Source organism: Ferrovibrio sp. GW821-FHT12B10 (genome assembly GCF_058807515.1).
The window spans coordinates 3,005,377-3,119,109 of sequence record NZ_JBXAQT010000001.1 but is presented as its reverse complement, the minus strand read 5'-3'; the positions used below and the strand labels follow the sequence as shown (position 1 = coordinate 3,119,109).

Annotated in this window: 102 protein-coding genes and 1 other RNA gene (1 of these 103 only partly in view); 37 read left to right on the top strand and 66 right to left on the bottom strand. The window is 63.8% G+C overall.

The features are described from left to right. Positions 1–10 precede the first annotated feature (10 nt). Positions 11–385, bottom strand: coding sequence for an SPW repeat protein (locus AC1RRT_RS15620; RefSeq protein ID WP_493014733.1), 375 nt, complete (start codon positions 383–385; stop codon positions 11–13). 256 nt (positions 386–641) lie between these two features. Here AC1RRT_RS15620 and AC1RRT_RS15615 point away from each other — a divergent pair, with 256 nt between their 5' ends. The 7 genes from AC1RRT_RS15615 (at position 642) to AC1RRT_RS15585 (ending at position 6,620) form a co-directional block, all read left to right on the top strand. Continuing rightward, positions 642–1,199, top strand: a complete 558-nt coding sequence (locus AC1RRT_RS15615) for a thioesterase family protein (RefSeq protein WP_493014732.1) — start codon at positions 642–644, stop codon at positions 1,197–1,199. A 215-nt stretch (positions 1,200–1,414) separates the two neighbouring features. Then, positions 1,415–2,389 (top strand): Bug family tripartite tricarboxylate transporter substrate binding protein, encoded by a 975-nt coding sequence (locus tag AC1RRT_RS15610; protein WP_493014731.1) that lies wholly within the window; start codon positions 1,415–1,417, stop codon positions 2,387–2,389. A 10-nt stretch (positions 2,390–2,399) separates the two neighbouring features. Further along, the gene (locus tag AC1RRT_RS15605) at positions 2,400–3,842 is read left to right on the top strand and encodes a CoA transferase (protein ID WP_493014730.1); all 1,443 of its coding nucleotides are present in this window, start codon (positions 2,400–2,402) and stop codon (positions 3,840–3,842) included. 145 nt (positions 3,843–3,987) lie between these two features. Next, positions 3,988–4,410 (top strand): organic hydroperoxide resistance protein, encoded by a 423-nt coding sequence (locus AC1RRT_RS15600; RefSeq protein ID WP_493014729.1) that lies wholly within the window; start codon positions 3,988–3,990, stop codon positions 4,408–4,410. Between the two features lie 60 nt (positions 4,411–4,470). Then, a complete protein-coding gene (locus AC1RRT_RS15595; RefSeq protein WP_493014728.1) occupies positions 4,471–4,914 on the top strand; it encodes a MarR family winged helix-turn-helix transcriptional regulator in 444 nt (147 codons plus the stop codon). A 135-nt stretch (positions 4,915–5,049) separates the two neighbouring features. Then, complete coding sequence (locus AC1RRT_RS15590; protein WP_493014727.1) at positions 5,050–6,009, top strand: ribonucleotide-diphosphate reductase subunit beta; 960 nt, start codon at positions 5,050–5,052, stop codon at positions 6,007–6,009. A gap of 89 nt (positions 6,010–6,098) precedes the next feature. After that, positions 6,099–6,620, top strand: coding sequence for a GNAT family N-acetyltransferase (locus AC1RRT_RS15585; protein WP_493014726.1), 522 nt, complete (start codon positions 6,099–6,101; stop codon positions 6,618–6,620). A 9-nt stretch (positions 6,621–6,629) separates the two neighbouring features. Here AC1RRT_RS15585 and AC1RRT_RS15580 read toward each other — a convergent pair whose 3' ends face one another. Continuing rightward, positions 6,630–6,863: a hypothetical protein gene (locus AC1RRT_RS15580; RefSeq protein WP_493014725.1), complete on the bottom strand. Its 234-nt coding sequence runs from the start codon at positions 6,861–6,863 to the stop codon at positions 6,630–6,632. 162 nt (positions 6,864–7,025) lie between these two features. On the opposite strand from AC1RRT_RS15580, the gene AC1RRT_RS15575 reads away from it, so the two are divergent. Further along, entirely contained in the window at positions 7,026–7,985 is a 960-nt protein-coding gene (locus tag AC1RRT_RS15575) for a M14 family metallopeptidase (protein WP_493014724.1), read from the top strand. After that, complete coding sequence (locus AC1RRT_RS15570; protein ID WP_493014723.1) at positions 7,986–9,047, top strand: AbrB family transcriptional regulator; 1,062 nt, start codon at positions 7,986–7,988, stop codon at positions 9,045–9,047. 308 nt (positions 9,048–9,355) lie between these two features. Here the strand turns inward: AC1RRT_RS15570 and AC1RRT_RS15565 are convergent, their stop codons facing one another. Beyond that, positions 9,356–10,132, bottom strand: a complete 777-nt coding sequence (locus AC1RRT_RS15565) for a methyltransferase domain-containing protein (protein WP_493014722.1) — start codon at positions 10,130–10,132, stop codon at positions 9,356–9,358. A gap of 46 nt (positions 10,133–10,178) precedes the next feature. Here AC1RRT_RS15565 and AC1RRT_RS15560 point away from each other — a divergent pair, with 46 nt between their 5' ends. Next, positions 10,179–10,700: a thioesterase family protein gene (locus tag AC1RRT_RS15560; protein ID WP_493014721.1), complete on the top strand. Its 522-nt coding sequence runs from the start codon at positions 10,179–10,181 to the stop codon at positions 10,698–10,700. Between the two features lie 125 nt (positions 10,701–10,825). Here AC1RRT_RS15560 and AC1RRT_RS15555 read toward each other — a convergent pair whose 3' ends face one another. The 5 genes from AC1RRT_RS15555 to AC1RRT_RS15535 all read right to left on the bottom strand — a co-directional run bounded on the left by AC1RRT_RS15555 (position 10,826) and on the right by AC1RRT_RS15535 (position 16,653). Continuing rightward, positions 10,826–11,122, bottom strand: a complete 297-nt coding sequence (locus AC1RRT_RS15555) for a cupin domain-containing protein (protein WP_493014720.1) — start codon at positions 11,120–11,122, stop codon at positions 10,826–10,828. 82 nt (positions 11,123–11,204) lie between these two features. Beyond that, complete coding sequence (locus tag AC1RRT_RS15550; protein ID WP_493014719.1) at positions 11,205–12,029, bottom strand: RNA methyltransferase; 825 nt, start codon at positions 12,027–12,029, stop codon at positions 11,205–11,207. Positions 12,030–12,033: 4 nt separating this feature from the next. Then, positions 12,034–13,641, bottom strand: a complete 1,608-nt coding sequence (gene cimA / locus AC1RRT_RS15545) for a citramalate synthase (RefSeq protein WP_493014718.1) — start codon at positions 13,639–13,641, stop codon at positions 12,034–12,036. Position 13,642: 1 nt separating this feature from the next. Further along, positions 13,643–14,968, bottom strand: a complete 1,326-nt coding sequence (gltX, locus tag AC1RRT_RS15540) for a glutamate--tRNA ligase (protein WP_493014717.1) — start codon at positions 14,966–14,968, stop codon at positions 13,643–13,645. Then, positions 14,965–16,653 carry an NAD+ synthase gene (locus tag AC1RRT_RS15535; RefSeq protein ID WP_493014716.1) on the bottom strand — a complete coding sequence of 563 codons (1,689 nt, stop codon included), beginning with the start codon at positions 16,651–16,653 and terminating at the stop codon, positions 14,965–14,967. Before AC1RRT_RS15535 ends, gltX begins: the two co-directional genes overlap by 4 nt. 132 nt (positions 16,654–16,785) lie before the next feature. On the opposite strand from AC1RRT_RS15535, the gene AC1RRT_RS15530 reads away from it, so the two are divergent. From AC1RRT_RS15530 to AC1RRT_RS15510, 5 genes are all read left to right on the top strand, one after another. Further along, positions 16,786–17,796 carry an NADP-dependent oxidoreductase gene (locus tag AC1RRT_RS15530; RefSeq protein ID WP_493014715.1) on the top strand — a complete coding sequence of 337 codons (1,011 nt, stop codon included), beginning with the start codon at positions 16,786–16,788 and terminating at the stop codon, positions 17,794–17,796. Positions 17,797–17,845: 49 nt separating this feature from the next. Beyond that, entirely contained in the window at positions 17,846–18,847 is a 1,002-nt protein-coding gene (locus AC1RRT_RS15525; protein WP_493014714.1) for a Bug family tripartite tricarboxylate transporter substrate binding protein, read from the top strand. A 354-nt stretch (positions 18,848–19,201) separates the two neighbouring features. After that, the gene (locus AC1RRT_RS15520; RefSeq protein ID WP_493014713.1) at positions 19,202–20,008 is read left to right on the top strand and encodes a motility protein A; all 807 of its coding nucleotides are present in this window, start codon (positions 19,202–19,204) and stop codon (positions 20,006–20,008) included. Continuing rightward, complete coding sequence (locus AC1RRT_RS15515) at positions 19,998–20,765, top strand: OmpA/MotB family protein (RefSeq protein ID WP_493014712.1); 768 nt, start codon at positions 19,998–20,000, stop codon at positions 20,763–20,765. The genes AC1RRT_RS15520 and AC1RRT_RS15515 overlap by 11 nt, the downstream gene beginning before the upstream one ends. A gap of 158 nt (positions 20,766–20,923) precedes the next feature. After that, complete coding sequence (locus AC1RRT_RS15510) at positions 20,924–22,006, top strand: hypothetical protein (protein WP_493014711.1); 1,083 nt, start codon at positions 20,924–20,926, stop codon at positions 22,004–22,006. A gap of 2 nt (positions 22,007–22,008) precedes the next feature. On the opposite strand, the gene AC1RRT_RS15505 is transcribed toward AC1RRT_RS15510, so the two are convergent. From AC1RRT_RS15505 to AC1RRT_RS15480, 6 genes are all read right to left on the bottom strand, one after another. After that, positions 22,009–23,184 (bottom strand): nicotinate phosphoribosyltransferase, encoded by a 1,176-nt coding sequence (locus AC1RRT_RS15505; protein WP_493014710.1) that lies wholly within the window; start codon positions 23,182–23,184, stop codon positions 22,009–22,011. Beyond that, positions 23,168–24,556 carry a class II 3-deoxy-7-phosphoheptulonate synthase gene (locus AC1RRT_RS15500; protein ID WP_493014709.1) on the bottom strand — a complete coding sequence of 463 codons (1,389 nt, stop codon included), beginning with the start codon at positions 24,554–24,556 and terminating at the stop codon, positions 23,168–23,170. Before AC1RRT_RS15500 ends, AC1RRT_RS15505 begins: the two co-directional genes overlap by 17 nt. A gap of 139 nt (positions 24,557–24,695) precedes the next feature. After that, on the bottom strand, positions 24,696–25,376 hold the full coding sequence (locus AC1RRT_RS15495) for an acetyltransferase (protein ID WP_493014708.1): 681 nt from the start codon (positions 25,374–25,376) through the stop codon (positions 24,696–24,698). Beyond that, on the bottom strand, positions 25,373–26,896 hold the full coding sequence (locus AC1RRT_RS15490) for a tetratricopeptide repeat protein (protein WP_493014707.1): 1,524 nt from the start codon (positions 26,894–26,896) through the stop codon (positions 25,373–25,375). The genes AC1RRT_RS15495 and AC1RRT_RS15490 overlap by 4 nt, the downstream gene beginning before the upstream one ends. Before the next feature lie 71 nt (positions 26,897–26,967). Further along, the gene (locus tag AC1RRT_RS15485; protein WP_493014706.1) at positions 26,968–27,729 is read right to left on the bottom strand and encodes a hypothetical protein; all 762 of its coding nucleotides are present in this window, start codon (positions 27,727–27,729) and stop codon (positions 26,968–26,970) included. Positions 27,730–27,744: 15 nt separating this feature from the next. After that, a complete protein-coding gene (locus tag AC1RRT_RS15480; RefSeq protein WP_493014705.1) occupies positions 27,745–29,154 on the bottom strand; it encodes an FAD-binding oxidoreductase in 1,410 nt (469 codons plus the stop codon). Between the two features lie 122 nt (positions 29,155–29,276). Between AC1RRT_RS15480 and AC1RRT_RS15475 the strand changes: the two genes are divergently transcribed. Together AC1RRT_RS15475 and AC1RRT_RS15470 are read left to right on the top strand one after the other, a co-directional pair. Further along, positions 29,277–31,625 carry an ATP-dependent helicase gene (locus AC1RRT_RS15475; RefSeq protein WP_493014704.1) on the top strand — a complete coding sequence of 783 codons (2,349 nt, stop codon included), beginning with the start codon at positions 29,277–29,279 and terminating at the stop codon, positions 31,623–31,625. A gap of 8 nt (positions 31,626–31,633) precedes the next feature. Next, entirely contained in the window at positions 31,634–32,530 is an 897-nt protein-coding gene (locus tag AC1RRT_RS15470; RefSeq protein WP_493014703.1) for a 50S ribosomal protein L11 methyltransferase, read from the top strand. A 29-nt stretch (positions 32,531–32,559) separates the two neighbouring features. On the opposite strand, the gene AC1RRT_RS15465 is transcribed toward AC1RRT_RS15470, so the two are convergent. Together AC1RRT_RS15465 and AC1RRT_RS15460 are read right to left on the bottom strand one after the other, a co-directional pair. Then, positions 32,560–33,051 (bottom strand): DUF1127 domain-containing protein, encoded by a 492-nt coding sequence (locus AC1RRT_RS15465; RefSeq protein ID WP_493014702.1) that lies wholly within the window; start codon positions 33,049–33,051, stop codon positions 32,560–32,562. 379 nt (positions 33,052–33,430) lie between these two features. After that, positions 33,431–33,790, bottom strand: coding sequence for a DUF1127 domain-containing protein (locus AC1RRT_RS15460; protein ID WP_493014701.1), 360 nt, complete (start codon positions 33,788–33,790; stop codon positions 33,431–33,433). A gap of 251 nt (positions 33,791–34,041) precedes the next feature. On the opposite strand from AC1RRT_RS15460, the gene AC1RRT_RS15455 reads away from it, so the two are divergent. Continuing rightward, positions 34,042–35,994, top strand: coding sequence for an aminopeptidase P family protein (locus AC1RRT_RS15455; protein ID WP_493014700.1), 1,953 nt, complete (start codon positions 34,042–34,044; stop codon positions 35,992–35,994). Positions 35,995–36,021: 27 nt separating this feature from the next. Beyond that, entirely contained in the window at positions 36,022–36,720 is a 699-nt protein-coding gene (locus AC1RRT_RS15450) for a ribonuclease activity regulator RraA (protein ID WP_493014699.1), read from the top strand. A 3-nt stretch (positions 36,721–36,723) separates the two neighbouring features. On the opposite strand, the gene AC1RRT_RS15445 is transcribed toward AC1RRT_RS15450, so the two are convergent. The 5 genes from AC1RRT_RS15445 to AC1RRT_RS15425 are packed head-to-tail and all read right to left on the bottom strand — an operon-like array spanning position 36,724 to position 44,248. Continuing rightward, positions 36,724–37,410, bottom strand: a complete 687-nt coding sequence (locus AC1RRT_RS15445) for a 3'-5' exonuclease (protein ID WP_493014698.1) — start codon at positions 37,408–37,410, stop codon at positions 36,724–36,726. Between the two features lie 26 nt (positions 37,411–37,436). After that, a complete protein-coding gene (locus AC1RRT_RS15440; protein ID WP_493014697.1) occupies positions 37,437–39,572 on the bottom strand; it encodes an ankyrin repeat domain-containing protein in 2,136 nt (711 codons plus the stop codon). A gap of 21 nt (positions 39,573–39,593) precedes the next feature. Then, positions 39,594–41,699 carry an NAD-dependent DNA ligase LigA gene (ligA, locus tag AC1RRT_RS15435; RefSeq protein WP_493014696.1) on the bottom strand — a complete coding sequence of 702 codons (2,106 nt, stop codon included), beginning with the start codon at positions 41,697–41,699 and terminating at the stop codon, positions 39,594–39,596. Positions 41,700–41,715: 16 nt separating this feature from the next. Next, complete coding sequence (gene recN, locus AC1RRT_RS15430; protein ID WP_493014695.1) at positions 41,716–43,401, bottom strand: DNA repair protein RecN; 1,686 nt, start codon at positions 43,399–43,401, stop codon at positions 41,716–41,718. Positions 43,402–43,420: 19 nt separating this feature from the next. Continuing rightward, a complete protein-coding gene (locus AC1RRT_RS15425) occupies positions 43,421–44,248 on the bottom strand; it encodes an outer membrane protein assembly factor BamD (protein WP_493014694.1) in 828 nt (275 codons plus the stop codon). Between the two features lie 452 nt (positions 44,249–44,700). Here AC1RRT_RS15425 and AC1RRT_RS15420 point away from each other — a divergent pair, with 452 nt between their 5' ends. Beyond that, positions 44,701–45,096 carry a helix-turn-helix domain-containing protein gene (locus AC1RRT_RS15420; protein WP_493014693.1) on the top strand — a complete coding sequence of 132 codons (396 nt, stop codon included), beginning with the start codon at positions 44,701–44,703 and terminating at the stop codon, positions 45,094–45,096. An 82-nt stretch (positions 45,097–45,178) separates the two neighbouring features. On the opposite strand, the gene lpxC is transcribed toward AC1RRT_RS15420, so the two are convergent. From lpxC to AC1RRT_RS15335, 17 genes are all read right to left on the bottom strand, one after another. Beyond that, on the bottom strand, positions 45,179–46,141 hold the full coding sequence (lpxC, locus tag AC1RRT_RS15415) for a UDP-3-O-acyl-N-acetylglucosamine deacetylase (protein WP_493014692.1): 963 nt from the start codon (positions 46,139–46,141) through the stop codon (positions 45,179–45,181). A gap of 163 nt (positions 46,142–46,304) precedes the next feature. Beyond that, positions 46,305–48,140 carry a cell division protein FtsZ gene (gene ftsZ, locus AC1RRT_RS15410; protein ID WP_493014691.1) on the bottom strand — a complete coding sequence of 612 codons (1,836 nt, stop codon included), beginning with the start codon at positions 48,138–48,140 and terminating at the stop codon, positions 46,305–46,307. Positions 48,141–48,260: 120 nt separating this feature from the next. After that, entirely contained in the window at positions 48,261–49,502 is a 1,242-nt protein-coding gene (gene ftsA, locus AC1RRT_RS15405) for a cell division protein FtsA (protein WP_493014690.1), read from the bottom strand. Positions 49,503–49,535: 33 nt separating this feature from the next. Further along, positions 49,536–50,459 carry a cell division protein FtsQ/DivIB gene (locus tag AC1RRT_RS15400; RefSeq protein WP_493014689.1) on the bottom strand — a complete coding sequence of 308 codons (924 nt, stop codon included), beginning with the start codon at positions 50,457–50,459 and terminating at the stop codon, positions 49,536–49,538. Further along, positions 50,447–51,364, bottom strand: coding sequence for a D-alanine--D-alanine ligase (locus tag AC1RRT_RS15395; protein ID WP_493014688.1), 918 nt, complete (start codon positions 51,362–51,364; stop codon positions 50,447–50,449). Before AC1RRT_RS15395 ends, AC1RRT_RS15400 begins: the two co-directional genes overlap by 13 nt. After that, positions 51,361–52,290: a UDP-N-acetylmuramate dehydrogenase gene (murB, locus tag AC1RRT_RS15390; protein WP_493014687.1), complete on the bottom strand. Its 930-nt coding sequence runs from the start codon at positions 52,288–52,290 to the stop codon at positions 51,361–51,363. The genes AC1RRT_RS15395 and murB overlap by 4 nt, the downstream gene beginning before the upstream one ends. Continuing rightward, positions 52,287–53,723, bottom strand: coding sequence for a UDP-N-acetylmuramate--L-alanine ligase (murC, locus tag AC1RRT_RS15385; protein WP_493014686.1), 1,437 nt, complete (start codon positions 53,721–53,723; stop codon positions 52,287–52,289). The genes murB and murC overlap by 4 nt, the downstream gene beginning before the upstream one ends. Continuing rightward, on the bottom strand, positions 53,720–54,880 hold the full coding sequence (murG, locus tag AC1RRT_RS15380; protein WP_493014685.1) for an undecaprenyldiphospho-muramoylpentapeptide beta-N-acetylglucosaminyltransferase: 1,161 nt from the start codon (positions 54,878–54,880) through the stop codon (positions 53,720–53,722). The genes murC and murG overlap by 4 nt, the downstream gene beginning before the upstream one ends. Continuing rightward, on the bottom strand, positions 54,877–56,001 hold the full coding sequence (gene ftsW, locus AC1RRT_RS15375) for a putative lipid II flippase FtsW (RefSeq protein ID WP_493014684.1): 1,125 nt from the start codon (positions 55,999–56,001) through the stop codon (positions 54,877–54,879). Before ftsW ends, murG begins: the two co-directional genes overlap by 4 nt. Then, positions 55,998–57,386 carry a UDP-N-acetylmuramoyl-L-alanine--D-glutamate ligase gene (murD, locus tag AC1RRT_RS15370; RefSeq protein WP_493014683.1) on the bottom strand — a complete coding sequence of 463 codons (1,389 nt, stop codon included), beginning with the start codon at positions 57,384–57,386 and terminating at the stop codon, positions 55,998–56,000. Before murD ends, ftsW begins: the two co-directional genes overlap by 4 nt. A 7-nt stretch (positions 57,387–57,393) precedes the next feature. Beyond that, positions 57,394–58,476, bottom strand: a complete 1,083-nt coding sequence (gene mraY, locus AC1RRT_RS15365) for a phospho-N-acetylmuramoyl-pentapeptide-transferase (protein WP_493015183.1) — start codon at positions 58,474–58,476, stop codon at positions 57,394–57,396. Between the two features lie 18 nt (positions 58,477–58,494). Then, the gene (locus AC1RRT_RS15360) at positions 58,495–59,925 is read right to left on the bottom strand and encodes a UDP-N-acetylmuramoylalanyl-D-glutamyl-2,6-diaminopimelate--D-alanyl-D-alanine ligase (protein WP_493014682.1); all 1,431 of its coding nucleotides are present in this window, start codon (positions 59,923–59,925) and stop codon (positions 58,495–58,497) included. Positions 59,926–59,930: 5 nt separating this feature from the next. Beyond that, entirely contained in the window at positions 59,931–61,415 is a 1,485-nt protein-coding gene (locus AC1RRT_RS15355) for a UDP-N-acetylmuramoyl-L-alanyl-D-glutamate--2,6-diaminopimelate ligase (protein ID WP_493014681.1), read from the bottom strand. Then, a complete protein-coding gene (locus AC1RRT_RS15350) occupies positions 61,402–63,270 on the bottom strand; it encodes a peptidoglycan D,D-transpeptidase FtsI family protein (protein WP_493014680.1) in 1,869 nt (622 codons plus the stop codon). The genes AC1RRT_RS15355 and AC1RRT_RS15350 overlap by 14 nt, the downstream gene beginning before the upstream one ends. 1 nt (position 63,271) lies before the next feature. After that, the gene (ftsL, locus tag AC1RRT_RS15345) at positions 63,272–63,799 is read right to left on the bottom strand and encodes a cell division protein FtsL (protein WP_493014679.1); all 528 of its coding nucleotides are present in this window, start codon (positions 63,797–63,799) and stop codon (positions 63,272–63,274) included. Beyond that, complete coding sequence (rsmH, locus tag AC1RRT_RS15340; RefSeq protein ID WP_493014678.1) at positions 63,796–64,812, bottom strand: 16S rRNA (cytosine(1402)-N(4))-methyltransferase RsmH; 1,017 nt, start codon at positions 64,810–64,812, stop codon at positions 63,796–63,798. Before rsmH ends, ftsL begins: the two co-directional genes overlap by 4 nt. Further along, positions 64,809–65,225, bottom strand: a complete 417-nt coding sequence (locus tag AC1RRT_RS15335; RefSeq protein WP_493014677.1) for a division/cell wall cluster transcriptional repressor MraZ — start codon at positions 65,223–65,225, stop codon at positions 64,809–64,811. Before AC1RRT_RS15335 ends, rsmH begins: the two co-directional genes overlap by 4 nt. Positions 65,226–65,588: 363 nt before the next feature. Between AC1RRT_RS15335 and AC1RRT_RS15330 the strand changes: the two genes are divergently transcribed. Continuing rightward, positions 65,589–66,137 (top strand): hypothetical protein, encoded by a 549-nt coding sequence (locus AC1RRT_RS15330; RefSeq protein ID WP_493014676.1) that lies wholly within the window; start codon positions 65,589–65,591, stop codon positions 66,135–66,137. Between the two features lie 77 nt (positions 66,138–66,214). Here AC1RRT_RS15330 and rnpB read toward each other — a convergent pair. The 3 genes from rnpB to AC1RRT_RS15315 form a co-directional block, all read right to left on the bottom strand. After that, an RNA gene (rnpB, locus tag AC1RRT_RS15325) (RNase P RNA component class A) lies at positions 66,215–66,611 on the bottom strand. Positions 66,612–66,659: 48 nt separating this feature from the next. Next, entirely contained in the window at positions 66,660–67,430 is a 771-nt protein-coding gene (locus tag AC1RRT_RS15320; RefSeq protein ID WP_493014674.1) for a peptidoglycan recognition protein family protein, read from the bottom strand. Then, positions 67,427–68,347, bottom strand: coding sequence for a DMT family transporter (locus AC1RRT_RS15315; RefSeq protein WP_493014673.1), 921 nt, complete (start codon positions 68,345–68,347; stop codon positions 67,427–67,429). Before AC1RRT_RS15315 ends, AC1RRT_RS15320 begins: the two co-directional genes overlap by 4 nt. 312 nt (positions 68,348–68,659) lie before the next feature. On the opposite strand from AC1RRT_RS15315, the gene AC1RRT_RS15310 reads away from it, so the two are divergent. Together AC1RRT_RS15310 and AC1RRT_RS15305 are read left to right on the top strand one after the other, a co-directional pair. Further along, a complete protein-coding gene (locus AC1RRT_RS15310) occupies positions 68,660–69,085 on the top strand; it encodes a winged helix DNA-binding protein (RefSeq protein ID WP_493014672.1) in 426 nt (141 codons plus the stop codon). A gap of 111 nt (positions 69,086–69,196) precedes the next feature. Beyond that, a complete protein-coding gene (locus tag AC1RRT_RS15305; protein WP_493014671.1) occupies positions 69,197–72,871 on the top strand; it encodes a hydantoinase B/oxoprolinase family protein in 3,675 nt (1,224 codons plus the stop codon). On the opposite strand, the gene AC1RRT_RS15300 is transcribed toward AC1RRT_RS15305, so the two are convergent. Further along, entirely contained in the window at positions 72,872–73,471 is a 600-nt protein-coding gene (locus tag AC1RRT_RS15300; protein WP_493014670.1) for an AAA family ATPase, read from the bottom strand. It abuts the gene before it with no gap. A gap of 55 nt (positions 73,472–73,526) precedes the next feature. Here AC1RRT_RS15300 and AC1RRT_RS15295 point away from each other — a divergent pair, with 55 nt between their 5' ends. Then, a complete protein-coding gene (locus tag AC1RRT_RS15295; protein ID WP_493014669.1) occupies positions 73,527–74,603 on the top strand; it encodes a hypothetical protein in 1,077 nt (358 codons plus the stop codon). A 62-nt stretch (positions 74,604–74,665) separates the two neighbouring features. After that, the gene (locus AC1RRT_RS15290) at positions 74,666–76,348 is read left to right on the top strand and encodes an isovaleryl-CoA dehydrogenase (protein ID WP_493014668.1); all 1,683 of its coding nucleotides are present in this window, start codon (positions 74,666–74,668) and stop codon (positions 76,346–76,348) included. On the opposite strand, the gene AC1RRT_RS15285 is transcribed toward AC1RRT_RS15290, so the two are convergent. The 6 genes from AC1RRT_RS15285 to AC1RRT_RS15260 all read right to left on the bottom strand — a co-directional run bounded on the left by AC1RRT_RS15285 (position 76,345) and on the right by AC1RRT_RS15260 (position 81,246). Further along, positions 76,345–77,274: a diacylglycerol/lipid kinase family protein gene (locus AC1RRT_RS15285; protein ID WP_493014667.1), complete on the bottom strand. Its 930-nt coding sequence runs from the start codon at positions 77,272–77,274 to the stop codon at positions 76,345–76,347. The two genes, AC1RRT_RS15290 and AC1RRT_RS15285, sit on opposite strands and share 4 nt — an antisense overlap. A gap of 7 nt (positions 77,275–77,281) precedes the next feature. Further along, a complete protein-coding gene (locus AC1RRT_RS15280) occupies positions 77,282–77,938 on the bottom strand; it encodes an exopolysaccharide biosynthesis protein (protein WP_493014666.1) in 657 nt (218 codons plus the stop codon). Between the two features lie 77 nt (positions 77,939–78,015). Continuing rightward, positions 78,016–79,014: a TerC family protein gene (locus AC1RRT_RS15275; protein WP_493014665.1), complete on the bottom strand. Its 999-nt coding sequence runs from the start codon at positions 79,012–79,014 to the stop codon at positions 78,016–78,018. 237 nt (positions 79,015–79,251) lie between these two features. Further along, the gene (locus AC1RRT_RS15270; RefSeq protein ID WP_493014664.1) at positions 79,252–80,067 is read right to left on the bottom strand and encodes a TerC family protein; all 816 of its coding nucleotides are present in this window, start codon (positions 80,065–80,067) and stop codon (positions 79,252–79,254) included. 141 nt (positions 80,068–80,208) lie between these two features. Next, a complete protein-coding gene (locus AC1RRT_RS15265; protein WP_493014663.1) occupies positions 80,209–80,913 on the bottom strand; it encodes a cation efflux transmembrane domain-containing protein in 705 nt (234 codons plus the stop codon). 6 nt (positions 80,914–80,919) lie between these two features. Next, positions 80,920–81,246, bottom strand: coding sequence for an ArsR/SmtB family transcription factor (locus tag AC1RRT_RS15260; RefSeq protein WP_493014662.1), 327 nt, complete (start codon positions 81,244–81,246; stop codon positions 80,920–80,922). Positions 81,247–81,445: 199 nt separating this feature from the next. On the opposite strand from AC1RRT_RS15260, the gene AC1RRT_RS15255 reads away from it, so the two are divergent. From AC1RRT_RS15255 to AC1RRT_RS15245, 3 genes are read left to right on the top strand one after another with little or no spacing between them, the layout of a single operon-like run. After that, positions 81,446–82,402 (top strand): hypothetical protein, encoded by a 957-nt coding sequence (locus AC1RRT_RS15255; RefSeq protein ID WP_493014661.1) that lies wholly within the window; start codon positions 81,446–81,448, stop codon positions 82,400–82,402. Positions 82,403–82,417: 15 nt separating this feature from the next. Continuing rightward, entirely contained in the window at positions 82,418–83,110 is a 693-nt protein-coding gene (locus tag AC1RRT_RS15250; protein ID WP_493014660.1) for an SDR family oxidoreductase, read from the top strand. Next, on the top strand, positions 83,104–83,853 hold the full coding sequence (locus AC1RRT_RS15245; protein WP_493014659.1) for an SDR family oxidoreductase: 750 nt from the start codon (positions 83,104–83,106) through the stop codon (positions 83,851–83,853). Before AC1RRT_RS15250 ends, AC1RRT_RS15245 begins: the two co-directional genes overlap by 7 nt. Before the next feature lie 3 nt (positions 83,854–83,856). Here the strand turns inward: AC1RRT_RS15245 and AC1RRT_RS15240 are convergent, their stop codons facing one another. From AC1RRT_RS15240 to AC1RRT_RS15215, 6 genes are all read right to left on the bottom strand, one after another. After that, positions 83,857–85,320, bottom strand: coding sequence for a right-handed parallel beta-helix repeat-containing protein (locus AC1RRT_RS15240; RefSeq protein ID WP_493014658.1), 1,464 nt, complete (start codon positions 85,318–85,320; stop codon positions 83,857–83,859). A gap of 163 nt (positions 85,321–85,483) precedes the next feature. Beyond that, positions 85,484–85,942 (bottom strand): GNAT family N-acetyltransferase, encoded by a 459-nt coding sequence (locus tag AC1RRT_RS15235; RefSeq protein ID WP_493014657.1) that lies wholly within the window; start codon positions 85,940–85,942, stop codon positions 85,484–85,486. Beyond that, positions 85,939–88,653 carry a methionine synthase gene (metH, locus tag AC1RRT_RS15230; protein WP_493014656.1) on the bottom strand — a complete coding sequence of 905 codons (2,715 nt, stop codon included), beginning with the start codon at positions 88,651–88,653 and terminating at the stop codon, positions 85,939–85,941. Before metH ends, AC1RRT_RS15235 begins: the two co-directional genes overlap by 4 nt. After that, on the bottom strand, positions 88,650–89,729 hold the full coding sequence (locus AC1RRT_RS15225; RefSeq protein ID WP_493014655.1) for a homocysteine S-methyltransferase family protein: 1,080 nt from the start codon (positions 89,727–89,729) through the stop codon (positions 88,650–88,652). Before AC1RRT_RS15225 ends, metH begins: the two co-directional genes overlap by 4 nt. An 11-nt stretch (positions 89,730–89,740) precedes the next feature. Further along, complete coding sequence (metF, locus tag AC1RRT_RS15220; protein WP_493014654.1) at positions 89,741–90,658, bottom strand: methylenetetrahydrofolate reductase [NAD(P)H]; 918 nt, start codon at positions 90,656–90,658, stop codon at positions 89,741–89,743. Then, on the bottom strand, positions 90,655–91,650 hold the full coding sequence (locus AC1RRT_RS15215) for an ArsR/SmtB family transcription factor (RefSeq protein ID WP_493014653.1): 996 nt from the start codon (positions 91,648–91,650) through the stop codon (positions 90,655–90,657). The genes metF and AC1RRT_RS15215 overlap by 4 nt, the downstream gene beginning before the upstream one ends. Positions 91,651–91,846: 196 nt before the next feature. On the opposite strand from AC1RRT_RS15215, the gene AC1RRT_RS15210 reads away from it, so the two are divergent. Further along, positions 91,847–92,440, top strand: coding sequence for an MlaC/ttg2D family ABC transporter substrate-binding protein (locus AC1RRT_RS15210; protein WP_493014652.1), 594 nt, complete (start codon positions 91,847–91,849; stop codon positions 92,438–92,440). A gap of 73 nt (positions 92,441–92,513) precedes the next feature. Here the strand turns inward: AC1RRT_RS15210 and phoB are convergent, their stop codons facing one another. The 8 genes from phoB to hutG form a co-directional block, all read right to left on the bottom strand. Continuing rightward, positions 92,514–93,230: a phosphate regulon transcriptional regulator PhoB gene (gene phoB, locus AC1RRT_RS15205; protein WP_493014651.1), complete on the bottom strand. Its 717-nt coding sequence runs from the start codon at positions 93,228–93,230 to the stop codon at positions 92,514–92,516. Further along, a complete protein-coding gene (gene phoU, locus AC1RRT_RS15200) occupies positions 93,227–93,946 on the bottom strand; it encodes a phosphate signaling complex protein PhoU (RefSeq protein ID WP_493014650.1) in 720 nt (239 codons plus the stop codon). Before phoU ends, phoB begins: the two co-directional genes overlap by 4 nt. A gap of 21 nt (positions 93,947–93,967) precedes the next feature. Beyond that, on the bottom strand, positions 93,968–94,714 hold the full coding sequence (gene pstB / locus AC1RRT_RS15195; protein WP_493015182.1) for a phosphate ABC transporter ATP-binding protein PstB: 747 nt from the start codon (positions 94,712–94,714) through the stop codon (positions 93,968–93,970). Positions 94,715–94,810: 96 nt separating this feature from the next. Further along, positions 94,811–96,079: a phosphate ABC transporter permease PstA gene (pstA, locus tag AC1RRT_RS15190; protein WP_493015181.1), complete on the bottom strand. Its 1,269-nt coding sequence runs from the start codon at positions 96,077–96,079 to the stop codon at positions 94,811–94,813. Positions 96,080–96,137: 58 nt separating this feature from the next. Continuing rightward, positions 96,138–97,520, bottom strand: a complete 1,383-nt coding sequence (gene pstC / locus AC1RRT_RS15185) for a phosphate ABC transporter permease subunit PstC (protein ID WP_493014649.1) — start codon at positions 97,518–97,520, stop codon at positions 96,138–96,140. A gap of 87 nt (positions 97,521–97,607) precedes the next feature. Continuing rightward, on the bottom strand, positions 97,608–98,663 hold the full coding sequence (locus AC1RRT_RS15180) for a PstS family phosphate ABC transporter substrate-binding protein (RefSeq protein WP_493014648.1): 1,056 nt from the start codon (positions 98,661–98,663) through the stop codon (positions 97,608–97,610). A gap of 160 nt (positions 98,664–98,823) precedes the next feature. Next, positions 98,824–100,245 carry an ATP-binding protein gene (locus AC1RRT_RS15175; protein ID WP_493014647.1) on the bottom strand — a complete coding sequence of 474 codons (1,422 nt, stop codon included), beginning with the start codon at positions 100,243–100,245 and terminating at the stop codon, positions 98,824–98,826. Further along, entirely contained in the window at positions 100,242–101,048 is an 807-nt protein-coding gene (hutG, locus tag AC1RRT_RS15170) for an N-formylglutamate deformylase (protein ID WP_493014646.1), read from the bottom strand. The genes AC1RRT_RS15175 and hutG overlap by 4 nt, the downstream gene beginning before the upstream one ends. 206 nt (positions 101,049–101,254) lie before the next feature. Between hutG and AC1RRT_RS15165 the strand changes: the two genes are divergently transcribed. Beyond that, positions 101,255–101,911: a TerC family protein gene (locus AC1RRT_RS15165; RefSeq protein WP_493014645.1), complete on the top strand. Its 657-nt coding sequence runs from the start codon at positions 101,255–101,257 to the stop codon at positions 101,909–101,911. Positions 101,912–101,976: 65 nt separating this feature from the next. Here the strand turns inward: AC1RRT_RS15165 and AC1RRT_RS15160 are convergent, their stop codons facing one another. Both AC1RRT_RS15160 and hrpB read right to left on the bottom strand, forming a co-directional pair. Then, complete coding sequence (locus AC1RRT_RS15160) at positions 101,977–102,987, bottom strand: response regulator transcription factor (RefSeq protein WP_493014644.1); 1,011 nt, start codon at positions 102,985–102,987, stop codon at positions 101,977–101,979. 85 nt (positions 102,988–103,072) lie between these two features. Then, entirely contained in the window at positions 103,073–105,607 is a 2,535-nt protein-coding gene (hrpB, locus tag AC1RRT_RS15155) for an ATP-dependent helicase HrpB (RefSeq protein ID WP_493014643.1), read from the bottom strand. A gap of 90 nt (positions 105,608–105,697) precedes the next feature. Here hrpB and AC1RRT_RS15150 point away from each other — a divergent pair, with 90 nt between their 5' ends. The 6 genes from AC1RRT_RS15150 to AC1RRT_RS15125 all read left to right on the top strand — a co-directional run bounded on the left by AC1RRT_RS15150 (position 105,698) and on the right by AC1RRT_RS15125 (position 111,404). Beyond that, positions 105,698–106,606, top strand: coding sequence for a DMT family transporter (locus AC1RRT_RS15150; RefSeq protein WP_493014642.1), 909 nt, complete (start codon positions 105,698–105,700; stop codon positions 106,604–106,606). 138 nt (positions 106,607–106,744) lie between these two features. Then, positions 106,745–107,500, top strand: a complete 756-nt coding sequence (locus AC1RRT_RS15145) for an ABC transporter ATP-binding protein (protein WP_493014641.1) — start codon at positions 106,745–106,747, stop codon at positions 107,498–107,500. Further along, complete coding sequence (locus tag AC1RRT_RS15140; protein ID WP_493014640.1) at positions 107,493–108,212, top strand: ABC transporter ATP-binding protein; 720 nt, start codon at positions 107,493–107,495, stop codon at positions 108,210–108,212. The genes AC1RRT_RS15145 and AC1RRT_RS15140 overlap by 8 nt, the downstream gene beginning before the upstream one ends. Before the next feature lie 27 nt (positions 108,213–108,239). Next, complete coding sequence (locus AC1RRT_RS15135; protein WP_493014639.1) at positions 108,240–109,451, top strand: ABC transporter substrate-binding protein; 1,212 nt, start codon at positions 108,240–108,242, stop codon at positions 109,449–109,451. 75 nt (positions 109,452–109,526) lie between these two features. After that, positions 109,527–110,408 (top strand): branched-chain amino acid ABC transporter permease, encoded by an 882-nt coding sequence (locus tag AC1RRT_RS15130; protein WP_493014638.1) that lies wholly within the window; start codon positions 109,527–109,529, stop codon positions 110,406–110,408. A gap of 12 nt (positions 110,409–110,420) precedes the next feature. After that, complete coding sequence (locus AC1RRT_RS15125) at positions 110,421–111,404, top strand: branched-chain amino acid ABC transporter permease (protein WP_493014637.1); 984 nt, start codon at positions 110,421–110,423, stop codon at positions 111,402–111,404. Between the two features lie 73 nt (positions 111,405–111,477). Here the strand turns inward: AC1RRT_RS15125 and rfbA are convergent, their stop codons facing one another. Both rfbA and rfbB read right to left on the bottom strand, forming a co-directional pair. Next, positions 111,478–112,353, bottom strand: a complete 876-nt coding sequence (gene rfbA / locus AC1RRT_RS15120; RefSeq protein WP_493014636.1) for a glucose-1-phosphate thymidylyltransferase RfbA — start codon at positions 112,351–112,353, stop codon at positions 111,478–111,480. Positions 112,354–112,367: 14 nt separating this feature from the next. Continuing rightward, entirely contained in the window at positions 112,368–113,420 is a 1,053-nt protein-coding gene (gene rfbB / locus AC1RRT_RS15115) for a dTDP-glucose 4,6-dehydratase (protein WP_493014635.1), read from the bottom strand. A gap of 125 nt (positions 113,421–113,545) precedes the next feature. On the opposite strand from rfbB, the gene uvrB reads away from it, so the two are divergent. Continuing rightward, positions 113,546–113,733: the 5' portion of an excinuclease ABC subunit UvrB gene (uvrB, locus tag AC1RRT_RS15110; protein WP_493014634.1), read on the top strand. It continues 2,050 nt past the right edge of the window; the window shows 188 of its 2,238 coding nt (coding positions 1–188); its start codon is at positions 113,546–113,548; the stop codon falls past the right edge of the window.

The following is a 113,733-nucleotide window of genomic DNA, read 5'->3' as shown; positions in this document are numbered from 1 at the left end:
CTATCGTCGTCTAGATCCGGCGGGCGTCCTGCCAGATTTCAATGGCCGCAATCGCCACGACGGCGGCCCCGATGCCCAGATGGGTATAGCTCGCCGCATGATATGGCACGAAACCGATCAGCCAGGGCGACAGCATGGCCCAGATGCCGAGCAGACCGCTCAGATACACCTCCCAGCCATCCAGCAGCGTGAGCGCCAGCGCCGAGAGCGCGAAGACCAGCAGCCCGATGGCGACGGCGTTGATCGTCGCCGCCTCCAGTCCGGTATAGCCGAGCAGCCAGGGTGACGCAGCCAGCAACAGGCCGAGCGCTGTGCTGGCCCAGTCCTGCCAGCGCCGCCTGCCTCGCGAATCATGGCGCGGATCGTGATGCGTTACATGGGCCATGGCACACACCTCTCTTTCCGGATCCGTTATCCGGCAGCGTGCGACGCCTCCCCCCATGCGGTGACGCACGGTTCATCCTTGACATAGGGTGGTTCAGCTTCGTTTGCCAGTAGGTTGCCAGCAGTCCTATCGCGCCGGAATTTTTCGCAGCATTCCGCCACGCCATGCCGCAACGCCATCTCTTCTGCCGCATTCCGCCGCTTGCCGTCCTTCGCTAGCATGCCGCTCTGTTGATGACCGCGACGAGACAGAAACGATGAATCTCTGGCTGCGACTGATCTGGATGCTGCTGACCGTCTGGCGGCGCAGGCGCGTCTCCATCCTGGAGGCCAGCACACTGCGCATGACCGTCATGCCCAACGATCTCGACTTCAATGGCCATGTGAACAACGGCCGCTACCTGACGCTGGCCGATGTGGGCCGCATGGACTTCGTGCTGCGCAGCGGTGCCGCCCGCGCCGCACTGGCCCAGCGCGCATTGCCGATCGTGGGAGATTCACTCGCCAAGTTTCGCCGCGACCTGAAGGTCTTCGATCGCTTCGTCATGGAAACCCGTCTACTTGGCTGGGACGACAAATGGACCTTCATGGAGCATCGCTTCCTGCGTCATGGACGCGTGCATGGCGTCGTGGTTATCCGCGGCCTGTTCCGCGGCCCGCAGGGGCCGATTGCACCCGGTGTTTTCCTGCAGCTGATGGGTCTCAGCGCTGAGTCTCCCGCGCTGCCCGACTGGATCCTGGACTGGAACCGCAGTTGCGACAGATTGAGCCAGGCGTTGCGTGAGGAAGAAGGCAGCGCCAACGCAAAGGCTTGACGACATTCCCGCACGCGATACAGCCATCTCTCGTTGAGATAGCTGGCATCGGATCAAACTATTTCAGAAACATTCAGACGCTCTCTAGGCTCGAAAACGGCCACGGATTCATCTGCACAAATCTTGTGCAATGAGAAAGCCGCCAACGCCATGTCATGGCGCGTGGCTTTTCGATCGTGGCGGGGCAATGCCCGACAGGGCTTAGGGGGTATCTTATGTTTGCACGCCGTCATTCCGTCTTCAGCGCCGTATTGGCGATCATGGTGATCAGCCTGCCCGCAGCGGCAGCCGAATGGCCGCCGTCCGGCACCACCACCATCGTCGTCCCCTATACTGCAGGCAACATCGCCGATATCGCGGCCCGCACCCTCAGCCAGAAACTGAACGAACGCACCGGCAAGACCTTCATCGTCGAGAACAGGGCTGGCGCCAGTACCCAGATCGGCACCAGCATGGTCGCGCGCGCGCCAGGCGACGGACGGACGCTGCTGCTGACCGGCGCCATCTTCGCCACCAACCCGGCGCTGTTCCCCAAGCTGCCCTATGATTCCGAAAAAGACCTCGCACCGGTGAACCTCGTGGTCTCCAACCCGCTGGTGCTGACCACGGCGAAGGCCAAACCGTTCACCGATTTCGCCAGCATGGCGACCTATGCCAAGGCCAAGCCCGGCCAGCTTGCCCTGGCCTCGGGCGGTTCAGGCACCCTCACCCACATTGCCCTGGCGCTGATGGGCATCAGCCTGGGCACCGAGATCAATCACGTCCCCTACAAGGGCGGCAGTGCTGCGGCCATGGACACCCTGTCGGGTCAGGTCGACGGTTTCTGGGACAATCCCAGTTCGGCCATCCCGCAGATCAAGGCCGACCGCATCCGTGCGCTCGCCGTTTCGGGCCGCACGCGCAATCCCGCCCTGCCCGACGTGCCCACCATGATCGAGCTCGGCTATGCCGATTTCGAAGCGATCAACTGGTTCGGCGTCTTCGCGCCAGGCAAGACCGATCCCGCCCTGCTGGACGCCATCCACAAGGAAATCCAGACCGTGCTGGACCTGCCCGACATCAAGGCGCGCTTCGCCCAGGAAGGCGTGACCGCAGGCGGACCGTCGCGCGCGCAATATGCCGCTTTCGTGACGAGCGAAATCAAGAAATGGGGCACCCTGATCCGCGAAAAGAACATCCAGGCCGAGTGACGGATTCGCAATGACCTCTGCCGTGCAGAAATCACCCGGCGCTTTTACCGAACTGATGACGATCCGCGCCGGCAGCAGGCTTGCTGCCGGCGAGGTCACCATCACCGGCCGTGATCCGCTCTATCGCAGCCCGTTCCGCATCGGTGAGACTCTCGCCATGGCACTGGCAGCCCGCGGCGTCGCTGCCAACGACCTGTGGGAATTGCGCACCGGTATGCGGCAGGCCATCAGCGTCGATGCGCGGGCCGCGGCCATGGCGTCGCTCTCCGGACGGGAAGTGACGCTGATCCGCGATGCGGCCGGGCAATACCAGCCCATTCCGGTAACGGCTGCGCTTAAGCACATGGTGTCGATGACGCAGCCCTGGCGGGCCGCCGATGGGCGATGGGTGCTGCCCCATACCAATCTGCCGCATCTGCAGCGGCGCGTATTCGACGTGCTGCAATGTGAAGACACCGTGGAGTCCATCAGCGCCGGCGTCGCAGGCTGGAATGCTGATGCGCTGGAGAATGCCATCACCGCGGCCAATGCCTGCGCAGCCAAGGTCCTGACTCCGGAGGAATGGCTGGCGCATCCGCAGGGCGCCTATCTGGCATCCCGTCCGGTGGTCGAGATCACCAAGGTTGCCGATGGTGCGCCGGAGCCACTCCCTGCCGGTGAGCAGCCGCTGTCCGGTATCCGCGCCCTCGACCTGACCCGCATTCTCGCCGGGCCTACCGCCAGCCTTGGCCTCGCCGAACATGGCGCCGATGTCCTGATGGTGACCGCGCCCGACCTGCCGCAGGTGCCGTCCTTCGTGCGCGACACCAGCCACGGCAAGCGCAGCTGCTTCCTGGATTTCAATCGTGCCGACGATGCCGCGACCTTCCGCGCGCTGGTGCGGGAGGCCGATATCTTCGTCGACGGCTACCGGCCCGGCCGGCTGGCCGCGCGTGGTTTTGGTGCCGATGACCTGCTGGCCCTGCGGCCGGGACTGATTCATGTCACGGTCAACTGCTTCGGCTCCGGCGGGCCGCTGGCATCACGCGCCGGATGGGACCAGATCGCGCAGGCGATCACCGGCATCTGTCACACCCAAGGCGAAGCCATCGGGGCAGGACAGCCGAAGCTGACGCCCGTGCCGATGTGCGACTTCCTCACCGGCTTTCTCGGCACCTTCGGTGCGATGCTGGCACTGGCGCGGCGCGCGCGCGAAGGCGGCAGCTATCGGGTCCAGGTTTCGCTCTGTCAGGCCGCGATGCTGTTTCAGCGCCAGGGGCTGATCGACAGTTTCCACGATGCGCCAGGGCAGCTCACGCCTGCCGAGTTCGACGCGCATGCGGTCCATGTCGACAACACCTGCTACGGCGACCTGAAGACGCTCGGTCCGGTGCTGCGGATGTCGGAAACGCCCTGCCGGTGGTCGCGCCCCACCCCGAAGCTGGGCAGCGACCGGCCGGAATGGCTGGCGTAATCCTCCGGACCTGACCCCGGCTCGTCATCCGACAGGTGCTAGACTTCGTGACACTGATCACAGCGAATTAGATTGTGCACAATCTAATTGCACGCTAATCTTTCCCCGTCCCACCCACTCAACACCACCAACCCAGGAGTTCCCCATGTCCATCACCCCGCTCTACACCACCTCCGCCACTGCCACCGGCGGCCGCGCCGGCCAGGTGAAGTCAGCCGACGGCATCATCGACATGATGCTGGCCATGCCCAAGGAACTGGGCGGCCCGGGCAATGCCGCCAATCCGGAAACCTTCTTCGCCAGCGGCTATGCCGCCTGCTTCCAGGGCGCGCTGGGCCTCGTCGCCCGCAACCAGAAGATCACCCTGCCGCAGGGCAACACCGTCACGGTGACCATCGGCATCGGCAAGGACGAGACCAGCTTCGGCCTCAACGCCAAGATCTCGGTCAACCTGCCGGGCATGGATAAGGCCCAGGCCGAGGCGCTCACCGCCGCCGCCCATCAGGTCTGCCCGTATTCGAAGGCCACCAAGGGCAATATCGAGGCGACCCTCGAAACTGTGGTCTAAACTGCGACTCCGCGACGCCGGGTTCACTGCCCGGCGTCGCCTAACCGCTTCAGAACCGCCATGTCCGCCAACGACCAGCTCAAGCTCGACCACCAGCTCTGCTTCGCGCTCTATGCCGCCTCCAATGCGATGACGCGGCTGTATCGCGATCACTTGGAACCGCTGGGCCTGACCTATCCGCAGTATCTGGTGCTGCTGGTGCTGTGGGAGCAGGACGGGCTGACCGTGAAACAACTGGGCGAGCGGCTGCATCTCGATTCCGGCACGCTCACCCCCATGCTCAAGCGCATGGCCCAGGCCGGGCTGCTGGCCCGCAGCCGCAACCCCGACGACGAGCGCCAGGTCACCATCGACCTGACCCCCCAGGGCCGGGCCCTGAAGGCCGATGTGGCCAAGATGCACACCAACCTGGGCTGCCTGCTGCCGCTGGAAATGGCGGATATCGGGCGCCTGCGGGCCGAGCTGCGCGGCCTGGCCGAGGGTCTGATCCGGGCGGCGGAGTAATATCCACAGGCCGGGCCTCGGCAGGCTGGTTTTCCACAGCCGTCTGCCATCAAGATGTAGCATATATTGGGATAATATCCTTGTCCCTGGCACCAGATATTGCGATATTGCCCCCTCAGAATCAGTGAGGAACACATGTCGCTTCTGGACTCCAAGCCCGTCTACAAGCCCTTCCATTACCCTTGGGCCTACGAGGCCTGGATGACCCAGCAGCGCCTGCACTGGCTGCCGGAAGAAGTGCCGCTCGCCGACGACGTGAAGGATTGGCAGAAGAAGCTGACCCCGGGCGAGAAGAACCTGCTGACGCAGATTTTCCGCTTCTTCACCCAGGCCGACGTCGAAGTGAACAACTGCTACATGAAGAACTATTCGCGGGTGTTCAAACCCACCGAAGTTCAGATGATGCTGTCGGCCTTCTCGAATATCGAGACGGTGCATATTGCCGCCTACTCGCATCTGCTCGACACGATCGGCATGCCCGAAGAAGAATACTCGGCCTTCCTCCGCTACAAGGAGATGAAGGACAAATACGACTACATGCAGCAGTTCGGCGTCGACACCAAGGCCGACATCGCCAAGACGCTGGCCGTGTTCGGCGCCTTCACCGAAGGCCTGCAGCTGTTTGCCTCGTTTGCGATCCTGATGAACTTCCCGCGCTTCAACAAGATGAAGGGCATGGGCCAGATCGTGTCGTGGTCGGTGCGCGACGAGACGTTGCACACCAACTCGATCATCAAGCTGTTCCATACCTTCGTCGAGGAAAACCCGGAAGTCTGGACCGAGGACTTCCATCGCGAGCTTTATGTCGCCTGCTCGACCATCGTCGACCATGAAGATGCCTTCATCGACCTGGCCTTCGAGATCGAGGGTGTGCAGGGCCTGACCGCCCAGCAGGTGAAGGACTACATCCGCTGGACCGCCGACCGTCGCCTGCTGCAGCTCAAGCTGCAGCCGATGTACCGCATCGAGAAGAATCCGCTGCCCTGGCTGGACGCGATCCTGAACGGCGTGGAACACACCAATTTCTTCGAAAACCGCGCCACCGAGTATTCCAAGGCCTCGACCCAGGGCGATTGGGAAGAAGCCTTCGCCTAAATCGCGCGTAATACCATCATCGACGTCATTATGGCCGGGCTTGCCCCGGCCATTTTGTTATGATGGCCGATGATCCACGGCATCAGATTGTGACCTACACCATCAGACTGGCGCGCCGCAGCGAAGCCGGCCATCTGCGCGACATCGAACGCGCGGCCGGCCAGGCCTTCATCGCGACCGATTATCCCGATATCGCCGGCTATGACCCCACCCATGGCGACGACCTGCGCGACGCCATCCTCGAGGGCTGCCTGTTCGTCGCCGCCGATATGGCCGACCGGCCGGTGGGCTTCCTGCTCTGCAGCGAGATCGACGACGGCCTCTATGTGCAGGAGCTGAACGTGCATCCGGACCATGCAGGGCATCGCCTTGCGGTGCCGCTGCTGGCGGCGGCCGATGCGCTGGCGCGCCGGCTCGAGCTGAGCATGCTGACGCTGACCACCTTCCGCGCCGTGCCATGGAACGCGCCCTACTATGCGCGGCTGGGCTTCATCACCATTCCGACCAGTGAGATCGGCGCCGACATGCGCATCGTGATCGCGCGCCAGCAGGCCAACGGACTCGACACCGCCAACCGCGTGGTGATGCAGCGCCCCGTGGCGCCTCACTGAGCTGGCCGTTCAGGCCAGGATATCGATGAACAGGCTCTGCTGGCGCAGGTTGGCGACCAGCGCGATGGCCGAGGCCGACCCCTGACCCTCGGCGCCGGCCAGCAGCGAGGCGGCCTGGGCCATGACATCGAGATTCAGGCTGCCGCTGCTGACCGCCTTGATGGCGGCAAGCTGGGTCTGCTCGGCCTGACGCAGGCCAGCCAGAGCAATCGAGGTTCCCGAGGACGCTGAGATCGCGGTCATGCCGCAACTTTAGCGGACGGTGGAATTATCCTCAACCGGCGCCTCAACACATCCCCGCGACTGGGCTGCGCCGCCGCTTATGGTTAAACTGCATCCAAGCCACGGACGACTCGAAAAAACCTCCGCATTTCAGTCCCTCCCAATTTCCCACTGCTGGACCCGATGACCGCGCTCCCGCCCAATCCCCTGCTGCCTCTGCCGATCACCCAGTACCGCGAGGGCAACACAGGCGTGCCCTATGCCCATACCCTCGACAGCGGCAAGCCGGGGCCCCATGCCGCGATCACCGCGCTGGTGCATGGCAACGAGGTCTGCGGCGCCCATGCGCTAGACCTGCTGTTCCGCGAGAAGTTCCGCCCCTTACGCGGCAAGCTCAGCCTGATCTTCTGCAATGTCGCCGCCTATACGCGCTTCGACATGGACGATCCCGCCGCCTCGCGCTTTGTGGACGAGGACATGAACCGCGTCTGGGGCGCCAATGCGCTGGACAGCACGCGGCGCTCGGTCGAGCTCGACCGCGCCCGCGAGATCGAGCCGCTCATCGCCGAGGTCGACCTGCTGCTCGACCTGCATTCAATGCAGCAGCCCTCGCCGGCGCTGATGCTCTCAGGCCCGCTGCCCAAGGGCCGCGCCTTTGCCAACCAAATCGGCGTGCCGCCGGTGGTGGTGGCTGACCAGGGCCACAAGGCCGGCCTGCGCATGCGCGACTACGGCGGCTTCGGCGATCCGACCAGTCAGAAGAACGCCCTGCTGGTGGAATGCGGCCAGCACTGGGAGCAGAGCAGCAAGACCGTCGCCATCGAGACCATGTTCCGCTTCCTGAAAAGCACCGGCCAGGCCAGCGACGCCGATCTGGCCAAGCATGGCATCGCGCCGCGGCCGGCCGAAGCGCAGACCTTCGTGGAGGTGACCGAAGCCGTCACCATCAACACGGAAGACTTCCGCTTCGAACAGGCCTTCACCGGGCTGGAAAGCATCGCCAAGGCCGGCACCGTGATCGCCCATGATGGGGATCTCCCCATCAAAACGCCTTACGATAACTGCGTGCTGATCATGCCGACCAAACGGCTCAAGCCCGGGCAGACCGCAGTCCGGCTCGGCCGCATCATCACAGCGGCCTAAATGCTGACCCAGCTGAAATACAGCCTGCCTGCCCTGGTGATCGGTGCGGCGGGCGGCGCGGCCTTTTTGTATATCCGCATGCCGCTGGCCTGGATGCTGGGCAGCATGTTCCTGGTCGCGGTCTGCGTGCTCTGCGGCCTGGACAGGAAAATCCGCCTGACCGTCAACCCGCGTCTGCGCGCCATCATGATCACCGTGATCGGCGTGATGCTGGGCAGCGCCTTCAAGCCCGAGATGATCGACCGCGCACGCGAATGGCTCGGGCTGATCCTGCTGATGCTGGTCTATGTGCCGATCACCACGGCGCTGTGTTACTTTGTTTTCCGCAAGCTGGCCAAGCTCGATCCGGTGACCAGCTATTTCTCGGCTGCCCCCGGCGGCCTGCAGGAAATGACCCTGGTGGGCGAGCATTACGGCGGCGACGGCCGCAGCATCATCATCACGCATGCCTTGCGCATCTTCCTGGTGGTGATGACGGTGCCGGTGTATTTCCGCTTCGTCGAAAAGCTTGATGTGCCTCCGATGGCCATCGGCCGACACATGTGGGAGCTGCTGCCGCTGGAGGCCGTACTGCTGCTGATGTGCGGCATCGTCGGCTGGTTCGGCGCGCGCGCCTTCCGCATCCCGGCCGCCCAGCTGGTCGGTCCGATGGTGGTCTCGGCCGCCGTGCATCTGCTCGGCTGGTCGGCCGCTTCGCCACCGCCCGAACTTGTGGCCGCCGCGCAGGTGGTGATGGGCGCAGCCTTAGGCTGCCGCTTCGTCGGCACGCCGCTGAAAGAGGTGGCGCGCATCGCCGGTTACGCCGTGCTGGCCACGGCCGTGATGCTGGGCGCCTCGCTCGGCTTCACTTTCGGCTTCGCCGAGATGGTGGGCATCAACAGTGCCGCGCTGATGCTGGTGCTGTCGCCCGGCGGCATGGCCGAGATGAGCCTGGTGGCACTGGGCCTCGGCGTCGAGGTGGCGATCGTCGCCTCGATGCATGTGTTCCGCATCGCGCTGGTGGTGATCGCGGTGCCGCCGGTCTTCCGGCTGCTGCGCCTGCAGGCAAAACCGAAATCGTAAGCCGCTGAAATATCTGGGCCCGTGAAGGACAGACGTGGCCAGTTGCGCCAGTTGGGCTGTCGATTCATCGCCAGTTGGCGACCAGTTCAGTCCAGTTGGAGCCAGTTCGAGGCCAGTTGCGTCCAGTTGACGCCAGTCCGGACCAGATGCAGCCGTGAAAAACCCGGCGTGATTTACCGGGTTATGCGATGACGGATTCACGGCGGCCAAGAGCGACGCCCTTCAGATAGGAAGGCCCGGCCCGTCGTCAAGCCCGCAAGACGTGGATGCCCGGCACAAGGCCGGGCATGACAGATTTTGCAGATGGATCAGCGCTGGTTCGGTTTCTGCGCCAGGATGAACAGCCGGCGGAAGGGGAACAGCGTGCGGCCGTCCTCCTCCTTGGCATAGGCCTGCGCCACGCGGACGCGATAGTCGGCCTCGAATGCGCCGCGCTCAGGCTCCTCCAGGCGGTCGAGGAACTGCTTGAGCCAGGTGCCCTTGGTGTATTCGGCCACCGGATTGGCGCCCGACAACACCTGCAGATACTCGGTCTCCCAAATCTCCAGCGTCGCCGTGCGGTCACTCAGGATGCGCCAGTAGACGGCGGGCTCGGCCACCGGCTGGCGACGCAGATGAGGCTCAAGGCGCGAACGCCAGGGGCCAAGCTCGATCGTGTCGGTGATGGTGGTATGCGACTTGGCGCCGAAATTGCGCGGCATCTGGATAGCGAGCCAGCCGCCGGGCTTGATGCACTCCAGCAGCCCGGGGATCAGCGTCTCATGATCGGTGAGCCAGTGCAGCGTGGCGTTGGAATAGAGCAGATCGACCGGCTGATCCGGCCGCCATGTCGCCACATCCGCTTCGATGAAAGTGGCAGCCGGATAATCCTTGCGGGCGCGCGCCAGCATCTCGGGCGAGGAATCGACGCCGGTATGCTGTGCCTGTGGCCAGCGCTGCTGAATCAGCGGCGTGAGATTGCCGGCGCCGCAGCCCAGATCGACCACCGATGCCGGTGCGACGAGCGGCACGCGGGCCAGCAGGTCCACGGCGGGGCGGAGCCGCTCGCCGGCGAATTTCAGGTATTGCGTCGGGTCCCAGGACATGATTACCAAAGCTACCTGAGGAAACGAAACCGGCAAGGTTCTAAATATGAATTCTTCTCAAGATCTGCGTGATTATGCTCAACAGCGCTTCGACGCGCCGCTGGAACTGACCGGCATGGCGGTCCAGCCCGAGCATATCGACGCCAACGGCCATATGAATGTCGGTTACTACAATGTGATTTTCGATCAGGCGCTGGACCGGTTCTTTACGCCCTTCGATCTCGACTGGAATTACGTCCAGCGCACCAACCTGTCGACCTTCGTGCTGGAGACCCATGTCTGCTATCTGCAGGAGGTGGTGGAAGGCGACCGCTTGCGTTTCACCTTCCAGCTGCTTGGCGCTGATGCCAAGCGCATTCATTACTTCATGGAAATGCACCACGCCGAAAAGAGCTATCTGGCCGCCACGTCGGAGCAGATTCTGGTGCATGTCGATCTCGCCACCCGCCGCTCCTGCCCCTTCCCCGAGGCGCAGCAGCTGCTGTTCCAGAACATGCTGGCCGGCCATGGCAAGCTGCCGAAGCCGGCGCAGGCCGGCAAGAGCATCGGGATGGCGAAGAAGGGCTAAGGCCTAGTACCGTCATCCCGGCCGCAGCGAAACGAAGAGCCGGGATCCCGTTTTCCTTCTTGCGGGAATCAAAATGAATGGGACCCGGGTCAAGCCCGGGGTGACGGTTTATGGTGTCGCAAACGTCAGAGCTTGATCTCGACTTCCACGAAAGCCATCGGCGCGGTGCCGGCATTGATCACGTCATGGGCGATGCCCTTGGGGCGCGAGTAGCTGCCGCCGGCGGCCATCTCGACGCGGCTTTCCACGCCATCCTTGTCGAGGATCTTCAGCACCGCATCGGTCAGATAAGTCACCGTGTAGGGGAATTCATGCACATGGAAACCGGTGGCGGCGCCCGGCGCGAAGTCCCAGCGTGTGATGCGCACGCGCTCGTCATCGGCCTGCTGGGTGGGGACTGCGGATCCTGTTGCCTGGCACATGAGATGCTCCTTTGCTGGACCGATCCTAGGACGCGGCCGTAGAGCCGGACAAGCGCGGAATTGTCGCGCTGCAATCGGGCGGTTACGCGCCGTCCTTCTCTGCCGCTTTCTTGCGCAGGCTGGCGCGCAGCGGGCGTCCTTGCGCGATTGCCTTCAGCATGCCGCGGAAGGTGTGCACCTCCTGGCTGGCCAGCGGCACGCGCTGCAGCGCCGAGCGCAGGTTGCGCAGGATGGCGCCGCGTTTCGGCTCGACATTGTGGAAAAACGCCGACTGGTTCAGCTCATCCACCAGGTGGTCGAACAACCCCTGCAGCTCCTCCTGGGTGGCGAAACCGCCGCGCACGGTATCGAGGCGGCTCGGCGCGGTATCGTCGGCGGCCGTGAACCATTCATAGCCGAGCAACAGCACGGCCTGGGCGAGATTGAGCGACGAGAAACCGGGATTGAGCGGCACGGAAATGCCGGTATGGGCCAACGCGACATCCTCGTTGTCCAGCCCGGTGCGCTCGCGGCCGAACAGGATGCCGACACGGAATCCGTCTTTTTCCTCAGCACGCATGCGGGCGGCGGCCTCGCGCGGCGTGATCACTTCCTTCATCATGTCGCGATGGCGCGCCGTGGTGGCGTAGACGCGATGCAGGTCGGCGACCGCATCGGCCGTGCTCTTGAACACGCTGACCGCATCCAGCACCGGGTCTGCCTTGCTGGCCAGCACATAGGCGGCCGGGTTGGGCCAGCCGTCGCGCGGATTGACCAGGCGCAGCTCGGTGATGCCGCAATTCAGCATGGCGCGCGCGGCGGCGCCGATATTCTCGCCCAGCTGCGGCTCGACCAGCACGATCACCGGCCCGCGCCGCAGCGGACCCGGCGGCGCGAACTTGCCAAGTTTGGGACGGTTGGTGGGCATGGCTTTACTTGGAAGGCTGGGCGCCGTCGCGCAGCAGCTTCCACTGGATCGAATCCATCAGCGCCACGAAGGCGGCGTCGATGATGTTGGGCGACACCCCCACGGTGAACCAGCGATTGCCCTGCCCGTCCGCGCTTTCGATCATGACGCGCGTGGTCGCCTCGGTGCCGCCATTGAGGATGCGGACCTTGAAGTCGACCAGACGCAGGTCGTCGATATAGCTCTGGTAGCGGCCAAGGTCCTTGCGCAGGGCGTGATCGAGCGCGTTGACCGGGCCGTTGCCTTCGGCGACCGAGAACAGCGTCTCGCCATCGACATCCAGCTTCACGGTGGCTTCCGATATGGTCACCAGCTCGCCGCGTGCATTGTGGCGGCGCTCGACCATGACGCGGAAGCTGCGGATCTTGAAGAAATCCGGCATCTGGCCGAGCGTACGGCGCGCCAGCACCTCGAAGCTCGCCTCGGCGCCGTCATAGCTGTAGCCCTCGGCCTCGCGCTGCTTCACATCGTCCAGCAGCGCATTCACCCGGCTGTCTTTCGGATCATAGGTGATGCCGGCCTCGTCCAGCCGCACCAGCAGGTTGGAGCGCCCGGCCTGGTCCGAGATCAGGATCTTGCGCTGATTGCCCACGGTCTCCGGCGGGATATGCTCGTAGGTCTTGGGGTCCTTCATCACCGCCGAGACATGCAGCCCGCCCTTATGCGCGAAGGCCGAGGCGCCCACATAGGCCGCATGGCGGTTGGGCGCACGGTTGAGCAGCTCGTCCAGCACACGCGAGGTGGCGGTCAAATGCGTCAGGTCCTGCGCGGTCAGCCCGATATCGACATGCTCGGCGAACCAGGGCTTCAGCGCCAGCGAGGGGATCAACGCGATCAGGTTGGCGTTGCCGCAGCGCTCGCCCAGGCCGTTGAGCGTGCCCTGCACCTGGCGCACGCCGGCCTTGACGGCGGCCAGCGTGTTGGCGACGGCATTCTCGGTGTCGTTATGGGTATGCACGCCGAGCCTGGAGCCGTCGCCCAGCTTGGCGACAACTTCGCCGACGATGCGCTCGACCTCATAGGGCATGGTGCCGCCATTGGTGTCGCAGAGCACGGCCCAGCGCGCGCCGGCATCCAGCGCGGCCTTCAGGCAGTCGAAGGCGAATTTGGGATTGGCCTTGTAGCCATCGAAGAAATGCTCGGCGTCGAACATCGCCTCGCCGAATTTCCTGTGCGCCGCCGCGATGCTGTCGGAGATCAGTTCGAGGTTTTCATTCAGCGTGATGCCGAGCGCGACATCGACCTGGAAATCCCAGCTCTTGCCGACCAGGCAGGCGGCATCGGCCTTGGCATCGAGGATGGCGGCCAGGCCCGGATCGTTGGCCGCCGAACGCCCCGGTCGCTTGGTCATGCCGAAGGCGACGAACTTGGCGCGCTTCAGGCTCGGCTTGGCCGAGAAGAATTCGGAATCGGTCGGGTTGGCGCCGGGCCAGCCGCCCTCGATATAGGCGACGCCGAGCCGGTCGAGCGCCTTGGCGATGGCGCGCTTGTCCTCGACCGAGAAGTCGACGCCCTGGGTCTGGGCGCCGTCCCGCAATGTCGTGTCGAAGAGGTAAACGCGATCCTTGGCCACTTTACTTGCTCCTCAGGCGCTGCGCGACGCGGTCTCGGCCGATCAGCGGCAGCAGCGGCGCCATTTCAGGCCCCTTGTCGCGCCCGGTCAAGGCCAGCCGCAGCGGATGGAATAAAGCTTTGCCCTTGGCGCCTGTCTTGGCCGAAATTGCCTGGCTCCAGGTCTTCCAGGTGGTCGCATCCCAGGGCTCAGGCGGCAGCGTCTCGGCGGCAGCAGCCACCACGGCGGCGCCTTCATGGATGGGCGAGATATCGCCAGACACCACGGCCCACCAGTCGGCGGCTTCGGACAGCTTGCCGATATTGCCACGGATGGCGGACCAGAAGCCTTCAGTCGCACCGCCCGGCAGGCGGTCGCGCACCGCTGTGAAATCCATGGCATGCAGGAGGCGGGCATTGAGCAGGTCGAGCTCATGCGGATCGAGCCGCGCCGGCGCACGGCTGAAGCGGGTGAGATCGAAGCCGGCGACGAGCGCCTGATTGTCGAGCTGCGGTTCCACCGGATCGGCCGAACCCAGGCGGGCCAGCAAAGAGTTCAGTGCCATCGGTTCGTAGCCCTGCTCCCGCAGGTCGGACAGCGACAGCGAACCGATGCGCTTGGACAGCCCGCCGCCCTCGGCATCGAGCAGCAGCGAGAAATGCCCGAACACCGGCACGGCATAGCCCAACGCCTCGAACAGCTGGATCTGGGCGGCGGAGTTGGTGACGTGATCCTCGCCCCGGATGATATGCGTGATCGTGAGGTCGCCGTCATCGACCACGGAAGAGAGCGTATAGAGCGGATAGCCGTCCGAGCGCACCAGCACCGGATCGCTCAAGCTCGCCGTGTCGATCTCGACGCGGCCATGGATCAGATCGTCCCAGCCGGTGACGCGGTGCTCCAGCTTGAAACGCCAGTGCGGCTTGCGGCCTTCGGCTTCCAGTTTCGCGCGATCTTCATCGGTCAGCTTCAGCGCGGCGCGGTTATAGACTGGCGGCTTTTTCTGGCTGAGCTGCACCTTGCGGCGCAACTCCAGTTCTTCCGAAGTCTCGTAGCAGGGGTACAGACGCCCGCTGGCTTTCAGTTTCTCGGTCGCGGCCGTGTAGAGGGCGAAGCGGTCGGACTGTTTGGCATAGCGGTCCCAGTCCAGGCCGAGCCAGCGCAGGTCAGCCTCGATGCCCTTGGCGAAGTCTTCCGTGGAACGCGCGGTGTCGGTGTCGTCCAGGCGCAGCAGAAAACTGCCGCCGGTCTTACGCGCGAACAGCCAGTTCAGCAGCGCGCCGCGCGCGTTGCCGACATGCAGCCGGCCCGTGGGGCTCGGTGCGAAACGGACGGCGACGGGACTCATTTTCCAGAGTCCTTCGGCGTGTCCCGGAAAGCGTTGGTGATGGGGTAGCGGCGGCCGCGACCGAAGTTGCGCGCGGTCAGATTGACGCCCGGCGGCGCCTGGCGGCGCTTGTATTCGGCGATATAGAGCAGGTGCTGGATGCGACGCACCACATCCTCGGGCTGGCCCTTCGCCACGATCTCGCGGACCGGCATTTCCTTCTCGACCAGCATCTCGAGGATGGCGTCGAGCTGCTCGTAGGGCGGCAGGCTGTCCTGATCCAGCTGGTTGTCGCGCAGTTCCGCGGTCGGCGGGCGCTCGATAATCGCCGGAGGGATGACGACGCCCCGAGGCCCCAGGCTGTTGAGCGGCATGTTGGCGTTGCGCCAGTGCGACAGCTCGTAGACCGTCATCTTGTAGACGTCCTTCAGGACGCTGTAGCCGCCGCACATATCGCCATAGAGCGTGGCATAGCCGACCGACATCTCGGACTTGTTGCCGGTGGTCAGCACCATATGGCCGAACTTGTTGCTCAGCGCCATCAGGGTCACGCCACGGATGCGCGACTGCAGGTTCTCTTCGGTGATATCCGCCTTGGTGCCCCTGAAGGCATCCGACAGCATGCCTTCGAAAGCACCGAAGGCCGGCTCGATCGCAATCGTCTCATAGGGCACGCCCAGCGCTTTCGCGCAGTCGGCGGCATCATCGAGGCTGCGTTTCGATGTGTATTTCGACGGCATCATCACGCAGCGCACGCGGTCCGGCCCCAGCGCATCGACGGCGACTGCGGCCGAGATGGCGGAATCGATGCCGCCCGAAAGGCCGAGCACCACGCCGGGGAAACGGTTGCGGTTCACATAGTCGCGCAGGCCTTCGACCATGGCCTGGTAGATGCTGGGCAGCCGCTCCATCGGCTTCTCGACCTTGCCCGGTTCGCAGACCCAGCCGTCGTTGCCGCGATACCAGTCGGTGACCGCGAAGTCCTCGACGAATTCTGGCTGGCGGACCGGCAGGCTGTGATCGGCATTGACCACGAAACCGCCGCCGTCGAAGACCAGTTCGTCCTGGCCGCCGGTGCGGTTGACATAGAGCAGCGGCAGGCCGGTCTCGACCACGCGCGCCACCACCAGGGGCAAGCGCTGGTTCCACTTGTCGGTCTCGAACGGCGAACCGTTGGGCACCACCAGAATCTCGGCGCCGGTCTCGGCCAGGCATTCCGACACATCGGGCAGCCACATGTCCTCGCAGATCATCACGCCAAGGCGCACGCCGCGGAAGACAACCGGGCCCGGCAAGGGACCGGCAGTGAAATGGCGCTTTTCATCGAAGACGCCGTAATTGGGCAGCTCATGCTTGTGCCGCACGGCCACGATCTGCCCGCCATCGAGCAGCAGCGCCGAATTGTAGAGGTTGTCGTTCTCGCGCCAGGGCGAGGTGACCAGCACGGCCGGGCCGCCATCGGCGGTCTGCGCCGCCAGCGCGCGCACGGCGGCCTCGCAGGCCTCCTGCACCGAGGGGCGCAGCACCAGGTCTTCCGGCGGATAGCCGATGATCACCAGCTCGGGCATCACCACCAGGTCGGCCCCGGCCTCGGCAGCGCGCGCGCGCGCCTGCTCGACCAGCGTGCGGTTGCCGGGGATGTCGCCCACGGCCGGATTGACCTGGGCCATGGCGATGCGGAGACGGTCTACGGGGGCGGCGGACATGGTGTCGAAATGGGGGTTTAAAGCTGTCGGGACCGATACTTAACGTTACGGCAGGCTTATCTCAAGCCGATCCCCAGTTTACAGTGGCCGGCAAGGGATTAGATAGCCCGCAGAACCGCCAGGGAGGCCTCAATGTCCGCGAAAAATACTCAAGTTCTCATGAAACAGCACCCCAAGGGCGCCGTCACTGAAGCCGATTTCGAGATCGTCCAGCGCGATATCCCGAAGCCGGGTCCGGACCAGGTGCTGGTGCGCAACGTCTACCTCTCGCTCGACCCCTATATGCGCGGCCGGATGGATGCCGTGCGCTCCTATGCGGCCCATCTCAATCCGGGCGACATGATGGGCGGCGGCACCGTCGGCCAGGTGATCGAGAGCAATGTCGAGAAGCTGCCGGTCGGCACCTATGTGAACGGCATGCTGGGCTGGCAGGGCTATGCGGTTGCCAAGGCCAACGAGCTGCGCGTGCTCGACCCCAAGGTCGCCCCGATCTCCACGGCTCTTGGTGTATTGGGCATGCCGGGCTGCACGGCGCATTACGGCCTGATGCAGATCTGCGAGCCGAAGGCCGGCGAGACCGTCGTCGTCTCGGCCGCCTCGGGCGCGGTCGGTTCGGCGGTCGGCCAGATCGCCAAGATCAAGGGCTGCCGCGTGGTCGGCATCGCCGGCGGCAAGGACAAGTGCGACTACGTGGTCAAGGAACTCGGCTTCGATGCCTGCATCGACTACAAGGCCGGCGACATGCAGGCGGCCTTCAAGGCGGCGACGCCCGACCGCGTGGACGGCTATTTCGAGAATGTCGGCGGCGACATCATGGAGATGGTGTTCGGCCGGCTGAACAGCTTCGCGCGCGTCGCCATCTGCGGCCTGATCTCGGGCTATGACGGCAAGCCGCATGCCTTCACCGGCATGCGCCATATCCTGGTCAACCGCGCCAAGGTGCAGGGCTTCATCATCTCCGAGCATATGCCCTACTGGCCCGGCGCCATCACCGAGATGGCCGGCTGGATCAAGCAGGGCAAGCTGAAATACCGGGAAGACATCGCCGAGGGCCTGGAGAATGCGCCCAAGGCCTTCATGGGGCTGCTCACCGGCAAGAATTTCGGCAAGCAGCTGGTGCGCATCGCCCCCGAAACGCTGTAACCTCCGCTCCAAGAGTATTCATAAAACGCCGTTTCGCGGAGGGAAATCCATGTTCAATCGTCGCCAATTCATTGAGCTGGGCAGCGGCGCGGCCGCCCTCGCCCTGTTGCCGCAGCTTGCGCGTGCTCAAGCCCAATCTTCTTCGGCCTGGAATCCGGGCAAGACCGTCACTGTCGTGGTGCCCTATCCTTCGGGCGGCCCGACCGACAGCCTGGCGCGGCTGGTCAGCCAGGAGATCGCCAAGGAGCTGGGCCAGAGCGTGATCGTCGAGAACGTGCCGGGCGGCGCGGGCGCCATCGGGTCGCTGCGCGTGGCACGTGGCCCGGCCGACGGCACGCAGCTGATCGCCACCACCAACCAGACCCATGCCACCAATATCTCGCTGCTGCCCAATGGCGGCGGCTACGATCCGGTGAAGGACTTCGCCCCGATCGCGCTGCTGGCCGACCTGCAGCATATCCTGGTCGTGAAGAACGACCTGCCGGTGAAGAACGTGGCCGAGCTGGTCGCGCTGGCCAAGAAAGACCCGGGCAAGGTCAACTGCGGTTCGACCGGTCAGGGCTCGGCCTCGCATCTGACGCTGGAGCTGTTCAAGTCCAAGGCTGGCGTGAACATCACGCATGTGCCCTACAAGGGCTCGGCGCCGCTGCTGCAGGACCTGCTGGGCGGCCATGTCGATTGCAGCTTCGCCACCACGCCGACGGTGCTGGGCCAGATCAACGCGGGCAAGCTGCGCGCCATCGCGGTGGCCTCGCCCAAGCGCTCACCGCACCTGCCCGACCTGCCGACCGTGAACGAGGCCGGCGTGAAGGGCGTGGAAGCCGATGCCTGGCTGGGCATGTTCGCGCCGATCGGCATTCCCGATGCGGCGCTGGCGCGCTACCGCCAGCTGGTGCTGGATGCGATGAAGAGCGAGGCCGTACGCGCCACCTTCATGCAGCAGGGCATGGCTGTGAATGTGAAGGATCACACCGCCTTTGCCGCCTTCCTGCAGGACGACATCAAGCGCTGGGCCGAAGTGATCAAGACTGCGGATGTGAAGCCGGAGTAACCGGCGTGCTCGGGATGGCGGTTGCTGCTACCAGCACCGCCATCCGTTCCCGCGAATGCCGCGCATTGCACCTGGGAGGGCTGTTTTCGCCTTCCGCGCCTGAATCAGGCAAATCTGCACCGTCTGGTTGAGATGCCGTCTGCATCCGCGACGATGTTTCCAAAAATTAAGCTGGGTCTCCATCCGGTGCTTTGATCGGGATCATGGGCCGTATCAGCTTCAGTGCCGCACACTGAAGCAATCGACAGGCTTACCGACCATCACAGGACTCCCCATGCCCCGGATATCACCCATGCTTGCCGCTTTCGCGGCCGGCTGCCATTTCCATTCCCAGCATAAGACTGGCCGCCCGTCATGACCGGCGCCGGAGTCCAGCGCGGTACCCGTGCGCGCGTGAACCTGACCACCGTGGCCGGCATCGCCGGCGCGCTGGGCCTGCTGTGGTTCGTCATGGCGAGCGAAGGCGAAATCCTGCATTACCTGAACCTGACCGGCTTCACCATCGTGTTTGGCGGCGTGGCCGTTTCCGCGCTGATCGCATTTCAGAGCCGCGAACTGCTGGCCGCCCTGCGGGCTTTCTGCGCGATCTTCCGCTCCGATGGCGGCATCCAGGCCGAGATCGTCGAGCTGGTCGAGGTTGCGCGCCTGCTGGCGCAAAAAAACATTCACCAGGCGGAAGCCCGCGCGACGCGCGTCAGCAGCCCGTTTCTGCGACTTGGCCTGCAACTGGTCATCGATGGAACGCCGATGGATGACCTGATGCATATCCTGAACTGGCGCATCCGCAAACTGGCCGAAATCGAGAATGTTCAGGCCCGCCTCTTCCGCACTCTCGCCGCCCTTGCGCCCGGCTTTGGCCTGCTCGGCACCCTGGCGGGCATGGTGGCCATGCTACGCGAACTCGGCTCCGGCGATATCACAAGGGTGGGCAGCGGCATGGCCGTCGCCATGTTGGCCACCCTGTATGGCGTGGTGCTGTCGAACCTGATCTTCAAGCCAATCGCCATCAAGATCGAGCAGCGGACCCAGCGCCGCATCGCTCTTCTCAACGTCCTGCTGGAGGGAATCATGCTGGTATCCCTCGGTCGCTCGCCGACCATTGTTGCCGATGCCATGCAGGCTTTTGTGAACGAGACGCGTGATGAAATCCATGACGTCTGACCCCGTCGCCAGACTCCGGCACGCCATCCCCGAACCACCCCCATCCGCAGCAGAGGAAAGCGAGGACTGGGTGGTGAGTTATATGGACATGGTCACCCTGCTGATGATCGTGTTCCTGACGCTGGTTGGCATGCTGTGGATCGACAAGAAAACACGTCCGACGGTCGTCAATGTCCTGCAGATCGAGACCGGACAGATGCCGTCAAACATCTTTGCCGACGACCAGCCTGCGGCCGGGCTTCAGGCAGAATCTGCCGCCGCGCAGCAGATGTATGACAAACCGCTACCGTCGAATGTATCGGTCGAACCCCAGACCCGCGCCCGGGTCGACCAGTGGGTCGAGGCATTGCGCAGCAAGGGACTCGATGACCAGGTCAGCCTGATGGTGCAGGAACGACGCGTCAGCATCGCGATCCGTGATCGCCTGCTCTTCCCCTCCGGCCGGATCGAACTGCAGCCTGACGGGGTGACCGTGGTGCGACGTCTGGCCGACCTGCTGCGGACCCTGCCGGGCGTGATCTCGGTGGAAGGCCATACCGATGCGGTGCCGATCCATTCCGACCGCTTCCCCTCCAACTGGGAACTATCGGCCGGTCGGGCCGCGTCGGTGGTCCGCGGGCTGGTCGAAGGTGGATTGCCACCCCAGCGCCTGCGCGCCATCGGCTATGCGGATTCCCGCCCGGTCGCATCAGGGGACGATCCCCAGAGCAGAGCTCAGAACCGGCGCGTCACATTGATAATCGAGGATCAGCGATAATGACCCCTTCAGCGACCAATACCTCACCTTCCACCCGGCATGCCCTGCCGCTGGCGCGGCTTGCCGAGCGGCTGACCCATGACCACGCCGGAGACATGGCCATCCTTGTCGACCTCTCTGGCATCCCGACCATCCATAATCGCATGATGTTCCGCAGCATGGCGCGCTTCATCGAGGAGCGCACGATGGAGGAGCCGTTCCATGCGGTTCCGCTCGCTCGCAACATCCTTGTCCTGTTGGCCGATCCAACCGCCGCAATGCGGCTGCGTAACCGGCTGGAGTTATTGAGCGACCGCCTGCAGGAACACCATTATGGTTGCATCGGGCTTCGAATGTTCGATCTCAGGACCCAGGCAAGCCGCTTCATCACCGTCGCTCACCATCTGATGGAACAGAGTCCTGCACCATCCTCGGACCGCCTGATCCCGCTTTTGGATGAACCGGCGCCAGATATCGATAGCCTGAGCCGCGTCATAGACCTGCAGCGCACTCTCGGTCAGGCCGACCTGTCGAACCAGTCGCGTCGGCAAACCATCTGGACTCTGCAACCGAACATGCCGCCGGCAGCAATCGGTGAAGAAACCTGGATATCGATTGCCGCCATCGAACGCGCCACCGGCGTGGCATTGCGCCAGAATATATGGCTGTTCGGCAAAGCCACCGAGCTGCTCGACCAGCGCATGATCGCCCGGATCATGGCCGATACCAGCACGCATGACCGAATTCTGTCGCTCAACCTGCATTTGGCCAGCATCATCAGCGGTCCATTCCGCCGCCTGCTCAACGAAAAGCCGGCAGCGCAGATCCAACAGATGATGGTAGAGGTCGCCTTGCCGGAATGGCGGACCAATGACGCTCTCAGCGGCGCCGCGCGTCAGCTTATGCAACAACACGGCGTGCGCCTGTGCCTCGACGGCATCGACCCGGCTTCTGTCGCCACCCTTACCCAGTCCGACCTGCAATCAGCCGATTACCTCAAGCTCGATGCAGCCGGTCCCTATGCCCAGGCCCAGGTCGCCGCGCTGCAGGCATTGGGGCCGGCCCGGCGCGATCAGGTCCTGCAGAAAGCAATCTTCATTCATTGCGACACCACGGCAGCTATCGCTGCCGGCCTTGCCGCCGGAGTCCGGCATTTCCAGGGACGCGGGCTGACGCCGCTGCTGGAAGATACCGATGCAGTGGAGCATCTGCTTGGGCTCGAAGCTGCCGAAGGAGCCACCGGCGCGCTGAAAGGGCTGTAACCCTAACGGCGCAGCAGGAACTCGCGGCCGACCTTCACGCTCGGCACGCCGTCATAGGCGACGATGTCGGCCGTGGCGTAGGTTTCCACCCAGCTATCGGGCAGATACGAACCGGTGCCCACGATGTCGATCGGCGCCGAGACACTGGCCATCACCTTGCACTTGGCGGCGTTGAAGCCCGACGAGGCGACAATCTTCACGTTGAAGAAGCCGGCGCGGTCGAGTGTCGAGCGCATGTGATAGATGGCGGCGGCAGAAACACCGGTACCAACCAGCCAGCGCAACTCATGCTCGGTGCGGTACTGGCGGATGGCGTTGGGCACATGACGTTCCAGCACGGCGTAGGACGCCTGCGGGTCGAGGCCCTCTATATAACGGCCGCCGTGCGTATCCAGCCGCACGGCCAGACGGCCTTCATTGGCGGCATCGGGGAAGCGGTTGCACACGGCCAAAGCGTCTGTGACTTCCTGGCCGTAATAATCGACCAACACGGTCATCTGTTCGCCGGGGAAGGTCTCGGCATAGAGTTCGGCCGCGCGCAGGGTCGAGCCGGCATAGCCGATCAGGGCATGCGGCATGGTGCCGAAGCCCTTCTCGTTGCCGAAGTAATGCGCGGTGGCATCGGTGGCGTTGCCGATGAAGCCGGCGGCGCCGACATCGCGCCGCGCCGCCTTGCCGCCGACCGATGCCGCATAGGCCATCATCTCGGCCATCTCGGCGCCGGCGCAATGGCGCGCATCCATGGCGAGGAAGCGCACATTGGGCAAATCGCAACACATGGAATAGGCGTTGTAGGCGGCGACACAGGCCGCGCCCAGCTTCTGCAGGTAGATGGTTTCCAGATCGACAATCTGCGACATCGGGCCGCTGATATAGAGCAGCGGCTCGCCGGCGCCGACCCAGGTGCCTTCCTCGTGCAGCAGTTCGATGCCGAACTTGGCGCCGCGGGCTGCGGCCACCTTCTCAACCCACTCGACCATGAGCTGCGGGCAGAAGATCACCGGACGGCGCATGAAGACGGCATAGGTGACCGTCTTGTCGCCCGTCTTCTGGACGATTTCCTTGGTCTTCTTGAAATAGGTGTCGGTATGCGCCGCGATCTGGCGCTCCAGCTCGGCCGCCTGGACAGGCGGCACGAGCGGAGTCACGGAGGGCTTGCTGTCAGGCTTGTGCGGCATGGCGCTGGCTGCCCCGGTTCATGCGTTCGAGCTTCAGCATCTCGGCAATCAGGAAAGCCAGTTCCAGCGACTGCGAGGCATTGAGCCGCGGGTCGCAATGGGTGTGATAGCGGCTGGACAGGTCATCGTCGCCGATGGCCTGGGCACCGCCCATGCATTCGGTGACATCCTGGCCGGTCAGCTCCAGATGCACGCCGCCAGCATGGGTGCCCTCGGCCAGATGCACTTCGAAGAACTGCCGCACTTCCGACAGGATGCGATCAAACGGCCGGGTCTTGAAACCGGACGTGGAGGTCAGCGTGTTGCCATGCATCGGATCGCAGGACCAGACAACGCTGCGGCCTTCCTGGGCCACCTTGCGCACCAGGGCGGGCAGATGCTTCTGCACCTTGTCATGGCCCATGCGGGCAATGAGGGTGAGACGGCCGGGCTTGTTCTGCGGATTGAGCAGATCGATCAGGCGGATCAGTTCATCTGGATCGGTGGTCGGGCCGCATTTCAGGCCGAGCGGATTGATCACGCCGCGCAGGAATTCGACATGCGCGCCATCGGGCTGACGGGTGCGGTCGCCGATCCACAGCATATGCGCCGAGGTGTCGACCCACTCGCCCGAGGTGGAGTCCACGCGGGTCATCGCCTGTTCGTAGCCCAGCAGCAAGGCTTCGTGGCTGGTGTAGAAATCGACCGTGCGCAGCTCCGGGGTCTTCTCCGGGGTGATGCCGCAGGCTTCCATGAAGTCCAGCGTCTCGGTGATGCGGGCCGCCACGTCCTGCCAACGCTCGGCTTCCGGGCTCTTGGCGACGAAGCCGAGATTCCAGCCGTGCACGCGATGCAGGTCGGCATAACCGCCGCTCGCGAAAGCGCGCAGCAGGTTGAGCGTCGCCGCCGCCTGGCTGTAGGCCTGGAGCTGGCGGTTCGGATCGGGGACTCGGTTGGTGGCGTCGAAATCCATGCCGTTGATGATATCGCCGCGATAGCTCGGCAGCTCGACATCGCCACGCTTCTCGGTATCGGAGGAACGCGGCTTGGCGAACTGGCCGGCCAGACGGCCGACCTTGACGACGGGCAGCGCCGCGCCAAAAGTGAGCACCACGGCCATCTGCAGGATGACGCGGAAGGTGTCGCGGATGTTGTTGGCGCTGAATTCAGCGAAGCTCTCGGCGCAGTCGCCGCCCTGCAGCAGGAAGGCACGGCCCTCGGCCACCTTGGCCAGCGCGGCGGTCAGGTTGCGCGCCTCGCCGGCAAAGACCAGCGGCGGATATTTCGACAGCTTGTCCTCGGCCGCCGCGAGAACGGCGGCGTCGGGGAAAGCCGGCACCTGCTTGATCGGTTTGCTGCGCCAGCTATCCGGCGACCATTTGCGCGCACTCATGGGGTAACCTCAGACCTAACTGCTTCGTATGCCTACAAGTTTTGGGATACCCTACAATAGGGCCAGCAGGGGCGCTTTTCCAGCCGCCTTGGCGCGACGGCCGGCACAAATCGGCAAATTGCCAAGCCTTTGAACCGATTTAGGCTTCCGGCAGCTCTTCCTTGGGCTTGAGCGGCCGGGCCGGGTTGCCGGCGACCGTGGTATGGGCCTCCACATCCTTGACCACCACCGAAGCCATGCCGATCAGGGCGCTTTCCCCGATCTTGGTATAGGGACGGATGGCCGCCGCCCCGCCGATGAAGGCGTTGCGCCCGATCTCGACGAAGCCCAGCACGGTGATGCCGGACGAGAGCGTGGCGAAGTCGCCCACGCTGGAGTGATGGTTGATCACGGTATTCTGCAGGATAATCACATGGTCCCCGATGGTGGCCTCGGCGCAGATCACGCTGTTGGCCATGATCGCCGTGCCGACACCGACCTTGCAGTTGGGCGAGACGGTCGCCGTGGGATGAATCACGGACTCGAATTTCTCGTGCGGAATCTTGGCCCGCAGGTTCACGTCGGGCTTCTTGGTGTAGCTGGTCGCGCTGGCGATGCCGTTGATGAACTGGCAGTCGGCGAAGTCGCGCGCCTGGTCGATGCGGCCCAGCACGGGATAGCCGAGCACCTTCTTGCCCTGGTTCTCCGGGATGTCGTCAAGGAAGCCGCGCAGGTCATAGACTTGGCCGCGCAGGCTGCGGCGGTTGATCTCGTCCACGGCATCGAGGATCGACAGCGAGTTGCCGCCGGCGCCAAGGATGACAAGCGGGATGGCTTTCATGATGCTGGTCCCTCTTCCGGTTTTTTCGCATCCGCCAGCACCTGCATGAACCGCTGGCTCATGCGGGTGGAATCGGTCAGGTAGCGCTTGAAATAGGCCTGTCCCGCCGCGCCCACGGCCTTGCGGAAATCAGGCTCGCGCGCCAGCCGGTTCGCCAGCGCCACATACTCGTCGATGCTGCCGGCATAGAGCAGCGGCCCACTGCCGTCAGTCGGCTTCAGCAGGCTGCGGATCTCGGCAGCCGCCGCGCCATTCTCCTGCAGCGGCCGCAGGAAATGCATGCCGTACTGGGTTTCCGGCGCGGCATAGGACAGGAAGGCCGTGCCAGCCTCCAGGCCCTGGATGCCGGTCAGGCCGCAGCCGAAGGGGAAGCTTTCGAGGAAGACATCGAGCACGCGGGCATAGATCGGCGTCTGCACCCAGCCGACGAAATGGCAGCGACTGGCGACGCCGCCGCGCTCGAAATGCGACTGGATGGCCGGCAGGCGCTCCTTGCCGGTCCATAGGAAACCCGCAGTGGGATTTTCGCGCAGGATGCGCACCACCGCATCAAGATAAGGCTCGGCATTCATCTTCTCGGTGCGGGCTAGTGTGCCGAACAGGATGTCGTGCTGCGCATAGGCTTTGCGCGTCGCCGCCACCTCCGCCTCATCCACCGGCGCAGACGGATTGGACATCGTGAAGGGCACCACATTCCAGCTCTCGCCATGCAGCACGCGCGTGGATTCCGACCAGGCGCCGTAAGTGATCGAGCTATCGATCTCGGGAATCTGGAAGGGATGGAATTTCAGCGTCCAGAATACCTGCACTGGCGCCAGCCGCATCGCCATGGCAAAGGGTACCAGCGCAGGCGTCGAGACCCAGACGAAGTGGCTGACATCACGGTCGGCCATATCCTGGCGCATCCAGCGCACCAGCACCGAGAAATAATGCGGCGCCGGCGTATAGTCGCGCATGTTGACGATCTCAGCGCCAACCTCGCGCACACGCCTATCAAGTTTTTCGGAACCGGGCCCCATGTTGTAGACCACTGGTACGTCATGCCAGGGCATACCACGTGGGCGATGCGCCAACAGTTCCAGCATCGCTTCGGTATGCCCCAGGATATCGGCACTGGCGAGCACGAAGGCCGTACGCCAGGGGCGGTGCGCCGTAGGCTCCCATAGCGGCTTGGGCAGAACCGGGTCCTGCAGGGTGCGGCCATAGGCGGCGACAGGCCCGAGCCAGGACTGAAAGCAGTGCCGGGCATGTTCCTCGGTTTCGATCTTCTTGACGAAGCTGAGATAGAGGCGCTGAAGGATATGCCCAATGAGATCGGGGGTGGCCTGTCCCAGTGCGATGCCATCGATCACCAGGCCAACGATATGGTCACGCACCTTGGCCGCCTGGGCATGCTGGCCGTAATTGTGCATCAGGTCGCCCAGATCGAGCAATGCGCCGACATCGCCGGGCTTCTTGTTCACGGCATCGACGGCGGCGGCCAGATCGGGCGGTATGCCCGGCGGTGGAGCAGCGCTCATTGGATGCGGACTTCCGCGAAATGACAGGGTAGCATCATCCTACCCCCATAGCCGAAGCTGGTTAAGAAACCTTAAGCAGATGTGCCCGACGGCTGATCCGGCTTGATGAAGCCACGGTATTTGCGCTGCACCGGCCAGACCGGCGGGCGCCGTGTCTCGCGCTGAGCCACGACATAGAGCGCGGCATTGGGCTGCGTTGCGAATTTGCCAAAGGCATCGACGGGAAATTCCTGCATACCGGTGAGGATGCTGCCGGCGATGCTGTTCATGTACATCAGCTTAAAGCCGTTATCCTCGAAATAGTCCGGATAAACCGTCGGGCAGAAATTCCAGAAACCGTGATTGATGCGGGTCATCGGTGCGGCATGGACCAGGAATCCGCCGACGGCGACCGCCTCGCAGGTATTGCGGAAGGCCATGCCGACATTGAAGCAGTGTTCGCAGGTGCCAGTATCGATCACCAAGTCGAACCGCGCGGTCAGATCCTGCGGCAGCGGTTCATTGAGGTCGACGATCACCTCCATGCCGCGCATCACCGCCACATCCGTGACAGTCACATCGATGCCAAGTTTGTCAAACAGGTCGAGTGTGTCATAGATCGGGTCGCCCCAATGCGTGAGACCATGCCATTTCTTGATGGCATCACCATCCTCGCGCTGCTTGACGCCCTCGATCAGCGCGGCGCCGAACATGGCCTCGAGCTGGGCCTTGGGCACCAGCAGATCGGGATAGGCCAGCGCCAGCGCCGACAGGCGTTCGGGGGCGTCCGGCCCCTGGCGCCGCAGCTCAACGACCTTGGCCAGCAGCTGCAGGTAAAGCGAGTCGATCGCCATCGGGGGTGTAACCGCTCAAACGCTGAATATCTTGCCCGGATTCATCAGGTTGTCGGGGTCCAGCGCCTTCTTGATCGCGCGCATCACCGCCACCGCCTCGCCATGTTCGGCGGTCAGGTACTTCATCTTGCCCCGGCCGATGCCATGCTCGCCGGTGCAGGTGCCTTCCATGCGCAGCGCACGATGCACCAGCCGCTCGCTGAAAGCCTCCACGGTTTCGACTTCCTGCGGGTTGTTGCGGTCGACCACTACGGAAAGATGGAAGTTGCCGTCACCGACATGGCCGACCAGCGGTGCGGTCAGCCCGGTCTTCACCACGTCTTCCTTGGTCTCCAGGATACAGTCGGCCAGACGCGAGATCGGCACGCAGACATCGGTGGCCATGATCTCGCAGCCCTTGCGCAGCGCCTTGCAGGCATAGGCGGCGTTGTGCCGCGCTTCCCACATCTTGGCGCGCTCTTCCGGCTTGACCGTCCACTGGAAGCCATGGCCGCCATGATCGCTGGCGATGCTTTGCACCATTTCGGCCTGCTCGCCCACGGAGGACTCCGTGCCGTGGAATTCCAGCATCAGCAGGTTCTGCACCGGCAGGCTGAGTTTGGAATAGTCGTTGATCGCCTTCACCTGCACGTCGTCGAGCAGTTCGATGCGCGCCACCGGAATGCCGGCCTGGATGGTCTGGATCACGGTGTTGACCGCGCCTTCCAGTGTATCGAAGGAGCAGGTCGCCGCCGACATCGCTTCCGGGATGCCGTAGAGCTTCACCGTGATCTCGGTGATGATGCCCAGCGTGCCTTCCGAGCCGACGTAAAGCCGGGTCAGGTCGTAGCCGGCCGCCGACTTCTTGGCGCGCTTCGATGTGCGGATGATGCGACCGTCGGCCGTCACCACCGTCAGCGCCAGCACGTTTTCGCGCATGGTGCCGTAGCGCACCGCATTGGTGCCGCTGGCGCGCGTCGAGACCATGCCGCCGATCGAGGCGTCGGCGCCCGGATCGATCGGGAAGAACAGCCCGGTATCGCGCAGATGCTCGTTGAGCTGCTTGCGGCGCACGCCCGGCTGCACCACGACATCCAGGTCCTCGGCATTCACCTTGAGAATCTGGTTCATCTGCATCAGGTCGACGGTGACGCCGCCCTGCACGGCGGTGACATGCCCTTCCAGCGAGGTGCCGGCGCCATAAGGAATGATCGGCAGGCCATGGGCGGCGCAGATCTTCACGATCTCGGCCACCTCCTCGGTGCTGCGCGGGAACACCACGGCGTCCGGCGGCGACGGCGTGGCCCAGGACTCATCGCGGCCATGTTGGTCGCGCACCGCCTGGGCGGCGCTGAAGCGGTCGCCTAAAAGCTGCTTAATGGCATCAAGCGCCGCCTGCGTGGCAGCGGGGGTCAAACGAGGCTGGGCGGCGGCAACGGGGGCCATGGCGTTTCTCCTTGATCCCCTAGAGGTAACGCTTTGGCGGCGGCATAGCAATCCGGTGAACGTGTACAAAGCCCCAGAATACGTGCCGTTTTGCTGCACTGCGGGTGGCCAGCACAAGCCCCATGCGCTATGTAGGCGACATGTCCGCCGACCCTTTCGACCTCTCCGGATTCGAGCCGGAAAATAGTCCTGCACCGAATGATCCGGTGGCCGCCGCCGCGATGCCGGCGCCCGACTGGCTGGTCAAGCTGAACGAGGCCCAGAGCGAGGCCGCCAACCACCTGGAAGGGCCGCTTCTGGTGCTGGCCGGCGCCGGCACGGGCAAGACCCGTGTGCTGGTCTCCCGGCTGGCCCATATCCTGTATCGCCGGCTGGCCTGGCCGAGCCAGATCCTGGCCGTCACCTTCACCAACAAGGCCGCCCGCGAGATGCGCGAGCGCGTCGAAAAGCTGGTGGGCAATGCCGTCGAGGGCCTATGGCTGGGCACCTTCCACGGCATCTGCAACCGCATCCTGCGCCGCCATGCCGAGCTGGTCGGCCTGAAGCCGAATTTCACCATCCTGGACGACGACGACCAGTTGCGCCTGCTGAAGCAGCTGATCGAGGCGGAAGGCCTGGACGAAAAGCAGTTGCCGCCACGCATGCTGAAGGGCCAGTTCGATCGCTGGAAAGACCGCGGCTTCGTGCCCGGCAAAATCCCCGACAACGAGACCGGCTTCGCCGAGGGCCGTGGCGCCAAGCTCTATGCTTTCTACTGCCAGCGCCTGCTGCAGCTGAATGCCTGCGATTTCGGCGACCTTCTGCTGCATAACCTGACGCTGTTCCGCGAGCACGAAGACATCCTGCAGAAATACCAGCACCAGTTCCGCTACATCCTGGTGGATGAATACCAGGACACCAACGTGGCGCAGTACCTGTGGCTACGGCTTTTGGCGCAGAAGCACAAGAACATCTGCTGCGTGGGCGACGACGATCAGTCGATCTATGGCTGGCGTGGCGCCGAGGTCGGCAACATCCTGCGCTTCGAGCAGGATTTCCCCGGCGCCAAGATCGTGCGACTGGAACGCAACTACCGCTCGACGCCGCATATCCTGGGCGCCGCATCAGGCCTGATCGCCCATAACGAAAGCCGCCTGGGCAAGACGCTGTGGACCGACCTGAACGAAGGCGACAAGGTTGTCGTGCAGGGCGTGTGGGACGGCGATGAGGAAGCCCGACTGGTGGGCGAGGAAATCGAGACGCTGGAACGCGAGAAGATTTCGCTGAACCAGATGGCGATCCTGGTGCGCGCCGGCCACCAGACCCGCGCGTTCGAGGAGCGCTTCCTCACCATCGGCGTGAAATACCGCGTGATCGGCGGTCTGCGCTTTTACGAACGCCGTGAAATACGCGACGCCATCGCCTATTTCCGCGTGATGATGCAGCCCGATGACGATCTGGCCTTCGAGCGCATCGTCAACACGCCCAAGCGCGGCCTGGGCGACAGCACCATGCAGACCCTGCACAAGCTGGCCCGCACCGCCGGGAAATCGCTGACCGCGACCTTGCAGGACCTGCTGCAGACCGATGAGATCAAGCCCAAGCAGCGCAACACGCTGCGCAAGCTGCTGGACGATTTCGAGCGCTGGCGCCGGCAGGCCAGCGAACTGCCGCATACCGAAGTGGCCGAGATCATCCTGGAGGAATCCGGCTACATCCAAATGTGGCAGGACGACAAGTCGCCCGAGGCGCCGGGCCGGCTGGAGAACTTGAAGGAATTGATCGGGGCTTTGGCCGAGTTCGAGAATTTCGCCGGCTTCCTCGATCACGTCGCGCTGGTGATGGATACCGAGAATTCCGAAGACGCCGAGATGGTCAGCCTGATGACCCTGCATGCGGCCAAGGGCCTGGAATTCGACTACATCTTCCTGCCCGGCTGGGAAGAGGAGCTGTTCCCCAGCCGCCGCTCGCTGGAAAACAACGGTGTGGCCGGGCTGGAGGAAGAGCGCCGGCTGGCCTATGTCGGCCTGACGCGTGCCCGCAAACGCGCGCAGATCACCTTCGCCGCCAACCGCCGCATCTACAACCAGTGGACCAGCGCGATCCCCTCGCGCTTCCTGGAAGAGCTGCCCAGCGAGCATGTTGAGCAGCGCTCGCAGGCCGGCCTGTATCGTGCGGCGCAGGGCCTGGGCTATATCGGCGGCGGCTTCAGCGAAGAGGCTGCGGCCACGCGCAGCGGCTATCAGGGTACGAACTGGGATTTCTCGCGCAAAAAACCTGCCGGCATGATCGAGGGCCGCGCACGCCGCATCAGCGATGACGACGTGGTGCAGCGCAGCCCCGACGATGCGTCCTTCGGCGTCGGCGACCGCGTCTTCCATCTGAAATTCGGTTACGGCAAGATCCGCAGCGTCGACGGCAACAAGCTGGTGATCGGTTTCGAGAAGGCCGGCGAGAAGCGCGTCATTTCCTCCTTTGTCGAGAAAGCCTGACGCCTCGCATGCCCGTCTCTCCTGAATTCTGGTCGGTCGAACTGGATGTGCCGGTCGATCTGGTCGCCGCCGCCGAAGAGATGCTGGGCGATGCCGGCGTCGCGGTCACCTCCTATGAAGTGCTGAAGCCGGGTGTGGCGGTCAGTCCCGACTGGCGCGTGCAGGTGCTGTTCGATGCGCCGCCCGACCAGAAGGACTGGCGCACACGGCTGAAGGAGATTGCCGCCGGCCTGGGTATTCCCGCTGTCATCAGCTTCGGCCACCTGCCCTCCAATGACTGGGTGCGCCATACCAACAAGCTGAATGCGCCAATCCGCGCCAGCCGGTTCTTCCTTTATGGCGCCCATGACGCGCATGCGATTCCGCCGGGCAGCCTGAGCATCCTGCTGGATGCCGGGCTGGCATTTGGCACCGGCCGCGCGCCATCGACCTATGGCTGCATGCTGGCCATCGACGACCTCTGCCGCGTGAAGACTCCGCGCCGTATGCTGGACATGGGGACTGGCTCAGGCGTTTTGGCCATGGCCGCGGCGAAAGCCGGCGCGCAAAAGATCGTCGCCGCCGATATCGACCCGGTGGCCGTCGATGTGACGCGCGAGAATGTGCGGTTGAACGGCCTGAGCGCGCGGATCGCGGCGCTGACGGCAAGCCGGCCGGGTGATCCGCGCCTGATGGCCTGCGGGCCCTACGATCTGGTGGTGGCCAATATCCTGGCCGAGCCGCTCTGCCGCATGGCGACAGGTTTGCGTCGTCTGGTGGCACAAGGCGGCCACCTGGTGCTTTCCGGCCTGCTGGCCAGGGAAGAGCGCCTGATCGTCGCCCGCTACCGGGCGACGGGTCTCACCCTTGCGCGGCGAATCCCGCGCGAAGGCTGGCACACGTTAGTGTTCAAACGCCGCGCGTAACCGCGCGGTGGCGTCTGCTCACATCGCGCTTAGGCGGCGACGACGTCTTTCTGCTTCAGAACCTGGACCTTCACTTCGCCGGCATCGTCATTGGAGGCTTCGCCGCGATAGATCTCGCCAGCCACGGCGGCCGGGATATCCGAACGGCTCAGACCCATGTCATGCAGGGTGCGGTCATCCAGGCCACGCAGCTCGGCTTCGGCGGCGGCACGCTGCCACAGGGCCGACACATGCTGGGTGAAAGCGCCAATGGCGTTGCCGAGCGACTGGCCGGCGAGCGCCAGACGGACATCCTTGGACGGGACGCCCATGGCGATCAGGTCTTCGCGGCTGAAATCGGCAACGGTGGTGGTGGACTTGGGGCCGAACAGCGCCGTCAGGCCACGACGGACCGTCATGGCGATATAGCGGGCGCGGGCCCGGCGGGCTTCGCGTTCCAGTTCGACGAAATCGGTCAGGCCGAGATATTCGTGGCTGGCCAGATTGAGGACGGGGACGGTGGTCTCGATGCGCGGGTTCATGGCTATCTCCTTTGCTTTGGAAAAGCCGACCCGGGTGTTCCTCAGCCACACCTTGCATTCTTGAAGTACGTCAGTATGGCTGACACAAATATTGCATCGCACCATTTCTGTTTGCAAGTGCTAATTTTTTGAAATTTACGTGTAATATCAGTTATGTAGATTTTTTGAACAGCTGCCTAATTTTTCCGCCTGCTGATTAATCAGCCCAAAGACATACTATCTGTTGCCGCTATGCATCAGTGGAATGGCGGGCAAAAATAAAAAAGGCGCAGCCGAGGCTGCGCCTTTTTAGACTGGCCGGGCCGGTCACACCGCCCCCACGGGGGGAGGAGGACTTTGGGGACGGGCTGCGCCCGGCCCCGGCCAGAAACTGTAAGCCTTAGGCCGCTTCGCGCGGGACCAGGCGGGTGACCTTGGCGGTCGCGGTATTCTCGTTCACCGCGGCGGCGGCCGGGCGCTCGATCAGGCCGGCCACAGCGGCCGGGATCTGCGAGCGGCTCAGGCCGATGTCGCGCAGCATGGCGTCATCAAGGCCGTTCAGCTCATGCATCGCGCGCTGGCGGGCCAGGAAGCCCTTCAGGCGGGTGCCGGCGGTCTTGAGGGCGACCCAGGCGTTGAAGACGAGGTCGGCAATGGCTTCGGCGCGGATACGACGCGCGTAGGCTTCGATCTCGGCCTGGCTCATCGGGGCCAGGTTAGCCGGGAAGGCGAAAGCGGTCTGGTTGCGCAGGGTGGTCATGGTAGTCTCTCTCCGTTCAGTGGTCCGGGCAGTCTGTGCATCGCGGCCACGTCGAGAATATTGCACTGCACCCTTTAAAAATCAATGACTTAGCTATGAGTTGTTTGCCGACGCAGCAATGCATGAAACGCATACCTCGATCTGGACTCCGGGTCGGGAGCACCCCATAATTCCCACGACACGGCAACGGGTTACCCATGACTCTGCAACAGCCTGCCCCCCTCTCCGCCCTTCTTGCCGGTTTACCGGCCGTGCTTACAGATTGGTTACGTGGCATCGCCGCCGCGCCGCCGGTCTTTGGCGGCTTCCCCGGTCTGGCGCTACTCCCCGCCGACTCTGGCCTGCCGCGTGAAAAGGCCGAAAGCCTGGTGGCCGAACTGGCCGCGCGTTTCGCCGCCGCCATCGAGGACCGCAGCGCCGTGGCTGCCCGGCTGGCCGATCTGCGCGCCGAACTGGCGCATCGCGGCCTGGCCGGCCTGATCGTGCCCCTGACTGACGAATACCAGAGCGAATATGTGCCGCTCTGCGCCCAGCGCCTGAGCTGGCTGACCGGCTTCACCGGTTCGGCCGGCCTCGCCATCGTGCTGACCGACAAGGCCGCGATCTGGAGCGATGGCCGCTATACCTTGCAGCTGGCGCAGCAGGTCGACGGCGCGCTGTTCGAATGCCTGCATATCAGCGACCAGCCGGCCAGCGACTGGCTGAAAAGCAATCTCAAGCCCGGCGACAAGCTGGCCTACGATGCCTGGCTGCATACCGAAGGCGGTGTGAAGACCTTCACGACGGCCTGCGCTGCCGCCGGCGCCGAGCTGGTGGCCGCCACTACCAATCCGATCGATGCGGTCTGGACCGACCAGCCGCCGCCGCCGCTGGGGCCGGTGCGGGTGCAGGACGTGGCGCTGACCGGCCGGCATGCCGCCGACAAGCGCGCTGACATCGCCAAGGGCGTGAAAGAGCGCAAGGCCGACGCCGTAGTGCTGACCCTGCCGGAATCGATTGCCTGGCTGCTTAATATCCGTGGCAGCGACGTGCCGCATACGCCGCTGCCGCTGTCGATGGCCGTGCTGCATGCCGATGCCGCCGTCGATCTCTATATCGACATGCGCAAGCTGGATGCAGAGGTGAAGAAACATCTGGGCGATGTGCGCCTGCATGACGCCTCCGCCTTCCCCTCCGCGCTGACGGCGCTGGGTGAAGCGCGCAAGACCGTGCAGGTCGATCCCGCCACCAGCGGCGTCTATGTGCTGCAGCGGCTCGAAGCGGCCGGCGCCACGCTGATCCGCGCCGAGGACCCCTGCCTGCTGCCCAAGGCCTGCAAGACCGAGGCCGAGCTGGATGGCAGCCGCGCCGCCCATCGCCGCGATGGCGCGGCGGTGAGCAAATTCCTCGCCTGGCTGGATGCGCAGAGCACCCAGGGCGCCGGCATCGACGAGATCGCGGCGGCCGAGAAGCTGCAGAGCTTCCGCCGGCTGTCGAACGACCTGCGCGACCTCTCCTTCACCACCATCTCGGGCGCCGGCTCGAATGGCGCCATCGTGCATTACCGGGTCACGGCCGAGACCAACAAGCCGCTGGAGCCGGGCAATCTCTATCTGGTGGATAGCGGCGGGCAATATCCGGACGGCACCACCGACATCACCCGCACGGTTGCCATCGGCGAGCCCAGCGAGGAGATGCGCGACCGCTTCACCCGCGTGCTGAAGGGGCATATCGCGCTGGCCATGGTGAAATTCCCCGAAGGCACCACCGGCTCCCAGCTCGATGCGCTGGCGCGCCGGCCGCTGTGGGAGATCGGTCTGGATTACGACCACGGCACCGGCCATGGCGTCGGCAGCTATCTCTCGGTGCATGAGGGCCCGCAGCGCATCAGCAAAGTCGGCAACACCGTGGCGCTGAAACCCGGCATGATCATTTCCAACGAGCCGGGCTATTACAAGACCTGCGGCTATGGCATCCGCATCGAGAACCTGGTCGCCGTGCGCGTCGAGACCGAGAAGGCCGAAAGCGGCAAACGCTGGTTCGGCTTCGAGACATTGACGCGCGCGCCGCTGGACCGCCGCCTGATCCAGCTCGACCTGCTCACTCCGGCCGAAGTCGGCTGGGTCGACGCCTATCACGCACTGGTCTGGCAGGAGATTGCGCCGCTGGTGGACGACGCCACGCGCGACTGGATGAAGCAGGCGACGGCGCCGTTAGGCGCATAAGGAATTATAACCCGGAGAGAAACACACATGCTCGATGCACGGATCAAGGCGGCGCTGGAACTGGTGACCACCGCCACGCTGACGACGGTTCTTCTGAAGAAGGGCCTGCGCAATGTCTGGCTGCGCGGCGCCAAGCCGTTGACCCCGCAGAAGCGCATCGTCGGCGAGGCCTTCACCCTGCGCTTCGTGCCGGCGCGCGAAGATCTGGCGACGCCGGCAAGCTGGGCCTCGCCCAAATCCACCCGCGGCGCCATCGAGGACATGCCGGCCGGCTGCATCGCCGTGGTTGATGCCATGGGCGTGAAGGATGCCGGAATCTTCGGCGACATCCTGTGCGCACGGATGCAGAAGCGCGGTGTGGCCGCCCTGGTGACCGATGGCGTGGTGCGCGACGTGGCCGGCGTGATCGGTACCAAGCTGCCGGTCTGGTGCGATGGCGCGGCCGCCCCGCCGTCTGTGGCCGGCCTGACCTTCGTCGACTGGCAGCAGCCGATCGGCTGCGGCGGCGTCGCCGTCTATCCGGGCGACGTGATCGTGCTGGACGATGACGGCGCGGTGCTGATCCCGCAGGCCATGGTCGAAGAGGTGACCAGGGAATCGATCGAGCAGGAAAAGCTCGAAACCTGGATCATGGGCGAAGTCGACAAGGGCACGCCGCTGCCCGGCCTCTATCCGCCCAACGCCGAAACCAAGGCACGCTACGAAGCCGATATGAAGAAAGGCTGAGGCCTAGACGCGCAGCCAGCGCGGCAGGCGGTAGCGGCCGCGCGTGCTGGCGCGATCAGACAAAGTCGAGCAGGCTTCGTGATAGTCCGGCTCCAGCCGGCCAGGCTTGATGCCGAATTTCGCCAGCACTGCCTGCATGTCCTCGATGCCGGCATCGGCCATGGCACGCAGCAGGATATGGGCCGAGGCCGCCGCATCGCTGTCGGCCAGATGATGCTGCAGCGCGACGCCGAGATGCTGCGCCACCGTGGAGAGCTTGTGGTTCTCCAGATCGGGCCAGGCGGCGCGCGCGATCTTCACCGTGCAGAGGAATGACAGTACCGGCCAGGGCTGGCCGTAATGGCTGAGAACGGCGCGCAGCACGCCGATATCGAAGGGCGCGTTATGGGCCAGCAACAGCGGCGCGGCCTCCAGATGCGGCAGCAGCTCATCCCAGATGGCAGGGAATTCCGGCTCATGCTCCACGTGATAGGGATAGATGCCGTGGATGGCGATGAAACTGGGATGGAAGCGCATGTCATGCGGCCGGATCAGGCGATGCGCGGTGTGGATCACCTGCCCGTCCCTGATCCAGGCCAGACCCACCGCGCAGGCGCTGCCCGGCGTGCCGCTGGCGGTCTCGAAATCCAGCGCGATGGCCGTCGCGCCGGCAACGGACTCGATGGATGGAAGGGCGCGGTTAGTGATCATACGTCTTATATAGGCCGCTCATGACTTCAATACAGCAAGCGGACAGCTTCCGCCCGATCGTCCGTCGAAAGCTTTGAATTGTACGGAACAGGGCCGTAGCCCAGCATATAGTCTACCGCGCGCCGACCTTTGGTATCGGCTTGATAAGGGTCGGCGCCCGCAGCGATCAACTGCCTGATCACAGATATGGAGGCGCCGGCGGCAGCATACATCAGTGCCGAACGGCCATCATGGGCTAGCACGTAGTCTGTGTCTTTTGGATTCCGCCATGTGCTGGCATTCACAGCCGCGCCTGCTTCGAGCAAAATACGAACGCTCTCTGCTTGATCGAACTGAGCCGCAACCATTAACGGCGTTTTTCCGAAGACATTCCGAGGATCGGCCGTGCGCTCGAGTGAAAGCAGCAGCGTCAGCGCTTCCGGATAAGCCACTGCGATCATGGGCAGTGGATCAAGGCCTGCATGGGTGCGGCAGCGCAGGGAAGCCGCCGTTTCAAGATCGCGCAATACAGATAATCGCCTGATGCTTTCCATCGGCGCATGTTCGAGAATCATCTGGCGAATGGACGACTCCGGTGGATCGGGAAACGGCGTACCACAATCGGCACCGAAAGCAACGGCAAACAGGCCGTTACGTGCCGCCCGGCCAGCCTCTTCCGCTCCTATCCCCGATTTTCCATAGAACGCAATCAGCTTTGCATGGGCATCCCGATAGAGAGCTTCGATCTTCTGGGCCTGGACATGATTTCCGAAGGTTGCCTGTCCCCATATCTGATAGGGATATACAAACCCCGGGGCAACATCACCAAACATCAGGCCGCGCGGATCGGCCTTCAGCTGTTCGATCCTGCGATTAAGTTCAGCCATGTGTCCATATCGGATCGAGCCGGTATTCCGGGCAATGAAATACCCGTCCGCCGCTTCGGCAGCCGTCAGATACCTGTCGACTTCCTTCTCCGGATAGCCGGACACAGCGCCTCTTCCCCACTGGCACCCAGAGCGCGGCAAGAAATTGTCCCGATTGCTGCCCCAATACGCGGCTGTTGCCAGCAACAGGTTGGGCCGGCGAAGGACTACGGCGCAGGGAATGGCATAAAAGGCAGGCGCTGTTGTGACGACATTGGCAGAAGATGCAAGACGCAGCGTTGCCAGCAGGGATTCGTCCCGCCCATCATACGTTTCAATCGGCCCTAGCTGCTGACGTGAATATTCGTCAGCCTGCTGCAGAGCAGCTTGATTGATTCCGGACAGCAACTCCCGGATTTCATCATTCCGTGCAGCACTCTCCGGATGGAAAGCATGCAGGAAGAGCGCGTAATCGAGCTTTCCCAGCAGGCTTTCCGCCGCCGCCTGTGTCAGCACAGGCTCCGATCCATCTGGATCGTCGCCCATCGCTTGAATGGCCGCCTCATACGGCGTCATTGTCTGCTGCACCGTCACCACCGCCGATGACGACGGCTTGTCCACAGCCTCAAACAGGCCCGGCTGCCTCGATTGCTCCTCCAGGCGCGTGAGATTTGTTTGACTGGAAGGACAGGACAGCAGCCTGCCGTTCAGCCGGCCGAGCAAAGCGGGAAGCGCCATGAAGTCACTGCCGCGGCCCTGCAGCGTGCGGCACGGCAGATACAGCACCCAGCGCTCGTCATCTTGCGGCGGTGGATATGCCTGCTCTGCAGGGAAAGACAGCTGAGCCCGTCGCAGGCCGACCACGAGCCTGAGCAATGGTGACGTATCGGTCAGCGCATCGATACGCTCAAGGGTCTCCAGATCGGAGCGCCAAACCTGATCCGATCGGTCGCTTTCCACCACTTTATCGAAATGGCCGGCCAGTTCCGCCAGCGCAGCATCCATGGCGACATAATCGCGTTTCAGGAAAGCGGCATAGGCATCAACGATGCGGTCCGTCGGCTGCTGAATTTCTCCAATCAACGGCCAGGTGACATGGCCGACGGCAACACGTTCCAGATTGGACTGGATACGGGCCAGCGAGATGCGGGTATCATCAAAGATACCCAGCCGATCTTCGACCGCAATGCGGATGACGGGGCGAGCCGCTGCGGTCGGCCCCTGGGCCTGTTCGTCGACGGGCGCCATACGCCAGACAGTCACGGCGGCGATAACGATGGCGATGGTGAGCGTCAGACCGACAGCAACTTTGCGCATCCCCATCTCTTTTCTTTAAAATCAGCCGCCGATCAGCGTGAGCCAGTCGTCTTCGCTCAGGACCGGAACGCCGTGCTTCTGCGCCTCGGCGAGCTTTGAGCCCGCACCAGGGCCGGCGACCAGATAGTCGGTCTTCTTCGACACCGAGCCCGCCACCTTGGCGCCGAGCGCCAGCGCGCGCGCCTTGGCTTCGTCGCGGGTGAATTTCTCCAGGCTGCCGGTGAAGACCACCGTCTTGCCGGCCACGGCGGAGTCCGTTGACGGCTTCTCCGGCGGCACAACTTCGGTCAACTCTTTGAGCAGATGATCGATCACCTTGCGGCTCTGCGGCCGGATGCAGAAGCCCAGAATGGCCTCGGCCACCACATCGCCCATCTTGTCGATGCTGTTGAGATCACCCCAGGCCTCGCCATGGCGGTCTTTCGCCTCGTCCATGGCCGCCAGCCAGCGGTCCGGTGTCTCGTAATGCATGGCGACGAGGCGCGCGCGCTCCTGCCCGACATGGCGGATGCCAAGCGCGAAAATGAAACGGTCGAAACCGATGGTCCGACGCTGCCCGATGGCGCGGATCAGGTTGTCGACCGAGGTGTCGCCATAGCCTTCCTTCTTGCGCAGCTCGGCCGCGTGCTTCTTCGGCAGCTTGAAAATATCGGAAGGTTCCTTGATCCAGCCCCATTCGTAGAAGGCGGCGATCTGCTTTTCGCCGATGCCCTCGATATCGAAGGCATTGCGCGAGACGAAATGGCGCAGGCCCTCCATCGCCTGGGCCGGGCAGGACACGCCGCCGGTGCAGCGGCGGCGCACATCCGCCTCGCCTGACGCATCGACCTCGCGCTCGGCCGGCTGGCCGCAGACCGGGCATTTGGTCGGGAATTCGAATTCTTTCGCCCCCTTGGGGCGCTTTTCCAGAACAACACTCACGACTTGCGGGATGACGTCGCCGGCGCGCTGGATGATCACGGCATCGCCGACGCGCACATCCTTGCGCTTGATCTCGTCCTCGTTATGCAGGGTCGCGTTGGAAACGAGAACGCCGCCGACATTCACCGGCTTCAGCTTGGCCACCGGCGTCAATGTGCCGGTGCGACCGACCTGGATGTCGATATTCTCCAGCAGCGTCTCGGCCTGCTCGGCCGGGAATTTATGCGCAATCGCCCAGCGCGGGCTGCGGCTGACAAAGCCCAGGCGCTCCTGCCAGTCGAGGCGGTCGACCTTGTAGACCACGCCGTCGATATCGAAGGCGAGCGTGGCGCGACGCGACGCAATGTCGTTGTAATAGGCCATCAGGTCGTCGACGCTGTGACAGGCCACGACATGCGGATTGAGGGTGAAGCCCCAGCTGTCGAGTTTCTTGCGCACGTCGCTGATCTTGCCGGTGAAAGGCTCCGACACCTCACCCCAGGAATAGCCGAAGAAGCGCAGCGGGCGCTTCTCAGTGATCTTCGGATCGAGCTGGCGCAAACTGCCGGCGGCAGCATTGCGCGGATTGGCGAAAATCTTCTGGCCCGCGGCGTCCTGGCTCTCGTTCAGCTTGAGGAAGTCAGCGCGCGTCATGTACACCTCGCCGCGCACCTCCAGCACGTCGGGCCAACCCTTGCCGCTGAGTTTATGCGGCACATCCTGCTTCAGCGTGCGGATATTGGCGGTGACATCCTCGCCTTCCTGGCCGTCGCCACGGGTGGCGGCACGCACCAACTCACCCTTCTCATAGCGCAGAGACGCCGAAAGCCCGTCGATCTTGGGTTCGGCAACCAGCGTGAGGTCGTCGTTTTCCTTCAGATTGAGGAAGCGGCGGATACGTCCGAGGAAATCAGCGACATCATCCTCGGCAAAAGCATTGTCGAGCGACAGCATCGGCTTGGCATGCCGCACCTTGGCAAAACCGGCAGCCGGAGCAGCGCCCACGCGGCTGGACACACCCAGCATGGTCTTCAAGTCGGGGAACTGCGCTTCCAGCTCCAGCAGACGCTTTTTCAGCGCATCGTATTCGGCGTCGGTGACGCTGGGCGCATCCTGCTGATGATAGCGCGTGTCATGCGCCGCGATTTCCTCTTCCAGCCGGGCATGCTCCAGCTTGGCCTGACGGGGGCTCAGCTCGGCCACCGGTTTCGCGCGCTGACGACTCATCCGTTACGCTTCCCGTTTACGCTTCTTGGCCTGCGAGCAGGCTGTCGGCGGCGGCCCGTGCCGCATCGGTGATGGTGGCGCCCGCCAGCATGCGGGCGATTTCCTCGCGGCGGTCATCGGGCTTGAGCGGCGCGACCTCGGTGAGCGTGGTGCGGTTCTTGGCCGTGCCTGACTCGCGCTTGGCGATGCGCCAATGCTGGTCGCCCCTGGCAGCCACCTGCGGGGAATGGGTAACGACCAGCACCTGCACGCGTTCCGCCAGTCGCGCCAGCCGCTGGCCCACGGCCGCCGCCGTCGCACCACCGACGCCGCGATCAACTTCATCGAAGATCAGCGTGCCCGCACTCCCACGCCCCGCCAGAACGACACGAAGCGCCAGCATGAAGCGGCTGAGCTCACCGCCTGAGGCGATCTTGGCCAGCGAGCCCGGGGCAGTGCCGGGATTGGTGCTGGCCAGGAACTGCACGCGGTCGGCACCTTCGGGACTCCACTGTTCAGGTGGCAGCGCCTCGACCGATGTGGAGAATTTCGCGGTGCCGAGTTTGAGCGGCGCCAGCTCGGCGGCCACCGCCTTGTCGAGCTTGACGGCAGCCTTGCGGCGCGTGGCAGAGATCGCTTCGGCCTTCGCCTGATAAGCCGCCTTCGCGCTTGCCGCCGATTTCTCCAGCTTACCGATGCTGGCAGCGGTATTGTCGATCAGGTTCAGGCGCTCGGCATACTGCTCGGTCAGCTTGGCCAGATCGTCGGCCGGCACACTGTGCTTGCGGGCGGCCGCACGCAGGGCGAACAGGCGTTCTTCGGTGCGTTCCAGCTTCTGCGGATCGAGATCGAGATCGCGCGCCGTCTGCTCCAGCGCCGCCGCCAGATCGCCGGCCTGCACCAACACGGCATCAGCCTGCGCCACCAGCGCATCCAGCTTGCCCGCCGCCCTGTCGGCCACGCGCTCCAGCGCACGCAGGCAGGTGCGCAACCGCGCATCGACGCCGCCGCCCTGCTCCAGCGCCGACTGCGCCTCCTGCATCGCGGCGACCAGCTTCTCGCCGGCCTGCAGCAGGCTGCGCTGCGCCGCCAGTTCCTGCTCCTCGCCGGGCTGGGGTTTAAGCGTTTCCAGCTCAGCCACCACATGGCGCAGGAAATCCTCTTCGCGGCGTGCCTGATCGGCCGAGATCAGCGCATCGGCCAGCGCCTTCTCGGCGTCGCGCATTGCCTCATGCGCATCACGCAGGCCGGCGACATCCTTCTCCAGGCCGGCATAGTCATCGAGCAGCGCGCGGTGGATGGTGGCATCCGTCAGACCCTGCTCGTCATTCTGGCCGTGGATTTCCACCAGCGTGTCGCCGATGCGGCGCAGCAGCGCGACGCTGACGGTCTGGTCGTTGATGAAGGCGCGGCTCTTGCCGTCCTGCCCCACCACGCGACGCAGCACCAGTTCGCCATCGCCAGTATCCAGCGCCTGTTCAGCCAGCACATCGAAAGCGGGATGCTTCTTGGGCAGATCGAAACTGGCGGTCACCACGCCCTGGGCTGCGCCGCTGCGCACCAGGCCGGCATCGGCGCGACGGCCGAGCGCCAGGCCCAGCGCATCGAGCAGGATCGACTTGCCGGCGCCGGTTTCGCCGGTCAGCACGCCAAGCCCCGCCGAGCAGGCGAGATCCATTTTTTCGATCAGGACAATGTCGCGGACGCCGAGACTGGTCAGCATGAATGAGCCCGCGGTTAGATCAGAAGATATTCCACCAGGACTTCTGGTTGGCGGTCTTGGTGCTGGGAGCCACCTCGCCGGTGACCAGGGTGTAGGTGTCGACGTACCATTCGCTGCCCGGATAGTTGTAGCCGAGCACGGCCGCGACATTCTGCGCCTCGTCCACCACGCCGAGCGACATGTAGGCCTCAGCCAGGCGATGCAGTGCCTCGGGCACATGGGTGGTGGTCTGGAACTTCTCGATCACCGTCTTGAAGCGGTTGATAGCGGCGATCTGCTGGTTCTTCCGCAGATAATAGCGGCCGATCACCATTTCCTTGCCGGCGAGATGGTCGCGCGTCAGGTCGATCTTCAGGCGCGCATCGCGGGCGTATTCGCTGCTGGGATAGCGGCGCACCACTTCCTCCAGCGACGACAGCGCCTGCTGCGTGATCTTCTGGTCGCGGCCCACGTCAGTGATCTGCTCGTAGTAGCAGATCGCCGTCAGGTAATAGGCATAGGGCGTTTCGCGGCTGCCGGGATGCAGCTGGATGAATCGGTCGGCGGCCGAGATGGCCTCGGTGTACTTGTTGCTCTGATAGTAAGAATAGGCCGCCATCAACTGGGCCTTGTTTGCCCAGACCGAATAGGGATGCTGGCGTTCGACTTCATCGAAGCCATTGGCCGCCTCTTCCCAGCTCTGGTTGGCGACCGCGTCCATGGCGATGTTGTAGAGATCTTCCACCGGCCGCTCGACATAGGGCTTTTCCTTGGCGCCACAGGCAGCGAGGCCCAGCAGCAGCAGGGCGGCAAGGGCGTGGCGCGCGGTACGGAGCCGCGACGAATCCGGACGGGGATACATTGGCATGGCGGGATTCTGCATGCCCCCCGGTCAAAATCAAGAATGGGGGGTGAAATCAGGAACGGCCCTGTGATTCGTCCCAGGCCGGAGTCGTTTTTTGCCCCGCATCCTGGCCGGCCGGGCTGACCGCCTACGCCTTTCGTACAGCCCCTACGGGTGACACACCCTATGTATGCATTATTATTAAGCTTTTCCGGTTTCTGCCTACCTTATACTTCTGAACGATTTCCACCTCCGGCAAATTCGCCTATTACATGTGTAGCTACCCGGTTTTGGACGGTTTCCGCTTGGGGTTAATCCCGCGTCACGAGTAAGTGGCGGTCTTTGGCGGGAAGAAATGGCACCGACCGTGACCTGGGGGCAGGCAGCAAGTCTTTGTAAGAATCCTCTGCCCCTGACCCGTATGGGTTGAACAGTTTCCTGGTCCAGTTTGTGGACCACGCCATGAGGTGACATCGATGGGTAAGATCGCAACGCGCGTCGACGAGTATGTGGGTGAACGCATCCGGGCGCGCCGTACCGAACTCGGCCTGACCCAGGAAGAGCTCGCCAACTCGCTGAAGATTTCCTATCAGCAGGTCCAGAAGTACGAGACGGGCGCCAACCGCGTCAGCGCCGGCCGCCTCTTCGAAGTGGCCCAGCGCCTGCAGGTCGACATGGCCTTCTTCTTCGATGGCCTGGAAGCCCGCCTGGAGAGCAAGCCGATGGAACATGGCGGCAAGAACCGCTCGACCATTGAGCTGGTGCGCAACTTCAGCGACATCGAGGACACCACCATCCGCTCCGCGGTGGCCGGCCTGATCAAGAGCATCGCCAGCCGCTACAAGGACGAGGAACTGGGCACGGCCGACTGAGCCGCCCTCTCCTCCGACGGTATAAAAAAGCCCCGCAGCGAAAGCTGCGGGGCTTTTCTTTGTCTGTGGAGTGCCGCGTCGCTTAGAGCGCGGCCTCGGCGGCGACGGCCGGGCGCTGACGCGCACCGCCCATCTCGGCAGCCGGAATGAGACGCGCGGTCTCACGGCCCTTGGCATGCGTCGTCCAGACATAGGCGCTCTGGTCGGCGAACAGGGTCTTGAGCAGCTTGTTGTTCAGGGCATGGCCCGAACGGCGGCCTTCATAACGGCCGATGATCGGCGCACCGGTCAGATACAGGTCGCCCAGGGCGTCGAGGATCTTGTGGCGGACGAATTCGTCGTCGTAGCGCAGGCCGTCGTCATTGAGGACACGGTCATGGCCGAGCACCACGGCATTCTCGAGCGACCCGCCGCGGGCGAGGCCCATGGCGCGCAGCTGCTCGACTTCCTGCACGAAACCGAAGGTGCGCGCACGCGCGATATCGGCCTTGAAGCGGCCCGGCTCGAGCTGGAACTCAGCGCTCTGGCGGCCGATCATCTGGTTGGCGAATTCAATCTCGAAATCGATGCTGAAGCCTTCCGAGGGCATCAGCGAGGCGCTGGCGGCGCCATCGCGCACTTCCACCGTCTTCAGAACCTTGAGGTACTTGCGCGGCGCGACCTGCTCGATCACATCGGCGCATTCGATCAGGAAGACGAAGGGCGCGGACGAACCGTCCATCACCGGCACTTCCGGACCATCGATATCAATGAGGACGTTGTCGACACCCAAGCCGGCAAGCGCGGCCATCAGATGCTCGACCGTGCCGATCGACACGCCTTCGCCGGCGGCGACAGTCGTGCACATGCGCAGGTCGGTGACCTGGTCATAGCGCGCGCTGACCAGCGGACGACCCGGCAGATCCACGCGACGGAACACCACGCCGGTATCGGGCGCAGCCGGATTCAGCACCATATGGACCTTGGAACCGCTGTGCAGGCCGATGCCGGAGCACTTGATGCGGTTCTTCAGCGTCTTCTGGGCAATCTTACCGGTGTTCAACACACTGGAACTCCTTGAACCGGATCGCGAATCGGACAGACCCGCGCACAAACGAAACCGGGGATGGTTGTAACAACCACCCCCGGGAACAACAAATCACTCTATGTAACCAGATGTAACGCTGGCGGACCTTACTAAGTCATTAATCCGCCAGCGTAATTCATGGTTAATTGGCCTGGCGGCGCAGGAAGGCCGGGATGTCCAGCAGGTCGTCCTGCGGGCGGCTCGGCGCCGGGCGTTCGGCCGTCGGGATCAGGCCGAGGTCGGCCTGACGCGGGGCCGGCGCAGGCTGGGCCTGCTGCACGGGGGCCTGGGCGACCGGAGCCTGCTCCTGCATGACCGGCTGGGCCATCGGCGCAGCCGGAGCCGGAGCGACCGGGCGGCTGAACTGCGGCTCGGCCTGACGCATGACCGGCTGAGCTTCCGCTTCCCCGCTGCGGCGGGCCGCGCCGGTGATGCGATCGAACAGGCTGGCCTTCTTCTTCGGTTCGGCCGGCTTGTTGATCATGTCGGCTTCAGCGAAGGGGTCGGGCTGACGCGGCATCTCCATCGAGCGGCCCATCATCGCCTGAGGCATCGCCTGGGCAGCCGGCGGCACGAAGGACTGCTGCGCATCCGCGACATGCGCCGCGAACGGACGGGCCTCGATCGCCGGCGACGCGGCAACGGCGGCGGCGGCATCGGCAACCGGCTGAGCCAGCGGCGCGATCACCGAAGCCGGCAGATCGGCCGGCGGCGGCAGGTCGAAGTGCACTTCCGGCAGCGTCGACGGGTAGACATCCGGCACATGCTCGAGGTCAGGCATGGCGAGCGCGGTGGCGCCGACGCTCATCGGCTGCGGGGCCTGAACGGCCGGCGCAGCCTGCATGACAGCGGCCTGCTGGGTGACGGCGGGCTGCGGCATGACCGGCTGGGTCATGGCGGGCATCGCCGGCATGGCCGGACGCGGAGCGGCGCCGAAGGCGATCGGCTTGGCCTGCGGCGGGGTCACCAGACGAAGCGCCGGCGAGGTCTGCGGCTGGCCAGCCACCTGGGCGGCAGCGTCGATGCCGGTGGCAACCACGGAAACCCGCATGCGGCCTTCCATATTGGCGTCCAGTGTGGAGCCGACGATGATGTTGGCTTCCGGGTCCACTTCCTCACGGATGCGGTTGGCGGCCTCGTCGACCTCGAACAGGGTCAAATCCGGACCGCCGGTGATGTTGATGAGCACGCCACGGGCGCCCTTCATCGAGATATCATCCAGCAGCGGATTGGCGATGGCACGCTCGGCGGCCTCGATGGCACGATGCTCGCCCTCGGCCTCGCCGGTGCCCATCATCGCCTTGCCCATCTCGCTCATCACCGAACGGACGTCGGCGAAGTCGAGGTTGATCAGGCCTGGCATCACCATCAGGTCGGTGATGCCGCGCACGCCCGACTGCAGGACGTTGTCAGCCATCTTGAAGGCGTCGGCGAAGGTGGTCTTCTCGTTCGCCACCCGGAACAGGTTCTGGTTCGGGATGATGATCAGGGTGTCGACATACTGCTGCAGTTCGCGGATGCCGGCATCGGCCAGCTTCATGCGCTGGCTGCCCTCGAAGGAAAACGGCTTGGTGACGACACCCACGGTGAGGATGCCCATCTCCTTGGCGGCCCGGGCGATCACCGGGGCAGCCCCGGTGCCCGTGCCGCCGCCCATGCCGGCGGCCACAAAGGCCATGTGGCTGCCCTGGAGATGTTCCAGGATCTGGTCAATGGACTCTTCGGCGGCCCCGCGGCCGACTTCCGGCTTGGCGCCGCAGCCCAGACCCTGGGTCAGGGCCGTGCCGAGCTGGATACGCCGGTCGGTGAGCGACATGTTGATCGCCTGGGCGTCGGTATTGGCAGCCACGAACTCGACGCCCTCAAGCTGGGCGGCGATCATGTTGTTCACTGCGTTGCCGCCGGCACCGCCGACGCCAAAGACGACGATACGGGGCTTAAGCTCCCGCGTGGTCGGCATGGTCAGATTAATACCCATGTTCTCCTCCAGGGTTTAACTGTTGCAATTACCAATGTCACCGCGCGATGCAAGTGACATCGTAAAAACCGCGTGGATGCTGAATATTTTGATCATCATCTTGGCCACGCGATTCAGTCGTCAGAAGTTTGTGCGCAACCAGCGGCCGATTCGTGACATCGCTCCACTGGGTGCAGGTTCAGGTTCAGGCAGTCGGATGACTCGTTCGGCGGCCTGTTGCTGTGCGTACGAAAGGAGTCCGGCACAGGCCGAGAAGGCCGGACCACCTGTTGCTTCCGCCAAACCGCCAACCCGGATCGGGCGACCGAGGCGAACCTGCTTGTCGAGCGTGCGGGCGGCGAGCTCGCGCACGCCCTGGAGCTGGCTGGCACCGCCGGTGAGGACCACGCGGCGGCCGGCCAGCTTCTCGAATCCGGACTGGGCCAGGCGCTCACGCACCTGTTCCAGGGTCTCTTCCAGCCGGGGCTTGATGATTCCGGTCAGAATCGAGCGCGGCACCTGGTTATGGGCATGGTCGTCGGTCTCGCCCACCTGCGGCACATCGATGGTCTCGGTGTCATCCGACGGGCTCGGCAGGACGGTGCCGTACAGGGTCTTGAGGCGCTCGGCATGGGCCAGCGGGGTCGAAAGCCCGCGGGCGATATCGTTGGTCACGTGATGGCCACCCAGCGGCACGACATCCACATGGACCAGCTGGCCGTCGTAGAAGACCGCCAGGCTGGTGGTGCCGCCGCCCATGTCCAGCAGCGTGACGCCCAGGTCCATCTCGTCTTCGACCAGGCAGGCCAGGCCGGCGGCGAAGGGCGACACGATCCGCCCGGCGATGCGCAGGTGGCCGCGCGCCACGCAGGTGGCGAGGTTGCGCAGCGGACCGGAGCCGGCGGTGATCACATGCATGTTGACGCCGAGCCGCTCGCAGGCCATGCCGCGCGGATCCTTGATGCCGCGCGAACCGTCGATGGTGTAGCCGACCGGGATCGAATGGACGATCTCGCGGTCGCCGGCATGCTCGTGGCGGCGACCCTGGTCCAGCACCAGGCCGACATCATGGTCGGTGACCTCGTGGCCATCGATGGCGACTTCGACGCCAACGCTGTGCGACTGCGGATTGCCTGCATTCACGCTGACGAAGACGTCGCGGATGGTTTCGCCGCACATCCGCTCGGCGGTTTCCACCGCGGCCCGGATCGACTGTTCGGCAGCATCCATGTCGATGACGTTGCCGTTGCGCAGGCCGCGCGACAGTTGGTGACCGATGCCGATCACCCGCAGCGTGCCACCATCGGCCCTGGCGATGAAGCAGCAGACCTTGGACGAACCCACGTCCAGGGCGGCAATCAATCCGTTGCGCGATACAGCCATGGTCTTACTTCCCCTCGCATGCAATGCGGTATGTCATGTGCGCTTCCCGGCTTTCTTCGGCGTATTCACCGGCGCCGGCGCTTCCGCTTCAGGGTTGAGCTGCACAATCAGGCGGTCATCCAGTCGCAGGTCGACCACCTTGATGTCGCGGCGCAGCAGGCCATGGCTGCGCTCCAGATCGATCAGTCGGGCCCAGGCCTGGGCCGGCGCATCTTCCGGCAGACGGGCGACGACGCCATTGTCGAATTCGATATCCCAGCGGCGGTTGCGCACGCGGATCGCATTGACCACGCGACTGGCCAGCACCGGCTCGCTCTGCAGCATCTCCAGCAGGTCATGCGCCTTGTCGGATGCGCCGGCGCCGACCAGCAGGAAGAGATGATGGAATTCGGCGCGATCGCCCTCTTCCAGCACCTTGCCGTCGGTGTCGATCAGGTAGACGCGACCGTCGATCTGCCAGCGCGCGAAGGCGTCACGCTCGACGATCTCGATATGCAGCGTGTCGGGCAGCTGGCGCCACACGGTCGCCTGCCGCACCCAGCCGATGGCCTCGACGCGGCGACGCACCGCATCCAGGTCCAACGCCAGAATCGGTTCGCCGCGCTCGACGCCCACGGCTTCAGCCAGCAAGTCGATTGGCGTATGCACGCGGCCCTGCAGGTTCACCTCGCCCAGGCGCATGTCGACGGTGGCGCCGGCCTCGCCGATGAGATCCTGCGCGGCGAGGCGCGCCTGCACCGGCAGATCGGTGCGGAACCATACATAGGCGCTGCCGCCGATAGTGCCGGCGATCAGCAGCACGGCCAGCGACTGCTTGATACGGCGCCACAGCACGGACTTGGGCTTGCGGCGCGCCGGCGGCAACGGGCGGCAATAGCCCTTCGGACGCGCCGGCGGCAACATCGGTGCACAGGGCGCGCAGGGGCGGTCTTCGGGCAGCACGACTAGCGATCGCATGAGGCGTCCTCCACCATCCAGCGCACCAGCTGGCCGAACGAGATGCCCTGATGAGCGGCGATCTCCGGCACCAGCGACAGCGGCGTCATGCCTGGCTGGGTGTTGATCTCCAGCAGGTAGAACTTGCCGGTGCCATCGCCCTTCGTGTCGTCGTAGCGCCAGTCTGAGCGCGTCACGCCGCGACAGCCCAGCGTCTGGTGCGCCTTCAGCGCCAGCGCGCAGATATGATCGTAGGTGTCCTTGGGCAGCGGCGCCGGCATCAGATGTGTCGCCTTGCCGTCGGTATATTTGGCTTCGTAATCATAGAAGCGGCCATGAGCCTTGATCTCGATGGCGCCCAGGACGCGGTCACCCATCACTGCGATCTGGATTTCGCGGCCGGGGATATATTGCTCGACAAGGACATGCTCACCGAAATGCCAGCTGCTGTCGTCTTGCGGCTGGTAGTTGTCGCCGTTGAAGACGATATGCACGCCAACGGACGAGCCCTCGTTCAGCGGCTTGATCACATAAGGATGCTGCATCACCGGACCACCGGCGAAAGCAGAGCGATGCACCACCTTGCCCTCAGCCATCGGCAGGCCGTGATTGCGCCAGACGTCTTTCGCCATCGGCTTGTTCATCGCCAGTGCCGAGGCCAGCACGCCGGAATGGGTGTAGGGAATGGCCAACAGCTCCAGCAGGCCCTGCACCGTGCCGTCCTCGCCATAGGGACCATGCAGCGCATTGAAGGCGACATCAGGCTTCAGCGCAGTCAGCTTGGTCGCCAGGTCGCGGCCGACATCGACTTCGCTGACCTTGAAACCCTCGTCCTTCAGCGCCTTGGCGACGGCGCGACCGGATGTGAGCGACACTTCGCGCTCCGACGACCAGCCACCCATCAGGACCGCCACATGCTTGCTCATGCGCGGAACTCCTTACCAATGCGCTTGATTTCCCAGCGCAGCTCGATGCCGCTCTGCGCCTTCACTTTTTCCCGTACGGTTTCACCGAGCGTCTCCAGATCGGCAGCGGTGGCATTGCCGCGGTTGATCAGGAAGTTGCAATGCTGCTCCGACACCTGCGCATCGCCCACCACCAGCCCGCGGCAGCCGGCCGCATCGACGAGCTGCCAGGCCTTGTACCCTTCCGGATTGGCAAAGGTTGAGCCGCCGGTGCGCGAGCGGATCGGCTGGCTGCCCTCGCGCGCGGCCTGGATCTCGTCCATGCGCGCCTGGATTTCGGCCTTGTCGCCGGCACGGCCCTTCAGGCGCGCGCCAAGGAAAATCCACTCGGCCGGCACGCCGCAATGGCGGTAACCGAACTTCATCTCGGCCGGCGAGAGGCGATGCAGATTGCCTTGCATGTCCACCGCCTCGGCCCAGACCAGCACATCCTTGAACTCGGTGCCGTAGGCGCCTGCATTCATGCGCAGGCCGCCGCCGACGGTGCCCGGAATGCCGCGCAGGAATTCCAGACCGGCGATGCCTGCCTGCTGCGCGGTCTGCGCCACATTCACATCGAGCGCGCCGGCACCGGCGACAATCTCTTCACCCTCGGTCTCGATCTCGACAAAGCCGCGGCCCAGACGCACCACCACGCCATCGACGCCGCCATCGCGGACCAGCGTGTTGGAGCCGACCCCCAGCACGGTGACGGCCACATCGGCGGGCTTGGTCTTCAGGAAAGCGATCAGGTCGTCGCGATCGGCCGGACGGAACATCACTTCGGCCGGGCCACCGACGCGGAACCAGGTGATATCGGCCAACGGCGCAGCCGCAGCCAGCCGACCGCGCACGGCGGGCAGCCGTGCGATCAGGTCGTCCTGGCGGATCTGCGCCGCGGCCATCATGCGGCCCCCTTGTTGTAGAGAGCCTGCAGTTCACCGGGCAGCGCATTGGCCCAGTTGGTGATGTTGCCAGCGCCGAGGCAAACCACGAGATCGCCGGCCGAAGCCTCCTGCGCCACCAGGCCGGCCAGCGCCTCGGCGCCGGGCAGCGCCAGCACGCGGCGATGACCGCGATTGCGCAGGCCCTCGACCAGGGCGTCGCGGCTGACGCCGTCGATCGGCGCTTCGCCAGCAGCATAAACATCGGCCACGATCACCGTGTCGGCGTCGTTGAAGCAGCTGCAGAAATCCTCGAACAGGTCACGCAGGCGGGTGTAGCGATGCGGCTGCACCACGGCGACCACCTTGGCTTCCGGGCGCTCGCCGGTGGCCAGACGTGCCGCCGACAGCACGGCGGAGATTTCCACCGGATGATGGCCGTAATCGTCGACCACCGTGATGCCGGCCGCCTCGCCCGTGATGGTGAAGCGGCGCTTGACGCCGCCGAAGCTGCCCAGCGCCTTTTTCACCACCTCGCCGTCGAAGCCCATCTCGCGGGCAATCGCTGCAACCACGAGAGAGTTCTGGACATTGTGGCGGCCGAACATCGGCAGGCGGATATCGGTAATCGTCGTGGTTTCGCCGGTGCGACCACGATCGGTACTCTGTACGTCGAAGATGGCGCCGCGCGCATCGAAGCGCACATTGACCGCGCGCACGTCGGCCTGCGGCGAGAAGCCGTAGGTGACGACGCGGCGGTCGGTGATACGGCCGATCATCGCCTGCACTTCCGGATGGTCGATGCAGAGCGTGGCGAAACCATAAAAGGGAATGCTCTCGACGAACTGCTTGAAGCCATCGCGCACCTTGTCGAAGGTGCCGTAATGGTCGAGATGCTCGGGGTCGATATTGGTGACTACGGCAATGGTGGCCGGCAGCTTGAGGAAGGTGCCGTCGCTTTCGTCAGCCTCCACCACCATCCACTCGCCCGCACCCAGGCGCGCATTGGTGCCATAGGCATTGATGATGCCGCCGTTGATCACAGTCGGGTCCATGGCGGCGGCTTCCAGCAAGGCGGCGACCAGCGAGGTGGTCGTGGTCTTGCCATGAGTGCCGGCAATGGCGATGGCCCATTTCAGGCGCATCAGCTCGCCCAGCATTTCGGCGCGGCGCACCACCGGGATCAGGCGTGCGCGGGCCGCCTTCACTTCCGGATTGTCGGGCTTCACGGCCGAGGAGATCACCAGCACTTCCGCGTCAGCGACATTCTCCTCGCGATGGCCCTCGAACACGGTGATTCCGAGGTCACGCAGGCGCTTGACGTTATAATTGGCCGAGATGTCCGAACCCTGCACCTGGTAACCAAGATTGTGCATGACCTCGGCAATGCCCGACATGCCGATGCCGCCGATGCCGACGAAATGGATAATCCCGATATCGAGCGGCAACGCTCTCATGCCGCAGTCCTTTTCATGCTGTGATCTTTAGTGGCGCTTTCAGCCGTTGCCGGCTGCTGGCGCTGTTCGGTGACGGTGCGCTCGACCAGGTCAGCCAGCGCCTGGGCCGCCAGCGGCCGGCCGACGCTGCGCGCTGCGGCCGCCATCTCGGCCAACTGGGCGGCGTCATTGAGCAGGTCGGCAAAAGCAGCCGTGGCGCGCTCGACGGTGAACTTGTCCTGCGCGATCACCACGGCGCCGCCGGCATGGGCCAAAGCTTCCGCATTGGCGGTCTGGTGATCGTCCATCGCATGGGCATAAGGCACGAGCAGCGCCGGGCGACCGATCACAGCGATCTCGGCGGTACTGCCGGCACCCGAGCGACTGACCACCAGATGCGCGGTGGCGAGGCGCTTGTCGACATCGGTGAAGAAGGCGGCGGTCTCGGCGCTGATGCCGGCGCTGTCATAAGCGGCGCGCACGCGAGCCAGGTCTTCCGGGCGGCACTGCTGCTGCAGCTTCAAGCGGCGGCGCAGTTCGGCAGGCAGATGGCCGAGCGCGGCCGGCACCACATCGGAGAGCACACGGGCGCCCTGGCTGCCGCCCATCACCAGCACCCGCAGATTCTGCTCCGGCGCATGATAGGGCACGTCGGCGGCGGCGAGGATCGCCGGACGTACCGGATTGCCCGTCACGGTCACGGCGATATTGGCCGGCAGGAAATGCGTGGCCGGGAATGACGTGGCGATGCGGGCGGCAAAGCGCGCAACCAGGCGGTTGACGCGACCGAGCACCGCATTCTGTTCATGAATGAGGATCGGGATCTTCTTCAGCTTTGCCGCGAGCAGCAACGGCAGCGCCGGATAGCCACCGAAGCCGACCACGGCGGCGGGCCGCGTGAGACTGAGCAGCGACAGCGCGGAGATCACGCCATGCGCGATCTCGACGATGCTGAGCAGCTTGCCCGGCAGCGAACGGCCGCTCGGCGTACCGGCGGGGATACGGTAGAGCGGCAGCTCGGGCAGATTCTGGCCGAAGCCGGTGCCGCGCGTGTCGGTCACCAGGCCAACGCGATGGCCGCGGCGCAGCAGCTCGGCCGCAAGCGCCTCGGCCGGGAAGACATGGCCGCCGGTGCCGCCGGCGGCGAGCAGGATGGGATTTTCGGCGACAACCTTCATCGCGTCACCCCGTTGTCGGGACGCCAGCGGGTCAGCGCCAGCAGCATGCCCATGGCGAAAGCCAGCGCCAGCAGCGACGATCCGCCATAGGAGATGAACGGCAGGGTCATACCCTTGGTCGGCAGCAGATGCAGGTTCACGCCGATGTTGATCACGGCCTGCAAGCCGAACTGCGTGGTGAGACCCGCAGCCGCCAGCAGCACGAACAGGTTGTTCTCGGTCATCAGGCGCGAGAAGCAGCGCAGCACGATGAAGGCGAAGACGCCGACGATGAACAAGCAGGCGAACAGGCCGAATTCCTCGCCGGCGACGGCGAAGATGAAATCGGTATGGGCGTCAGGCAGCACGCTCTTCACTGCGCCCTCGCCCGGACCACGCCCCCAGATGCCGCCGGTGGAGAAAGCCTCCATGGCGCGTTCGATCTGGTAGTTCTCCTTGTTGGCGGGATCGAGGAAGCGGTCGATGCGGCTCGCCACGTGGGGGAAGATCAGGTAGGCGCCGAAGATGCCGGCCAGGCCCATGGCGCCCAGCGCCAGCACCAGCACGATGGGAAGACCAGCGATGAAGAACTGCGCCATCCACACGGCGCAGACCACGACGGCCATGCCGAGATCGGGCTGCAGCAACAGGATGCCGACGGTCAGGCCGCAGAGCGCGGTCGAGAAGGCCCAGCCAGGGAAGCCCGTGCCCTTGCGCCATTCGGCGAACAGCCAGGCGGCCACCACGGCGAAGGCGGGTTTGACGAATTCCGACGGCTGAATGGAAAGTCCGCCGAAATTGATCCAGCGATGCGCACCCTTCACCTCGATGCCCATGACGAAGGTCAGGCACATGCCGACCAGTGCACCGAGGAAGACCACCATGGCGATGCGGCGGATGCCGATGGGATCGAGCAGCGAGGTGCCAACCATGATCAGCAGCGCCGGCATCAGGAAGACGATCTGGCGCTGCACGAAATGGAAATTGCTCAGGCCGATGCGGTTGGCCACTGCCGGCGAGGCGGCCAGTGTCAGCACAGTGCCGACGGCGATCAGCACGGCAATGGCGACCAGCAGCCAGCGATCCACGGTCCACCACCAGCGGCCGAGCACGGAGGTATCGGTGCGCGAGAAGGTGATCATGCCGCAGCTCCCTGTTCAAACCCGCTGCGTGCCTGCACCAGCCTGATGAATTCGTCGCCACGATGCTCGAAGCTCTTGAACTGGTCATAGGACGCGCAGGCCGGCGACAGCAGCACTACCGCATCCTTGGCCTTGTCTTTACGGGCGGCGGCCAGTGCATCGTCGAGCGCCTTATCGAGCGTGCCGCAAAGCGCATGCGGCACATTGCCGCCCAGCGTCGTCGCGAAATCCTGCGCCGCTTCACCGATCAGGCTGGCATGACGGATACGCGGGAAAAATTCCTTCAGGCTGGCGATGCCACCCTCTTTCGCCTTGCCACCCGCGATCCAGTAGATCGCCTCGAAAGAGGCCAGCGCCTTGGCGGTGGAATCCGCGTTCGTCGCCTTGGAATCATTGATACAGGCGATGCCGTCGATGCTGCCGACGCGCTGCAGGCGATGCTTAAGCCCCGGGAAGCTGGCGATGCCGGCGCGGATCGTCGCCGCATCCAGGCCGGCGGCGCGGGCCGCGGCATAGGCGCAGGCGATATTCTGGCCGTTATGGGCACCGGGCAGGTTGGCGAAATCGAGGGCGAAGACCTCTTTGCCGTTATCGTAGAGCTTGCCATTCACGGCGCTGACACCGTCGTCCAGCACGTCCAGGATCGACACCGGCACAATCCTGCGGCCACTGTTCTCGATCTTGAGCGCGGCATGGATCGCACGGCAATGCTCGTCATCGACACCGATCACGGCGGTATCGCCAGTGGTCTGGCCGGCAAAGATTCGCGCCTTGATGGCGGCGTAATTCTCCATGCTGCCATGGCGGTCGAGATGATCGGGCGTGATGTTGAGCAGGATGGCGACCTGCGCCTTCCAGCCTGGCGTGAGATCAATCTGAAAGGACGACATCTCCAGCACGTAGACGCCGTCATTGGCGCTCTCAAAACGCGGCAGGTCGAGCACCGGCATGCCGATATTGCCGCCCATCGCCATGCTGCGGCCGGCGCTCTTGAGAATATGCGCCAGCAAAGCCGTGGTGGTGGACTTGCCGTTGGTGCCGGTGACGCCATAGACACCCGGTTTCAGTTCACGCAGCAGCAATTCGATATCGCCAATGACGGCCAGGCCGGCGCGCTGCGCCGCAGCCACGACCTGATTGGGCACCGGATGAGTCAGCGGCACGCCCGGCGCCAGCGCCAGGCCGGCGCAGCCGGCCAGCGCGCCTTCATGCAGCTGCATCGGCTGGAATCCGGCCGCGGCCGCGGCGGCGCGCGAGGCCTCGTTGTCGTCCCACAGACGCACCTCCGCACCGCCGGCAATCAGCGCCCGCGCCGTGGCCAGCCCGCTGCGCGCGAGGCCGAACACCGCCCAGGTCTGCTTTGCCGTATGCGTGAGTGCGATCATGCGCCGATCACCGCAGCTTCAGGGTGGAGAGGCCGGCCAGCGCCAGGATCACCGCAACGATCCAGAAGCGGATCACGATGGTCGGCTCCTTCCAGCCCTTCTTTTCGTAATGGTGATGCAGCGGCGCCATGCGGAAGACGCGCTTGCCGGTCAGCTTGTAGCTGGCGACCTGCACCATCACCGACACAGTCTCAAGCACGAAGAGGCCGCCGATGATGGCCAGCACCAGTTCGTGCTTGACGATCACACTGACGGTGCCGAGCGCGCCGCCCAGGCTGAGCGAGCCGGTATCGCCCATGAAGACCATGGCGGGCGGCGCGTTGAACCAGAGGAAGCCGATACCGGCGCCGACCAGCGCGCCACAGAAAACAGCAAGCTCGCCCGCGCCGGCGACATTGTGGATCTGCAGGTAGTTGGCGAAGACCGTGTTGCCGACCAGGTAGCAGATCAGGCCGAAGCTGGCGGCGGCGATCATCACCGGCACGATGGCAAGGCCATCGAGGCCATCGGTGAGGTTCACGGCATTCGAGGCGCCGATCATCACGAAAGCGGCGAAGGGAATCATGAACCAGCCGAAATTGAGCAGCACGTCCTTCAGGAAGGGCACGGCCAGGCTGGTATTGAGCGGCGCGGCGGCGATCTGGTTGATCCAGACGGCGGCGCCACCGGCGATGACGATCTGCAGCGCCAGCTTCAGCTTGCCCGGCACGCCCTTGGGGTTCTGCTTGCTGACCTTCAGATAATCATCATAGAAGCCGATCATGCCGAAGCCGAAGGTGACCAGCAGCACGACCCAGACATAGCGGTTGGTCAGGTCAGCCCAGAGCAGCGTGCCGGCGCCGAGGCCAAGGAGGATCAGGAAGCCGCCCATGGTGGGCGTGCCGCGCTTGACCAGATGACCCTGCGGGCCGTCCTCGCGGATCGGTTGACCCTTGCCCTGCTTGGCGCGCAGCCAGTTGATCAACGGTTCGCCGATCACAAACGACAGCACCATGGCGGTGAGGATCGCCCCGCCGGTCCGGAAGGTGATGTACCGGAACAGGTTGAGGACGTTGAAGTCGTCCGCCAGCGGATACAGCAAATGATACAGCATACGTCTAAACTTTCCTTACCATCCGTTGGCGGCGCGCGGTTGCGGCGCCGGGTTCAGCAGGTCTTCGACAATCTTGCCCATGCGGCTGCCGAGCGAGCCCTTGACCAGCAGCACGTCGCCGCTGCGGATCGCACGGCGCAGCGGCTGGATCAGTTCGACCGAATTGGCGGCATGATGGCCGCGCATCTGCGGTGGCAGGCGGTCGTACAGCGCGCGCATCAGCGGGCCGGAGGCAAAGACAAGATCGATCTTCTCGCGCACCAGATCGTCGGCCAGCGCGGCATGCGCGGCTTCCGCCTCGGGGCCGAGCTCCAGCATGTCGCCCAGCACCGCGATGCGGCGGCCGCGCGTGTTGCTCGGCTTGGCCATTGCCAGCACGGCATAGGCGGCACGCATGCTGGGCGGGCTGGCGTTATAGCTATCGTCAATCAGTTCGAGGCTGCCGCCGTCCCGCCAGTCGAGCGTGTGGCGCTCGCCGCGGCCCTTCGGCGCGGTGACGCCGGCCAGCGCCATGCCGGCTTCGGCCAGGTCGGCGCCGGCGAGATGAGCAGCGGCCAGTACGCCGAGCGCATTCAGCACCCAGTGGCGGCCCGGCGCGCCGATCTTGAAGGTCATTGGATGGCCGAGGATGTCAGCGGCGACGCAGGAGCAGGCGCTGTGCGGCGCGTATTTCACCAGACGCGCTTGGGCCTCGGGGTGCTCGCCGAAACCGATCACTTCCGAAGCGCCGGCTGCGCGGGCGGCGGCGGCGACGCGCTCGAACTGCGGATTATCGCGGTTGATGATGGCGATGCCGCCCGGCTCCAGGCCGGCGAAGATTTCAGACTTGGCATCGGCGATACCCTCGATGCTGTCGAAATTCTCCAGATGTACGGCTTCAACGGCCGTGACGATGGCGATATGCGGCCGCGCCAGCTTGGACAACGGCGCGATCTCGCCCGCATGGTTCATGCCCAGCTCGATGACGGCGAAACGGCTGTCGATCGGCATGCGGGCCAGAGTGAGCGGCGCACCCCAGTGATTGTTCAGGTTGCCGATGGTGGCATGAGTCGCGCCCTGCTCCGCCAGCACATGGCGCAGCATTTCCTTGGTCGAAGTCTTGCCCACACTGCCGGTGATGGCGATGACCTTGGCACCGCTGCGCTGACGCGCCGCTGAAGCCAATTCGTTCAGACCCTGCAGCGTGTCCTTCACCTTCAGCAGGTTGGCGCCGGGCAGCAAAGTTTCCGGCCCCTTGTCGACCATCGCAGCGGCAGCACCTTTCGCCAGCGCATCGGCAACGAAGACATGGCCGTCGAAATTCGGACCACGGATGGCGATGAACAGATCGCCGAAGGCAACCGTGCGGCTGTCGATCGAAACACCGGTGGCCGTCCAGAATCCGTCGCTGTTGCCCTGTGTGGCAGAAGCGGCTTCAGCGGAGGTCCAGAGCGCGAAAGCTTCCATTAACCTTAACCTCCGTATGGTGCGCTGCCCGAACCAGTACCTGCATCGATTGCAGACACGGCTTCGCGGGCAACAAGTAAGTCGTCGAAGGGGCGAACCTCCGTACCGACAATCTGTCCCTGTTCATGGCCCTTGCCGGCCAGCAGCAGCAGATCGCCCGGCTGCAGATCCTTCACGGCGGTAAAGATCGCATCGCGGCGGTCGCCGATTTCAGTAGCATTCGGCGCAGCGGCCATGACGGCGGCGCGAATGGACGCCGCCTCTTCGCTGCGCGGATTGTCGTCGGTGACATAAACCTTGTCAGCGAACCTGGTTGCCACCGCGCCCATCAGCGGCCGCTTGCCGCGATCACGGTCGCCGCCGCAGCCGAACGCGACCACAAGGCGCTGCGTGGTATGCGGACGCGCCGCCTTCAGCACGGTTTCAAGCGCGTCAGGGGTATGGGCGTAATCGACGAAGATGCTGGCGCCGTTCTTGCGCTGTGCCGCCTTCTGCATGCGGCCCGGAACACCGTCGAGCGTGCTGAGCGTTTCCCAGGCTTCGGCGATATGGCCGCCGCAACCGATCACCAGACCCAGCGCCGCCAGCACATTGCCGGCCTGGAAGCCGCCGACCAGCGGCAGATCGACCAGACGGCGCACGCCGAAGGCTTCGACTTCCACATCCAGGCCGCCGGCATGCGGCACGGCGGAGAGCAGCTTCAGTTCAGTGCCAAGCAGGCCGTAACGGATCAGGCGCTGGCCACGGCGGCGGCAAAGGTCCTCGACCTGCGCGCCCATGGCGGAATCCATGTTGATCACCGCCGTCCCATTGGCCGGCAGCAGTGTGTCGAACAGCCGCAGCTTGGCGGCGAAATACGCCTCGACCGTCGGATGGTAATCCATATGGTCACGGGTCAGGTTGGTGAAGGCAGCGGCCTGCGGCTGGATGCCGTCCAGGCGATACTGGTCGAGGCCATGGCTGGAGGCCTCCAGCGCCAGGTAATCAACGCCGGCCTTGCCGGCGATGTTCAGCAGCTCATGCAGCCGCACCGGATCGGGTGTGGTATGGGCGACTTTCTCGTCGATGCCGGCGCCATGCAGACCCAACGTGCCGAGGCTGGCGCTCTTCAGGCCCAGTTTGCTCCAGATCTGCGCGGTGAAATGCGCCACCGAGGTCTTGCCGTTGGTGCCGGTGACCGCGGCGATATGCCTAGGCTGCGCATCGAAGAAGGCAGCGGCCATCAAGGCGAGGCGGCGGCGCGGATTGGCATCGGTGACGAAGGCGATCTGGTCGGCATAGGCCGGATCGACATGATCGCTCAGCACGGCGACGGCGCCCTTGGCGCGTGCATCGGGAATGAAGCGATGGCCGTCAGCCTGCGTACCCTTCAGCGCGGCGAACAGATAGCCCGGGCGCACGGCGCGACTGTCGGCGGTCAGGCCGGCAACATCCAGACCCGCGGCGCGCGGGTCGAGCGGCAGATCGGCGCAAAGGTCACTGAGACGCAAGTTTCTTCTCCTGCGTCTTCGGCGTGACGGCCGCTGCGGGGGTAGCGGCAGGCACGGCGTTGAAATTCGGCATCGGCTGTCCGGGGATCGGCACATACATGGCCTGCCGCATCGCCGGTGCATTCTCGTCCACCGGTGGCACGCCCAGCATCGGCGCGATGCGGTTGATGATGCGGCCGGCAGCCGGCGCGGCAGTCCAGCCGGCAGTGGCGAAGCCGTAGCTGCTCTTATTGCCCTTCGGCTCGTCGACCATTACCTGCACGATGTAGCGCGGGTTATGCATCGGGAAGCCGGCTACAAAAGTGTTGAAGTTGGCCTTCTTGTTGTAGCCGCCGCGCGCGTTGACCTTTTCCGAAGACCCGGTCTTGCCGCCGACCATATAACCACTCACTTCGGCCTTGCGGCCGGTGCCTTCTTCCACCACCAGCAGCATCAGCTTGCGCATGACGTCGCTGACATCGCGGCGGATCACCTGGCGGCCCGGCGCGGGCAGGCCCGGCGGACGCTTGATCAGGGTCGGCGGATGCAGCACGCCGCCGTTGACGATGCCGGCGGTGGCGGTGGCGAGCTGCAGCGGAGTGACCGAGAGGCCATGGCCGAAGGAGACCGTCATGGTCTCGACGGTCTTCCAGTTGCGCGGGATCAGCGGCGCGCCAACTTCGGGCAGCTCGATGGCGGGCTTGTTCAGCATGCCCATGCGACCCATGAATTCGCGCTGGCGTTCCGGGCCGACATCGACGGCCATCTTGGCCGAACCGATGTTGGACGAGTACATGAAGATTTCGGGCACGCTCAGCCAGCGGTTCTTGGCGTGATCGTCCTTGATGGTGAAGCGCGAAATCTGGATCGGGCGACTCGCATCGTAGCCGCCGCTCAGCTTGACCGTGCCGTAATCCAGCGCCATCGCCGTGTTCAGCGTCTTCATGGTCGAACCCATTTCATAGACGCCGAGCGTGATGCGGTTGAACCGCGACTCCGTGCTCGCCGTTCCGGGCTCGGCCGGATCGAAATCGGGCAGGCTGACCATGGCGATGACTTCGCCGGTATGGATATCCAGCACGATGCCGCCGCCGCCGATGGCGTTGAACTGCTCGACCACCTTGGCGACCTCGTCGCGCACCACATGCTGCACGCGCACATCGATGCTGAGTTCCAGCGGATCGCCGGTACGGGAAGGATCCTTTAACTGTTCATCGAAATACTGTTCGATGCCGGAAATGCCCTTGCCATCGATGTCGGTATAGCCGAGCACGTGCACAGCCAGCGAGCCCTGCGGATAGACGCGGCGCTGTTCATTGTGGAAATACAGGCCAGGCAGGCCGAGACGGTTCACTTCATACTGTTCGCGCGGAGTCAGGCCGCGCTTGAGCCAGACGAAGCTCTTGCCCGAGGCCAACTTGTTCTGCATCTCGCCGGCCGACAGCTCGGGCAGCACCTGGGCCAGCCGCACCGCGACTTCCTTCGGGTTCTGCACCTTGCGCGGATCGGCATAGAGCGAAGCGATCTTCAGGTTGGTCGCCAGCATGTTGCCGTTGCGATCGACGATGGGCTGACGCTCCATCAGCGCCGTCTTGGCGATCAGTTCGGGATTGCTGCCGCGTGCCAGCGCCGGCTCGCTGCCGCCGCGGATCACGGTGAGCTCGACCAGACGGCCGGCCAGCAGAACGAAAGCCAGCGAAAAGAGACCGATGCCGATGACCAGACGGCCGCGGCTGGCATCAAGCGCCTGCTTGGCCGCGCCATCGAGGCGCACCAGCGCGGGATTACCGGGCATGTCGGCGGGCGTGCAGGGCGCACGGGCTGGCCGCATCTGCGGGCGGGCTTCCGGTTTGGGCCGACGACGGAACAGTCCCATCTTACTGAGCCCTCCGTGCGTCTTTGCCGCTACGCTGCATGGCGCCGAGCACGGCGGCGACTTCGGAATCAAAGGCTGCCGGCGCATCGGCCTGCGGCTTGGCGGCCACCTGCACCTGCGGCGCGGGCGACGGCACGGCGGCCTGCATGGCGGTGGGCTGGGCCGGCTGCGGCAGAGCCTGCGGCGCTGCAGCCATCGGCGGCAGGGCCGGTGTCTTGGCGGCGGCGGGCGCCGTCATCGGCGCGCCACGATCCTGGCGCCAGGGCAGCGCATCGATGCCGGCGATATCCTTGGCGGTGGCCGAGCGCATCTCGAGCAGGCGCTGCGCCTTGCTCTGCAGATATTCCGGACGGCTGAGATAGCTCCACTCGGCCTGCAGCACGCCGATGGTTTCGCGCTCCTGGCTCAGGGCACGGTTCATCTCGATCAGTTCATCTTCCAGACGCTGCACTTCATAGGAGAGCTGGTAGAGGCCGAAAGACACGGCGGCCAGCAGCAGCAGGGCGATGAGGGAGAGGCCGCGGCTCATGCTGCCTCCCGCATGTCGTCGTCGGGCCAGGCCGGAGCAGTCGTACGCTTCGCCGCCCGCAGCTTGGCCGAGCGGGCGCGCGGATTGGCGGCGGTCTCGGTCTCGCCCGGCGCCATCGCGCCCTTGTGGATCAGGGCGAAGGACGGCGCATGCTCGGCCGCGGCAGCCTGGGGCAGATGGCGCGAACTGCCGGTGGTCTTGCCGGTGCGACGGTCGAGGAAGCGCTTCACCACGCGGTCTTCCAGCGAGTGGAAGGACACGACGGCAAGACGGCCCTCAGGCTTGAGCAGCTTCTCGGCGGCGGCAAGGCCGCGCTTGAGTTCGCCCAGTTCGTCATTCACGACAATGCGCAACGCCTGGAAGGTACGGGTCGCCGGGTTGATGCCCGGGGTGGCGCGCACGACGCGGGCGACAATATCGACCAGCTGCTTGGTGCGCGTGATCGGCGTCTCGGCGCGGGCGGCCACGATGGCGCGGGCGACCGCACGGGCGCGGCGCTCCTCGCCATAGAGAAAGATGATATCGGCCAGCTCGGCCTCGTCGCGGGTATTGACGATATCGGCCGCGGTCTCGCCGCGATCCGACATCCGCATGTCGAGTGGACCGTCATGCTGGAAGGAGAAGCCGCGCTCGGCCTGGTCGATCTGCATGGAGGACACGCCGATATCCAGCGCGACGCCATCCACTTCGGTGATGCCGATATTCGCCAGCAGCTCGGCCATGTCGCCGAAGCGGCCGGCGAGCAGACGGAAACGCCCGGGATTGGCGGCAGAGACGCGGTCGGCGTGACTCTGCACCGTGGGATCGCGGTCAATGCCGATCACCTGGCACTCCGCGGCGGCCAGCAAGGCCGAACTGTAACCACCTGCCCCAAAGGTACCATCCACAAGCAGGTCGCCGGCGCGCGGGTCGAGCGCCGAGACCACCTCCGCACACATCACGGAGAGATGAACCTGCGTTGCGGCTTTTTGATGGCCGTTTGTGTCCTGCGAGAAACGGCCTGCGGGGCTCACGATTTTGCCCCCTGACCGCTGGCTGCTCCACCGCGCAGATACGCGGCAGCCTTGGCGCGCGCTTCGGCGGCGCGCAGATCCCAGGCCTTCGGTTCCCAGATCTGGAAGCTGTGGCGACGGCCGACGAAAACCGCCTCGCCCGGCGAAGCCAGGCCGGCATGGTCGAGGAATTGCGGGCCGAGCTGGACGCGGCCTTCCTGGTCCAGGTTCAGCTCGCTGAGAAAGGGCAGCAGGCCGTCGATCAGCATCTCGCGTTCGGGATGCAGGTCGGGCAGCTCGTCGATACGGCGATTGACGCCATCAAGGTAGTCGCGCCCGCCGGCGACCAAGGCCGGGGCAGCGATATCGGGGCCGAGGATCAGGCCCCCATCGGGATGCTTGCGGGTCAGCAGGGCGCGATATGGCGCCGGCACGGAAACCCGTCCCTTGGCGTCAATCCGGTTTCGAAAGGTTGAGAGGAAGAATTCCACTCAAGCCGCCCCTACGCTTCGATCCCGGCGAAACACCCCCCTTGGGTGGCCATAACCTGGGATAAGATGGGGTAACATGGGTTTATATGGGCGTCAATGGAAATTAACGGTCTGTTATGGTCAATCCAGCCAATGATCTCCGCAACTTGCGGCCGATATGATCCTAATAAAATCTCTTAATGTTCTCTTTTGTTCTCACAGAGATTGCTTGTCTCCCGTCCCGCCGGGCATTACACCGGACAGGGTTACGGGGACGGGATGAGAGCTCAAAACATGGTGAGACTGGAGCGCAACCCTAGGGATGGGGTGACATGGGCGTTGCTCGCGCTTCTGGCGGTGCTGATCTTGCCGCTGGCCGCCTGGGCAGCCGTCAATGAATTCCTGCCGCGCGATGTTCCGTCGCTGAAACGCTTTGCCGTTGTGGCCAGCACCGCCAACAACCAGTGTATCACGGCCCAGCTGATCAACAACGACACCCGCCGCCTGCGCGCCACCGCCCTGCTCTCGCCCTGCGAATTCAACATCGACAATCAGACCCAGGGCTTTTTCATCAGCCGGCCGCTGCAGCCCGATGGCTATCAGATATTCTTCGCCGCCAATCCGGGCTACTGCCTGGCGATGGAGCCGCGCGCCCGCCTGCTGGTGATTTCAGCCTGCGCGCTGAACAACGAGATGCTGGATCAGTTGCCGCAGCTCTGGGACATCAAGAACGGCGGCCTGGCGGTGAAGGCCGGCGACAAGAAATACTGTCTCGACACCCGCGCCAAGCAGGGCTTCTCGGCGATCTTCGAACCACATTTCAGCGAATGTCCGGAACAGGTTCCGGACGCCTTCCTGCTGCGCGTGAGTCGCTGAAGATATTGGCTGCAGTGCAGCTTGGGCCGCAGATACAGTGCGGCCACCAACGCCCTGCATTTTGCCATGAATGAAATGGCGCCAGACGGCCTGTAAGCCGGGTTCTGTCCCCCTGCCAAGAATCGCTCCCGGGCAGGATGGACGGCCATTCCTCTGGGATGCCCGTTACCGGACACCTCGCGCGACCGACCCGGATGGCGGACCGAAAACCGCCCTGCAGGCTTGCGCCTGCCGCCATCCCTATTTGGTCTTGCTCCCGGTGGGGTTTGCCGTGCCGCTTCCGTTACCGGTCGCGCGGTGCGCTCTTACCGCACCCTTTCACCCTTACCATCAGGCTTGCGCGTGATGGCGGTCTGCTCTCTGTGGCACTGTCCCTGGGGTCACCCCCGCCGGGCGTTACCCGGCACCGTGTTTCCGTGGAGCCCGGACTTTCCTCGATGCTCTTGCAAACACCGCGGCCGTCCAGCCGTCTGGCACCGGGCGCACAGGTAGGCCCTAGCCGGTCCCCCGTCAAGGTAAAGATCAGGCGGTCTTCTGGCTGCTGACGCGCCGGATGGTCATCTGCTCGGAAATATGGTGGATCAGGCTCGTGGTTTCGGCATCGCTGACACCATCCACCTGGTTCTGGCGCCAGTGGCGTTGGAAAGCCTTCACGGCCGCCTCGGTCAGCGGATCGTACATGCCGCTGCCCTCGATGGCATAGCCGATCTTGTCGAGCGCCACCTGCAGCTCCAGCACCGCGCCGCCGCGGTCACCTGCCCGCATCGCTGGCGCATTGCCCGAGACGCGGAAATCATCGCTCCACCAGCGGCCGAAGCCGGCGGCATGGAGGCGACGCCAGGGAAACAGCTCGCCTGGATCTTCCTTCCGGCTGGGCGCGATGTCGGAATGGGCGACATAGTTGCCTGGCATCACTTCATGCCGGGTGGCGATATCCTTGAGCAGCGCAATCAGCGCGTCGATCTGCACGCTCGGGAATTCGCGATAGCCGAACTCATGGCCGGGATTGACCAGCTCGATGCCGATCGAGCGCGCATTCACATCGCGCACGCCGCGCCAGAAGGATACGCCGGCATGCCAGGCGCGCTTGTCCTCGGGCACCAGGCGATAGATCGTGCCGTCCTCATCGATCATGTAATGGGCGCTGACCTTGGCGTCCGGATCGGCCAGGCGTTCCAGCGCGGCGGCAGCCGTCTTCATGCCGGTGTAATGCAGCACGATCATGTCGACGGGGCGCTTGCCGCTGCGCTCGTCGAAATTCGGTGAAGGATGATCAATGACCGGAAGTGTCATTCGCCTGCAGCCTTGGATGGGGCCTCGAGCGCAGCCTTTTCAGGGGTCACGCCACGGCTTTCTGCAACCTTGCTTTCCCGCAGAGCGACAATCAAGACACCCACGAGGGTTACGATTGTGCCGGCAATCACACGGCTGCTCAGCTGCTCGCCCAGGAAAAAGACGCCGGCGAAGACGCCGAAGATCGGCGCCAGGGTGAAGCCCGGATTGACGATGCTGATCGGATAGCGGCGCAGCAGATAATATGTGCCGCCATGACCGATCAGCGACACAGCCAAACCGGCATAGAAGACCGCGCCCCAATGCCAGGCATTGGCCGACAGCGTCTGCTCGACATGACCGGTTTCCAGGATCAGCGAGATCAGCAGCAGGCTGGGCGCGCTGATGATGCCGACCCAGGCCTGCATGGTGAACGTGTCGACGTCGCGGATGCGGCGCACCGTGATCTGGCCGAAGGAATAGACAATTACCGCAATCAGGATCAGCACGATGGCGACCTGGTAGTTCATCACCTTGGGATCGAAACTGATCACCAGCGTACCGGCGAAGGCCAGCGTGATACCCAGCGCGCGTTTCCAGCGGATGCGTTCACCCAGCAGCAGCATGGCCATCAGGGTCACGATCGGCACGCCGAGCTGGGTGACGACGGCGACCACGGCGACGTCATCGGCCTTGGCGATGCCGAGGATGATCAGGGAGAAATGCAGGGTGCCCATGCAGAGCGCGGCGATCAGCACGTTGCGCATCTGGCCCGGCTGCCATTTCAGCCAGGGCAGCATCAACAGCGCCACAAGGCCGAACCGCAAAGCCGTGAACAGCACTGGCGGAAAATGATTCACCGCGAGCTTGGTGACGACAAAATTGCCGCCCCAGATCGCGCATATAAGCAACATCAGGGCCAGGTGCTGGGGCTTCATGGGGCGGGACCCTAGCAAAGTCGCCCTGTCACGGGCTACGCTTCTTTCCTATGGGGCCATGCAATGCCTGCATGGGCGGTATGCGACCCTCTTTCGGATCGGGAGTCTGCCCGGTTTCGAGGCGATACGGACAGGCAATTGGCTATGGCAAAAGCAAAGACATCACCGTCCCGTAAAAAGCCTGCCAGCAAGGCTGCGGCCCAGACTGCTACCCGGCCAATCACGGGCCCGTCATCGCGCCGCGCCATTGTCTCCTCTGCCCATCTGGCCAGTGGAAAACTGGAGGGGCTCAGTGAGTTCGAATTTGCCCTGATGATGACTGGCAACGCTTTCGGCCGGTGGATCGTGCGCTGCATGACCGCGGCCGGCCAGGGTGACCTAGCGGCGCTAGATGTGATGGTACTGCATGGCGTCAACCATCGCGACCGGCCCAAGCGTCTGGCCGACCTCTGCCTGGTGCTGAATGTGGAAGATTCCCACACCATCAACTACGGGCTGAAAAAGATGGTGCGGCTGGGCCTGATTGCGGGTACGCGGCGCGGCAAGGAGATATTCTACAGCACAACGCCCACCGGACAGGCGCTCTGCCTGGAATACCGCAAGATCCGCGAGCAACTGCTGGGCGAGGCCTTCGCCCTGATCGGCGGCCCGCGCGGCGACCTTTCCCGCATGGCCGACCTGATGCGCGCGCTGTCGGGCATCTATGATCAGGCTGCCCGGTCTGCCGCTTCATTATGAGGTCGCCTCGCTTTAGGGCGCACGGACGACGTTGACAAATTATCAACGTTTTGTAACCGTGCCGTCTCCGCCCTGACCGGCTTTTCCTTCTCTTCCCTCGGGAGTGTCCAGATGTCCCCGTCCTCCACCGCGACGACCGCCCAACAGGATGCTCAGTGGGAATTCTGGATCGACCGTGGCGGCACCTTCACCGACATCGTCGGCCGCAAGCCCGACGGCGGAATCGTCACCCACAAGCTGCTGTCCGAGAATCCCGAGCGCTACAAGGATGCTGCCGTGCAGGGCATCCGCGACCTGCTTGGCCTGAAGGCCGGCGACGCGCTGCCAAGCGGCAAGATCGCCGCCGTGAAGATGGGCACAACGGTGGCCACCAATGCGCTGCTGGAGCGCAAGGGTGACCGCGTGCTGCTGCTGGTTTCGGAGGGTTTCGCCGATCAATTGCGCATCGGTTACCAGACCCGGCCCAAGCTGTTCGCCCTGCATATTCAGCTGCCCGAGATGCTGTACGAGCGCGTGGTGGAGATCCCCGAGCGCGTGCGCAACGATGGCAGCATCGAGACGCCGCTCGATCTCAAGGCCGCCGAAGCCGCACTGAAGGCGGCCTTCGCTGACGGCATCCGCAGTGTCGCCATCCTGTTCATGCATGGCTATCGCTATACCGAGCATGAGGCCAAGGTCGCTGACCTGGCAAAAAAGCTTGGCTTCACGCAAGTCTCGGCCAGCCACCAGGTCTCGCCGCTGATCAAGTTCGTCAGCCGTGGCGACACCACCGTGGTCGACGCCTATGTCTCGCCCATCCTGCGCCGCTATGTCGACCAGGTCGGCAGCGAGCTGGATGCCGCCAATACAGCGCTGCGCCTGATGTTCATGCAGTCCAACGGCGGCCTGGCGGATGCTAATTTCTTCCAGGGCAAGGACAGCATCCTGTCCGGCCCGGCCGGCGGCGTCGTCGGCCTGGTCGAGACCTCGACCCGCGCCGGCTTCAAGAAGGTGATCGGCTTCGACATGGGCGGCACCTCCACCGATGTCAGCCACTATGCCGGCGAATACGAGCGCGCCTTCGAGACCATGGTGGCCGGCGTACGCATGCGCGCCCCGATGATGATGATCAACACGGTGGCGGCTGGTGGCGGTTCGATCCTGCATTTCGACGGCGCGCGCTATCGCGTCGGGCCGGATTCCGCCGGTGCCAATCCCGGCCCGGCCTGTTATCGCCGCGGCGGGCCTCTCGCCGTGACCGACTGCAACGTGGTGCTGGGCAAGCTGCAGCCTGATTTCTTCCCCGCCGTCTTCGGCCCCAATGGCGACCAGCCGCTGGATGACGCCGTGGTGAAGACCAAGTTCGCCGCATTGCAGGCGCAGGTGAAGGCCGAGAGCGGCGACACTCGCAGCATCGAGGAGATGGCGGAAGGTTTCCTCGCCATCGCCGTCGAGAACATGGCCAACGCGATCAAGAAGATTTCAGTGGCGCGCGGCTATGACGTGACCAAATACGTGCTGTCCAGCTTCGGCGGTGCCGGCGGGCAGCATGCCTGCCTGGTGGCCGATGCGCTCGGCATGACGGAAGTGCTGCTGCATCCGCTGGCCGGCGTGCTGTCGGCCTATGGCATGGGTCTGGCTGACCAGCGCGTATTGAAGGAAAAGTCCGCGGAAGTGACGCTGCAGGAGTCCGCCCTGCCCGGCCTGTCGAAAGAGCTGGATGCGCTCAGCGCGGACTCCCGTGCCGAGATGCTGAAACAGGGCGTGGCGGCCGAGAAAATCACCGTGATCCGCAAGCTGCATGTGCGCTATGGCGGCTCGGACTCGGCGCTCGAAGTCGAGTTCGGCACGCTGGCCGAGATCAAGACTGCTTTTGAAACCGCGCATCGCCAGCGCTTCGGCTTCATCAGCCCGGAAAAGGCTCTGATTGCCGGTTCCGTCGCCGTCGAGGTCGTCGGCCAGGGCGAACGCGCGCCCGATGCAGTTGAGGCCATCGTCGATCCGCGCGCCCAGGATGCCATCCCCGTGCTGGCCAAACGCAAAGCCTATATGGCCGGCAGCTGGCGTGACACGCCGGTCTATGATCGCGCCGCCATGCGTCCGGGTGAAACCATCAAGGGTCCAGCCATCGTGATCGAGCCGACCAGCACCATCGTGCTGGAGCCGGGCTGGCAGGCAAAACTGACCGAGCGTCGCGACCTGGTCCTGAAGCGGGTGGATGCCCTGCCCGAGCGCAAGGCGATTGGCACATCCGTCGATCCGGTGATGCTGGAAATCTTCAACAACCTGTTCATGTCGATCGCCGAGCAGATGGGCAGCGTGCTGGAGAAGACCGCCTATTCAGTCAACATCAAGGAACGCCTCGATTTCTCCTGCGCCATCTTCGACCTCGACGGCGAGCTGATCGCCAATGCCCCGCATATGCCGGTGCATCTGGGCTCGATGTCGGAATCGATCAAGACCGTGATGCGCCGGCGCGCCGGCCAGATGAAGCCCGGCGATGTCTATGTGCTGAATGCGCCCTATGCCGGTGGCACGCACCTGCCCGATGTCACCGTGATCACTCCGGTCTTCGACAAGGCTGGCAAGGAGGTGCTGTTCTATCTGGGCAGTCGCGGCCATCATGCCGATATTGGCGGCACCACGCCCGGTTCGATGCCGCCGGATTCCCGCACAGTGGAAGATGAAGGCGTGCTGCTGGACAATGTACTGCTGGTCGACGGCGGCAAATTCCTGGAAGCCGAGATGGTCGCGTTGCTGAAGAGCGGAAAGTATCCGTCCCGCAACCCGGCCCAGAACATCGCCGACCTGAAGGCGCAGATCGCCTCCTGCGAGAAGGGTGCGCAGGAGCTGCGCAAGATGGTCGACCAGTTCGGCCTCGATGTCGTGCGCGCTTATATGAACCACGTGCAGGACAATGCGGAAGAATCCGTGCGCCGGGTGATCAGCCGCCTGAAGGATGGCGCGTTCACCTACCCGATGGATGACGGCTACGAGATCAAGGTGAAGGTCACGGTCAACCACAAGGATAGAACTGCAAAGATCGACTTTACAGGAACATCCGGCGTGCATCCAACCAACTACAACGCCCCGACGGCGGTCTGTGTCGCCGCCGTGCTGTATGCCTTCCGCTGCCTGGTCGATTCCGACATTCCGCTCAATGGCGGTTGCCTGAAGCCGCTGGAAATCATCATCCCGAAGAACTCGATGCTCGATCCGGTCTATCCCGCCGCCACCGTGGCCGGCAATGTCGAAACCAGCCAGTGCATCACCGATACCATCTTCGGTGCGTTGGGCGTCATGTCGGCCGCCCAGGGCACGATGAACAACTTCACCTTCGGCAATAACGAATACCAGTATTATGAGACGATCTGCGGCGGCAGCGGCGCCGGTGCGGATTTCGACGGCTGCGACGCCGTGCACACCCATATGACCAACGCCCGCCTGACCGATCCCGAGGTGCTGGAATTCCGTTTCCCCGTGCTGCTGGAGAGCTTCCGCATCCGCCGCGGTTCGGGTGGCAAGGGCAGGCACAAGGGCGGCGACGGCACCATCCGCCGCATGCGCTTCCTCACCGACATGGTGGCGACGCTGCTGTCCTCGCACCGCACGGTGCCGCCTTTCGGCCTCGAAGGCGGCGAGGCTGGCGAAACGGGTCGTCAGTGGGTGGAGCGCACCTCCGGCGCCAAGGATGTGATGGAAGGTCGCTGCTCAACGCCGATGAAGCCGGGCGACGTCTTCGTCATCTCCACGCCGTCGGCCGGCGGCTTCGGCAAAGCTGTGGCGGCGAAGCAGGCGGCGGAATAGTCAGATCCGTTTCAGCGCCAGCTTGTCTGCGATCAGCGCAGCGGATTCGGCCGGTGTGTGCCGGCCGGTATCCACGCTGACATCGGGCCTCGGCATATGCGAGGTGGCGAAGACGCCGGCACTGTCCAGTTTTTCGTACACTTCGTGCGACGTCAGCTTGCCGGTGCTCTGACGTGACTGGCTGTCGATGCGGCGATAGATCTCGTCCGTACTGCAGGTCAGCTCGACAAACTGCACCCGGCCGCCGGCGATACGCACGGCCGAGAGCGTGCGGTCGATGAATTCGGGCTGCACCGTGGTTTCGGGCGCGAAAGTGAAGATCATGCCCGGCGCTTTCATCGAGCCCATGCGAGCGAAGACCGACAGCCAGATCTCCTCGCGCAGGCCGACAAAGGCCGGACTGCCGAAGTCGAACACCGAGAGCAGCAGATCGACCGTTAGATGATTGTGGAACAGCTTGTAGCCGGTGAGCGCCGCCAGTTCGCGTGCCACCGTCAGCTTGCCCACGGCCGGTTTTCCGTAAAGGAACAGCAGATGCATGGCAGCAGAATAAAGCCAGGCTGCGTTGCGTGAAACCGTCTTCTGCCACAGTTCGGCCACAGCTTCATGTCTAAAAGGCGTGGTAACCGCCAAGCAGGCTGTTGGGGAAGACAACTTGCATCGCCGCGCCCGTGTATTGTCCGCTGTCCTGACCGCGCTTGCCGGCGCGGCCTGCGCGGAGGCCGTACTGGCGCAGGACGCGCCGCCCGCCTGCCCGGTTTTCCTCAGCGCCGCCGACCCCGGCTATTGCCATATGGCGCTGCCGCCACCCCTCCCCGATGACCTGCCCGACGTCGTGCCGCTGGCTTACGATCCGGATGGCGGCCTCCGTCTGTTGACGCGCCGCCCCCTGTTCGGACCGCAGGATGTCAGCCTGCTGACGCGCTACGGCAGTCTTGATGCCACTGAAGCCACCGGCGACCTGCAGATCGGCGCGCGCCAGCTGGATGATGCCGCCCTGCAGCCGGGCTCCGTCACCCGCGCCTATGACATGCCCTTCCTCGACGGGCTGGACCTGAGCAACACCAGCGCCGTCAGCCAGCGACCAGGCGATCCCGGCGCCGACCACACCGCCAAGTCGGTGAACAGCAAGTTCGGTCTGGCGTTTGAGGAATACGGCCTCACCTTCCGCTCCAATCCAGATGCTGCGGTGAACTGGAGCGAGCTGGCCGGCAGCAGCAGCCGGCGCTTCGGCATCGACAATTCGGTCTCGGCCGCGATCGCGCGCGACCTGACGCTCACGCTGTCGACCGGCTACGACACCCAGTCCAGCCCCGGCAACCCCACCTCGGCCAGCAGTAACGAACGGCATCGCCTTGCGGTGGCCCAGCATTTCGCCAGCGGCTACAAGCTCGGTGCCTCGGCGCAGCGCCGCAACGAATACCGCTTCCAGGAGGAGCGCGATCTCAACATCCTCGGCCTGCAGGTCGGCGTGCCGCTGGGCGAAAGCCTGAACCTCACCGCCAGCCATGAGTTCGGGCTGGGCGAAAAGCGCAACCTGGGCACCGCCAATGCCGTGCCCTTCTATGGCCAGCAGCAGAGCCTGGATTTGCAGCTGCAATGGACGCCGGCGCTGCTGGCCCGCAAGGCGATGACCATCATGGCCGGCTATACCGTCACTCAGGATGAAATGTCGGGCGCGCCCGATCCGTTTCTGACGCAGGCGCGGCTCAACCTCGCCATGCGCTTCTGACGTAACGTCACGCTTACAAAGCCGACAATCGCTGCTACTCTCAGGGTAACGGGAGAGAAGCCATGAGCGTACAGCCAGCCAAACCGTCCATCGGCGAGACCCATGAGGTCTATAACCAGCCGCCAGCGCTGGAGGATTACAATCTCTACACCACCGACCGCGCCCTGATGGCAGCGGCCGAGATCAACGGTGCCGGCTGGGCCAAGGATCGCCTCACCGTCTATGGCAGCCGCCTGGGTGATGCCGACACGATTGAGAATGGCCGGCTGGCGCACAAGAATCCGCCGCAGCTCAAACTCTTCGACCGCTTCGGCCATCGCCGCGACGAGGTGGAATTCCATCCTGCCTGGCACAGCATCATGAGCCTGATCATCGGCGAGGGCCTGCATTCCGCACCCTGGGCCGAACCCAAAGCCGGCGCCCATGTGGCGCGCGCCGCCGCCTATATCATGCATGCGCAGATCGAGCCGGGCAGCCAGTGCCCGACCACCATGACCTATGGCAGCGTGCCGGCGCTGAAAAAAGACAAGCGGCTGTCTGAAACCTGGCTGCCGAAAATCTATTCGCGACAGTATGACGGCAGCAACCAGCCGGTGGCGCAGAAGACCGGCGCCCTGATCGGCATGGGCATGACCGAAAAGCAGGGCGGCTCGGATGTGCGCACCAACTCCACGGTCGCCATCCCGGTCGGCCAGAATGGTAGTAAGGGGGGCGGCCCGGGCGAAGAATATCTCGTGACCGGCCACAAGTGGTTCTTCTCCTGCCCACAGAATGACGCGCATCTGGTGCTGGCGCAGGCGCCGGGCGGCCTGAGCTGCTTCTTCGTGCCGCGCTGGCTGCCCGATGGCAGCAAGAACGCGATCCTGATCCAGCGCCTGAAAGACAAGGTCGGCAACAAGTCGAATGCCTCATCGGAAGTGGAATTCCGCAATGCCCATGGCTGGCTGCTCGGCGAGGAAGGCCGTGGCGTGCCCACCATCATCGAGATGGGCACCTATACCCGACTGGATTGCGCGCTGGGGTCGACCGGGCTCTTACGGGGCGCCGTCGCGCAGGCGGCGCATCACGTGGCACATCGCCGCGCCTTCCAGCGTCACCTGATCGACCAGCCGCTGATGACCAATGTGGTGGCCGACCTGGCGCTGGAATCGGAAGCCTCCACACACCTGGCCCTGCGGCTGGCGCGTGCCTTCGATCGCGCCGACAGCGATCCGGCCGAAGCCGCCTTCCGCCGCCTCTGCACGCCGGCAGTGAAATACTGGATCTGCAAGCGCGCCCCCAATGCTGTGGTGGAGGCCATGGAGGTGCATGGCGGCAATGGCTATGTCGACGAAGGCCCGCTCGGCATGCTGTACAAGGAAATTCCGCTCAACTCGATCTGGGAGGGCTCGGGCAACGTGATGTGCCTGGACGTTCTGCGCGCCCTGCAGAAAAGCCCGGACGGGCTGGACGCCTATTTCGCCGACCTGATCGCGGCGCGTGGCAACGACAAGCATCTGGATGCGGCGATCGAAGATCTGAAGACGGAATTCGCCGACCAGACCGAGATCGAGCACCGCGCCCGCCGCGTCGTCGAGAAGATGATGGTCGCACTTCAGGGCGCACTCCTGGTGCGCCACTCCATTCCTGCCGTCGCCGATGCTTTCTGCGCGTCGCGGCTGGGTGGGGACTGGGGCCATGCTTTTGGCACGCTGCCCAAGGGCGTCGACACCCGCGCCATCGCCGAGCGCGCGCTGCCGGTCTAGGTACCCGCAACCTCTGCAGTGACCGGCACCTTCTCTTCCGCCGGCACCCGCACCTTCAGCGCCTGCGGCGCCACAGCATAGCGGAGCGGGCCTTTCAGCATGTCGATCTCGCCGTCATTGGCCACCGGCTTGGTGCGACGGAAATCGATGCGCAGGTTATGCGCCTTGATCACTTCCAGCGCGGGATCGCTTTCCAGCGTGCCGAGGAATAGCTTGGCGAGCTGGCTGGCCGAGCCGAGCCAGTTCTTTTCGTGGCTCACATACAGCGTCAGCTCGCCACTTTGCAGGTCGGCGCGGCTGAACAGGCGGCCGGCATTGAATTCATAACTGCCCACTGCCACCACCAGGGCCGGCGACAGGATTTCGCGGCGCTGGCCATGATGCTCGATGGTCACCTCCAACAGCCGGTGCCGGCGCACCGCGCGCCAGGCCGAGCGCAGCATGGCTGGCCATTTGGCCAGGCCGAACAGGCGCTGGCGGCGCTCGCGGTCGACCACCATTTCCGGATAAAGGCCGAGCGCCGACTTGTTGAGGAAGATACCCTCGTCGACGCGACCGACGTCAATAGGTGCAACCGTGGCATTGCAAAGCGCCGTGACCGCATTGCCGATCTCGAGCGGAATGTTCAGATCGCGTGCCAGCAGATTCATGGTGCCCAGCGGCAGTACGCCCAGCACGATATCGCGCTTCATGGCCAGTGCGGCCGCCGTGCGAAGGGTGCCATCGCCACCTCCGACCCAGACCTCGTCGCTGGCCTCGGCAGCCTTGACCAGGCTGCGCGACAGATCGCGTGGCGGCACCACATGCACGTCAACGGCCGCATGGCCGGCAGTGCGGGCGCTCTCGTGAATCAGATCACGCAGCGCGGTGGCGCCATACTGGCGGGCCGTACCGGATTCGGCATTGATGATGATGGCTGTGGTCAAAGGCGGGTCACCAGGGCAGAAAACTCGTCAGGTCGGAGCCGGCCCGGATCAGACCGACACCCACTATAACGACGGCACCCATGCTAACGATCCCTACCAGATGTCCGACCAGTGCGCCCAGGCCGTCACGGGTCAGCAGGCCAAGCGAGATCAGAACGATACCAAGCGCAAAAGGCGCATTGCCGAACGGGATTGGCAGGGCCAGACCAATGCCCTGCACGACTAGACCCAAGGCCGCCATCCCGATGCCGAAACCGCTAACCAGCCAAGTCATGCGCGGCTGGAAGTAGCGTTCCAACCGGCGCACGAAGGGAATTGCGAACAGCATGAAGCGGCGCAACAACCCGGCAGGCAGCTCACGCCGTGCCAGCAAGGCGGGGATCGGTGGGCGGGACGGCCGCAGCACTAGCCCACATGCCGCGCAAACCACCAGTATGCCAGTAATGAAACCGAGTGGTAGCCCGGGCGATGGCACGAAGCCAAGCAGACCGAGGAACAGCAACAGCAGCGGCGTCGAACGCTCGGCGAAAATCGCGATTGCCTCGCGTAGTGTCATGACACGGGTACGGCCATGACGCCGCAGTCGAGCCAGATCGTGTGCGATGCTGGATCGTGGCGAGAGTCGGGGAAAACGGCCGGCCTGTTGGCTCATCACCGAGATCATGATTGCACAATCGGGCGAAACCACGGCAGTCCGACGGCGATGCCCCGGAATTAACCGGGACATCGCCTGACCAACCATTACGATTGCGGCTCCGCTTTACGGGCGGTCAGCAACAGGGATGCGACGATACCACCCGCAATCAGGCCCAAGGTGACAGAGAGCGATACAACGGCCGGAATCTTGCCGATGATATTCACCAGGAAAATCTTGCCACCAATAAAGACCAGCACCGCCGCTAGCGCGTATTTCAGGTAATGGAACCGGTGAATCATCGCCGCCAGGGCAAAATACAGGGCACGCAAGCCCAGAATGGCGAAGATATTGCTGGTATAGACGATGAAAGGATCCTGCGTGATAGCGAAGATCGCCGGAACCGAGTCCACGGCAAAGACCAGGTCGGCAGCCTCAACCAGAATCAAGGCCAGAAACAGCGGTGTGACCCACAATACCGCCCCACCGCCTTCCGTCAGGGGCTGTCGGACGAAAAACTTCTGACCATGCAGGACAGGAGTGACGCGCAGATGATGCCTGAGGAACTTCAGCAGCGGATTATCGGCCAGGTCCTTTGGCTTGTCCGAGGCAAACAGCATCTTGATGCCGGTCAGCACCAGGAAGGCGCCAAAGACATACAGAATCCAACTCACCTCGCTGACCAAAGCAGCGCCTATAGCAATCATGATGGCACGCAGCACGATGACACCGAGGATGCCCCAGAACAGCACGCGATGTTGGTATTGCCGCGGCACGGCGAAATAACCAAAAATCAGAGCGATGACGAAAACATTGTCGAGCGAAAGGCTCTTCTCGACAAAGAAACCGGTGTACCAATCAATGCCGGATTCGGCGCCATACTGCCACCACACCCAGCCGCCGAAAATGCATGCAATGGCAATATAGCCGGCGCTGAGCAACAAGCTCTCTGTCACGCCAATCTCCCGTTGCTTGCGATGCAGGATGCCGAGATCAATCACCAGAAGCGCGGCGACCAGGCCCATGAAGGCCAACCACAGCCAGACAGGTTTATCTAGAAAATCGAATGACAATACCGCAGTCGCGACAGGAAGCAGCTGCTCCATACCGAGGCCCCTGAATCCGGATGTTGGCTAGCGATGGCATCCGACATCGCTGCCGTCCGGAAGCGGCAACCAGAGGGGCCCGAATGCAAGTATGAGATAGCTGCGACTGGCTGGGCTTCAAGGGTTGACGGCGAAAAATGACCGGCAGGCAGTCTATCCGTCCACAGATAGAAAAGGGTGACCTCCTGTCATGGAGGCCACCCTGTCTTTCGAATGCTGCTGTTTATCCGCCGCAGATCATGCCTTCGGTTCCACTTCCGGCTGCTTGCGGTCGCGGATGTCGCTGTACATGCTGCGGCGCTGAGCTCGGCGCGCCGCCATGTTGAGGCCCTCGACCAGTACCGAGAAGCCCATGGCGCCATAGATCAGCATCTTCGGGATTTCGACGTCGAAACCCTCGGCCACCAGGGCCATACCGATCATGACCAGGAAGGACAGGGCCAGCATCACCACATTGGGGTTATTGTTCACGAAGCGCGCCAGCGGCTCGGCCAGCGCCACCATGATCACGACCGACAGGATGACGGCAACAACCATGATCTCGATCTCGCGCGACAGGCCGATGGCGGTGATCACGCTGTCGAGCGAGAACACCACGTCGAGAACAGCAATCTGACCGATAGTGGGCCAAAACAGCGGATACTTTTTCTTCACCGCCACAGTGATGCTGCCGTCTTCATTCTCGACAGGCTGCTCCTCGTGGCTCGGCGTGACACGTTCGTGGATTTCGGTGGTCGCCTTCCAGATCAGGAACAGGCCGCCGATGATCAGCACCAGATCGCGGCCGGAAATCTCGATATTGAAGACGGTGAACCAGGGCTGTGTCAGAGTGATCAGCCAGGCCGCCGACAGCAGCAGCATGATGCGGGTGACAACGGCACCGATCAGGCCGAGGCGACGCGCCATCGGCTGCTGCTCGATGGGCAGGCGGCCGGTGACGATGGTGATGAAGATCAGGTTGTCGACGGCTAGAACGAGCTCAAGCGCGATCAGTCCTACGAGAGCGATCAGGCCCGACGGCGTCATAAAAACGGAAAAGTCGATGGAATCCATGTGTCTGTCTACCGAACGGGATGAGGGCGTTTAGACGTCCGACATCACTGTCATCCCGTTCATGCCAGCCAGAGGGGCCCGGACGTGCTGCGGAATGTACTCAGAATTACGGCAATTTCAAGACGCAAGTTTATGGGAATTTTATATGTCGGTCCGGACCGGCATTGTTCCATTAACACCATGGGTGCCGCGCAATTCCCCGCCTGCCTGCCGAATAACCTGTACAGCGCCCCATAGCGCCAGACCGGCCATCAGCGCGGCCACGGCCAGATCGGGCCAGGCCGCGCCGGTGGCGAAGACGCCGCTGGCGGCCAGCAGCACGGCCAGATTCCCCAGCGCGTCATTGCGACTGCAGATCCAGACCGCGCGCATGTTGCTGTCGCCCTGACGGAAACGGTACAGCAGCACCGTGCACAGGATATTGACGGCCAGTGCCGCCGCACCAATCACGCCCATGGTGGCTGGCTCGGGCACCGTGCCGGCCAGCAGATGACGAATAACCATCACCGCGACCCAGAGGCCGAACAGACCCATGGTGATGCCCTTCAGCAGCGCGGCGCGCGCGCGCCAGATCAGCGCCAGCGGCAGCACCGCCAGCGCGATGCCATAATTGGCGGCGTCGCCCAGGAAGTCGGCTGAGTCGGCCAGCAGCGAGGTCGAACCAGCGCTCAGGCCGGCGCCCAGCTCCACAACGAACATGCCGGCATTGAGCAGCAGCGCGATCCACAGCACGGGCTTGGCCGCGCCGGCGCTGTGGTCATGGCCGCCGGGTCCATGATGATGGTGGTGATCATGGTCGTCATGATGATCGTGGTTATGGCTGGGACCGCAGCAGCTCGCACCCATGATGGCTTACTCCTTTTCCGCCAGATGACCGTGAGGCTCGGTCACATGGGCAATCATGTCATCAAGCATGTGACGCACATGGGCGTCGGCCAGCTCGTAGTGAATCTCGCGGCCCTTGCGCACCGCCTGCACCAGACGCGCCGCCTTCAGCAGGCGCAGGTGATGACTGGCCAGCTGCGGCGACAGGCCGGCCGCGGCGGCGGCGGCGCTGGCCGGCGTGCCACCGGTCTGCAACACCAGCACCAGGCGCAGACGGCTGGGATCACCGAGCAGGCGGAACATGTCGGCCAGCTGCGCGGTGTGATCGTCGACGATGAGGTCAGGCTTCAACATTTAAATAGATGTTTAAATGTTTTATCGATGAGTGTCAACCAGCACAATTGAGCCCTCGCCAGTCCCGCGGCGACGGGTCTATGCTGTTCAGGTACAACGATAAAAACCACAGCCGTCGCGTGATGATCCGTATGCCGCAGCTTAGCGCTTGTTCCCTTTATGTTTCACATGAAACATCCCCCGCAGACGCGATGACCGCATGATCCGCGCCCTCATCTGGTGGCCGCTGGACTTCATGGGCCGGCATGCGACGCGCTTCCTGTTCGGCGGCGTGCTGGTCGGCCTGGCGATTCCGCCGCTGGCCAGCCTGCTGCGACCGGGCCTGGTGGTCTTCCTGCTGCTGCCGCTGACCCTGGCGCTGATGCGGCTCGACTGGAGCGCCTTCCACGCCTATGCGCGGCGGCCCTGGCTGTTCCTGCCAGTGATCATCTTCCTGCTGCTGGTCAGTCCCCTGCTGGTCTTCGCCGTGCTGACGCCACTCGGCCTGCCGCGCCCGCTGATGGAAGCCATCGTGCTGATGGCGGCAGCGCCGCCGATCACCGGCACGGTGGCGATCGCGCTGATCCTGGGGCTGGACGCCGCCTTCGCCGTCATCGCCATGGTGCTGGCCACCGCGCTGGTGCCCTTCACGCTGCCGCCATTGGCGTTGCTGCTGCTCAATGTCGAGGTGCAGATGTCGCTCGTGGAATTCATGGGACGGCTGGCGCTGATGGTCGGCGTGGCCTTCGGTGCGGCGCTGCTCGCGCACTGGAAGCTGCCGCCGGGCTGGCTGCAGAGGAACAAGCAGCTGATGGACGGCAGTTCCGTACTGGCGCTGGTGCTGTTCGCCATCGCCATCATGGACGGCGTGACCGTGAAGCTGATGGCGCAGCCGGGCTATGTGCTGCTGGCCACGGCGGCTGCCTTCATCGCCAATCTGGCACTGCAGGCGCTGGGCTACCTCGCCGGGCGTTACATGCTGCGCCTCGACCAGGCCGCCGCGCTTACGCTGGGGATTCTCACGGGCAACTGCAATATGGGGCTGGTGATGGTGTCGCTGGCCGACCGCGCCGTCTTCGACATGGTGGTATTCTTCGCCATGGGGCAGCTGCCCATGTACATGCTGCCCGGTTTGCTGCAGCCTCTGTATCGCCGTGTCGCCGCGCGCGCATCCTGATGAGGAAATGAAACCATGCCTACATTGCTGATCACCGGCGCCAATCGCGGCATCGGCCTGGAACTCACGAAGCGCTACGCCGAGGCCGGCTGGACCGTGATAGCCACCTGCCGCGATCCGCAGGCCGCGACCGCGCTGAAGGCCGTGCCCGGCGTCACCGTTGAGGCGCTGGAAGTCACCGACTACAAGGCCGTCGATGCACTGGCGAAAAAATACCACGGCACAGCCATCGACCTGCTGCTGAACAATGCCGGCATCTATGGCCATCGCGACGGCGCGCTGACCGTCAGCGACTTCGACACCTATCTGAGCGTGCTGCAGGTCAACAGCGTCGCACCGATGAAAATGGCCCTGACCTTCCTGCCGCATCTGAAGGCTGCCCAAAATAGAAATCAGGGGGCAAGCAAGATCGCCACCATCTCCAGCCGCATGGGCTCGATCGCAGCCAGCGGTGGCGGTTCGTATGTCTATCGCGCCTCAAAAGCCGCCATCAACGCCGCCATGCACAATCTGGCGCTCGACCTGAAATCGACCGGCATCAGCGTGATCGTGCTGCATCCCGGTTGGGTGAAGACCGATATGGGCGGCCAGGGCGCCGACATCGACGTGCAGACCAGCGCCGCCGGACTGCAACGCGTGATCGACGGCGTGACGATCAAGGACACCGGAACATTCCTCAACTACGACGGCAGCGAAATCCCATGGTGAGCAAAAGCATCCTGATCACGGGCGGCAGCCGCGGCATCGGTCGTGCTGTCGCCATTCTTGCGGCTAAGCGCGGCTGGTCGGTCGGCGTCAATTATGCCGGCAACGAGCAGGCCGCACAGGACACGGTGAAAGCCGTGCAAGCCGCCGGCGGCAAGGCGATCGCCATCAAGGGCGATGTCGCGCTCGAAGCCGATGCCATCGCCATGGTGGAGGCGACGGTGAAAGCTTTCGGCCGGCTGGATGGCCTGGTCAACAATGCCGGCGTGGTCGCACCGACCGCCGACCTGATGGACATGAGCCTGGAACGCCTGCAGCGCGTTTTCAATATCAACATCCTGGGCAGCTTCCTGGTCGCGCGCGAAGCCGCCCGGCGCATGGCGAAAAGCAAGGGCGGTCAGGGAGGCGCCATCGTCAACCTGTCCTCGGCGGCAGCGCGGCTGGGATCGCCCAACCTGTTCCTCGACTATGCTGCTTCCAAGGGCGCCATCGACACCTTCACGCTTGGCCTGTCGAAAGAACTGGCGCCCGAAGGCATCCGCGTGAATGCCGTGCGGCCGGGCATCATCGAGACCGACATCCATGCCAGCGCCGGCGAGCCCGATCGCGCGGCGCGCATCGGCAAGACCGTGCCGCTGGGTCGCGCCGGCACCGCCGAGGAAGTGGCGGAATCGATCATCTGGCTGCTGGACGATGCATCCAGCTACGTTACCGGCGCCCTGCTGGATGTGGCCGGCGGCCGCTGACGGTTAGGTCGGCGGGAATGTATTCCCGCTCGCGATATCGGTCAGCGTGATGGTGATCGGCGGATTGCATTCCGATGCCGGATTGCCCGACAGCGTACGGGGGTTCTGTGGCGGCTTCAGGATGGGAGTCGGACAGCCCGTGCAGGTGATCCCTTGCCAGGTGGAATCCACATGGAACCAGCTATCGAATCCGACCTCGCATTGGCTGGCCGTGCACTGTGTGTATGTCACATTGGTTGCTCCGGTGGTGCGGAACCACGACCGCGGGTCCGGCGCCCAGCCAAAGCCAACTGCCCTGGCTGGATTGCCGCCGCTGGCTTGATCGACGACCTTGACGTTGAACGCCGTGCAGCCATCGAAAGTGATGGTTTCACCCCAGGCGCTGAAGCCCGCACTCTGCCTGTCCTGCGGATTGATGGCCTGAATGTCAGTCACAGAGCAGCCCAGAATCTGAATATACGCACCATAGACTTCAAGGCCGGTGGCCTTCGCACCCGTATTATAGGGTGCCGGGCCATCAACGATATTGCTGGCCTTGAAATTCTTGACCCCGACCAGGACATCCAGGAAGACGGACATGCCGTGGGCGTCATCAGAGCAGCCCGTGATATTGCTGGCTGAGCAATCCACATATGCAAGTTCGACGCAGGCGATAGGTACGAAACCGATCGATGTATGTCCACCCGTGCGGATGTTGCCGTTAAAATGCGTCACCAGCGTATCCGCGCTGCAATTGATCGTATTGACTCCGCGCGAGAGGAGATAGCTGTAGCCCTGCGCCGACCCGTCATAGTTGGTCAGGTTGCTGACCTGACATCCTGTCACTTCGCCTTGCACCGTGCGCAGGATCTGAATGCCCGCGCCTGAGTCGGAAGTGACATACATATATTGCACGGTACAGTTCGAAATCGTCACGTTGACGCCCATATCAATGTGAATTCCAGCCGGGCAAGCATTGCGGATTCCCAGGTTGGTGAAATTCATCCCGCTGACGAGCATGTTCTGAATGGTAATATCTCCGACATTCTCAGCGCATATGCCGTAGAAGCACATATTGAGAAGCGTGCCGTTTTGGATGGTGACGTAACCCGCATTCTGAACGGATACGCCAACGATCTGCTGACTGTTATCCTGGACGGTGGCCGTCAGGCTGTAGCCGCCAAGATTCAGGGTGACGTTGCTGCAGGCGATGGTGATGGCAGAACAGGCCGCGGAGGGTGCATCCCACGTCAGATCCTTACCGAAGGTATATGTCCCCGGCTGCGTGATGATGATGCCTTCCGGCGGAATATTGTCGATCACACTGCCAGTCTGCGGGATCGGTCCCTGATACTGGCGGATGGCGGACTTTATTTCATAAAGCGCGGCGGATATGTCGTATCGGGCCATAAGGGCCTTGCGATCGAGACCTTTGAAAACCTCGTAAGAGAAAATCTTGTCGATGATGGCCTGTGCGTGATCCGACATTCCGCCCCCCGCATTGTTGTGGTGTTGCTGCACGATCCTCCTCAATAGAGGCCATGTACATGCATATCTCAACAGGAGCGATAACGGGTATGAGGCTGTATGCGCACGGCAAGCGCCGCCTGCATGCGATCGTATTAAAGCCAACCTGGGCTGTCGTAAGACTCTAGTCCAGATACAGCTTCATGCCGACATGGCTGGCCTTAAAGCCGAGCCGTTCGTAAAGCCGATGCGCACCCTGCCGGCTGTTATCGGAGGTGAGCTGCACCATCCTGCAGCCCCTCTCTTTCGCCCGCGCGATGGCATGGCGGATCAGCAGCGAACCCAGGCCCTTGCCGCGCAGCCTTGAGTCGATGCGCACGGCTTCGATCTGGGCGCGTTGTTTGCCAAGGCTGCCGAGGCCAGGAAGAACCAGCAATTGAAGACAGCCGATAATGGCACCGGCTTCATCCAGCGCCAGGATCACCTCGGCGCCGATACTCTGCAGGCCAGCGAAGGCTTTGGCATATTCTGCCGGCAGCGGATCGGTGTAGCGCTCACGGCTGCCGCCCAGATGATCATCGGCCAGCAACCGCACGATCTCGGGGAGATCGGCGGCGGTGGCGAGGCGGAAGTTCAGGTTCACTCCGCCGCCTCTGCGGCGTCGCGGGCCGGATCATAGGCCAGGTTCGGGGCTAGCCAGCGCTCCATGACGCCGAGCTCCATGCCCTTGCGCTTGGCGTAATCGGCCACCTGGTCGCGCTCGATACGGCCGACGCCGAAATAGGCCGACTGCGGATGGCTGAAATACCAGCCACTGACCGCAGCCGAAGGCCACATGGCAAAACTCTCGGTCAGCGTGATGCCGACATTCTCGGTCGGTTTCAGCAACTGGAACAGTGTGGCTTTCTCGGTATGGTCCGGGCAGGCCGGATAGCCCGGGGCCGGCCGGATGCCGCGATACTTCTCGGCGATCAGGTCTTCATTGGGCAGCGCCTCGTCGGACGCATAGCCCCAGAATTCCTTGCGCACGCGCTCATGCATGTGTTCGGCAAAAGCCTCGGCCAGGCGGTCGGCCAGCGCCTGCGCCAGGATGCCGGAATAATCATCCTGCTTCGCCGTGAATTCGCGCTTGATCCAGTCGTCCAGGCCGATGCCGGCGGTGACTGCAAACGAACCGATATAATCGGTGATACCGGTATCCTTCGGCGCGATGAAATCGGCCAGGCAGTGATTGGCCCGGTCGCGGTCGCGCTTCATCTGCTGGCGCAGCATATGCAGCTGAGCGATCTCCTCACCCGTGCCGGCCTCATCGAACAGCACAATGTCGTCGTCGTTGACCTGGTTGGCGGGCCAGAACCCGATGACAGCCGAAGCCTTGATCGGCTTTTCCTCGACGATGCGCTTGAGCATCGCCTTCGCGTCCTTGAACAGGTTGGTGGCGGCTTCGCCCACCACCGGGTCCTTCAGGATATCGGGATACTTGCCACGCAATTCCCACGAGGCAAAGAACGGCGACCAGTCGATGCGCGGGATCAGGTCGGCGACCGGATAATCCTGGAACACCTTCACGCCGAGGAAGGTCGGCTTGGGCGGCTGGTAGCCGGCCCAATCGATCTTCGCCTTGTTGCGGCGGACATCGGCGATCTTCTGGCGCGGACCGGTGTTGCGCTCGCGCGCATGGATCTCGCGGATCTTTTCGTATTCGTTGGCGACCTCGCCAGCATAGATCGGGCTGTCGTTGACTGAAACCAGCCGACCGGTGACGCCAACCGCACGCGAGGCATCAGTGACATAAACGACCGGGCCCTTGTAGTTCGGCGCGATCTTGACCGCGGTATGCACCTTTGACGTGGTCGCGCCGCCAATCAGCAGCGGCAGTTGGAGACCCTCGCGCTGCATCTCGCTGGCTACATAGCACATCTCGTCCAGGCTGGGCGTGATCAGGCCGCTGAGGCCAATGACATCAACCTTGTGTTTTTTCGCCTCTTCCAGGATGCGGGCACAGGGCACCATGACGCCGAGGTCGATCACCTCATAGTTGTTGCACTGGAGCACGACGCCGACAATATTCTTGCCGATATCGTGCACGTCGCCTTTCACGGTGGCCATCAGCACCTTGCCGTTGGTCTTGGCAGGGCCGCTGTTTTTCTCCGCCTCGATGAACGGCAGAAGGTAGGCCACCGCCTTCTTCATCACGCGGGCTGATTTCACCACCTGCGGCAGGAACATCTTGCCCGCGCCGAACAGGTCGCCGACGACATTCATGCCGTCCATCAGCGGGCCTTCGATGACTTCCAGCGGCTTGGACACGATATGCCGCGCCTCTTCGACATCCTCGTCGATGAAATCCGAAATGCCATGCACCAGCGCGTGGGTCAGGCGCTCGCGCACTTCCTTCTGTCGCCAGGACATGTCGATTTCCTGGGTGCGGGCGCCGCCCTTGAAGCGCTCGGCGATTTCCAGCATGCGCTCCGTGGCATCCGGACGGCGATTGAGCAGCACATCTTCCACGCGCTCGCGCAGTTCTGCAGGAATGTCTTCATAAACCGGCAGCTGCCCGGCATTGACGATGCCCATGTCCATGCCGTTCTGCATGCCGTAATACAGGAACACGGCGTGCATCGCCTCGCGAACCTGCTCGTTGCCGCGGAAGGAGAAGGACACGTTTGAGACACCGCCCGAGATATGGCAATGCGGCAGGTTCTCGCGGATGCGCTTGGCACCCTCGAAAAACTCGACTGCGTAATTGTTATGCTCCTCAATGCCGGTGGCGACCGCGAAGATATTCGGGTCGAAAATGATGTCTTCCGGCGGGAACCCGACCTTTTCGGTCAGCAGCTTGTAGGCGCGTTCGCAGATTTCGAATTTGCGGTCGGCGGTATCGGCCTGGCCCTGCTCGTCAAAGGCCATGACGACAACGGCGGCGCCATAGCGCAGGACCTTACGGGCCTGGGCGAGGAAGGCATCCTCGCCCTCCTTCATGCTGATCGAATTGACGATCGCCTTGCCCTGCACACATTTCAGGCCAGCTTCGATCACGTCCCATTTGGAACTGTCGATCATGATCGGCACGCGCGAAATATCCGGCTCCGAGGCGATCAGGTTCAGGTATTTCACCATCGCCGCCTTGGAGTCGAGCATGCCCTCGTCCATGTTGATATCGATGATCTGCGCGCCGTTCTCCACCTGCTGGCGCGCCACGGTCAGAGCCGCATCGAAATCGTCATTGAGAATGAGCTTGCGGAACTTCGCCGAGCCGGTGACATTCGTCCGCTCGCCGATATTGATAAAAACCGGGCCGTTGAAGCCGCGGTTTTCGGATTCGGGGGAAAAAGCCTCGTCGATGTCGGTCATGCGGCAGGCACAGCAAAGGGTTCAAGGCCGCTCAGGCGAAGCTGCGGCTGGATGACGGGAATGCGGCGCGGCTTCCTGCCGGCCACGCTTTCGGCAATAGCGCGGATATGGTCGGGCGTGGTGCCGCAGCAGCCGCCGACGATATTCACCAGGCCATGCTCGGCCCATTCGCGCAGATGGTCGGCCGTCTCGTGCGGTGGCTCGTCATATTCCCCGAACTGGTTCGGAAGCCCCGCATTGGGATAGGCGCTGACCGGCACATCGGCGACGCGGCTGAGTTCAGCGATATAGGCGCGCATTTGCTTGGCACCGAAGGCGCAGTTGAGTCCCACCGAGAAGGGCTTGGTGTGGCGCAGCGAGTTCCAGAAGGCTTCGGTGGTCTGACCCGACAGCGTGCGGCCCGAAAGATCGGTGATGGTGCCCGAGATCATGATGGGCCACTCCTCGCCCAGCTCGTCGAACAGCTCATAAACGCCGAAGGCGGCAGCCTTGGCATTCAACGTGTCAAACACTGTCTCGATCAGCAGCAGATCTGCGCCGCCCTCGATCAGGCCGCGCGCCTGTTCCTTGTAGGCATCCTTCAGCTCATCAAAGCTGATGTTGCGGAAATCGGGACGGTTGACATCGGGCGACAGCGAGGCCGTACGGTTGGTCGGGCCGATGGCGCCGGCGACGAAACGCGGCTTGGCCGGGTTCTTGGCGGTATATTCGTCCGCCGCCAGGCGCGCCAGACGGGCGCCTTCCTTGTTGATATCGTGCACGGCGGCTTCGAGATGATAATCGCCCTGGCTGATCCAGGTGCCGCTGAAGGTATTGGTCTCGATAATATCGGCGCCAGCGTCGAGATATTCCTTATGCACATCCACGATCACATCGGGGCGCGTGATATTCAGGATGTCATGATTGCCCTTGAGGTCGCTGTTGGCGCCCTTGAAGCGGTCGCCGCGATAATCCTCTTCGGTCAGTTTGCGCCGCTGCAACATGGTGCCCATGGCGCCATCCAGCACCAGGATGCGCTCCTTCGCCGCCTTGGCGAGTGCGGCGCGACGGGCCTTGCGTTCATCGGCAGTGGTCATCGTCATACTCCTTACGCGGCAGCCTCACCCGCAATGCCGGGCTTGGGCCGCACGCCGAGCACGTGGCAGATCGCATAGGCGAGATCGGCGCGGTTCAGCGTGTAGAAATGGAATTCGTCGATGCCGGCGGCCAGCAGGCGGCGGCACTGTTCGGCCGCCAGATGCGCAGCCACCATGCGGCGCGTCTCCGGGTCGTCATCCAGGCCGTCGAACTGGTCGGCCATCCAGGCCGGTACGCTGGCGCCGCAGGCAGCCGAGAACTTCACCACCTGGCGGAAATTCGTCACCGGCAGGATGCCCGGCACGATCGGCACGGTGATGCCGGCAGAGCGCGCGCGATCGAGGAAACGGAAATAGACATCGGTATCGAAGAAATACTGCGTGATGCAACGGGTCGCGCCGGCATCGACCTTGCGCTTGAGATGCTCCAGCTCGACGCGCGGCGACGCGGTGTCGGGGTGGCCTTCGGGATAGCAGCCGACGCTGATCTCGAAGTCGCCGATCTTCTTGAGGCCGGCGATCAGGTCCGTCGAATTGGCATAGCCCTGCGGATGCGGCGCAAAACCGCCAGTGCCTTCCTGCGGATCGCCGCGGAGCGCCACAATGTGGCGGATGCCGGCCTGCCAGTAATGCTGGGCCACCTCGTCCACTTCGCCCTTCGAAGCGCCGACGCAGGTGAGATGCGCGGCCGGCTTCAGGCCGGTTTCCTTGAGGATGCGCACCACGGTGTTATGAGTGCGCTCGCGGGTCGAGCCGCCAGCGCCATAAGTCACCGAGACGAAACGCGGCTCCAGCGGCGCCAGGCGCGTGACGCTGCGCCACAGGCTTTCTTCCATCTCCGCCGTCTTCGGCGGGAAGAATTCGAACGAGACCTTCAGCGGACCAGACCGCCGGGCGGCGTGAGCGTTGGCATCGGGCAACGTGGTCATTCTGCGGCACTCTTGTGAGAGGTGGACATAGCAGCGACGGCGCCATGCTTGACGGCGTGCCAGATATGGACGGTGAGCGACTGGCCAGGCAACGCGATCACCGGATCGGCATCCAGGCCGGCCGAGGCGCACCAGCCGCGCAGTTCGGCATCAGAGAAGCCGAGGCGCCGGTGGGCATGACGTGCGCGCAGATCTTCCAGGTCATGCGGCGCGAAATCGATGACGATCAGCCGGCCGCCGGGTTTCAGCACCCGCACGGCTTCCTGGATCGCCTTTTGTGGTTCGTCGGCGAAATGCAGCACCTGATGGATCACTGCAGCATCGACGCTGCCGCTGTCGAGTGGCAGGGCATACATGTCGGCCTGCCGCACCTGACAATGCTTGATGCCGGCCCGTTCCAGATTGGCGCGCGCGATGCTCAGCATGTCGCGGCTGAGATCGACGCCCAGGCCACGCTTCACATGCGGGCTGAGGATTTCCAGCAGGCGCCCGGTACCGGTGCCGATGTCCAGCAGATCGTCAACCGGCGCACCCTGCCCCAGCAGCCGCAACACGGCTGCCTCCACCTGTTCCTCGTCCACATGCAGCGACCGGATCGCCGACCACTGGGCGGCGTTGTCGCGGAAATAGCGTTCGGCGGTTTCGGCGCGGGTGCGCTTCACCGCCGTCAGACGCTCGGCATCGCGCGCCAGCGTCGCGTCGTTGCGTGGCAGCAGGCTGCTGACCGCGCGCACCAACGGCGCGCCGGACAGGCGATCGCCAACGCGATAGAATGCCCAGGTGCCTTCGGGCACCCGCTCGAGCAGCCCCGCTTCGCAGAGCAGCTTGAGATGGCGGGAGACGCGGGGCTGGCTCTGCCCCAGGATCTGGGTGAGTTCGCTGACCGTGAGTTCGCCCTGGGCACAGAGCGCCAGCAGCCGCAGACGCGTCGGCTCGGCCGCAGCCCGCAGGGCGGCCATCAGGGTATCGAGGGTCAAGCTTGAGTCAGTCATGGGTCAAACATAAACATATCTTTATGTATTTGTATAGGGCCAAAAACGGGTCAAAAAAGAATCATCGCCATACAATCATCGTCAGGCTATGGTTCGGCCGCGTTCCCGCCATATTCAGACGTCAAAAAAACTATTCCCTTCCGCCTCTTAGCCGGGATTCCCCATGCTTTCAGCCTTGCTTTCCCGCCGTTTTCTCATGGTCGCCACCGCGGCCGGCCTCCTGCTCGGCCTCCAGGCCATTTCTGCTGCGCCCGCCCGGGCCGCAGCGCCTGACCAATTCATCCGCGAAGTCGGCGGCGACACTCTCAAGGCGCTGGGTGACCGCTCGCTAACCACTGAAAAGCGCGAAGGCCTTGTCCGCACTCTTATGACCTCGCATCTCGATCTGGATGCCGTCGGCCAGTTCTGCCTTGGCCGCTACAATCGTGGCCTGACCGATGTCCAGAAGCAGGAATACAACAGCCTCTTCCTGGATTATCTGGTGAAGGTCTATTCGCAGCTGCTGTCGCAGTATAACGGCGAGACATTGGATGTGCGCGACGGCGTGAAGGCGGCCGGCAGCGAGCAGGTGGTGGAATCGCAGATCAACCGCCAGAACGGTCCGCCGATCCGCGTTGAATGGAAGACGCATGAGAAGGACGGCAAGCCGCTGGTCACCGATGTGGTGGTGGAAGGCGTGTCGATGGCCTTCACCCAGCGCCAGCAGTTCGAATCCGTGATCCAGAATAATGGCGGCAAGGTCGAAGCCCTGTTCGCTGCGATGAAGAAGCAGATCGCCGGCCGCCGCTAAAGCGCAGCGCCAGACATAAAAAAGCCGGCCATCTTACGATGGCCGGCTTTTTCTTTGTCCCGATAATGACGGGTCAGGCCATAGCGGCGGCGGAGGTCAGCTCCAGCGCATAGCCAGCCGACCGCACCGTGCGGATCACATCCATCTCGCCATTGCCGTTCAACGCCTTGCGCAGGCGACGGATATGGACGTCCACCGTACGCTGCTCGACATAGATGTCGCGGCCCCAGACCGCATCCAGCAACTGGTCGCGCGATAACACACGGCCCGGATGCTCGAGGAAATAGCGCAGCAGGCGGAATTCGGTCGGACCCAGATGCACATCGCGGCCATTGCGAGTGACCTTGTGGGTAGCGATATCCATCACCAGGCCGCCATAGGTCAGCACCTCTTCCGCCAGCGCCGGCCGGATGCGGCGTAGCACCGCGCGGATGCGGGCCAGCAGCTCACCGGGGCTGAAGGGCTTGGCGATATAGTCGTCTGCGCCGGCATCCAGGCCGCGCACGCGATCGGCTTCCTCGCCGCGCGCCGTCAGCATGATGATCGGCACGTTGCGGGCGTTTGGATCGCGGCGCAACTGGCGGCAGACTTCAAGGCCCGACAGGCGCGGCAGCATCCAGTCGAGCAGGATCAGGTCCGGCATATGCTCGGCCACCTTCAACAGGGCCTGCTCGCCGTCCATCGCCTCGTCGACCGTGTAGTTTTCCTTTTCCAGGTTGTAACGCAGCAGCGCCAGCAGCGCCGCTTCGTCCTCGATCACGAGGACCCGCGGTTTGATCGCGACGTTCATCGCTGGCCTCCCGGCGCATTCACAACCGCATAGGCGGTATCGTCGCCTTTCGGACGGTCTTCCTTCTGCATCTCGCCGGTCACCGTGTAGTGGATCAGCTCAGCGATGTTCGTCGCGTGATCGCCGATGCGCTCGATGTTCTTGGCGATGAACAGCAGATGCGTGCTGCTGGTGATGGAGCGCGGATCCTCCATCATATAGGTCAGCAACTCGCGGAACAGGCTGGTATACAGCTCGTCCACCTCTTCATCGCGGGCCCAGACCGCATCGGCCTTGGCGGCATCGGCGGTGATATAGGCATCCAGCGTGTCCTTGATCAGGGCCTGGACCAGGGCAGCCATGCGCGGAATGGCATGCACCGGCCGCACCAGCGGCGCCTGGTTCAGCGCCACTGCGCGCTTGGCGACATTCTTGGCGTAGTCGCCGATGCGCTCGATCTCGGACGAGATGCGCAGCGCCGAGACGATGACGCGCAGGTCGTTGGCCAGCGGCTGGCGGCGCGCCAGTAGCTCGATGGCGAAATCGTCGACCTGGTTGCGCAGGACGTCGATCTTGGTGTCGCTCTTCACCACTTCCGAGGCCAGGTTGCTGTCGCGCTTCACGATCGCCTCGACGGCGGCGGAAAGCTGCGATTCCGCCAGGCCACCCATCTGCACGATGAGGGTCGACAGCTTTTTCAGCTCGTCGTCGTATTTCTGGACAATATGTTGCGGCATTTTCTTATGTCCTCACTCTGCTCAGCCGAAGCGACCGGTGATGTACCCCTGGGTCCGCTCGTCCTTGGGGTTGGTGAAAATCACCCTGGTATCATCCGTCTCGACCAGGTTACCCAGATGGAAGAAGGCGGTCCGCTGCGAGACGCGGGCGGCCTGCTGCATCGAATGGGTGACGATGACGATGGTATACTGCTCGCGCAGTTCATCCATCAGTTCCTCGATATGAGCGGTGGCGATCGGATCCAGCGCCGAGCAGGGCTCGTCCATCAGGATCACTTCCGGCGCCACGGCGATAGCGCGGGCGATGCACAAGCGCTGCTGCTGCCCGCCAGACAGGCTGGTGCCCGATTCCTGCAGCCGGCTGCCGACTTCCTTCCACAGGCCCGCCTGCTTCAGCGAGGTCTCGACGATATGGTCAAGATGGTCGCTGCTTTCGGCAAGACCGTGAATGCGGGGCCCATAAGCGACATTCTCGTAGATCGACTTCGGGAACGGGTTCGGCTTCTGGAACACCATGCCGACCCGGGCGCGCAGCTGCACGACATCGACCTGGCTGTCGTAGATGTTCAGCGCATCAAGGCGGATATCGCCGACCACACGGCAATCGCGGATCGTGTCGTTCATCCGGTTCAGGCAGCGCAGGAAGGTCGACTTGCCACAGCCCGACGGGCCGATCAGCGCGGTAACCGCGCGCGCCGGGATATGCAGGTCGACATCGCGCAAAGCCTGCTTCTCGCCATAGTAGACGCCGACTTTCTGGGTCACCATCTTGATTTCGATCTCGGACTGGCGGAGATCGACACCGCTACCATTCTGCATGAAAAGTCCTTATGGCTCCGAAAGGGGAATAACGCACAGACACGATCACCAGCGACGTTCAAACCGCTTGCGCAGCAGGATCGCCGCCAGGTTCATCACCAGCAGGAAGACCAGCAACACAATGATGGCAGCCGAGGTTTTCTCGACGAAGCCACGCTCGGAACTGTCAGCCCACATGAAAATCTGCACCGGCAGCACCGTGGCGGCATCGACCGGCGTCGCCGGGATATCAACGATGAAGGCGACCATGCCGATCATCAGCAGCGGCGCCGTCTCGCCGAGAGCATGAGCCATGGCGATGATGGTCCCGGTCAGGATACCCGGCATCGCCAGCGGCAGAACATGGTGCAGTACCACCTGCAACGGCGAGGCGCCGAGGCCCATCGCAGCCTGGCGGATCGAGGGCGGCACGGCGCGCAAAGCCGCGCGCGAGGCGATGATAATCACCGGCAGGCTCATCAGCGCCAGCACCAGACCGCCGACCAGCGGCGCGGAGCGTGGCATCCCGAAGAAGCCAATAAATACCGCAAGGCCGAGCAGGCCGTACACGATGGAGGGCACGGCCGCGAGGTTGTTGATGTTGACCTCGATAACCTCGGTCCAGCGGTTCTTCGGCGCAAATTCTTCCAAATAGATCGCCGCCATGATGCCCAGCGGGAAAGCCACCACCAGGGTCACCAGCAGCGTGTAGAAGGACCCAACCACGCCGCCCCAGACACCGACCAGTTCGGGCTCGCGGCTGTCGGCGCCAGTGAAGAATCGGGTGTTGAAGCGCAATTCCAGGTCGCCCCTGGCCTTCAGCGCATCGAGCCAACCCACCTGGTTATCCTTGACCCGGCGCTGGTCTTCCGGCGCCGCGGTATCGACCTGCTTCTTCACGAAGACATCGATGTCAGACGACGTTGGCAGCCAGACGCTGATGGTCTGCCCGATCAGGGTCGGATCGGCGACGACCATGCGCGCAAGCTGCGATTCCGCACCGGCGCTGACCAGGGCCTGCAGGCGGCGGCGGTCGCCACGGCTCTGCACCTCGGGAAATTTCTTCTGCAGCGTCTCAAGAATGATGCCGCCGTAATTGCCCTGCATAATCTTGCGTGGATCGGTGGTGCCTACCGGCGCGATCTGCTCGGCGCTCAGCGCCACGTCCAGGCGGATATGAGTCTGCTGGAAAGCTGTGAAGCCGGCGCTGGCGATGGTGAACAGCAGCACGCAGAGCGCCGCGATCGAGAACAGGATGGCGGCCATGCCGATCATCTTGAAGCGGCTTTCCGCGGCATAGCGGGCGCGGAGACGCTTGGTCGCCTCCTCGGTCATGTGCACGCCAGGCGCCACCGTGGTCAGCTTCCGGTTCGGGACGGTATCGGCCAGAATATCAGTCATATTGCTCTCGATATTTCTTGACGATGCGCAGGGCAACGATGTTGAGGCTGAGCGTCACGATGAACAGCACCAGGCCCAGCGCAAAAGCCGCCAGCGTCTTCGGGCTGTCGAATTCCTGATCGCCGACCAGTAGCGACGCGATATGCACGGTCACGGTGGTCACGGCGGCCAGCGGATTGGCCGTCAGGTTGGCGGCCAGACCGGCGGCCATCACCACAATCATGGTCTCGCCCAGCGCTCGGCTGAACGCGAGGATGATGGATGCGGCGATGCCGGGCAGCGCCGCTGGCAGGATCACGCGCTTGATGGTTTCCGACTTGGTGGCGCCCAGGCCGAAGGAGCCGTCACGCAGGCTCTGCGGCACGGCGTTGATCACGTCGTCGGACAGCGAGGACACGAAAGGAATGATCATGATGCCCATGACCAGTCCGGCGGCCAGGGCGGATTGCGACGCGACAGCGAGGCCAATGCTTTCGCCGGCCTCGCGGATGAAGGGCGCGACGGTCAGCGCGGCGAAGAAGCCGTAGACCACAGTCGGGATGCCGGCCAGGACTTCCAGCGCCGGCTTGGCAAAGGCGCGCACCTTCGGCGCGGCGTATTCTGCCATATAGACAGCCGCCATCAGACCGACCGGCACCGCGACGATCATCGCGATAGCCGCGATCAGCAACGTACCGGCAAACAGCGGTACGGCCCCGAAGGCGCCCGACGAACCGACTTGGTCGGCACGGATCGCCATCTGCGGCGACCAGGTAAGGCCGAACAGGAAATCGAGCGGATTGACGGCGGCGAAGAAGCGCAGAGCCTCGAAAACCAGCGACAGCACGATACCGATAGTGGTCATGACGGCGAGCGTGGAGCTGATGATCAGCAGAATATTGGCAACCTGCTCGACCCGGTTGCGGGCGCGGAAGTCGGCAGAGATGCGGCTGCGGCCATACAGCAGGCCGGCGATACCCAGCGCCAGCACGATCACCCAGAGCGCGGTCGTGCCGATCTGGCGCAGGCTGATGTAATGCTCCACCACCGGCCGGATCGCCGCATCGGCCTTGTCGAGCGGGATGTTGCCGTAGGCCATGTTGCGAATGTCGGAAATCACCAGGCCGAGCTGGTCGGTCGGCAGCCGACGGATTGCCTCGGGCAGTTCCGCGACCACCAGCTGGCGCACCAGCGTATCTTCGAAGGAAATCCAGATGCCGAACAGGATCAACGCCGGCAGGCCGCACCAGATCACGACATACCAGCCGTAGAACATCGGCAGGGAGTGCAGGTTGCGGATCTTGTCGCCAGCCGTGACCAGCGCGCGCGACTTACCGAGGTGGTAGCCGACGATGGTCAGTCCGAGAAGAACCAGTAACAGCAGCGGCAATGACATCGTCTTCCCCGGAGCATATGCGGCTTAATCGAGAAACGAAACTTCGTGAAAATCCGGCGGCCGGTTGCCCGGCCGCCGGAGCAGTTCTTACATGGCCAGGTTGGTCAAGCCGGTGACCTGCGAGCGCACGCTTTCCAGCTCTTTCTTCGGCATGGCAACAAGACCCTTCTTCTCCAGGTAGCCGCCCTGCGCCATGGCGCGGTCGCTGACATACTCGGCGAGGAATTCCTTGATGCCCGGCACGACGCCGATATGAGCCTTCTTCGCGTAGACAAAGAGCGGACGCGACACGGGATACTTGCCGTCCGAGATGGTCTCGAAGGTCGGATCGACGCCGTCGACCTTGGCGCCATGCAGCTTGTCCATGTTCTCCTCGAGGAAGGAGAAGCCGAACACGCCCATCAGGCCCGGCTGGCCCGAAGCCAGACGCTGGACGATCAGGTTGTCGTTCTCACCGGCTTCGATGAAGGCGCCGTCTTCACGGATCTTGCCGCAGGCCGTGGCCTTCGCCTTGGCATCGGCGATGGCGTTCACTTCGGGGAACTTCTTGCAGCCGACATCCATCACCAGCTCGACGAAGCTGTCACGGGTGCCCGAGGTGGGCGGCGGGCCCATCACTTCAATCTTCCAATCCGGCAGGCTGGCATTGACCTGCTTCCAGGTCTTGTAGGGGTTCGGCGCCATCTGGCCGTTCACCGGCACCTGGGCGGCGAGCGCCAGCCAGATGTCTTCGCGCTTCAGGTTTATGTCCGGCGTGCCCTTCTTCAGGGCGACGGCGATGCCGTCGAAGCCGACCTTCATTTCAACGATGTCCTTCACGCCGGCAGCGGCGCAGGCATCGAACTCGGCCTTGGTCATGCGACGCGAAGCATTGGTCAGGTCGGGGTGCTGGGTGCCGACGCCGCCGCAGAACAGCTTCATGCCGCCGCCGGTGCCAGTGCTTTCCACGATCGGCGCTTTGAAGCCGCCCGACTGGGCGAAGCGCTCGGCCACCGTGGTGGTGAAGGGATAGACGGTCGACGAGCCGACAATGCGGATCTGGTCGCGCGCCTGCTGCGCAGCGGCCGGTTCAGCCAGCCCGAGCGACGCCACGGCGGCCAGGCCGGCGAAAAGGAGAGCCTTGTTGATCACGGTATACCTCATCGTGGTTTCCTCTGACGCACCGGATGTGCGCCGGGTGGCGGGAACGCGGAACCTGCGCTCCCAACCGGACGAGGGGGTGACTAGTCTCGACCGGCGCCGCCACTCGTAGGGTGACCCGGTGACATGGTTATTTCAGTTGTGTTGCACTGATATGACAACGCTAGACCGGCTCAGCGGTTGTCTCGATCCTATCGGGAACATTCGGCATACGGATAATGAATTCACTGCCCTGGCCAAGCTCGGATTCAATGACAAGCCGGCCGCGATGGCGGTTCACAATGTGCTTCACGATGGCCAGGCCAAGGCCCGTTCCGCCCAGATCGCGGCTGCGTGCCGAGTCGACCCGGTAGAATCGCTCGGTCAGGCGCGGCAGATGCTCGCGGGGGATGCCTTCGCCCTGATCGCGGATACCGACCTCCTGCCCTTCCCCAGTCGTCACCGGCGCAAGGCGCACCGTGACCGTGCTCTCGGCCCTGCCGTATTTGATGGCGTTGTCGATCAGGTTCTGGAACACCTGCATCAGTTCGTCGCGGGCGCCGCGCACCGGTGGCAGGCTGTCATCCAGCGCCAGCGCGATCTGGATTTTCTTCGCCTTGGCCTGCGGTTCCAGCGCAGCGGCGGCGTCGCGCAGCAGCGGCGCCAGCGCCACCGGCTCGGAAGGATGGTCGTGCTCCCGCATCTCGATCTGCGACAGTGACAGCAGGTCCTGAATCAGGCGCGACATGCGACCGGCCTGGTCGCGCATGATGCCAAGGAAGCGTATCCGCGCCGGCTCGTCGTCCTTGGCCGGTCCCTGCAGGGTCTCGATGAAACCCACCAGCGAGGCTAGGGGCGTGCGCAACTCGTGGCTGGCATTGGCGACGAAATCGGCGCGCATCTTCTCGGCCTTGCGCAGCGCTGTCAGGTCATGCAACGCCAGCACCGCCACCGTATCCTCGCGCGCCGCTGGCAGCGCCACGACGCGCAGCGAAAAGCTGCGACTGTCCGGCACCGGCAGGGTCAGATCGACGGCACTCATGCCTGTCTCACCGCTCAGCACCTCGTCGGCGGCCTGCAGCACGGTGGGATGGCGCAGCGCCGCCGTCAGATCATTGCCGACAATGTCATTGCCGAAGAATTTTCGGGCGGCGAAATTGGCGCGCGCAATGGTGCGGGTGCCGTCCAGCAGCAACACCGGATCGGGCAGCGCATTGAGGATGGCATCAGCCGTGGTGCTCTGCAGCGCGATCTGGCCCTTCTCGTCGAGCAGCGTATTGCGCAGGCGTTCAACGGTGAAGCCCAATTCACCGATCATGGTGAAAGCACCCCAGTCGCTGCTGCTGCGGCTTTCCACGCCGGCGATCTCGTCAGTGCTGCGCAGCACCCGCCAGGCGACCAGCGTGTGCCAGCCGGCGAAGACGGCGACGATGGCAAGCAGCGCGCCGAGCAGGCTCCAGGCAACCGGCGCGGTCAATGCGTCGCCCACCAGCCAGGCCAGGATGATCACGGCCGCGATCGGCAGGCCGAGCATGAGGAACAGTGCGAACCAGCGCGTCAACGGGTAGCGCATCTTGGGCAGGGTCTTTTCGCCGATCTCACTCATACAGACGGTCGCCACTGCAGCAGGACATCCACCAGACGTCGCAGCACCGCCGCGAGAGGTGCTGCACGTTGCGCATCCCAGTGTTCCAGGTTCGCCTCATCCATATAGCAGCTTTGCGCCATTTCGAGTTGCAGGGCATGCACGCCGTTGGCCGGCTGGCCGTAATGACGGGTGATATAGCCACCCTTGAAACGACCGTTATGGATATGGGTGAAGCCTTCGGCCCGGCTCAGCACGCCATAGGCAGCGGCGGCCAGATCGGGCGCGCAGCTACGGCCTTCGTTGGTGCCGAGATTGAGATCGGGCAGCTTGCCCTGGAAGAAGCGCGGCGCTTCCGAAACGATGCTGTGGCCATCGAGCAGGATGGCATAACCGTGGCGCTTGCGGATGGTCTCCAGCTCGGCCGCAAGACGCGCATGATACGGCCGCCAGTAAGTATCGGCGCGGGCCGCGATCTCGTCGGCAGCCGGCGCGGCGCCATCACGATAGAGCGGTGCGCCATCGAAACCGCCGGTCGGGCAGAGCTCGGTATTGTCGGCGCCGGGATAGAGCGCGCGGCCGGCGGGATCGCGATTGAGATCGACCACATAACGCGAATGCGTGGCGACCATCAGGCCGACGCCGGCAGCCGGCGCGAAGTCATAGAGCTTTTCGACATGCCAGTCGGTATCGGCCAGACGCGCGGCGTGCGGCGTCAGCCGCTCGGCCAGGCCCGGACTGAGGACCAGCCCGGCATGCGGGATATTCACCAGCAGCGGACTCCGGCCGGACGACAGGGTGAACAGGGCGGCATCAATGGTCATGACCAGCAATCAGCTCAAAAACAACGAGGCGTCATAGGTAGCAAAGAGCCCGATAAGCGCAAGTTGCCAGCGTCTGCGTAAAATTCCCATAAAATAAAATCTTCATAAACAAAGTGAGTCGCCCGATACCCTGTATTCCGGTTTGCCCCTAGAGTGCCGCCCCGCCGCATCATTAATCTTTATGTCCGACATCAAGGCTGTTCCCGATGGATTTCTCGCTTCTCGGTTTTACCCTCACCCCCGCCCAACTTAGCGCTTTCTTCGAAGTCATCATGATCAACATCGTCCTCTCGGGCGACAATGCGATCGTGATCGGCCTGGCTGTTGCAGGCCTGCCGGAAAAGCAGCGTAACCAGGGCATCCTCTGGGGCATCATCGGCGCCACTGTACTCCGCCTACTTTTCACTGCGATTGCAGTCCAGCTGATGGCCGTGATCGGTCTGATCCTGCTCGGCGGCGTGCTGCTCTTCTGGGTTGCCTGGAAGATGTTCTCCGAATTGCGCCATCAGGCCGCGGAAGAAGCCGGCGAAACGGATGATGCGCCCAAGTCCATGAAGCAGGCAATCATCCAGATCGTCATCGCCGACGTGTCGATGTCACTGGACAACGTGCTGGCGGTTGCCGGCGCCGCCCGCGCCTATCCCTATATCCTCGCCTTCGGCCTGATCCTGTCGATCGCGCTGACGGCGATCGCCTCCAAGGCCATCGCCAAGCTGCTCGATAAGTATCGCATCCTGGGCTATGTCGGCGTCGCCATCATCTGCTACGTCGCCTTCGAAATGGTATGGGACGGTGGCTTCCAGGTCCTGGCCGCCACCGGTCTGGACGAGACGCTGCACCTGCAGAATCTCAAGCCGCACTAACTCTGCGCGCTGAGCATTCCGATCCGCGCCGCTCCCAGGGACGGCGCGGATTTTTTATGCCTTTTTTATGGTTGTGACGCGGCGGTAGCTTCGTCGGTCGGCATGTCCTGCACGGCTTTGCGGGCGCGGAAGCGGTCGATGGCCGAGGCAACTTCGCCGGCCAGCACCGAGGCATCCTGCTCGGGATTGAAAAAGACCAGGACCGCGTCCGACAGGGTCTTGAGCAGGTCGAAGGATTTCTGCCAGTCCGCGGCGAAGGTGAAGCCCTCGCCCTGCTCCGCCATCTGGCGCGCCGGCACCAGCAGGCGATCGCAGATCTGCGCCACCGGTGCGAAAACGCTGTCGCCAACCCGGCGCTGGATTTCCTCGGCCGAGACGATCATGTCGCGCAGCATTGTCAGCGTATCGGGTGTCGGCGGCGTTTCCGACTTGTAGAGCGGCACGATCTGTTCGGCAACAAAGGAAATACGGAAAGCCGAGGCGCGCAGCCGCTGCTGGTTGATCTCCTCGTTGGCAGCCATGATGCCCTGCTGCAGCAGCTTAGCGTCGATGGGTTCGCCGGTCAGTTTGGCGCGCATGGGATTGGGAACGGCGATCAACGGCACGGTGCTGTCGCGGCGCGCCTCCGCCTTGCGCCGGTCAGGGCCGATATAGTCCGAAGTGACGACAAAAGGCTTGCGGTTGAGGCCGACGGCTTCGATGCGATCGAGCAGCGCCTTGGTCGACAGCGGCTTGATCAGCAGATCGTCGGCGCCGGAATCGACGATCCTGCGCACTATCGCCTGTTCGGCTTCCCAGGTCGCAAGGATGATCGGCAGATAGGGATTGATGCCGTCGAGGCGACCATGGCGCAGATCACTGACCAGCTGGATCGCATTGCCGCCGGGCAGCGCGACGTCCATGAACACCAGATCGGGCTGCGCCACTGCAATCAGATCGGCAAAGCCTTCCAGGCTGTCGAATTCACGAAGATTGGTGTAGCCGGCGCCGATCAGCGCCTGCCGGTACAGCGACCGCGTACCCTGCGCCGGGTCGCCGTAAAGTATGCGTACATCGTTGCGGCGCTCGGAAGCCATGACCCGACTCTACGGAGGGAGCATGGCAACAACAAGAGACAGTTCGTTGCAGCCATGCACAAATGCACGCCATTTGTGCAGGTTATCAGCGTGGCCGCGGCTTAGCCCTTGCGGTCGGCAGCGCCGCCAGCGGGTTTTCCGGCCAGTCGTGCTTCGGGTATTGCCCGCGCATCTCTGCCCGCACAGCGCGATAGCTCGACTGCCAGAAACCGGCCAGATCGCTGGTGACCTGCAGCGGCCGCCGCGCGGGCGACAGCAGATGGAGCAATAGCTTGACCTTGCCGCCCGCCACCGACGGCGTATCGGCATAGCCAAACATCTCCTGCAGCCGTACCGCCAGAACCGGCACATCGCCCGACGTGTAATCGAGCGGAATATTGGAGCCTGACGGCACGCGCCAGTGGGTCGGCGTCTCGGACTCGAGCAGCTTCTGCTGCGCATAATCCAGATGCCCGGTCAGTGCCGCATGCAGATCGATATTCGGCAGCTGCGACAGCTTGGTCATGCCGTCGAGATACGGTGACAGCCAATCGTCCAGGCGCTCGCCCAGCGCCGCATCGCTCATGTCGGGCCAGTCGGCCGCCTTGGGCAGATACGCCCGCAGCAGCGCAACGCGGGCCTGCCACTGCCGCAGACCATCGGTCCAGGGCAGCGTCGCCGCAATGCCCCGCTTGCGGATCGCGTCCAGCAAGGCCGTACGAATGGCATCGGCCGGGGGATCGCGCAGCGGCCTTTCCCGCAGCACCAGGGCGCCCAGACGCCGTTGCTGGCGCGCCAGCACGGCTTCGCTGCGGTCGTCCCATTCGACATGATCGCGCGTCGTGATCGCGGCGGCAAACTGCGTCTCGATCTCCGCCTCACTCAAAGGCGCGGCGAGAAAAACCCTCGCATCGGCCTGCGCGCCGTCGACTTCGGCAATGGCGAGATAATCCTGGCCGCTCAAAGCATCGAGCGCATCGAGTTTCGCACCGCGGCCACCGCTGAGCAGGAAACTGCCGGGTGCGCGCCGCTTGGCAATGCGGTCGGGATAGGCCAGAGCAACCAGAATGCCCGCTTCGTCCACCGGGCCGGCATGCGGCGGCGCCTTGATCTGTCGTCGCCAGTCGCCCGCCAGCTTGCGAATCTGGCGCACGGCGTTCATGTCGACGCGCAGACCATGCGGCGTCGTATCGCGTTCTGATTCACCCGCCACGATTTCCAGCCGCCAGCGCAGATCGGCATCGCGCGGCGCACCCTTGGGCACCTTTGAGATATCGCGTTCGCCCAGCAAAGCCGCCAGCGCGCAGGCCAGGCCACCCAGCCCCATCTCGTTGCCACGGATCACCATATGCGACAATCGCGGATGCAACGGCAGATCGGCCATCGCCCGGCCATGGGCCGTGATCGCGTCATCGGTATCCAGCGCGCCCAGATCCTGCAGCAGGCTTTGCGCATAGCGCATGGGCGCGGCCGGCGGCGCATCCAACCATGGCAACGCATTTGTATCGCGCACGCCCCAGGCGGCCAGATCGAGCGCCAGCGACGTCAGGTCGGTGACGGCGATTTCCGGCGCGGTGAATTTGGCCAGTCCGCCATGCGCGGCTTCAGCCCAGAGACGATAGGCGATGCCGGGTCCAAGGCGGCCGGCGCGGCCACGGCGCTGGTCGGCCGAAGCCTGGCTGACGCGCAACGTTTCCAGCTTCGCCATGCCGGTGCTGGGCGAAAAGCGTGGCTGCCGCATATAGCCGCTGTCGACCACCACGCGCACACCTTCGATGGTGAGCGAGCTTTCCGCAATCGAGGTCGACAGCACGATCTTGCGCTGACCGGCCGGGCTTGGCAGCAGGGCCTGGTCCTGCTGCGTCCCAGGCAGGTCGCCATACAACGGATGCACCTGCACGCCTGCCGGCAGCCGCGCATCGCCGAGTTGCATCTCGACGCGGCGGATTTCCGCCACGCCGGGCAGGAAGACCAGGATGTCGCCCTGGGTTTCATCCAGCGCCTGCCGCACGGTATCGGTGACCGCCGCATCCAGCCGGGCCTGCGGCGCCACCGGGCGCCAGCGCGTTTCGACCGGATAGCTCTGGCCCTCGCCCGTCACCACCGGGCAATCACCCATCAGCTTCGCGAACGGCGCGGCATCCAGCGTGGCCGACATGGCGATGAGCTTGAGATCGGGCCGCAGCACCGCCTGTGCCTCGAGGCAGAGCGCCAGTGCCACATCGGATTCCAGGCCGCGCTCGTGGCATTCATCGAACAGCACGGCGCTGATGCCCTGCAATTCTGGATCGCGCTGCAGCCGGCGCAGGAAGACACCGTCGGTGTTGAGTTCCAGGCGGGTCTTTGGTCCAACCTTGCTGTCCAGCCGCACCCGGTAACCGACGGTATCGCCCACCGCCTCGCCCAGCAGGTCGGCCATCCGCTTCGCCGCCATCCGTGCGGCCAAGCGGCGTGGCTCCAGCACGATAATCCGCCCCTTCTGCGACCAGCCCTCATCCAACAGCGCCAGCGGCAGCACCGTGGTCTTGCCCGAACCCGGCGGCGCCTGCACCACCAGATTGGCCGATTGCGCCAAAGCCGCGCAAACAGCGGGCAAAACGGCCTGGATCGGCAGCGCATGAGAGAGTTGCGTTTTTTGCAATGTTCGCGAGTCCGACAACCTGAAATATTAATATTTTAGCGCTACACAGAGCCAATGTCCGAAGTTCCTGTCGTCACGCCGGCCCCCGCCATGTCCCCGTTGCTCAAAGCCATGGCGATGATGATCGGCTCGACGCTGTGCTTTGTTGCCATGCATGCCTTGGTCGCCAAGGTGTCGCAAGGCCTGCCCCCCATCGAAGTGGCGTTTTTCCGCAACCTGTTCGGCTTCGTGGTGCTGTTTCCCGCGATCGCCCGCAGCCGCTTCCGCGCCTTCAAAACCACCAAGATCCATCTGCATGCCGTGCGCGGCGCCCTGAACAGCACATCCATGATGATGTTCTTCACGGCACTGGCGATCACGCCGCTGGCCGAGGCGACCGCGCTGTCCTACACCGCACCGCTGTTCATGACCGTCGGCGCCGTGCTGATCCTGGGTGAAACGTTGCGCGCCCGCCGCATCGCCGCACTGGTGATCGGCTTCATCGGCGCGCTGATCGTGATGCGCCCGGGCTTCGTGCCGATCGGTCTCGGCCCGCTGCTGGTGCTGGGTTCGACCGTGCTCTGGGCTGGCTCGATGATCGACATCAAAATTCTGGCCCGCACTGATTCCAGCCTGACCATCGCCACCTACATGGTGGTCTTCCTGATACCGATCACTTTTGTGGCAGCGCTGTTCGTCTGGCAATGGCCGACCCTGGACCAGTTGCTGCTGCTGTTCATCCTGGGCGCCTGCGGCTCGGCCGGTCACATGCTGTTTACCGAGGCCTTCAAGTATGGCGATACAACCATGCTGATGCCCCTGGATTTCACCAAGCTGATCTGGGCCGCCATGGTCGGCTTCATCTTCTTCGGCCAGGTCCCCGATATGTGGACCTGGATCGGCGGGTCGGTCATTTTCGCCTCTGCAACCTACATTACCTATCGTGAGCACCAATTGGCCCGGCGCGCCGCCCGGGAAGCGGCCAATAGCCCCGCAGAACCCGATCTGGCGCGAAGTTAGGCATAAAATTTCTTAATTTCGCTTGCAACGCTTTGCACGCCCGAGACTATTTACAAGCCCGGTCGAATCCCGTTTGATTTGCACCGCGTCCGGAAGACCGGCCGTCAGGGAGCAAAAACCAAACGAGCGTTCGGGATAATGGCCGACGACTACATTCTTGCGACTTCAGGTCTGACCAAGGAATTTGCCGGCTTCATTGCTGTCAAGGACGTCAACCTGCGTGTGAAGCGCCACACCATTCACGCTCTGATCGGCCCCAATGGCGCCGGTAAGACCACCTTCTTCAACCTGCTGACCAAGTTCCTGCCGCCCAGCCGCGGCACGATCACTTACAACGGTCGCGACATCACGGCGCAAAAGCCGGCGGACATTGCCCGCAGCGGCATGGTGCGCTCCTTCCAGATCTCGGCGGTGTTTCCGCATCTGAGCCTGCTGGAAAACGTGCGCGTCGCCCTGCAGCGCCCGCTGGGCACCTCCTTCCATTTCTGGAAATCGGAAAGCAGCCTGAACGCGCTGAATGACCGCGCCGAGGAACTGCTGACCGCCGTCGGCCTGATCGAATACCGTCGCCACACGGCCGTGGAGCTTCCCTATGGCCGCAAGCGCGCCCTGGAGATTGCCACGACGCTGGCGCTCGATCCGGAAATGATGCTGCTCGACGAGCCGATGGCCGGCATGGGCCACGAGGACATCAACAAGATTTCCGACCTGATCAAGAAGGTGTCGGCCAACCGCACCGTGCTGATGGTCGAGCATAACCTGAGCGTGGTCGCCAAGCTGTCCGACACCATTACGGTGCTGCGCCGCGGCGAAATCCTGGCTGAAGGCAACTACGAGACCGTGTCAAAGAACCCGGAAGTCATCGAAGCGTATATGGGGACCGGCCATGCATAAGGCTGAACTGGCACAGCATGAGCTAAAAGTGGCCGACCTGAATGCCTGGTATGGCGAGAGCCATATCCTGCATGGCATGCAGTTCGAGGTGAACAAGGGCGAAGTCGTTACCTTGCTGGGCCGCAACGGCGCCGGCAAGACCACGACGATGAAGGCCGTCATGGGCATGATCGCCAGCCGCAAGGGCTCGGTGCAGTTCGAAGGCCAGGAACTGATCCAGCTGCCGTCGAACAAGATCGCCAAGATGGGCATGGCCTTCTGCCCCGAAGAGCGCGGCATCTTCTCTTCGCTCAATGTCTACGAGAACCTGACGCTGCCGCCCGTCGTCAAGGACGGCGGCATGAGCCTGGATGAGATCTACCAGATCTTCCCGAACCTGAAGGAACGCCTGAAAAGCCAGGGCACCAAGCTGTCTGGCGGCGAGCAACAGATGCTGGCGATCGGCCGCATCCTGCGCACCGGCGCCAACTTCCTGCTGCTGGACGAACCGACCGAGGGCCTGGCCCCCGTGATCGTGCAGCAAATCGGCGCCATGATCCGTCTGCTGAAGCAGAAGGGCTACACGATCCTGCTGGTGGAGCAGAACTTCCGCTTCGCCAGCACCGTGGCGGATCGCCACTACGTCGTCGAGCACGGCAAGGTCATCGACTTGATCCCGAACGATCAGGTGGCCAGCTCGACCAAAAAACTTGAAACATATCTCGGTGTTTAACAGGCAGGTTTAACCAAGGAGGAAACAATGCGTTTAAAGACTTTGGCTGTTTCTGCGGCAGCATTGCTGGCCGCCGGCAGCGCCCACGCCCAGTTTAGCGATGGTGTGATCAAGATCGGCGTCCTGAACGACCAGTCGGGCCTCTATGCCGATCTGTCGGGTCAGGGTTCGGTCTGGGCCGCCCGCAAGGCAGTTGAGGATTTTGGTGCCGCCGCCAAGGGCCTGAAGGTCGAGGTGGTCTTCGCCGATCACCAGAACAAGCCCGACATCGGCTCGAACATCGTGCGCCAGTGGTATGATGTCGACAAGGTCGACGTTGTTGCCGACGTCCCGACCTCGTCGGTGGCGCTGGCCGTCAACCAGATCAGCCGCGAAAAGAACAAGGTCTTCCTCGGTTCGGGCCCGGCTTCGTCGGACCTGACCGGCAAGGCCTGCTCGCCCAACACCGTGCACTGGACCTATGATACCTGGGCTCTGGCGAATGGCACCGGCAAGGCGCTGGTGAAGACCGGTGGCGACAGCTGGTTCTTCCTCACCGCCGACTACGCCTTCGGCCACGCCCTCGAGCGCGACACCAGCGAACTGGTAAAAAACACCGGTGGCAAGGTTCTGGGCGCCGTGCGTCATCCTTTCCCGGGCACTGACTTCTCGTCCTTCCTCCTGCAGGCGCAGGCTTCGAAGGCGAAGGTCATCGGTCTGGCCAATGCGGGTGGCGACACGATCAATTCGATCAAGCAGGCGGCTGAATTCGGCATCACCGAAGGCGGCCAGAAGCTCGCGGCGATGCTGATGTTCATCACCGACGTCCATGCGCTGGGCCTCAAGACCGCCCAGGGCCTGACCTTCACCGAAGCCTGGTACTGGGATCTGAACGATGCCAACCGCGCCTTCGCCAAGGAATTCTCCGCGGCGAATAAAGGCCTCTACCCCTCGATGGTGCAGGCCGGCGTGTACTCCTCGGTGTTCCATTACCTGAAGGCCGTGGAAGCGCTGAAGAGCGATGCTGACGGCGTCAAGGTCGTGCAAAAGATGAAGGAACTGCCGACCGACGATAAGCTGTTCGGCAAGGGCAGCATCCGCGTCGACGGCCGTCACATCCATCCGATGTATCTCTTCGAAGCCAAGAAGCCTTCGGAGTCGAAGGGTGCGTGGGATTACGTGCATCTGCGCGCCACCATCCCGGCCGAAGAAGCCTTCCGTCCGCTCAAGGACGGCGGTTGCGAGCTGGTGAAGAGCTAAGTCTGTAAGTCTACGGGGTGCCGGCCGGCAGCAGGCCGGCCGGCACATCCGCTTTATTCTCTCGGGGGACACTGCATGTTCGAGTTGTTGGGCATCGCGCCGCAAATGCTGTTCGGCCAGCTTCTGCTTGGCCTGATCAACGGCGCTTTCTATGCCATGATGAGCCTCGGCCTGGCGGTGATCTTCGGCCTGCTGAACGTCATCAACTTCACGCACGGCGCCCAGTATATGATGGGTGCCTTCGCAGCCTGGATGCTGCTCAACTGGCTCGGCATTCCCTACTGGGGCGCCCTGGTCCTCGCGCCCATCATCGTGGCTGCGACCGGCATCGTGCTGGAAAAGCTGTTCCTCAAGCGCCTCTATCATCTCGACCATCTCTATGGCCTGCTGCTGACCTTCGGTCTGGCGCTGATGATCGAGGGCTTCTTCCGCAAGCAGTTCGGCTCGTCGGGCCTGCCTTATGCCAACCCGCTGCCCGGCGGCATGCGTCTCGACTTCATGTTCCTGCCCAATTACCGCGCCTGGGTCGTGGTCGCCTCGCTGGTGATCTGCTTCGGCACCTGGTTCATGATCGAGCGCACCAAGCTGGGCTCCTACCTGCGCGCCGCCACCGAGCGGCCCGATCTGGTACAGGCCTTCGGCATCAACGTGCCGCGCATGATCACCCTGACCTACGGCTTCGGCGTCGGCCTGGCCGCGCTGGCCGGCGTGCTCGCCGCCCCCGCCTATAATGTCAGCCCGGTGATGGGCTCAAACCTGATCATCATCGTCTTTGCCGTGGTCGTTATCGGCGGCATGGGTTCGATCCTGGGCGCCATCATCACCGGTTTTGCCCTCGGCATCATCGAGGGCCTGACCAAGGTCTTCTATCCTGAAGCATCCAACACCGTCATCTTCATCATCATGGCCATTGTGCTGATGGTGAAGCCTGCCGGCCTGTTCGGCACCCAGAAGTAAGGGGTCTTCGCCATGTCCACCGCCGCTGCCCCCGCCACCGCCGCCATCAAGCCGGGCACCAGTCGCAAGAACCGTGATCTGCTGATCTTTGCCGGCTTCATCGCCCTCGCCCTGGTGGCGCCGGCGGTGGTCTATCCGGTCTTCCTGATGAAGGTGCTGTGCTTCGCGCTCTTCGCGCTCGCCTTCAACTTGCTGATCGGCTATGTCGGCCTGCTGTCCTTCGGCCATGCCATGTTCTTCGGCTTCTCGGCCTATATCAGCGGCCACACCGTCAAGGTGCTGGGCTGGTCGCCTGAACTCGGCATTCTGGCTGCCACGGCCTGCTCAGCTGTGCTCGGCCTCGCCACCGGGCTTCTCGCCATCCGTCGCCAGGGCATCTACTTCGCCATGGTGACCCTGGCGCTGTCGCAGATGGTGTTCTTCTACTGCGTGCAGGCCAAATTCACCGGCGGTGAAGACGGCATCCAGGCGATCCCGCGCCGCGCTCTGTTCGGCCTGCTGGAAACCCGCAACGACTACACCTTCTACTATGTCGTGCTGGCGATCTTCGCCATCGCCTTCCTGATCATCTGGCGCACCATCCATTCGCCGTTCGGCCAGGTGCTGAAGGCGATCCGCGAGAACGAGCCGCGCGCCATCTCGCTGGGCTACCGCGTCGACCACTACAAGCTGGTCGCCTTCGTACTCTCGGCCGCGCTGGCCGGTCTTGCCGGCGCCACCAAGGCGTTGGTGTTCCAGCTCGCCTCGCTGACCGACGTCACCTGGCAGATGTCGGGCGAAGTGGTGCTGATGACGCTGGTCGGCGGCATGGGCACCGTGTTCGGCCCGATCGTCGGCGCCGCCATTATCATCACCATGCAGAACTACCTTGCCGGTTTCGGCGAATGGGTGCTGGTGATCCAGGGCGCGATCTTCGTGGTGGTTGTAATGGCCTTCCGCAAAGGCATCGTCGGCGAGATCCAGGCCTGGTGGCAGCGTCGCGCCGACAAGGCCTGATCGCAGGCTTTACCGGATACGAAAAAGCCCGGGCTCGTCCCGGGCTTTTTTTATTGGCTGAGGGCGATCCGTCTTAGCGGTCGTTCTGCTTCAGGATCAGCCGCAGATATTCGCCATAGGTATTCTTGCCATATACGGCAGCCATCTTCTCGACCTGCGCGGCATCGATATAGCCCTGCCGCCAGGCGATCTCCTCCGGCACCGCGATCTTCAGGCCCTGGCGCTTTTCCACCGTGGCGATGAAGTTGCCGGCATCCAGCAGGCTGTCCGGCGTGCCGGTATCGAGCCAGGCAAAGCCACGGCCGAACAGTTCGACATTCAGGGCGCCGCGCTCGAGATAGACGTTGTTGAGGTCGGTGATTTCCAACTCGCCGCGCGCCGAAGGCTTGAGCGCCGCAGCGATGTCGCAGACCTGCTTGTCGTAGAAGTAAAGTCCGGTGACAGCCCAGTTGCTGGGTGCCGGATTTGGCTTCTCGATGATCGCCTTGACACTCTTGTCGGCATTGAGATCGAGCACACCGTAACGCTCAGGATCGGCCACCCAGTAGCCGAAAACGGTCGCGCCGTCCTGGCGGCCGGCCGCACGCTGCAGGATGGCGCCAAAGCCCTCGCCGTAGAAGATGTTGTCGCCCAGCACCAAGGCGCAGGGCTCGCCGGCGATGAAATCGCGGCCGATGAGGAAGGCCTGCGAGATGCCCTTGGGCTCGGGCTGCACCGCATAGGAAATCGAGACACCCCACTGGCTGCCATTGCCCAGCAGGTTGCGGAAGGCTTCGGCATCGCGCGGCGTGGTGATGACCAGGATATCCCGGATGCCAGCCAGCATCAGCGCGGTCAGCGGGTAATAGATCATCGGCTTGTCGTAGACCGGCAGCAGCTGCTTGCTGGTCACCGTGGTGGCGGGATGCAGCCGGCTGCCGGCGCCGCCGGCCAGGATGATGCCCTTCATGATCGGTCCCCGCTCTATTTCGAGCCGAGGCCGATGCGGCCCCGGTCATAGGCCTTGCCGGCATCGCGGCACCAGGCGGAATTGTCGAGATACCACTGCACGGTGGCGGTCAGGCCGGCCTGCAGGTCGTAGCTGGGCTTCCAGCCCAGTTCGCGCTCGGCCTTGCTCGGGTCGATGGCATAGCGCGCATCATGGCCCGGACGGTCGGTCACATAGGTGATCAGCGAAGCGTAACCTTTGCCATCCTGGCGCGGCACGAGGCCGTCGAGGATACCGCAGAGGCGGTTAACCAGATCGATGTTACGCTGCTCGCCCTTGGCGCCAACCAGATAGGTTTCGCCCGGACGGCCCTTTTCCACGGCCAGCTGCAGGGCTGCGGCATGATCCTCGGCATGGATCCAGTCACGCACCTGCAGGCCCTTGCCGTAAATCGGCAGCGGCTTGCCTTCCAGCGCGTTCAGCACGGTCAACGGGATCAGCTTCTCGGGGAATTGATACGGGCCGTAATTGTTGCCGCAGTTGGTGATCAGGATCGGCAGGCCATAGGTACGACCAAAGGCGCGCGCCAGATGGTCGGACGAGGCTTTGCTGGCGGCATAAGGTGAATTCGGCTTGTAGGGGCTGTTTTCGTCGAACAGGCCGGTATCGCCGAGTTCGCCGTAGACCTCATCGGTCGAGACCTGCAGATGGCGGAACTGCTGCTTGGCGGTGCCATCCAGCCCGCGCCAGTGTTCCAGCGCGGCTTCCAGCAGCACCAGGCTGCCGTTCACATTGGTCTCGATGAAGGGCGCCGGACTGTCGATCGACCGGTCGACATGGCTTTCTGCGGCCAGATGGTAGACGGCCTCGGGCTTGACCGCGGCATAGATGCGCCGGATCGCCAGCCGGTCGCAGATATCGACCTGCTCAAACTGGTGCAACTCCGGATTCGGCAATTTGGCCAGATTGTCCGGGTTGCCGGCATAGGTCAGCTTGTCGATGGTGACGACACGGCGCTTCTGGGCGTTCAGGCGGCGGACAAGGGCGGAGCCGATAAAGCCGGCGCCCCCGGTGACGATGACGGTCATGGCAGGTCTCCCTGTGGGAATGTATACCGGACGGGCTTCCGGCCTGAAAGACTTGGCCAATACCTGACAGCTTCTGACCGATCTGCGGGTTGGCGGCAGCCGGCCAGGGCCCCATATTGGCAGCCATGAGCCAGACCCCAAATATCCAGCCCCAGAGCATGGAACGGGAAATCGAGGACCCGGATCGCTTCGCTGACGCGAACTTCCCCGATTTCGTGCCGCACCGCCCGCCGCGCCCCGATAAAAGCGAAGGCGGCATCGCCTATGATCTGCAGGCCCCCTACGAGCCCAAGGGCGACCAGCCGACCGCCAT

What these genes read in the sequence shown, in the direction of transcription:
- AC1RRT_RS15620 (WP_493014733.1), bottom strand. Translation starts at nt 385, where the DNA reads ATGGCCCATGTAACGCATCACGATCCGCGCCATGATTCGCGAGGCAGG.
- AC1RRT_RS15615 (WP_493014732.1), top strand. Translation starts at nt 642, where the DNA reads ATGAATCTCTGGCTGCGACTGATCTGGATGCTGCTGACCGTCTGGCGG.
- AC1RRT_RS15610 (WP_493014731.1), top strand. Translation starts at nt 1,415, where the DNA reads ATGTTTGCACGCCGTCATTCCGTCTTCAGCGCCGTATTGGCGATCATG.
- AC1RRT_RS15605 (WP_493014730.1), top strand. Translation starts at nt 2,400, where the DNA reads ATGACCTCTGCCGTGCAGAAATCACCCGGCGCTTTTACCGAACTGATG.
- AC1RRT_RS15600 (WP_493014729.1), top strand. Translation starts at nt 3,988, where the DNA reads ATGTCCATCACCCCGCTCTACACCACCTCCGCCACTGCCACCGGCGGC.
- AC1RRT_RS15595 (WP_493014728.1), top strand. Translation starts at nt 4,471, where the DNA reads ATGTCCGCCAACGACCAGCTCAAGCTCGACCACCAGCTCTGCTTCGCG.
- AC1RRT_RS15590 (WP_493014727.1), top strand. Translation starts at nt 5,050, where the DNA reads ATGTCGCTTCTGGACTCCAAGCCCGTCTACAAGCCCTTCCATTACCCT.
- AC1RRT_RS15580 (WP_493014725.1), bottom strand. Translation starts at nt 6,863, where the DNA reads ATGACCGCGATCTCAGCGTCCTCGGGAACCTCGATTGCTCTGGCTGGC.
- AC1RRT_RS15575 (WP_493014724.1), top strand. Translation starts at nt 7,026, where the DNA reads ATGACCGCGCTCCCGCCCAATCCCCTGCTGCCTCTGCCGATCACCCAG.
- AC1RRT_RS15570 (WP_493014723.1), top strand. Translation starts at nt 7,986, where the DNA reads ATGCTGACCCAGCTGAAATACAGCCTGCCTGCCCTGGTGATCGGTGCG.
- AC1RRT_RS15565 (WP_493014722.1), bottom strand. Translation starts at nt 10,132, where the DNA reads ATGTCCTGGGACCCGACGCAATACCTGAAATTCGCCGGCGAGCGGCTC.
- AC1RRT_RS15560 (WP_493014721.1), top strand. Translation starts at nt 10,179, where the DNA reads ATGAATTCTTCTCAAGATCTGCGTGATTATGCTCAACAGCGCTTCGAC.
- AC1RRT_RS15555 (WP_493014720.1), bottom strand. Translation starts at nt 11,122, where the DNA reads ATGTGCCAGGCAACAGGATCCGCAGTCCCCACCCAGCAGGCCGATGAC.
- AC1RRT_RS15550 (WP_493014719.1), bottom strand. Translation starts at nt 12,029, where the DNA reads ATGCCCACCAACCGTCCCAAACTTGGCAAGTTCGCGCCGCCGGGTCCG.
- gltX (WP_493014717.1), bottom strand. Translation starts at nt 14,968, where the DNA reads ATGAGTCCCGTCGCCGTCCGTTTCGCACCGAGCCCCACGGGCCGGCTG.
- AC1RRT_RS15535 (WP_493014716.1), bottom strand. Translation starts at nt 16,653, where the DNA reads ATGTCCGCCGCCCCCGTAGACCGTCTCCGCATCGCCATGGCCCAGGTC.
- AC1RRT_RS15530 (WP_493014715.1), top strand. Translation starts at nt 16,786, where the DNA reads ATGTCCGCGAAAAATACTCAAGTTCTCATGAAACAGCACCCCAAGGGC.
- AC1RRT_RS15525 (WP_493014714.1), top strand. Translation starts at nt 17,846, where the DNA reads ATGTTCAATCGTCGCCAATTCATTGAGCTGGGCAGCGGCGCGGCCGCC.
- AC1RRT_RS15520 (WP_493014713.1), top strand. Translation starts at nt 19,202, where the DNA reads ATGACCGGCGCCGGAGTCCAGCGCGGTACCCGTGCGCGCGTGAACCTG.
- AC1RRT_RS15515 (WP_493014712.1), top strand. Translation starts at nt 19,998, where the DNA reads ATGACGTCTGACCCCGTCGCCAGACTCCGGCACGCCATCCCCGAACCA.
- AC1RRT_RS15510 (WP_493014711.1), top strand. Translation starts at nt 20,924, where the DNA reads ATGGCGCGCTTCATCGAGGAGCGCACGATGGAGGAGCCGTTCCATGCG.
- AC1RRT_RS15505 (WP_493014710.1), bottom strand. Translation starts at nt 23,184, where the DNA reads ATGCCGCACAAGCCTGACAGCAAGCCCTCCGTGACTCCGCTCGTGCCG.
- AC1RRT_RS15500 (WP_493014709.1), bottom strand. Translation starts at nt 24,556, where the DNA reads ATGAGTGCGCGCAAATGGTCGCCGGATAGCTGGCGCAGCAAACCGATC.
- AC1RRT_RS15495 (WP_493014708.1), bottom strand. Translation starts at nt 25,376, where the DNA reads ATGAAAGCCATCCCGCTTGTCATCCTTGGCGCCGGCGGCAACTCGCTG.
- AC1RRT_RS15490 (WP_493014707.1), bottom strand. Translation starts at nt 26,896, where the DNA reads ATGAGCGCTGCTCCACCGCCGGGCATACCGCCCGATCTGGCCGCCGCC.
- AC1RRT_RS15485 (WP_493014706.1), bottom strand. Translation starts at nt 27,729, where the DNA reads ATGGCGATCGACTCGCTTTACCTGCAGCTGCTGGCCAAGGTCGTTGAG.
- AC1RRT_RS15480 (WP_493014705.1), bottom strand. Translation starts at nt 29,154, where the DNA reads ATGGCCCCCGTTGCCGCCGCCCAGCCTCGTTTGACCCCCGCTGCCACG.
- AC1RRT_RS15475 (WP_493014704.1), top strand. Translation starts at nt 29,277, where the DNA reads ATGCGCTATGTAGGCGACATGTCCGCCGACCCTTTCGACCTCTCCGGA.
- AC1RRT_RS15470 (WP_493014703.1), top strand. Translation starts at nt 31,634, where the DNA reads ATGCCCGTCTCTCCTGAATTCTGGTCGGTCGAACTGGATGTGCCGGTC.
- AC1RRT_RS15465 (WP_493014702.1), bottom strand. Translation starts at nt 33,051, where the DNA reads ATGAACCCGCGCATCGAGACCACCGTCCCCGTCCTCAATCTGGCCAGC.
- AC1RRT_RS15460 (WP_493014701.1), bottom strand. Translation starts at nt 33,790, where the DNA reads ATGACCACCCTGCGCAACCAGACCGCTTTCGCCTTCCCGGCTAACCTG.
- AC1RRT_RS15450 (WP_493014699.1), top strand. Translation starts at nt 36,022, where the DNA reads ATGCTCGATGCACGGATCAAGGCGGCGCTGGAACTGGTGACCACCGCC.
- AC1RRT_RS15445 (WP_493014698.1), bottom strand. Translation starts at nt 37,410, where the DNA reads ATGATCACTAACCGCGCCCTTCCATCCATCGAGTCCGTTGCCGGCGCG.
- AC1RRT_RS15440 (WP_493014697.1), bottom strand. Translation starts at nt 39,572, where the DNA reads ATGCGCAAAGTTGCTGTCGGTCTGACGCTCACCATCGCCATCGTTATC.
- ligA (WP_493014696.1), bottom strand. Translation starts at nt 41,699, where the DNA reads ATGAGTCGTCAGCGCGCGAAACCGGTGGCCGAGCTGAGCCCCCGTCAG.
- recN (WP_493014695.1), bottom strand. Translation starts at nt 43,401, where the DNA reads ATGCTGACCAGTCTCGGCGTCCGCGACATTGTCCTGATCGAAAAAATG.
- AC1RRT_RS15425 (WP_493014694.1), bottom strand. Translation starts at nt 44,248, where the DNA reads ATGCCAATGTATCCCCGTCCGGATTCGTCGCGGCTCCGTACCGCGCGC.
- AC1RRT_RS15420 (WP_493014693.1), top strand. Translation starts at nt 44,701, where the DNA reads ATGGGTAAGATCGCAACGCGCGTCGACGAGTATGTGGGTGAACGCATC.
- ftsZ (WP_493014691.1), bottom strand. Translation starts at nt 48,140, where the DNA reads ATGGGTATTAATCTGACCATGCCGACCACGCGGGAGCTTAAGCCCCGT.
- ftsA (WP_493014690.1), bottom strand. Translation starts at nt 49,502, where the DNA reads ATGGCTGTATCGCGCAACGGATTGATTGCCGCCCTGGACGTGGGTTCG.
- AC1RRT_RS15400 (WP_493014689.1), bottom strand. Translation starts at nt 50,459, where the DNA reads ATGCGATCGCTAGTCGTGCTGCCCGAAGACCGCCCCTGCGCGCCCTGT.
- AC1RRT_RS15395 (WP_493014688.1), bottom strand. Translation starts at nt 51,364, where the DNA reads ATGAGCAAGCATGTGGCGGTCCTGATGGGTGGCTGGTCGTCGGAGCGC.
- murB (WP_493014687.1), bottom strand. Translation starts at nt 52,290, where the DNA reads ATGATGGCCGCGGCGCAGATCCGCCAGGACGACCTGATCGCACGGCTG.
- murC (WP_493014686.1), bottom strand. Translation starts at nt 53,723, where the DNA reads ATGAGAGCGTTGCCGCTCGATATCGGGATTATCCATTTCGTCGGCATC.
- murG (WP_493014685.1), bottom strand. Translation starts at nt 54,880, where the DNA reads ATGAAGGTTGTCGCCGAAAATCCCATCCTGCTCGCCGCCGGCGGCACC.
- ftsW (WP_493014684.1), bottom strand. Translation starts at nt 56,001, where the DNA reads ATGATCACCTTCTCGCGCACCGATACCTCCGTGCTCGGCCGCTGGTGG.
- murD (WP_493014683.1), bottom strand. Translation starts at nt 57,386, where the DNA reads ATGATCGCACTCACGCATACGGCAAAGCAGACCTGGGCGGTGTTCGGC.
- AC1RRT_RS15360 (WP_493014682.1), bottom strand. Translation starts at nt 59,925, where the DNA reads ATGGAAGCTTTCGCGCTCTGGACCTCCGCTGAAGCCGCTTCTGCCACA.
- AC1RRT_RS15350 (WP_493014680.1), bottom strand. Translation starts at nt 63,270, where the DNA reads ATGGGACTGTTCCGTCGTCGGCCCAAACCGGAAGCCCGCCCGCAGATG.
- ftsL (WP_493014679.1), bottom strand. Translation starts at nt 63,799, where the DNA reads ATGAGCCGCGGCCTCTCCCTCATCGCCCTGCTGCTGCTGGCCGCCGTG.
- AC1RRT_RS15320 (WP_493014674.1), bottom strand. Translation starts at nt 67,430, where the DNA reads ATGACACTTCCGGTCATTGATCATCCTTCACCGAATTTCGACGAGCGC.
- AC1RRT_RS15315 (WP_493014673.1), bottom strand. Translation starts at nt 68,347, where the DNA reads ATGAAGCCCCAGCACCTGGCCCTGATGTTGCTTATATGCGCGATCTGG.
- AC1RRT_RS15310 (WP_493014672.1), top strand. Translation starts at nt 68,660, where the DNA reads ATGATGACTGGCAACGCTTTCGGCCGGTGGATCGTGCGCTGCATGACC.
- AC1RRT_RS15305 (WP_493014671.1), top strand. Translation starts at nt 69,197, where the DNA reads ATGTCCCCGTCCTCCACCGCGACGACCGCCCAACAGGATGCTCAGTGG.
- AC1RRT_RS15290 (WP_493014668.1), top strand. Translation starts at nt 74,666, where the DNA reads ATGAGCGTACAGCCAGCCAAACCGTCCATCGGCGAGACCCATGAGGTC.
- AC1RRT_RS15280 (WP_493014666.1), bottom strand. Translation starts at nt 77,938, where the DNA reads ATGATCTCGGTGATGAGCCAACAGGCCGGCCGTTTTCCCCGACTCTCG.
- AC1RRT_RS15275 (WP_493014665.1), bottom strand. Translation starts at nt 79,014, where the DNA reads ATGGAGCAGCTGCTTCCTGTCGCGACTGCGGTATTGTCATTCGATTTT.
- AC1RRT_RS15270 (WP_493014664.1), bottom strand. Translation starts at nt 80,067, where the DNA reads ATGGATTCCATCGACTTTTCCGTTTTTATGACGCCGTCGGGCCTGATC.
- AC1RRT_RS15265 (WP_493014663.1), bottom strand. Translation starts at nt 80,913, where the DNA reads ATGGGTGCGAGCTGCTGCGGTCCCAGCCATAACCACGATCATCATGAC.
- AC1RRT_RS15260 (WP_493014662.1), bottom strand. Translation starts at nt 81,246, where the DNA reads ATGTTGAAGCCTGACCTCATCGTCGACGATCACACCGCGCAGCTGGCC.
- AC1RRT_RS15255 (WP_493014661.1), top strand. Translation starts at nt 81,446, where the DNA reads ATGATCCGCGCCCTCATCTGGTGGCCGCTGGACTTCATGGGCCGGCAT.
- AC1RRT_RS15250 (WP_493014660.1), top strand. Translation starts at nt 82,418, where the DNA reads ATGCCTACATTGCTGATCACCGGCGCCAATCGCGGCATCGGCCTGGAA.
- AC1RRT_RS15245 (WP_493014659.1), top strand. Translation starts at nt 83,104, where the DNA reads ATGGTGAGCAAAAGCATCCTGATCACGGGCGGCAGCCGCGGCATCGGT.
- AC1RRT_RS15240 (WP_493014658.1), bottom strand. Translation starts at nt 85,320, where the DNA reads ATGTCGGATCACGCACAGGCCATCATCGACAAGATTTTCTCTTACGAG.
- metH (WP_493014656.1), bottom strand. Translation starts at nt 88,653, where the DNA reads ATGACCGACATCGACGAGGCTTTTTCCCCCGAATCCGAAAACCGCGGC.
- AC1RRT_RS15225 (WP_493014655.1), bottom strand. Translation starts at nt 89,729, where the DNA reads ATGACCACTGCCGATGAACGCAAGGCCCGTCGCGCCGCACTCGCCAAG.
- metF (WP_493014654.1), bottom strand. Translation starts at nt 90,658, where the DNA reads ATGACCACGTTGCCCGATGCCAACGCTCACGCCGCCCGGCGGTCTGGT.
- AC1RRT_RS15215 (WP_493014653.1), bottom strand. Translation starts at nt 91,650, where the DNA reads ATGACTGACTCAAGCTTGACCCTCGATACCCTGATGGCCGCCCTGCGG.
- AC1RRT_RS15210 (WP_493014652.1), top strand. Translation starts at nt 91,847, where the DNA reads ATGGTCGCCACCGCGGCCGGCCTCCTGCTCGGCCTCCAGGCCATTTCT.
- phoB (WP_493014651.1), bottom strand. Translation starts at nt 93,230, where the DNA reads ATGAACGTCGCGATCAAACCGCGGGTCCTCGTGATCGAGGACGAAGCG.
- phoU (WP_493014650.1), bottom strand. Translation starts at nt 93,946, where the DNA reads ATGCCGCAACATATTGTCCAGAAATACGACGACGAGCTGAAAAAGCTG.
- pstB (WP_493015182.1), bottom strand. Translation starts at nt 94,714, where the DNA reads ATGGTGACCCAGAAAGTCGGCGTCTACTATGGCGAGAAGCAGGCTTTG.
- pstA (WP_493015181.1), bottom strand. Translation starts at nt 96,079, where the DNA reads ATGACCGAGGAGGCGACCAAGCGTCTCCGCGCCCGCTATGCCGCGGAA.
- pstC (WP_493014649.1), bottom strand. Translation starts at nt 97,520, where the DNA reads ATGTCATTGCCGCTGCTGTTACTGGTTCTTCTCGGACTGACCATCGTC.
- AC1RRT_RS15180 (WP_493014648.1), bottom strand. Translation starts at nt 98,663, where the DNA reads ATGAGGTATACCGTGATCAACAAGGCTCTCCTTTTCGCCGGCCTGGCC.
- AC1RRT_RS15175 (WP_493014647.1), bottom strand. Translation starts at nt 100,245, where the DNA reads ATGAGTGAGATCGGCGAAAAGACCCTGCCCAAGATGCGCTACCCGTTG.
- hutG (WP_493014646.1), bottom strand. Translation starts at nt 101,048, where the DNA reads ATGACCATTGATGCCGCCCTGTTCACCCTGTCGTCCGGCCGGAGTCCG.
- AC1RRT_RS15165 (WP_493014645.1), top strand. Translation starts at nt 101,255, where the DNA reads ATGGATTTCTCGCTTCTCGGTTTTACCCTCACCCCCGCCCAACTTAGC.
- AC1RRT_RS15160 (WP_493014644.1), bottom strand. Translation starts at nt 102,987, where the DNA reads ATGGCTTCCGAGCGCCGCAACGATGTACGCATACTTTACGGCGACCCG.
- AC1RRT_RS15150 (WP_493014642.1), top strand. Translation starts at nt 105,698, where the DNA reads ATGTCCCCGTTGCTCAAAGCCATGGCGATGATGATCGGCTCGACGCTG.
- AC1RRT_RS15145 (WP_493014641.1), top strand. Translation starts at nt 106,745, where the DNA reads ATGGCCGACGACTACATTCTTGCGACTTCAGGTCTGACCAAGGAATTT.
- AC1RRT_RS15140 (WP_493014640.1), top strand. Translation starts at nt 107,493, where the DNA reads ATGCATAAGGCTGAACTGGCACAGCATGAGCTAAAAGTGGCCGACCTG.
- AC1RRT_RS15135 (WP_493014639.1), top strand. Translation starts at nt 108,240, where the DNA reads ATGCGTTTAAAGACTTTGGCTGTTTCTGCGGCAGCATTGCTGGCCGCC.
- AC1RRT_RS15130 (WP_493014638.1), top strand. Translation starts at nt 109,527, where the DNA reads ATGTTCGAGTTGTTGGGCATCGCGCCGCAAATGCTGTTCGGCCAGCTT.
- AC1RRT_RS15125 (WP_493014637.1), top strand. Translation starts at nt 110,421, where the DNA reads ATGTCCACCGCCGCTGCCCCCGCCACCGCCGCCATCAAGCCGGGCACC.
- rfbA (WP_493014636.1), bottom strand. Translation starts at nt 112,353, where the DNA reads ATGAAGGGCATCATCCTGGCCGGCGGCGCCGGCAGCCGGCTGCATCCC.
- rfbB (WP_493014635.1), bottom strand. Translation starts at nt 113,420, where the DNA reads ATGACCGTCATCGTCACCGGGGGCGCCGGCTTTATCGGCTCCGCCCTT.